The sequence below is a fragment of the Paenibacillus sp. FSL L8-0644 genome, assembly GCF_038008165.1.
Taxonomy (GTDB): domain Bacteria; phylum Bacillota; class Bacilli; order Paenibacillales; family Paenibacillaceae; genus Paenibacillus; species Paenibacillus polymyxa_D.
Genome location: NZ_JBBOYN010000001.1, coordinates 185001 through 300343, shown reverse-complemented (window position 1 = coordinate 300343; position 115343 = coordinate 185001). Strand labels below are relative to the sequence as shown.

Genomic DNA, 115343 nt, shown 5'->3' with positions numbered 1-115343 from the left:
AGCTCCTGCGCCTGGTTACTAACCGAATTAACACCATTCACCATTTCCGTAATGGAATCGGAGAGATGCTGGATCTTGAGCGTGAGTTCATCCGCAATAGCCTGCTTTTCCTTTTCTATTGTAATGTCACGAATGGTACCCGCAATCCGAATAGGCACTCCCTTGCTATCGCGCAATGTTTTTCCACTGCAATAATACCAGCGATGCTCACCATTCTTACGCACCAAACGACATTCCATTTCATAAGGTGTGCGCCCTGTATAATCATTTAAATGATCATTCAAAACTTTAATCGCCATTTCGGCGTCCTCAGGATACAGAATTGAAGCCCAACTGCTAAGCTTGCTTGGGAAATCTTGCTCATCCTTAAAGCCCAGCGTAGCCCGGAATTGCGGTGACCACCAAAATATACTATCCGGATTCTCAATGTCTCCTCCAATAATGTTTACATCGTAAGGAGCCTCCACCAAAACACGATTAATGAGATCGTATCTTGTAACCAATGCCTGAAGCTCCTCAGACTTAATCTTCTGATCGTGCACATCCAACAGAGCGCCTGCAATCCGAAGCGGCACTCCCTGCTGGTCACGGATCGTCGTTCCGGTAGCCCGGAACCAACGATATTCTCCATGCTTCAGCCTCAAACGATACTGTACGTCATAAGGGGTCTTTCCCGTAAAGTCCAGTAAATGATCAGACAATTCTGCCAAAGACCTGTCATAATCTTCGGGATGCAGCCGAGATGACCAGCTATCTAATACATTAGGGAAGTCCTTTTCGCTCTGATACCCCAGCATAGAACGGAATTCTTCTGACCATGTGAACGTATTACTTGGATTGACAGGATCACCCGCAATGACCTCCATGTCCCATAAGCCAATCTCTATAGCCTTGGTAACAAGCTTCAAACGGATATCAACATGTTGAGCATCATTTTTCATGGACTCTATCGCTTGGTTAACATTGTTTGCGATTTCTTGAACCTCAGGAGAAGCTGAGGAAACCTGTATTGCAGCAGAATAATCTTTTTGCTGTATTCTTTGTGAAAGTTTGCGGCTTTCTTCTACTAAAGGAGCAAGTGATTGAGACTCATTTTTCTTGAGAAACATATATGATCTTCCCTTCTAAGCCAATATATAAAACGGTATAATTTAATATCGGAATTTTATTAAGAATCATTATAATTAAATCTTTAATTACATAGGCATTAAGACTTATTTTTCATGTCCATATACCTATAATTCCATACAGAAAACATCGAAAAATGTCGAAAAGGAAGAATTCTAACAAGTCTGGAAACAGAAAGAGCACCTTTGCATTACTGTGCAAAAGTGCTCTTTCTGTCAACTATTCAGTTCGTTATATCTTATTTAATTGAAGCAACGTATTCCTCGCCCTTTTCTTTATCATATTGGCCTTCCCATTTGGACATGACCACAGCGGCAAGCGAGTTACCTAATACATTAACTACCGTACGCGCCATATCCAGAATGCGATCAATACCAGCGATAAAAGCCAAACCCTCCAGCGGGAGGTTCACTGCTCCAAGCGTAGCGAGCAAAACGACAAAGGAAGCACCCGGCACACCTGCAATACCTTTGGAAGAAATAATTAATACTAGTACCAGCGTGATCTGTGTCGTGATTGGCAGATCAATACCATACATTTGGGCAATGAAAATCGCAGCCAGTGCCTGATACAGGGTGGAACCGTCCAGATTAAAAGAATACCCAATCGGAATGACAAAGGACGTAATTCCTTTAGGACATCCGAACTTCTCCATCTTCTCCATGATCTTAGGCAAAACACTTTCCGAACTGGCCGTCGAATATGCAAGCAACAGCTCACTTTTCAAAATTTTAATCATGGTCCAGAGACGGGTACCGCACAGCTTGGCGATAATTCCGAAAACAATCACAATGAACAGCGCCATGGAGCCGTACACCGACAAAACAAGCTTCAATAACGGCCATAATGAAGCCAACCCAAACTTGGCCACTGTCGTTCCAATCAGTGCAAATACTCCGAACGGAGCCAGGCGCATGACCTGATTGGTTACCCAGAACATGGCGTCGGCTACGCCTTCAAAGAAATTCAGCACAGGCTTGCCCTTGTCACCAATCGCCGCTACCCCTAGTCCAAACAGTACGGAGAAGAATATAATAGCGAGCATATCTCCCTCGCCCAGAGCTTGAATAACATTGGTAGGAACAATATGCACAATCGTATCTATAAAGCTATGGCCTGACTTCTCTGCAGTCTCCACATAGGAATGGATATCACTCTTCGCCAGGTGGGACATGTCCACGCCGTCACCAGGTCGAACCAGGTTGGCAACAAGCAGTCCGAACAGGATGGCGACTGTCGTTACAATCTCAAAGTACAGAATGGACTTTCCGCCAAGTTTACCTAGTTTTTTCATATCGCCCACGCCGGCAACGCCGATAATGAGCGTTGAGATCACAATAGGCACGACAATCATCTTGATCAAGCGGATGAAAATATCGCCGATTGGCTTTAAGTAGACTTCCACCCCTGAATTGCCGTAAAATAAGGCACCAATAATAATACCTAAAGCCAGACCGATAAAGATTTGCATCGTCAAATTAATCTTTTTCACTTCGTGTCCCCCCCTGGCTGATTTGTATATTTTTGCAGTATGCTGTTCTTAATATTCAAATGATGTTATTTATACTACAATCTGATCTATAAAAACCGACAATTATCTACAGCTGCATTTATTTTTTTCTATAAATTCACAAACTTTAACGACGAGCCTGTGAATTTAGCTCACATTGCCTTTCTGACTGAATACCCAGGAGGTGAATATGAATGAAGTTGAACACGCTCCTTTTCCTGCTCATGCTTGTATTTGTACCGCTCGCAGGTGAGCTGAATATTCACCCGTTCGCTAATACATTCCGTCTCAGCTTTGGTACGCCTGTATTTTTTTTCTTTCTGTTATCTATTCGTCATATTGCGCCTGCATTATCGGGAGTGCTTGCAGGGATAGCGGTAGTCGCCTTTCGCATCTTACTCAATCATTACACTCAGTCCAGTCTTCTCTTCGAAGAGTTGCTGATCTTGCATGGCCCTACCTTTTTTTATTACATGGTCTACGGTCTGCTCTTCCAGCTCCTTAACATTAATGCTGAGCCTTACCGCGCACTCCGTGTGGGTATCCTCTCTGTAGGGATTGAGGTTGCCGCAAGTGTGTCGGAACTTAGCGTCCGGTGGAGTATTGACGGCGATTTCTGGGACATCATTAAGATCAGTAAAGTAGCTTTTATGGCTATGATCCGCAGCTTCTTCGTGCTTGGGTTTTATAATATGATTCGGTTAAATCAATCGGTCCAGCATGAAGAGGCACAAAGACAGCAGACGGAGCGAATTTTACTTCTTGTATCAGACTTGTATGAGGAGTCGGTCCAGTTAGGCAAAACGCTGTCACATGCAGAACAAATCACTCGTGAAAGCTACGAGCTGTACCGTGAACTGCAACAGGATGAATCTCTAAAGGATAGAGAACATTACGCCAGACAGGCACTTCGTATTTCCGGACAGGTTCACGAGATTAAAAAAGACAGCCAGCGGATTTTTGCTGGTTTGTCCAAGCTGATTGATGCCGAAAGCGGAGTGCATTACATGGCTTCTCAAGAGCTTGGGGAGCTCATCATCCGAACGAACAGCAAGTACGCCCAATCACTGGACAAGTCTATTCGTTTTACCCTAGATGTCGATCCTTTGTTGCCCAAGCTACATGTTTATACCGTTCTGACACTTATTAATAACCTGACAGCCAATGCGGTTGAAGCCATGAGGGACGACGGAAGGATTGACGTTTCTATTCGCTGTCTTCCGGGAAAAGAGGATATAGCTTCATTTAGTGTTACCGACAACGGTCCGGGTATTCCTCAGCGGAAACGGGAAATGGTCTTCACACCAGGGTATACGACCAAGTATGATGAGGAAGGACAACCGTCGACCGGTATGGGATTGTTTTATGTACGTGAGGTCGCGGAGAGCCTTGAAGGAACGATTGAACTACAACAGATTGAGGAAGAGAATACAGATAGATTACAGACCACTTTTAGAATTACATTGCCTTTACGGAAACTGACGGAGAAAGGAAGATAGCCCGGATGCGTTTTTATATTGTGGATGACGATCAAGGGATTCGTTCTATGCTGGCAGACATTATTGAAGACGAAGGTCTAGGGGAAGTCATCGGGGAAGCGGAGGATGGTTCCTATGTGAATAGCGGCCTGCTGGAGCTGAACCGGATTGATGTATTGCTAATTGACTTGCTGATGCCGCTTCGTGACGGCATTCAGACCGTGCGTGCACTCGGCGATCAATTCAGCGGCAAAATCATTATGATTTCTCGCATCGAATCCAAAAACATGATCGGCGAGGCGTACTCGCTCGGTATTGAATATTATGTGGCCAAGCCTTTGAATCGACTGGAGATTATTGCAGTTATTCATAAGGTGGCTGAGCGTCTGCGCATGCAGCAGTCGATTACGGATATCCAGCGGACGCTTCAAGGGTTGTCGATGTTCACATCGAATAACCCAACGGCAACGATTGAACCGACCCGAAACATCGTAACTTCCGGGCAGTTTCTGCTCTCCGAGATGGGAATGATCGGCGAAGCTGGGAGTATGGATTTGTTGGACATGCTGGAATTTCTGGACCAGTATGAGGAGGAAACAGGCAATCTGTCTCCCTATCTGTTCCCGCCGTTGAAGGATATATTTGCTAATGTAGCATCCAAACGGTTAGGGGCTTCAGCCTCAGCAGTAGAGCTGAGTAAGGAAATTAAAGCATCGGAGCAGCGTGTCCGCCGCGCTATTTTCCAGACGCTAAGCCATATAGTATCGCTCGGGTTGACTGACTATACCCATCCTAAATTTGAAAATTATGCATCCAAATTTTTTGACTTTACAGAAATCCGCAAAAAAATGCTGGAGCTACAAAACAATGTGGAGCCTTCACTGTCCCAAGCCCGCATTAATACGAAAAAGTTCGTACAGGTGCTCTATATGGAAGCAAAACGACTATTGCATTAAGAGAAAAAGCACCTGCATCTCCTCATGTATCTATTACTCGGAGATAAAACAGGTGCCCATCGTTGATGATTAGATATCTCTTTAATCCAGACTCTTTCCCTGCCACTCCATAGCTTCCAAGAGATCTACACCATCGGACAGCAGACGTTTCAAGACATTCAGTTCTTCTGAGCTGTAACGATTTAAAAATTGAAATAACTGTTGCTGTACCTCAGCATGCAGTCGCTCATGTACAAGAAAGAGTTTTTTTCCCAACGGGGTTAGCCGAAAATAAATTTCTTTTTTGTTGTCGTTCAGCTGGGTTCTGCGAATCCAGCCTTCCTTGAGCAGCTTGGTGCTGACTTTCGAAACGGTACCTTTGCTCAGCTCCATTCGTTGCGCTAAGGTTGTAACATTGATCGGCTCATGCTGCCCGATACAATCCATAACGTGTACATCCGTCATATTGAGCGAAGTCATTCCATCAAAGTGCTCGCGGATTTCTTCGAGAAAGGTCATGCTCTCTCTTTGCTGATGCTGCTCCCACTGATGATTCATCTTAATAAGCAAATCATAGACATGCTGAACCGATGTCGCCTTTTCCATACGAACAAGTAGTCACTCCTTTGGCATACTCCTCCTTTCATTATAGCCCACATTTGTTTCACAAGAAACAATATGGTCATGTTATGAACATACCCTTTCCCCTTTATACCAATGTGGCAATGCCTTCCTTAATCACACTCAATATATCCGTTTGTTTCATAGAAATGGCCCAAGCGATATACCCATCCGGACGGATGAGAACCGTATGCACATCTCTCCATCCCACGGGCACTTCCTCGGCTACGGCCTCCACATATGAAATATGTGAAAGTGAGCTATGGTGAAACTCATTCGATACCTCATTATCCTGTGCAAGATGGAGAAGTACAAAGCGGCCTTCATGAAGAAGATCGTAAGCATACGTTGTCATTCCGTCAGGCAAATGCAATTCAAAATCAGCAAACCGTTTCCCGTTCAGTGGATGCTGCGGTATATTGCTAGCCGCTGGATAGCATACATCCAGTGCACTAATCTGCTCTGCCATAGATTGATTAATTTCCGGATGGCGGAACCATTCCTCATGCAATTGGCGGTGTGCCAATACAGCAGGCGTAAAGTCCAATAAGCGGGTCTGAACCTCGGTATTCCGTAAGAACTGCGTATTAACCGGATAACGTTCGTCATGATAGCTACTCAGCAGCGTGTCTGGAGCCCAGCCACGAATCACTCCGGCCAGCTTCCATCCCAGATTTGCCGCCTCTTGCAAGCCAACATTCATTCCCTGTCCACCTGCCGGGAAGTGGATATGCGCAGCATCACCTGCTAGCAGGATTCTCCCTTTACGATAGGTCTGCGCCTGCCGCGTTGCATTCCCGAATCGAGATAACCAGCGAGGATTAGATACGCCAAGATCTGTACCGAGCAGATCATACAGTCCTGTCTGCACTTCTTCCAGCGTCACAGGTTCGTCCTTCGGAATCTCCATCATTCGCGGTGTAGTCAAAATAACCCGATAAATATCTGGATACACGGGGGCAATCATCACCCCACCTCGTTCACTATATTCGGAATGTACGCCACTTTCAGGCGGATTGACTAACTCTACATCCGCCAATACAGCGGTCAGAGTCGTATCCGTGCCCGGAAAAGCAATCCCGGCTTGTTTACGCACGATACTCCCAGCCCCATCCGCTCCTACGACATAAGCAGCATTCATTACCGATACATTGGCTTGTGGTCCAGATGCGCATACACTCACCACCTCTACGCCCTGCTCGTGCTCTCGCACAGATACCACTTCCATGCCACGATGGACGACAACTCCCAGCTTGAGCGCATGCTCCTCGATCACTTGCTCTGTAATCACCTGTGGAATAAACAACGTATAATTAGAAGAACTATCAAGCACAGAAAAATCCAAGCGGGTATTCAGCATTGTAAAGTGACCCGTACGTATAGGTCTGCCGCGCTTCATAAACCGCTCCTTCAATCCACGCATATCAAACATCTCAAGCGTCCGTGGATGTAGCGTAAGCGCACGCGACTGGCCACTGGGCTCCTCTAAACGTTCAATTACACATACGCTTACGTTTGCTAATGCCAACTCAGCAGCTAACCACATTCCAACAGGTCCGCCGCCTACTACAATCACTTCGTAATCCATGTTCACACCCCTATCTAAAATCTTTATTTCCACCACCTAATCGTTTCTCACGAAACAATATATACATACAGAAAGCTCCCCTTAACATTTCCGCATGTACCAAACAACATATAAAGCCTTTTTTATTGTTTCTACTGAAACAATATTATTGTAATTTAATTGAGAACAATTATCAACCACTTTATTAAAAAGATTTCTACCCTTTACTTTAAATCATGCATTCATTTACATTTCATAAAATATAATTGTATAATCGTTAAATGAGACTAAGCTAGAACAAACTCTCCATAGAAGGGATGATCATACATGTCAGATGCCAATCAATTATTCGGTCAAGCGCTGGTTAAATCACTGGTCGGGGAACGTGGACATATTCGAGTAGCTCGGGCTTTACCAGACATTGACGTCGAGCTGGCAGGGAAGAAAAATGCAGAAATGCCTTACAGCATTTATCAACTGCTGAAGCATATGATCTACTGGCAGCAATTTATGCTGGAGCATTTGGAAGGACGGAAGCCCCAGCTTCCGGGCAATGTCATGGAAAGCTGGCCCGAAGAGACTGGACCGCAAAGCGAAGAGGCATGGCAGGCTCTCATTAACGAATTTTTACAGGGCGTAGATCAAGCTGTGCAGATTGCCGAAACCGCGCAACTGGATGATTCACTAGCTCATTTCCCAGGTGAAACGAAAGCAGGACTGCTGCGGAATATCGCTTCCCACAATTCATATCATTTGGGTGAAATCGTACTGCTACGCCGGATCTATGGAGCTTGGCCACCACCAGGAGGTGGCTTTCCAGCTTAAAGGCAACACCACCGCTCTAATCAAGATTCCTTCCATCCGCCGCTTCATACCTCCATCATTGCATTGGGATTTAGGCACCGCGAGGAACTCGCTCGCGTAGCCTATATGGGAACCCGCTAACTCGACTTGAAGCCGTTCATCCGTAATCAAGTGCAATCCGAATAACGGTTCCCATGATGCAAGATCAAAGAGAGGTTTCGAGGTTATGGTGAGACACTTATATTTAAATCGTAATATCGCCTGTATGATCGTGATCAGCCTTATTGCTAACATGAGTGGAAGTATGATCCTTCCACTCTTTGCTATTTATGTAGAGCAATTCGGGATATCCGTACTCGGCATGAGCATTTTATTTTCTCTGTTTTATGTGGGGAGATTTCTTGGTGGAGGCTTGGCAGGACGAATTTATGAAAAGATTGGCGCAAAACGCTTGGGGTTGAGCTTACTCATTGCCGAAATCGCTTGTATGCTCCTGTTTCCGATTGCAACAAGCTTCATCATTTTATCCATACTGAGACTCCTTCAGGGCTTGGTAGCTATAGGGCTAACCGTCTTTGTAAGAGTCACGATCAACCATATGAGCACCGCAGAGAATCGAGGCACGCTCAATGGATATATCAGCAGCAGTGAAGGTGCCGGTATGATTTTAGGGCCTCTTATGAGTGGAGCTATTGTTTCTTATTTTTCTTTATCCATTCCGTTTTATTTCGTTGCTATTTTCTCATGTATATCCTTCGTTGCCGTCTCCAGAATGACCTTCCCCAGTCTCTCCTCCAAACCTCAGCAACAGCACGTACCCCTTCATGAGTCGAAAAGAAAAACCATGCTAACGAAACAGCTACTGCTCTATTCCACCATTCATTTTCTTGAAATGAGTGCATTCGCTATATTTTTAACGTACTTCTCCATATATGCAACCTACAAGCTCCATTGGAGCCCCGCAGAAATTAGCTTAGCTTTTACAATTATCGGCATATCGACCTTCATCTCAGCGCCCTTTATTGGCAAAATATCTGATCTACTTAAGGATCGCTTGATGCTTTGTATCCTCGGTCTATTGTTGATCATGGTGGAAATCATTTTATTTCTTTGGTTCACTGAACCGTGGATCGTATACTTAGGAATGTTCATCGGAGGTATCGGAGGGGCCAGCTATCTGGATTCCTTTTACTCGCAACTAGGGGATGTTATTCCTGAGGAGAACAGAAGCACATTTATCGGCAACGTCGTATCTTTGTCCGAATTGGGGGCTATTGTGTCTCCGATCATCGCAGGTGTACTCATGGAACGCTTTAGCATCAACACTCCCTTTTACTACAATTTGATTTTGGTGTTGATCGCCATAGTTATCCAATATGTCATTCGATTTAAGTCGAAATCTATAAGAAAAAGGCCAATTGCATAAGCAACTGGCCCCCTTTTTCATCACAGCTCCAACTCAACTGCAACCCCAAAATGATCCGATACAACTGGTCCTGTTTTTCCGTTCAGTACAACGGTTGAGGATTGTACCTGTGCAGCCTTATTGGAGAAGATAAAGTCAATGCGGAGCGGCTCCGCATTACTTTCCCAGCCAGCAATAGCTTTAATCACCGTGTGGCCATCATCACGTACTGCTGCATTCGGATAGGTGTCCGACCAGCCGGATTGCAGTACATAGTCATATCCTTCTCCGCGCACTTCAGCCGCGTTGTTGAAATCACCCATCATGAACACAGGAGTCGGAGCAAAAGAATTTAGCACTTTGGTTGTACGATCCCATAGTCCACGGAAGGATTCTTCATCATTCCACCAGTTAAAATGTCCACTTACAAACCAGGCCTGCACTCCGTCCACCACAGTTTGAATACCGACAATTTTACGTGAGCGGTAGTTGTCATAATCCTGTAGCGAGGAAACATATTCGTTCACCGTAGCTGTAATCGGTGTTTTCGACAGAATCGCCACCCCCTCGTCGTATTTGGCAAAACCAACATGCGCGGGAGCCCACGTCCAATGATAGCTATCAGACAATAGCCCGTTCAGCACATAAGCATAGTTATCACGCTTAATGACAACTTCAGGATCTGCGCTATGGTAAGTGCCCAAATCGTCCGCTGACAAAGGAGCCTCTTCCATGGACTGGTTCACTTCCTGTAAAGCAATGACATCAAACTGCTGTTCATCAATAAAAGCAGCCAGTTGCTTTAGCTTATCGTGCTGGTTTTCTTCCATCCAAGCATGTGCATTTAAGGTTAACAACTTCAAAGTAATCACCTGTTGAGTATGTCTTGTATATCTGATTTAAGCACATCAGCCTTCGGTCCGTAAACCGCCTGCACCCCATTATCTACTTTTATCAAGCCCAAGGCACCCAGCGCTTTCCACATTTTTTCGTCCCCAACGGCATCTGTATCCTTCACCGTCACACGCAGACGGGTCATGCAAGCGTCCACCTCGACAATGTTCTGCTCACCCCCAAGTGTCTTGATGATATCCGTAGCCAGTTGATTTTGAGTGGAAGTAGCTGCCACACCCTCTGTCTTCGTACTCCCTGCCTCGGAAGTCCCTTGGGGCTCCTCATCCGTATAGTTCCCCAGTCTTCCCGGCGTAGCCATTTGGAATTTACCGATCATAAAATAAGCGATAAAGTAGGTTGCTACCGCAAACACCACGCAAGTCAGCACGAAGTTAATAATATCCTGCACCAACCCCGCATTTATAGACAACGGCATTCGGGTCAGCAGTTCAATCATACCAAATGAATGTAAACGCAAATGTATGATGTCAGCCATTCCGAACGCAATACCGGTAAGAATAGCATAAACCACATACAGCACAGGCGCCACGAACATAAACATGAATTCCAGTGGCTCCGTTACCCCTGTTAAAAAGACAGCTGCGGCTGCCGAAAAGATCATCGACTTGTACTTGCCGCGTTTGTCTTTGTCTACACGGCGATACATAGCCACCGCTAGTCCCATAAGGATACCTGCTCCACCAATCATTTGTCCTACCTTGAAGCGGGCAGGCGTCACGCCTTCCAACAAGCTATTGTAGGCTGTCGGATCGGTACCACGAAGCGCACTCAGGTCACTTGCCCAAGCCAGCCACAGCGGGTCTTGCCCGGCAACGACACTTCCTGCCCCGGAACCTGTAAGCGTTGTGTAAACGCCTCCAAGTTGAGTATAGTTAATAGGAACGGTCAGCATGTGATGAAGTCCAAAAGGAATCAGCAGTCTTTCCAGTGTACCATAGACAAATGGTGCTACAAAAGGAGCCGATTCTCCCGAAGTCGCCAACCAAATGCCGAACTGATTAATCCCCCCCTGGACAAATGGCCAGATGGCAGACATGATCAAACTTACGATGACAGACCATAAAATCACGACAAAAGGAACAAAACGTTTACCGTTAAAAAAGGCTAAAGCGTCCGGCAGCTTGCGGTAATTATAGTACTTGTTAAATACCACCGCCCCGACGAATCCGGAGATGATACCGACAAACACGCCCATGTTGAGTGCAGGTGCTCCTAAGACAGAGGTGAAATAACCACTGACCGGAATCGATGCACCGAAGAGTGTATGGGTGGTTGCTCCCTCCTGGGTTAACATCTTCGATGATACGCCCAAAATCGTCCCTGTTGAAATATTGATGAGAACAAAGGCAATTAAAGCCGCAAAAGCCCCGCCCGCCCGTTCCTTAGCCCAGGAACCACCTATCGCTACCGCAAATAGGATGTGTAAGTTATTGATAATACCCCAACCCAAATTCTCCATGACCCCGCCGACGGTCAACCAGAAATGAATATCGCCAGCCAACATCGCCACTACTTTACCAAGCGAAATCATAATCCCGGCCGCCGGCATAACAGCAACAACCACAAGCAGTGCCTTCCCAAGCTTTTGCCAAAAATCAAATGATAGAAGTTTTTTCATGCTCGTTCAGTCTCCATCCCTTATAGTATGTATAGCATGGGTAGTACTCAAAAAATATTATGCAATCGGTTGCACAATTATTATAATGATATCGCTTTCTATTAGCAATACCCTAATTGTAAATATCTTGGTTAATAATGATAGAAACACTCGAAAAAACCGCGAATTTGTTGATTTTCGAGCAATATCGTATGATAGAACATAATATTTCCTGCTTGAGATAGCAAAAGGAGACGAAGACGATGGCAGTAACCATCAAAGATGTCGCAAAACGTGCTAATGTTGCTACCTCCACCGTATCCCGCGTCATTCAAGACAGCCCCAAAATCAGCGAAGCTACCAAGTTACGTGTCCGTAAAGAAATGAAGGCGCTTGGCTATGAACCCAACTATTCAGCTCAGAGTCTGGCTAACCGAGTCACACAGTCGATAGGCATTATTATGCCTGAATCGGATGTGGCGATCTTTCAAAATCCTTTCTTTCCGGAAAGTCTTCGCGGGATCAGCGAATGGGTGAACGAGCACAACTATACACTGTCGATTGTCACAGGCAAAACGAATGATGAATTGCTATCCCGCGTAAAGCTGATGACCCGGACCGGACGCGTTGACGGCTACATTGTCCTGTACTCCAAGCAAAAGGATAGCATCGTGGAGTATCTTCACAAAGAAAAAATTCCCTATACCGTAATCGGCAAACCTCAACAGTTTGTCAGCGAAACCACCCATGTAGACAACGACAACTACCAGGCTGCCAAGGATGTGGTCACTTATTTGACTGGGCTGAATCATCAGCGCATTGCTTATGTTGGTGGTGATCAGGAACACATCGTGAATCTTGAAAGACTCCGAGGCTACCAAGATGCGCTACGAGAGGTTGGCTTGCCTCTACCGAAAGAATACGTGGTCAGAGAACCCTTTAATCTGGAGGACATGCGCGCGTTATTGCAGGCTACCCCGCCGCCTACTGCGATGATCGTTAGCGACGACCTTGTAGCCATGGCCGTACAGAAAATGCTTGCCCAGTTAGGCGTGTCCATGCCAGAGCAGTTATCCATGGTGAGCTTCAATAATCTAATGCTGGCTGAGCTGATGAATCCTCCTCTTACATCCGTGGATATTGATATCTTTACTCTGGGTTATCAGGCTGCCAAAAGCCTGATTGAAAAAATTGAGGACCCCAAGGAACTGACCAAACACATCATTGTGCCCCACCGAATCGTGGAGCGCAAATCCAGCCAGGTACTATGAATCTCTAAGAAATGGACAAGAACTGATTTTGTGGATATCCATAAAATCAGTTTTTTTTGCGTTGACAGGGCAAACGGTTGCACTATATACTGAACTCGCTCATATATTGGTCTCGTTAAAACAACGATCTCATTTTCCGAGAGGGGTACGCACTCATGGTTTACAACCGATTATTTGACGTAGATAGTTGGAAGCTGACAACACACGCTCTACATAGCACACACATGCGATTACAGGAAAGCTTAACGTCCATAGGCAACGGTTATATGGGCATGCGCGGCAATTTCGAAGAAACGTATTCAGGGGATCATCATCAGGGAACTTATATCTCCGGTGTATGGTTCCCCGACAAAACAAAGGTCGGCTGGTGGAAAAACGGCTATCCTGAGTATTTTGGTAAGGTCATCAATGCCATGAACTTCATCGGCATCAATCTGATCGTAAACCAAGAGGAAGTAGACTTATTTACGGCACACATCAGCGATTTTGTGCAGGAGTTGGACATGAAACAGGGGATCCTGCGACGCACCTGCACCGTGAACGATCAGGTTCGTATCACTACGGAGCGTTTTCTGAGCATCACCACTCGTGAGCTATGCCTGATTGATTACCAAGCAACGAATATAAGTGAGCAACCTCTAACTATAGAGCTTGTCCCCTATTTGGACGGCAATACGAAGAATGAAGACACGAACTATGATGAGGTTTTTTGGCTGGAGGAGGCCCGAGAGGTTCAGGAACAATTCATTAGCCTGTCCACAACAACTATAGATAATCCCTTCGGTATTCCGCGCTTTACCGTAAACGCTACCATGGGTATTGTGACCGAGGGACAGGATCAGCAGACGACGGAAGAGGGCTTTTTGTATGCTGCTCGCCACTATCAATACAGCGTCGCTCCGGGCGACAGTATCCAGCTGCAAAAATTTGTGGCTGTTACAACTTCACGGGATATGGAAAAGGACGCACTGATTCCACAAGCTGAACGCATCGCCGTAGAAGCTGTGAACAAAGGCTACACTTCTCTTAAACAGGAGCATGTCGCAGCTTGGGCCCGACGTTGGGACAAAGCAGATGTAGAAATAGAGGGCGATACGGAGGCCCAACAGGGAATACGCTTTAACATTTTCCAGCTGTTCTCTACGTACTACGGTGAAGATGCCCGTCTGAACATTGGTCCCAAGGGTTTTACAGGTGAAAAATATGGCGGTGCCACCTATTGGGACACAGAAGCATATGCCGTACCTATGTACCTGGCGCTCGCAGACCCGGATGTAACCCGAAATCTGCTGTTGTATCGCTATCAACAACTTGAAGGTGCCAAGCATAACGCGACCCAGCAAGGACTTCGGGGTGCACTGTACCCTATGGTCACTTTTACGGGTGTGGAATGCCATAACGAATGGGAAATTACCTTCGAGGAAATTCATCGTAACGGTGCCATTGCCTATGCCATTTACAATTACACCAACTATACGGGTGACTTGACCTATCTGCATGACTACGGCGTAGATGTACTGGTCGAAATTAGCCGTTTCTGGGCCGATCGGGTCCATTTTTCCAAAAGTCAGCAGCAGTATATGATTCACGGGGTTACCGGGCCAAACGAATACGAAAATAACGTCAATAACAACTGGTATACCAACACGCTGGCTGCATGGGTTTTGAAATATACATTATCGGTCTTGCCTCAAATTTCGACTGAGAAAGCGCAGCGCCTGGCAGTTACGGCTGATGAGCTTGCACATTGGCAGGATATCGTCACTCACATGTATTATCCCTATGATGAGGAGCGGGAAGTCTTCGTACAACACGATACCTTTATGGATAAGGATTTGCAGCCTGTATCCGCCCTTGATCCCAGCAACCTTCCACTAAACCAGAAATGGTCATGGGATAAAATCCTGCGTTCATGCTTCATTAAGCAGGCAGATGTGCTGCAAGGACTGTATTTCTTTGGAGACCAGTTCACACTGGAGGAAAAAGCGCGCAATTTTGCATTTTACGAGCCCATGACTGTTCATGAATCCAGTCTGTCTCCTTCTATACACGCCGTGCTGGCCGCCGAACTCAAAATGGAGGAAAAAGCAGTCGAGATGTATAAGCGGACGGCCCGTCTGGATCTGGATAACTATAATAACGATACCGAAGACGGCCTTCATATCACTTCCATGACGGGAAGCTGGCTGGCGATTGTACAGGGATTTGCCGGGATGAGAACCTATAATGAAACATTAAGCTTCTCCCCCTTCTTGCCTCAAGACTGGACCAAATATACGTTTAAAATCAACTATCGCGGTCGCTTGCTAAGTATTCTCGTACAGGAAAATGAAGTGATCATTACCCTGTTGGATGGAGAACCGCTGACGCTGGAGCTGTATGGACAGCCAACGCACATTACCAGTGGGCGGCCGTTAATGACGAACAGCGTTTCATAAATCGGGTAGACAGGGGGGAAAGCAAATGAAGGCAGTCATTTTTGATCTGGACGGAGTCATCACAGATACCGCCGAATATCATTTTCAGGCATGGGGCAGCTTGGCGGCAGCGTTAAACATCCCTTTTGATCGGGAATTTAATGAACAGTTAAAAGGAATCAGCCGTACGGAATCGCTCGACAAAATACTGGCGCGCGGTAACCTGTCCAATACGTTTTCAGAAGAAGGCAAGCAAGAACTGGCCACACGGAAAAATACGGAGTATCAGCGGCTCATCTCAGCTGTAACTCCCTCGGACATTCTTCCAGGCATTAAAGCGCTTCTGACAGAACTTCGTGAAGCCCGAATCGGCATCGCTCTGGCCTCTGCAAGTAAAAATGCAGCGTTTATCCTGGAGCGACTGGAGCTAGCGTACTATTTTGACAGTGTGGTGGATGTTACCGCCATTCGGCATGGCAAGCCTGACCCGGAAATTTTCCTCACTGGAGCTGCAAATCTGGGCGTTCAGCCTGCCGATTGTATCGGTATAGAGGACGCACAGGCTGGCATACAGGCGATCAAGGGCGCCGGGATGTTTGCGGTCGGTGTAGGAACACCTTCACAAATGCAAGGGGCAGATATCGTGGTAGCCACGACTGCCGAGCTTTCTCTGAGCATGTTGGAGGCACATTTTTACGAGTTCAAAAAGTGACTCCACTCGGAGGAATTTATATGGCGTTATCTCTAGGATAGAGTACCCTCGCCTCATAAGTATGACCAAAAACGGACACCACTGGTGTTCGTTTTTGTTTACATATACCCAAAAAACTCCCTCTGTCTCTCGCGTCTTCAGCTCCTCTATCGTTGAACACATTAGATTACCATTCCATGAATATTTATTACCATTTTACACATATTACATGCATAACTTTTGAAGGAGGAGGAGTCATGGCAAGATCACTCGAGGCGAAATTGGACCATCTACAAAAGACCCTGGGTCATCTTCCTGATGTCGTCTTCAAGAAAATGAATGTGGGTCAAACGGGAATTCATGTAATTATGATCTATCTCTCTGGTATTGCGGATACGAGCATCATTAACGAACAAATCGTCAAGCCGCTCATTTTAACTGGAATTCGTGAAAGTCACTCCCAAGTTAATCCCGAGAAAATAAAGGAGGAGCTGATACAGCAGACAGCATTTACGATCGATATGGAAGAAGAGACAGACCTTGAGACGTGTGTACACGAAGTGTTATCGGGAAATACCTGTCTGCTGATCGAAGGAACCGATGAAGTCTTTTTTGCGTCTACGGGCCAGTTTCCGTCGCGAAGTGTCGATGAACCAAGCACTGAAACTTTGGTTAGAGGACCGAGAGAAGGTTTTATTGAAGATTTGCAAAGCAACCTGGCAATGGTAAGGCGGCATATCAAAGATCTAAGTTTCAAAATAGATAAAATGACCATAGGAAGGAGATCCTCACGGAAGTTAGCGATCCTGTACATATCAGATATCGCAAATCCGGAGCTAGTTCAGGAAGTTAAACGGAGAGTCGAAACGATTGATGTGGACGATGCTTCCGATACCGGGATTATTGAGCAATGGATTGAGGAACATTCATGGTCTCCGTTCCCACAGATCCAAGCCTCTGAACGCTCGGATAAAGCTATAAATGCTTTAATGTCCGGAAGAGTTGTCATTATGCTTGATGGCACTCCTTTTGTCCTGATTGCTCCCATGACCTTCTGGATGCTGGCTCAATCCCCAGAGGATTATTACGAGCGTTTTCCTTTAGGAACATTTTTCCGCATGCTTCGTTTAACGGCTCTGTTCATTGCAACATTCCTGCCTTCGCTGTACGTTGCACTTATTTCTTTTCATCCTGGATTAATCCCACCTGAGCTAGTGATGTCTATCGTTGCCTCAAGGGAAGGGATTCCTTTTCCCGTTTTTGTGGAAGCTCTAATTATGGAGTTAGCATTGGAAATACTGCGCGAGGCAAGTCTACGGCTACCTAAAGGCATAGGACAAGTCATCGGGATTGTAGGCGGTCTTGTGATTGGACAAGCCGCTGTCGAGGCGGCGATCGTAAGTGCTTTTCTGATTATTGTCGTTGGTCTTACTGCCATTGCGTCCTTTGCAAGCCCGCAGTACAGCGGCAGTATTGGAATCCGGCTTCTTCGTTTCCCCATTATGATGATCGCAGGGATTTATGGGCTGTATGGAGTAATTTTAGCCTTTATTTGTTTAGGCGTACACATGGTCCAGATCAAAAGCTTTGGAGTTCCTTACATGTCACCCCTAGCCCCAATTCGGCTAAGAGATCAACAAGATACTTTGGTTCGGGTTCCTTTTAAATATCTCAAAAAACGCCCTATGATGCTAAAGACACAGGACGAAATACAATCTAACAGAAAAAGGAAGTAAACCTATGCTCTCTTACATCTTTCTGTTTCGTCGAACCCTATGGGCGCAAAAATGCTTTGCTGCATGGATCGCATGTGCTGCTCTCCTCACCGGTTGTTGGGATAGCAGAGAGATCGATAACTTGAGTATTATTCAAGGCGTCGCCATTGATACGGATCAGCAGGATATGCTGGAACTTACCTACCAGCACTTAATAGCGCAGAAATCCAGAAAAAATATGTATAGCAACGTAACAACCTTTAACAAAGATTCAATCCAGTCTGCTTCCAGGGAACAGGCCAAGCAGGTATCCCGTGCTCCTTTATATAGTTTTATTCGCTTAATTTTGATTAGTGACCAAGCTATACAAAAAACAAGAATCGACCAATTGTTAGATACGTTTACTCGCTCCTATAAACCGAGTCGAAAATCCCTTGTTATGATCGTAAAAGGCAATGCGAAAGAAGCGCTCAATAAGATTGGCAAACATAAAGAGATACCTTCCATTGACCTTGAAGCATTGGCCAAAAATAGTGATTTCAACTCAAAAATACCTTATAGAATAACATTAGGGGAAATGTCTACACATATCTCACAAGGAGCTGACTTCCTCATTCAATGCCTAGAAAGCAATGACGGCAATCACTTCTCAGGAGCAGCTCTGGTCAGCGGCAAAACGAAGAAATTTGCTTTTTGGCTGGACGAAGAGGATGTTATCGGAATCAACTGGATGCTGGGAAAAACGAAGGGTTCCATTATTAAAGTTGAGGACCCAAAGACGAAACAACACATGGTCTTTGAAGTTGAGGATGCCCATAGTAAACTTATTCCCCACCTTAATGGACAGGATCTCTCATTCACAGTTCGTATCAAAACAGATATCAAGCTAAACGAAAACTCGGTTACTTCTGTGGACTTCCTGAAGGAATCATTCATCCGAACCGCCAAAGAAGCAGCGCAAGATGAAATCAAACAGACCATATCCCAATCGCTAAACACACTTCAGAAAGAAATGAGAGCAGATGTAGTCGGTTTTGGCACAAAAGTAAAAGTGAACTATCCCGCTTACTGGGATCGGGTAAAGGAAAATTGGCAAAATACATTCAGTCAAATACCAATCGATGTTCAGGCCGAAGTACAGATTAAACGAACAGGTGCTTATACAAAAGGAGAGGAAGAGTAATGTCCAACATACCTTCCATGAAACAGGAAAAAATCTCTACCCTTCAAGCCTTACTTACAGTCACTTCGACCGTGTACGCTGTGGGAATTGTCAGTTTGCCAAGAACCATCGCGGAAAAGACACAAACGCCCGACGTGTGGCAGGGACTTTTGCTGGCAAGTCTGCTTGGGGTAGGCATCGTTTTTATCCATTTTAAACTGTGCCGGAGATTTCCAGGGAAGACGTTCTATGAGCTCAATCCTGTGATCGCGGGTAAATTCATCGGCCTGCTCATCAATATTGCATTTATTGTACATTGCACGATGATATGCTCTTTTGTATGTAGAATGATGGCGGAATTCCTCAAAGGTCTTGCACTGGAGAGAACCCCAATAAGTATGATTCTCTTACCGTTTCTTCTGCTTATTGGGTATTTGACCTGGGGCGGTCTCCATGCAATGGTTCGATTGATCGAACTTTTTTTCCCTTTAACCCTTATTGTTTTTTTATTGTTGGTCGTTCTTAATGTCAACCATTTCAATCTTGATAATTTGCGCCCTGTTTTCCATAAAGGATGGCGACCGATCTTTGAATCACTTAAAGTTATACCTTTCTCTACATTGGGTTTTGAATCCATCCTTATATTAACTAATGTGATGACCCACCCCCAAAAAGCATGGAAGGCTGGGTCAATCGGCTACTCGATTGCAATGGGTTTGTATATTTTAATGGTAACGATGGTCGTCGGCTGTATGTCAGTTGAGGAAGTTTCCCGACTGCAATGGCCAGTCGTTTCTTTTGCACAGCAAATTGAATTCCCCGGCGCGTTCCTGGAACGATTTGAAATATTATTTATCATTTTGTGGACGATCAAAATTTTCATGACCGCCTCAAACTATTATTTCTATATTGTAACGGGGATCAGCCAGCTCACCCAAAAGTGGAACGGGTATATCTGTTATCTCCCGTTAATTATATTATTTTGCCTGAGCATGTATCCCCAAAATTTTGTTGAGATAGGCAACTTCGATAAAATAATAGGTTATTTTGGAATTGCTGTATGCGCAGTAGTACCCTTGGTGCTTCTTGTTATCTCTATGGTCTTCCATCGAACAGAGAATCCGGATGGGAAACAATAGAGAATGCCTCCCCGCTCTTGCCAATGAATCAAACCCCTTATGCTATAGCGTAAGGGGATTTTTACTTTTTACCCGATGGTTATTCTTCGGAATTTTCCAACTGCTCCCTCCACTCAATTTATATCCGTGAACTGATATAATGGAAGAGTTAAGCAGTCATCGGATTAACTATTCTCTCTTAGGAGACTAATGCATATGAAACCAACCTATCTTATGGATGATATACAGTGGCAACAGCTTATTCAAAACGTGGCTGACCATTTTAATGATGTGACGATCAAACGAGGTTTCCAATATTTTAAGCAAGGAAAGGTAAAAGAATTCGTAATGCCTGATGCCGATCATATTGCAGCTGTCGTGGATGGAAGCGAGCTATACGAGGTGGATCTCCACTTGAGCGCTTTTGCTGCCAGCAGATGTACATGCCCTGTCCACGCCAACTGCAAGCATATGATCGCCGTACTACTGAATTACGCGAATGAACAGGAACGTTCTGTACATGCTTTAGTGAACGCTCATTCGGCGGGATTCACTCGATTGTCGACAAAAGCTGACACGCGTAACACACCTCCTTCCCGGTCGAATCTTTCACCGGATCACAAGGAAACAACAAGAAACGCCCTCAGTAAAACTGCAAGTAAAATACCGGACATGCCCATTTCAGAGTGGCATGATCTGTTCGATCAGTGTATCGCCCTTAATCGTGTGAACACACAAAACTCCCAATTTGTCCAAAGCGCTTTAGCCTCGATCTATGCTGTGAAGCCACCGCTTTCACCTGGCATGCAACAGCTATACGGACTGCATGCTCATCTGCGTGTGCTGGAAAAGCTGGTACCTCAGTCTTCCATGCCAGGCTATCCCTCTCATACCTATATGGGGTATTACACGCAAATTGCTGCCGATGAGCTTAAAGAAGCGATCGATCGTGATTTTGAGAGTCCACTGGAGCTGACCGATGAACCGATGCAAGAAGCCCGTATGGCAGAAACCTTAGCCTATTTACGCCGAAAAATGCTGACAGAATCGCGTAACGGTACTTATTTTTCAGACGCGTATTATCAGTTTTGGCTGTACTGGGTGCATCCCGTAAGACAGGACTCCAGCATATATACGGAGGAATTACAGCATTTGCAGGCGGCTGAGGAGGATCTCGGCACTACTTTAGCAAGGCTTCCGTGGATGTTGGCTCGCAGCTGGATGCATATTTTCCAATCGCAGGATAATGAAGCCTGGGTACTTCTTCAGGAAGCGGAACGAGCTTTTCCACTAAAAATCTCTTCCAACCAATTGCTTTTGTTCTTACAGGCGTTGCGTAAAGCTGAGAATTGGGCACGCCTCAAGGACGGACTGCGGCATATCGGTCCCCTGCTTCACAGTCATCGGGATGACCATTTACAGGATTATATGCATGATTGGGATGTGGTTTTGCAGCACCTTCCAGAAGCGGAGCAGGACATGTGGGACACGCTGGTGGGTATGCTTCCATTTGCCGGAGGAATGTATGAAGAGGCACTGCTTGCTCACGAGAAATGGCGGTCATGGATCGACTATCAGCTAAGCATACGCAGTGAACCTTTGAGTTTTCGAGTGAGCGTGTTACAGCCCATTGAAAAGAACGCGCCTGAGTTACTACTCCCCTTTTACCATCAAGCGGTAGAACGCTATGTGCTAGAAAAAAACAGATCCAGCTATAAAGCAGCAGTCAAGCTATTAAAGCGGCTGTTCAAGCTGTACAAGAAAATGAAGCAAGAATCACGCTGGGAGCTGTTCTTTACGACCTTCACCAGCCGTCATAGCCGCCTGCGGGCGCTACAGGAGGAATTGCGGAAAGGGAAATTGTTATCATGAGTCAATATACCGAAACGATTACCGTGCATATCCAATTAACTACCTATGGAGACGCGCTGATCTATGGCGATTCCTCCATGAACTATAGCATTTCCGGCCAAATTCTGAAGCAGCGTTTGTTTGCTTGGCATGAGGCTTCGTTTTATGGCACCGAGCTGGAGATTCAACATGTTCAAGACACGGATATTATCCTGCTGCCTTCGGAGCAGGTGATTCCTTTTCTGGCAGAGCGCGAGCTTCTAAAGCATATCGAATGGATCTGGGACGAGGCCCATGCCCCATGGCTTCAGCTGATCCCTTCGCTTGCTCACTGTATTGAAGCGAAAGCCTATGTGCCCAGCTTCACGGCGTTCCAGGCAGGGAAGCTGCAATGGGAATGGGATGCGGAAGCACTGGAAAATATCCAGCCGGCAGAGCTTGCTTTGCTAGGCAACTTGGAGAAGGACGAACAAGATGGGCTGATAGCGGCGTTCTCGGCTGCCGTATTTCAACGCTGGTACGGCACCGAAGCGGAAGCCGCCGATTTGCGAAGAGAATATCCGATTCTCTTCGCCTCCAACCGCCCAGCCGCGGCGGGTCTAGACGCGCGGGCCTGGCTCATCGCCATCGGCTGGAAAGCTGATACCGCGCCCTTTCGGCCACTACTACAACTGCTGGAGCCAGAGCTGGAGGACGACGAACCGTCCTGGCAGCTCAAGCTTGTGTTGCAGGACAAGCAAGACCCGGCGTTGCTGGTGCCTGTACAGCTCGCCGATGATGGGTACGCATCCGGCTCATGGCCCGATGCCTGGACAGCACATGTCCGTGAGCGCTCAGCCGGGTGGCTAGAAGGCTTGACCTCGATTTTGCCTGCCGGGCAGCGTGCCGGAAGCCGCGATGACGTGCTGAATCGCCCGCTCTCCGACGAAGCGGCGTGGCAATTCCTGACGACCGACAGCCAGCATCTGCTGGAAAGCGGTTGGCAAGTGCTGCTCCCGGCTTGGTGGGAGGCAGCTACCCGCAAGAAGCCGAAGCTGCGGGCCAAGGTACGCCCGGGCGAAGGGGCGGGAGAGCGCACGAAGGGCAGCTCGCTGTTCGGACTGGACTCGATTGTCCAGTTCGATTGGCGCGTTGCCATCGGTGATGCCGATCTGAGCGAGTCGGAATTCGCCGAGCTGGTCGCTCGCAACGAGCGCTTGGTGCGCTTCCGCGGGCAATGGATCGCGCTCGACCCCGCGCTGCTGGCGCAGATCCGCCGGGCTATGGCCGGGATCGACAGCGCTCAGGGATTGTCCTTTCAGGACATCCTGCAGCTGCACCTGCTCGGCAACGCCGACGATCCTGAAGGCGACGCCTCGAATGAGCAGCCGGAGGATGCGGCACGCTTCCGGCTGGAAGTCGAGCTGAATGCCCATCTGCTGAAGCTGATCAGCCAGCTCGGACAGCAGTCAGAATGGCCTGCATTGGACGTGCCGGACGGGCTGCAAGCCGAGCTGCGGACGTATCAGAGGGACGGGTACGCATGGCTTGCCTTTTTACGGCGTTTTGGACTGGGGGCCTGTCTGGCCGATGACATGGGACTTGGTAAAACGGTGCAGTTTATTACTTATCTACTGCACTTACAGGAAATTGCCGCTGAGACGGGTGTCCGCTCCAGTTCGCTGCTGATTTGCCCGACGTCGGTGCTGGGCAACTGGCAGAAGGAGCTCAGCCGCTTCGCCCCTTCATTGAAGGTCATGCTGCACTATGGAAGCAAGCGGGAGCAGGGAGACTTGTTCCGCGAAGAAGTCGAGCAAGCCGATGTCATCCTGACCTCCTTCGCTACGGCAACCCTGGATCAAGAGCTACTACAAAGCATGACCTGGGATTCGGTCTGCCTGGATGAAGCGCAAAACATTAAGAATGCGCAAACCAAGCAATCCGCAGCCGTGCGCAGCTTTCCTGCACGTCATCGGATTGCGTTGACCGGGACACCTATTGAAAATCGCTTGTCCGAGCTATGGTCCATTTATGACTTTATCAATCCAGGTTATCTGGGCAGCTCACGCGCCTTTAGCAATCGTTTTATGAATGCTATTGAGAAGGAACATAACGAGCAGCGCACATTAGATTTGCAAAAGCTGGTTCAGCCTTTCATGCTGCGGCGCAAGAAGAAGGACCCTGCTATACAGCTTGATTTGCCTGACAAGAATGAGATGAAAACCTACATTCATCTGACCTCTGAGCAGGGCGCGCTCTATGACCAGATTGTCAAAGAGTTGATGGAACGGATGCAGAAGCTGGAAGGGATTGAACGGAAAGGAGCCATTTTATCCGCCCTTACCCAGTTGAAGCAGCTTTGCGACCACCCAGCCCTCTTAACCAAGGAGGCTCTTCCGGATGCAGCGGCTTCCGGTTATAGTCCGTCCGATCTTGAGACGGTCATTAGCCGTTCATCCAAGCTAGAGCGCATTCTGGCTATGGTCAAGGAACTGCGGGAGGAGGGCGAGCGCTGCCTTATTTTTACACAGTATATTGGTATGGGGCAGATGCTCCAGCGGGTACTCGCTCAGGAGTTGCAAGAGCCTGTGCTCTATCTGAACGGTAGCACGTCCAAAACGGCGCGTGACCGAATGATTGATCAATTCCAATCTCACACGCTCCCCCCTGCCGAGCAGCCATCCGTGTTTATTTTGTCGCTCAAAGCCGGGGGGGTGGGTCTGAATCTGACGGCAGCCAACCACGTCTTTCACTTTGATCGCTGGTGGAATCCAGCTGTTGAAAATCAGGCCACAGACCGAGCCTATCGGATGGGACAAACGAAGGATGTACAGGTGCACAAATTTATCTCGCTCGGCACGCTCGAGGAACGCATTGATGAAATGCTGGAGAGCAAGCAGCAGCTTAGCGACCAAATCATAACCAGTACCGAAGGCTGGATTACTGAGCTGTCTACAGACGCGTTAAAAGACCTCTTTACGCTACGGCGCGAGTGGGCATAATGATGTCCCAAGTTCAATATATACCTATTTTTAAGAAGCAGTAGTTTATAGCACGGTCCAAAACTCCTTTGTGTGCATTTACTATCTCATCACAACAAAGGAGTTGATTTGAAGTGGCCATTCGTCCTCCACAAACGCTGAAATCTACGGGCAGAAAGGTTCCTGTTACGAGATATCGCAATGTGAGTCCAACACAAACCCTTCGTAGATTTACAGTTATCTGGGCTAACAATGATGGTGTACCTTTTAACACGTCTGGATTTTTTGCAACACTCCGGCGTTTAGATGGAACCTTTGTGCAAGCTGCAGGCTTCGACCGCTTTGGTACTGCCCGATTCAACAGAGTCCGCACACCTACGAACCAGCCTTATATTCTGCGTACTTTTAGAGATGATGGAGTATTATTCCGCGTTAGATCCGTACCTGCTGGCGTATCCTCATTTGTCGTTATTGGTTAAGCTCATACCGAACGCAGCCTAAACGTGGGTAACCAAAAAAGCAACCAGAAACAGAGCATATCTGTCCTGGCTGCTTTTTTATATGCCTACCTATTCGGAATCTTCTTCCACTATTGCATCTTTCGTAGCGGCTGTATTGTACACCGTTTTGAGCCAGTTTTCACTCGACCAGTTCAGCTTGCCTGCACCCGCTCCATCCTTGGCCTGCAATTGAGCAACCAGGTTAGCAGGGTCTTCGGCAGTATAGCTGTATGGCAACGTTGTGAACCCATTCCAAGAGAAGCCCTTGGCCTTCGCAGGATAAGGGGCTAACGGGCTATTCGCAGCTTCACTGCCTCCTCTGAATACGGTACCATTGTCGGAAAAGATAACGTCTTCGGCTTTGATTTTACCTGTGTAATCCGCTTTGTTAGGATCTTTTTGATTATTACGCACTGGAGAAAACACATCAATTAAATAAGACTTTTCTAGCAATACCGCGCCGTTTTCTGTTGAAATTGCACCATTACCCACGACATCAAAATGGTATCCCTTTGCGGCAATTGCTTTAGCCATGTCAGAAGTAATTCTTTTTTTGGCTCTGGCCAATCCGGCATCGTCCATAACGATGTTATATGCATGAGCATTACCACCACGCAAACGTGGCATACGGTCCTGAATATCCAGGTAGTAATTATGATGCAGCGTCACTTCCAAATCCGCATTGTCGCCTGCCATTTCCGTGGCACCAACCAGATGCGCTTTCTTTTGTCCTGCTGCAATATCAATGATATCTTCTTTACTCATGCCTACTGCACTGCTTCTCAGATAAGCGTACATAGGATAGGAAGACTTGTCTGCTTCCATCGCATTGACTTGTTGGGTTACCCAGCTGTTGGAGCTGCGGTCATCTCCTTTGAACAAGGACCAGGAAATCGTAACTCCGTTACTCCCTTTTTTCACATCTACCAGACCATCATAGGCTTTGTTAAATGTGCAATGGTCGATCCATACCTTGGAGCTTGCACCTTCGACAGTAATATAGTCCCAGTCATTCTTGTCATAGTTCCCTTTGGTTGCTTCATCCCACTCCCAAAGTTCATCAAATTCGAGGTTACGGAAAATCAAATTGGAGCTTCTTTTGATAACAAAGCCGGCATGTTTGATTTTCGCACCATTGGCCGAGAAAATCGTAACCCCATTCATATTTTCGATATAGACTTTGCTCACACCTGTCTTTTTCAGAACAGGATGTGTTTGTACAGGATTGTTGGCACTAAAAGGCATTACTTTGGCAGCACTAGGAATTTCATTCCAACCGAGATCAAGATCGTTCATAATCTCAATCACTTTGACTTTGCTGCCTTTCTTCAGTGCTTCGTTGAGATCTACAGCGTTGTAAACTTTTTTGTAGTTGGCATCTGTATCCGCAATGTTGCCACCACCTGTATTACCATACGAAAAGCCAGTCAAATTATAGTTACTTTTAGAGGTTACATCAGGGTCCACTCCAGGAGTCGGTTTTTCTGTACCTGGTGTTGGATTCACAGGCGGTGTTCCTGGATCTACCTCAGAAGAAGCACCGGATACAATCACATTATCGAATTCGGCAGCTGCTTTGGAGGTCACCAAACCAATGGCTCCAGCAGTGAGGCTGGTGTCTGTTGCGGACAGCTCCAGTTGATCATTGACATACATTTTGATTTCCGAACCGGATAGTTCCAGCTTAACTCTGTACCATGTATTCGTGTCCAGTTTGTATTTTTTATTGGTAGCCAGTGTCTTCATAGAGCCTTTGACTTTTTTTCGAATCTCAAGCGCTCCGTCATTCTTGTTGTACAACGATGCTGCGTAGAAGTTGTTGGAATCTGTGTATCTACCTGCAACGTAGACTCGATTGGAGCCATTAAAATCATTTACATATACATCTGCTTGCACGCTGTAGTTCGTCCATGAGGCATTACCTTTAACGGAATGGCTTTCGCTTCGACTAGATTGCTGGTATGTAGAGCCATTCCCATCCTTGACCACAGACCAGTTCCCCGAATCCGCGGTCCAGCCTTGAGCTTCTCCCTGCTCAAAATCATCACTTATCTGTAAATTCCCATCCGCATGTGCATGACCTAGCAACGGTAATGATAAAGACAGTACCAACGTACTGCTTAACATTACACTTGCACATTTTCTTAGCAAACTCGATTTCATATAACAATCCCCTTCTTTATTAGATTCATGAATACTAAAGCAAAGGTTGCACCGTTCATCGGACATGATATTCCCAACGGTATATAACGTACTGATGAAGAGAATAATATCCCAACACCAATGAGGGCCCTCAAGCGCTATACTCCAATAATTATAGGCATTTAAATATATATTAAAATATGTCTAATTACTTATCTTTTGTCTTAATCTTTCAATTAATTTTGCATCCTGTTTCGTGAACACGCCAAATTCTGTTTCATAAAATCACAAAAAACGATATTTTTTTATTTTTGAATAAGACATACAGTTGTCATATTGGGAATGGTACATATAAAGGGGTGAGTATCATCCATATCATTTAAAGGAGCGATGAGATGTCCAGCTACGACTACGCTTCCAAATCGGAGTTAAAGGAAGCCATTCATGCCTCCTACTTACGATTTGACGGTGAGTTTCAGGAGATCGACGAGAGCCAAAAAGATATTCGTATCCCTGAAGTAGATAAAACACCCGCAGAGATGATTGCCTACCAGCTCGGATGGCTTCATCTTGTCATGACATGGGACAGAGACGAACGGGAAGGAAAAACCGTCATCATGCCCGCCCCCAATTATAAATGGAACAGACTAGGCGGACTATATCAATCATTTTACAAGACTTACTCCCACCAATCTTTACGCGAATTACGCGATATGTTCAAGTTGACTGAGCAAAAGTGGCTGGATTGGATCGACACACTTAGCCACGAAGAGCTCTTCACTCAAGGCGTTCACAATTGGACGGGTACGAATCCAAACTGGCCCATGGCAAGATGGATTCACATCAACTCGGTGGCACCGTTTAAAACATTCAGAGCCAAGATACGGAAATGGAAGAAATACAAAGTTCAACAGTGATGAAAAAAAGTGTGCATTGTGCTACAATACTTGAGTTGTATCGGGATACATTTAGGGAAGGGTAAGTGAAACGCCATGCTTATTATTGGTATTGCCGGCGGTACAGGTTCCGGTAAATCGACGGTAGCACGCGCCGTCGTTGAGCGTCTGGGATCTAATAAAGTGACTTTCATATCTCAGGATAACTATTATAAAGACCATTCACATCTGAGTTATGATGAACGTGCTTTGGTCAATTATGATCATCCGTTTGCCTTTGACAACGAATTGCTTATTGAGCATCTCCAATGTCTGAAAAAAGGACAAGCGACACAAGCGCCCGTGTATGATTTTACGGTTCATGCCCGCTCCACGGACGAGACGGTAGAGCTTCTGCCAAATCATATCGTTATGTTGGAGGGTCTGCACGTACTGTCAGACGAAAAGCTCCGCAGCCTGCTTGACATCAAAGTATTTGTGGATACGGACCCTGATGTGCGTATTCTCCGTCGGGTTCTTCGCGATATTGAGGAACGCGGCCGCACCATCCATTCGATCCACGATCACTATCTGACTACGGTTAAGCCGATGCATGAGGCATTTATTGAGCCTTCCAAGAAATACGCTGACCTGATCCTTCCTGAGGGAGGACACAATGAGGTTGGCATTCAACTGCTGTCTATTTTGACTGAAAAATATTTGGCAGGAGATCGGACTTGGGGTACTGTATAAGGTAATCCCGGTTGTTTAAGGCTGTCGAGGTTTTCTCGGCTGCCTTTTTTGTGTTTTATATGCCATTCGGACTATTTTTTTTTGGAATCCCCGTGTGGTTTATGTTAGCATGTAAAGGTTAAATGCTTTAGATTCAAGCTAAGTTGGAAGCGTTATCAAATATGTGCCTCAGATGATATGACGTCCACGTGATGGAGGTCTTTTTTGAATCAGGATTTTTGCAAAATCCTCGAATAGGTATAATTACGGAGAGTGCTGCCATGAATGAGCTATGCAACATTTTGATTGTGGATGATGAGATATTGGTACGGCAAGGAATTAAACACCATTTATCGTGGGAACAGTATGGATTTCGAATTGTAGGTGAAGCTTCTAACGGGAAAGAAGCATTGGAGCTGATTGAAACCTTGCGCCCTCATATTGTCATTACAGATATCGTAATGCCGATCATGGATGGCGAGGAGCTGACGCGCATAGTCAGACAGAACTATCCAGATATCGAAGTCATTGTACTTAGCAGTTACGGCGAGTTTAATTACGTGCGATCCACCTTTCAGCAAGGGGTTGCTGACTATATTTTAAAGCCTAAGCTAGACACGGATGAGTTGCTCCAAGTGCTCCAGAGAACCGCTCGCAAAATTCCATCCATTCAATATCAAGCAGATGCCGGGAATAGTCAAATTACGATAGATCATGTGATCGAAAAGCTGATCTCCGGGTATAGCATGGACTATGACGCCGAGCTGCTGAAGCAAGCATTTCCTTATGCCCGTTTTGCGCTCATAGGTATAGAACAGCTGGCACAGCAGGATAAAGGGCGCTCCATCTCTGCCTCGGACCTATTTTCCAAGCTTACAGATCGAGTATCCTCTGCCTGTGAGTACATCGTACTGCGACAACTGCCATCTGATGGCTATGCGGCTGTGTTTTTAGCCAATCTTGATCCACGGGAAGTAGACGCCTGGATGGCTGCGGTTAGGGAAGTTGCTCAGGAGACAAAGCGAGTCGATCCACAGACAGGCTGGGCAGTTAGCCATTTATTTGATGAGTTCAATCAGATTAGTGACGTCTATCAGGATGAACTGCCAAAACTGCTGAGTTACCGCTTTTATTTCCCAGGAACAGCGCTGTTAATAGAAGACGAACTCCCTCAGCCTGTACAAGTGAACAGCTCGTTTAACTTAAAACAATTTACAGAAGAGATGAAGCGTGAGCATTTTGATACAGCTTTTCAGGATTTGAGGTCCTATGTAGCCGCCATGTCCGGTAACTATACCTCTACCGCTTTTGAATTCAAATCGCTTCTTGGAAATATCGTGTTCAACATTACGATTTTGCTCGGGAATCAGGGGTATGATATGAAGGAGTTGGATGCGGCGAAATATTCCTATTTCAAAACAATTAATGATGCCCCTCATGTACATGAAGCTGTGCGCCTTCTGGAGGCCTTTTTGGAGGAAGCGAACAGGCAGATCATGGCCAAGACACAGCCGGGAAGTAGCGCAAGCATGAAAAAACTGCTGGAGTATATTGAGGAGCATCATGCTGAAACACTCAATTTGACGACACTTGGGCAATATTTTCACTTTAACCCTTCTTACTTGTCCAGTTATTTTACGGCACACCATACAGAAGGTTTTAGCGAGTATCTGAACAAAATTCGGGTTGAAAAAGCCGCAGAGTTACTACGGTCGGGGACGATGTCCATTTCGGATATTAGCAGCATGGTAGGCTATTCGGACCCCAGCTATTTTACCAAAGTGTTCAAAAAGGTGAAGGGTTCCTCGCCCAGTCAGTACCGCCGGGAGCATCTCTATTAGAGAGTAAGTCACATCTGCCAGCAGAAAAGAGATTGAATATGAAAAGATATATGCATAAGATCAAATATCAAGGTCTGTTCTTCAAAATCTTTATTGTTATGGTGGTCAGCATCACTGCGGTGTCCTTGCTGACCTCTTTGGTGACAATTCGAATGTCTGAACGACTTTTTGCGGAGACATTCAGTATTACAAATGCCAAGGTACTCAGCCAGATTCAATCCAGCTTTGAATCCTTCAATGATTCCATCGTGAATGCCGTAACCCATGCTTCGGAAAATGGAACGGTCAAGAACTATCTGACTGGCGGTCAATCTGACTCGATTAACTCGGCGAGGACTTACTTCGGAATGGCACAGCAAATGAAGCAAATTAAATCGAACGTCGATGCCTATGATGTTGGTGTCGCTGTAACTGGTCTGAACGGTCGGAGCTTTTACTCTGACTCATCCTATTGGCCTGTAACTGCGGAAGAGCTTAAAAGCAGTGCGATTACAGCCCAAAGTGTAGCACGACCGGCACAGCTTATGTATCAATTGGATACTGAATTATTTCAGCAACAAATGAATACCACCGCGCAAAAGCCAACACCCTATATCATCGCCTCCAAACCATTTATGGAGCGGACCAGTGGCACCCTGTACGGCATGATCTACATCGCTATCCGAGAGCCTGAATTTCGCCGTTTCTACAACAATTTCACGAGCAACGGCAATGATGTGCTTATTTTGGACAAGTCGGGATTAATTGTATCAAGCAACCGCCAGGACCTGATCGGACAACGCTCCAGTGAGCTGCTAGGCTATGCCACAAAAATCAATGAACAGGGATTGAACTACATTAATGCGGATGTGATGAATAAGGAGAGTATCCTCCTTTCCAACTATATCCCTTCATTTGATTTTTATCTGGTGAACATGATCGACAGACAAGCCGCGATTGGGCAAATTATTGACGTTAAATCCGTTGTCTGGATCTGCATTGCCATCGTACTGATTGCTTTGGTGATCGTTTTTCTGATATCCCGTCGACTAATTCGTTCCCTGACTCGACTGGTGAAGCAAATGTCGACCATACGTGAGAAAAATTTTGATAATTATATCCCGGTAACAGGCAGCTATGAGGTTAGACAATTAAGTCATGCTTACAACTACATGTTGGATGAACTAAATGACTATATCCGTAAGCTTTTAGAGACGCAAAAAGGCCAACGAAACGCAGAGCTTGCTGCACTACAACGGCAGATCAATCCGCATTTTCTGTACAATACACTGGCTTCGATCAAAATGCTGGTACTCAAAGGAAACAAGGAAACAGCCGCCGAAACGATCAATGCGCTCATTTCCTTACTGCAAAATACAATCAGCAATGTGAGTGAAACAATCACCATCGAGCAGGAAATGGCCAACATGCAAAATTATGTGTTCATTAACCATGTGCGCTACGGGCAGCGGGTACAAGTGAATTATTTTGTATCACCCGATTGTCTGGAGTACCATGTGCCCAAGCTCATCATTCAGCCTTTTATCGAAAACTCTTTTTTCCATGCGTTTAATGAAAAAAATGTAGGCCACATCTATATATTGGTGTCCAAAACGGAGGATACATTGATCTGTGAGGTGGTCGATGATGGGGACGGTATGGATTTGGACGGGCATACGGCGCAAGACGGACTGCCGAATCCCAAGAGCAAGCGCCAACTGTTCACAGGCATCGGCATCCAGAATGTGCACAACCGCATTACCCTTTTATATGGAGAAGAATACGGCGTGACCATCTCCAGTAAAAAAGGCGAGGGCACCAAAGTGAGAATGACCCTCCCACTGATCGTAAAACCCACCCCACCTACCCCATAAAAAAATAGGCTGAACTAAACAAAGAAGGTGGAACAAGAACGGAGTGGGCGGAATGGTGCTGTACAAGCAACAGCGATGGGAAGCACCATCCGGCCGCGCAGTGGCGCTTAGTGAACAACTTTAGTTCAACCTAAAAAAAATACCTAAATCAAAATAAAACACAAATGTAAGCGGTACCTTTTTTCATAAATCATAATAATAAGACCAATCCGTATAAAGATATTCCTAACACCGACAAAGTATGGATGGTACACTAGATTTACAAACAAGGTAACCGCTTTCATTCAAGAGATTTAGAACTGGCAAGCAACATATAAAAAAAGAGTAGGGGTTGAACAAAATGAAAAAAATGACTTTCCTTCTGCTGATTGCAAGCTTGATCTTGCTATCCGCATGCTCCAGCAATTCCGAGAAAGCAGCTACAACCACAGATTCAGGCAAAAAAGAAATCACCGTCTGGGCTTGGGACCCGAACTTTAATATCGCAGCCCTGAAGCTGGCAAAAGATCGCTACGTTGCGAAACATCCAGATGTAACCGTAAACATTGTTGAATATGCTCAAAACGATATCGTACAAAAAATGAATGCCGGCCTTAACTCCGGATCTACCAAAGGATTGCCGAACGTGGTTCTGATCGAGGATTATCGGGCACAGAACTTCCTGCAAGCCTATCCTGATTCTTTCCATGATATGAGCAGCACGATCAAAGCATCCGACTTCGCTGATTATAAAATCGGACCGACTAGTTACAATGGCAAGCAGTACGGTGTTCCATTCGACTCCGGTGTTATGGGACTGTATGTAAGAACGGATTATCTAGAACAAGCCGGCTACAAAGTAGCGGACCTGACCAATATTGATTGGGACAAATTTATTGAAATTGGTAAAGCCGTAAAACAAAAAACAGGCAAAGAAATGCTGACTCAAGATCCGAATGACCTCGGTCTGATCCGTGGTATGATCCAAACTGCAGGTTCATGGTACCTGAAAGAAGACGGTAAGACACCAAACCTGGCTGGTAATCCAGCTCTGAAAGAAGCGCTCTTGACGTACAAATCCTTGTTCGACGCTAACATTGTTAAAATGAATGCCGACTGGAGTCAGTTCTTGGCCGCATTCAACAGCGGTGCAGTTGCTTCCGTACCTACAGGTAACTGGATTACACCTTCGATCAAAGCAGAAGCTTCGCAATCGGGTAAATGGGCCGTTGTTCCTTTCCCTAAGCTGAAAAATATACCTGAATCCGTGAATGCTTCTAGCCTCGGCGGCAGCTCCTGGTATGTCCTTAACTCGGACGGTCAAGATACCGCTGCTGATTTCCTGAAAGAAACATTCGGAACAGATACAGAGCTGTATCAAGATATGCTGAGCAAAATTGGAATTGTCGGTTCATTGAACGCAGCTTCCAGCGGTAAAGCTTATGACGTGGAGGATCCGTACTTCGGAGGCGACAAAGTATACAAGAAATTTGCAGAATGGACTAAACAAGTTCCAAAAGTCAATTATGGTCTGCACACGTATGCCATTGAGGATATCATGACCGTTGAAATTCAAAACTATCTGAACGGAAAAGATGTAGACGCAGTTCTGAAAGATGCTCAAGGACAAGCGGAAGCACAGCTTAAATAAGACAGTCCATCTAGCCAAGGCTAAATAATAAAACGAAAAGCACTTAAAACCTTGGGCTTGCGAGTTCAAGGTTTTATTGCTGCACAGGGAGTTGACATGGTATGAAGACAGCCGCGCCCAAAATAACTACAACACGTCTCAAAGCAGGTATGACAGGATGGTTGTTCATATCCATCGCAGTGATCATGATCGCCGCTTTTTATTTCTATCCGATGATTCAGGCGCTTATCTTGTCCTTTAAGACAGGTACAGGGTCTAATCTGAGCTTTAACGGCATTGATAACTACAAGCGACTCTTCACCGATAAAATGTTTATAACCGCCGTGAAGAATACGTTTATCTATTTAATTTTCCAAGTGCCTTTGATGGTCATTCTGGCTCTGTTCATTTCGGTATTGTTGAATGATAAAAACCTGAAATTCAAGGGCTTTTTCCGCACCGCTATCTTCTTGCCGTGTATCACATCCCTTGTAGCATACTCGGTTGTTTTCAAGTATTTGTTCTCATCTGACGGTTTGGTAAACTCCTTGTTGCTGAATCTGCACGTGATTGGCACGCCCATCCAATGGATTACAGACCCTTTCTGGGCCAAGGTTACGATTATTATCGCGATCACATGGCGCTGGACTGGTTATAATATGATCTTTTACCTGTCTGGTCTTCAGAACATTGACAGTTCCATCTACGAAGCGGCCCGTATTGACGGAGCTTCCCCGATCCGACAGTTTTTCAGCATTACGGTTCCACTGCTTAAGCCGATTATCCTGTTCACTTCGATTACATCAACGATTGGTACACTCCAACTCTTCGATGAAATTATGAATATTACCAAGGGTGGACCAGGGAACGCGACATCTTCAATTTCGCAATATATTTACAATCTGTCCTTCAAGTATTCATCCGACTTTGGTTATGCGGCGACCGTATCTTATTCCATCGTCATTATGATCATTATCTTGTCGATTATCCAGTTCAAAGTGGCAGGTGAGAAAAAATGATGAAAACAAAAAGAGCATTTACGTACGCCTTTCTGATCCTTGTGTCGTTCGTTTCGATTTTCCCGTTCCTGTGGATGCTATCCAGCGCCACGAACCTATCAGTCGATGTGACCAAGGGCAAGCTTCTGCCTGGCTCCCATCTGATGGATAACATGCACAATTTGCTGGAAAAAGTAGACATCGTTACCGCACTAAGTAACTCTGCAAAAGTCTCCATCTCGACTACATTGCTGGCTATGCTAATCGCATCACTGGCTGGTTATGGCTTTGAAATTTACAGAAGTAAAGCAAAAGACGTTGTTTTCAATATCCTGCTGATGTCTATGATGATTCCATTTGCGGCAATCATGATCCCGCTTTACCGGATGTTCGGCAGTATTTCTAATGTCATACCGTGGATCGGTATCGATACGCTCTCTTCCGTTGTCATTCCGACCGTAACTACGGCGTTCCTGATCTTCTTTTTCCGTCAAAGTACCAAAATGTTCCCCAAGGATCTGCTTGAAGCGGGTCGTATGGATGGATTATCCGAGCTGGGTCTGTTCTTCCGGGTATATATGCCTACGATGAAAACAACCTATGCTGCTGCCGCGATTATTACGTTCATGTCCAGCTGGAACAACTACCTCTGGCCTTTGATCGTGCTGCAAACGCCGGAGAATCAAACCATCCCACTGTTGATCTCGAACCTCGGCTCCAGCTATGCACCGGATTACGGTGTCATCATGATCGCCATTGTCCTGTCCACACTACCGACTGCACTGGTATTCTTCCTGATGCAGAAACACTTTGTAGCAGGCATGGTGGGTTCGGTAAAATAACAGATTTCTGTGTACGTTCTTCATTTCATTTTATAAATAAGGAGTGTTCGCCTTGACCATCCAACCCCCTAGTCTGGACTGGCTGACCGACGTAACCAAATTTGCTGTACATCGGCTCCCCGCCTATTCCGATCACAAATATTACGCTACGCTTCAGGAAGCGGAGCAGCAAGCTGATATGGCTTGGCGCCATAGCCTGAATGGGAGCTGGAAATTTAACTATGCAACGAATCCAGCCAGTCGTCCGGTAGAGTTCTATGCGCCTGGGTTTGAGTATGGCGGCTGGAGCGATATTCAGGTGCCGGGTCACATTCAGACACAAGGCTTTGGCCAAATGCAGTACGTGAATACGATGTATCCATGGGACGGACATTCGGACGTTCGCCCACCCCATATTCCAGAGGATCACAACCCAGTCGGAAGCTATATCAAAAGCTTTGTTTTGCCGGAAAATATGGCTTCCGACGCGCAGCCTGTATTCATTTCTTTCCAAGGCGTCGAGTCGGCTTTCTATGTATGGCTGAACGGACAATTTGTTGGTTACAGTGAGGATAGCTTTACACCTTCTGATTTCGAACTGACACCGTTCCTGCAAGCAGGCGAAAACAAGCTGGCGGTAGAGGTATATCAAAGAAGTACGGGAGCATGGCTGGAGGATCAAGACTTTTGGCGTTTTTCTGGTATTTTCAGAGACGTATATCTCTATACCATCCCTACGGTTCACGTACGTGACCTGCATGCCAAGGCAGATCTGGATGCTTCCTACACACAGGGCCTTCTGGAGCTGAAATTGACCTTGGAAAAACCAGCAACTGCCTATGCAACTGTCGATGTGAAAAATGCTGTCGGCCATGTTGTAGCTTCTTTGAAAGCTGACTTTACGGATGGCACCGCTTCGCTATCAGCAACCTTAGAACAAGTGCAGAGCTGGAGCGCGGAGAAACCCTATTTGTACACGTTGTTCATTCAAATTTATGATGCCAGTGGATCGCTCGTGGAAGTCATTCCACAAAAAATCGGCTTCCGTAAATTTGAGCTGATCAACAAGGTCATGCATTTGAACGGCAAACGCATCGTCTTTAAAGGTGTGAACCGCCATGAATTTAACGCTCGCACTGGACGTGCGATTTCCCGTGAAGATATGCTGTGGGATATCCGGACGCTCAAGAAGAATAATATGAACGCTGTACGTACCTCTCATTACCCGAATCAGACACTGTGGTATGAGCTATGCGATGAGTACGGGGTCTATGTAATTGATGAAATGAACTTGGAAACACACGGTTCCTGGCAAAAACTTGGCGCCGTCGAGCCATCCTGGAATATTCCCGCTAATCTGCCTGAGTGGCAGGATATCGTTATGGATCGCGCCATTTCCATGCTGGAACGGGACAAAAACCATGCGTCCATTCTGATCTGGTCCTGCGGTAATGAGTCGTATGCAGGTGAAGTGCTGCGCAATGTAGCTAACTATTTCCGAGCCACCGACTCGAGTCGCTTGGTGCACTACGAAGGCGTGTTTCACAACCGTACGTACGATGATACCAGCGATATGGAGAGCCGGATGTACGCCAAACCCGCAGATATCGAGCAATATCTGAACGACAATCCGCAAAAACCGTATATCAGTTGCGAATATATGCATGCAATGGGTAATTCCGTAGGCGGCATGCACAAGTATACTGAGCTGGAGAACAAATACGAGCTGTATCAGGGCGGTTTTATTTGGGATTACATCGATCAGGCGGTCATGAAAAAAGATCGCTACGGACGCGAGTACCTCGCGATCGGCGGCGACTTTGACGACCGTCCAACAGACTACGGCTTCTGTACGGACGGAATTGTCTATGCGGACCGGAAGGTTTCACCGAAGATGCAGGAGGTCAAATTCCTGTACCAAAATTTGAAGCTCACCCCGGATCGCAGTGGCGTAACTATTCGCAACGAAAACCTGTTCGAAGGAACGGAGGACTACGAGCTTGTATACAGCCTGCTGCATGAGGGCCAAGAGATCGCACGGAATACCATTCATGTAGATGTGGCGGCTCAGACCGAAGCCTATATTCCATTGACGTTCCCAAGCACAGACGGGAAGCCTGGGGAATATGTCATTCACACGGCGCTTGTATTGAAGGAAGCGACGATTTGGGCCGACGCTGGGCATGAAGTAGCCTTCGGACAGCATATTTTCATTGTGGAAAATCCAAATCCGCTGAAAGCTCCTACAGGTGGAGCCCTACGAGTGGTGCATGGCGATGTAAATATCGGCGTTCATGGTACGGATTTCACCATCATGTTCTCCAAAGGAGCAGGCAGCCTGACTTCACTTCGCTACGCTGGACGCGAGATGATCGCTACGCCTCCTGCCCCGTTGTTCTGGCGGGCGACCACAGACAATGATCGGGGAACCGCACTGGGCTTTGAAGCTGGTGGCTGGTTCGCTGCAAGTCTGACACGTAAATGCGTGGGCATCGAGGTCACGGAAGAGCAGACAGACCGTGTAACTGTTGCATTCCGCTACACGCTGAGCATTCATGCGGACGCACAGGTAACGGTAGCCTACACCGTCTTCGCAGATGGCAGTCTGAACGTAAAATCCACCTATGAAGGTGTATCAGGACTGCCTAACCTACCGATCTTTGCCCTTTCGTTCAAGGTTCCAGCGGACTACCGCCATCTGGACTGGTATGCGATGGGACCGGAGGAGAATTATATCGACCGGGCCTTCGGTGCTAGACTTGGCGTATTCCGTAACGAAGCTGCGGATAACGTGTCCGGGTATGTCGTGCCACAGGAATCCGGCAATCGTACAGGCGTGCGCCGTGTCGATATTACTGACGATTCACGGCGGGGCATCCGCATTACCGCACCTGCCACCGCACCAGTGGAATGCAATATCTCGCCGTATACAGCGTTCGAGCTGGAAAGTGCATACCATCTGTATGAGCTGCCGAACGTGTATTACACCGTTGTCACCGTAGCTGGCAAGCAAATGGGCGTAGGCGGCGACGACAGCTGGGGTGCTCCGGTACATGAGGAATATCAAATCCCAGCCGATCAAAAGCTGGAATTCGAGTTCACCGTGCAGCGGATATAAATACACTCCCCGCATAGGCAAGTATATATAACAAAAGCCCTTCCGCTACTTCCCTCATGGAAAGCCGGAAGGGCTTTTGCATTTTATCATTCCAATCATACTGTCAGCAGAAAATAATGTCCTAGGTTGTCGTTGTTTCATTGAATCAACGTTTCCCGTTAGTTCATGGATTAATATACAACTAAAATCCAAACTCTGTTACTCTTTCAAGCCACTCACGCATAAGTGACTCAAATAATAGAGCCTGTTCAATCTGAAGATTATGCCCTGCTCGATCTAAAACGGCGAAGGTTGCTCTAGGATAATTATCTAAAATTCTAAAAGCATCTATGTAACCAACGACTGCATCTTGTCGCCCAAGAGTAAATACTGTTGGTTTATCAAAAACTAATTTATCTATATTGGTGGAAAACCCATAGTTTCTTTGAATCTTGCTAAGAAAACCGTAGTCAGCGATCTTACAACCTGCCACTATCTCTTCAGAATACCTTTTCCAATTATATTCATTGAGAACGACTTGATTTGCGCTAAAATCACTTATTTGCTCTTCACTTAAGGTGCCCATAAACTCGCGATCACAATGAACAACAAAATGCTCGGGCAGTATTCTTCTTTTGTGTTCAGGAATAATTAATGGACAAATCAGAGCAGCTCCACCAATACGATCTTTATGTCTATTAATTATTCCCCTTGTAATATATCCACCGTACGATTCGCCTGCTATGAGATAATCCTCGTTTGGGACAAGAGTTTCAATAAAATTTATAACTGCTTCTAGCATATCATCTGAATTACATATTTGATCGTAATCCTTTGTTTGTCCCATTCCAGGCAGGTCAAGATAGATACGACGCCAATCGGAATTACCTTCAAATATCGGTTCCATGCACCCACTCATTAACCGATGGTCTGGTGTAAAACCATGAATCATTATAATCGGTTTGCCTTTACCAATTTCCTCGTAATATATATTGGCATTCTTGACTTTACAATATGGCATACAGACCCTCCAAAATTGAGTTATTTATAAAATTCTTACACCAAAGAAGAATCTACATTGTTTTATCAAAAAAAACAGATCTCCGGTTCGTTTTGATTATATACTCATATATAACACATGTAAAGAACGCTTGTTCCCTTTTCTTATTTCTAGAGTTAAACTAACCTGCCCGTGAGCTGAATGAAGCAACGTCCGTCTAATACTTTATTTTCCCAGTCTAGAACTTTAGCTAGCTCGTAGCCAGATTGACATACGTTCGCGTGAAATCAAGGTTCTTCAAGTCCCTTTGATCTATAAAAAACTCCAAATACCCCGCGTCCCACCAGCACATACCAACCTCGTCCAAAGAAGAGACCGAGAGCAGAACATGCCAATTTTCCGAAGCCTGATCGTGCTTTTCCCGATTCGTTTGATATTCTTGTAGCTGAGGCAGCACTTCGGATCGTAAATGCTCCGCATAATCCGTACTCCCCCTATGCGTAGCTTGCTCGATTTCCTTATGAATCTGACTCTCACTCTTATGCCAGTTAAACAGAAGACCCTCAAGCCCGTTTCGGCGTAGATAAGCATCCCGCCGGGTGTTCCCTGCAAAAGATTGATGCTGCCCCCACACCGTGTCACTTTGTTCACATACAAGCTCATACAGCTCTTCGTACTGATCTACAAGAATATCTCCTAGCTCACCCTCCGACCGAATGGTAATAATCGGCTGAAAGGAAATCGCATAGGCGGTGAAATCTCGTTGCTCTGCCGAAACCTCTACGCACCCAGCGGGCGGTAATGTTTTCTGCAAAGCGCTGCTGTCACCGTTATAGTAAAAGATTTTATGGTCAATATCATAGGCGGGCTCATCCAGCCCAAGAAAAAAGTATAGTATGCCCTGATGAGGCAATCCCTCAAATGGTGAAAAAGGCAGCTCACTCAAATTAATTTGAGCAATAAACGTATAATATTCCCCGTCTAAATTACAAGGCCACTCTATCGTGGGTGGCAGATCTGGATAGCCGGCGATCCGACTATTTCCAATGTGTTCGTAGTTTTCCTCATGCTCCACATGAAATTGTATAGCAGCTTGTGCTTCCTGATGAATCTCTTCTTTTAAATCTTCATCCAGTGAATGTCCTTCCAGTATTCGAGTCAGTTCATCCTTTAATGGTGGTTGTAGCATCTCACTCGCCCCTTTTATCAAAGTATTATGTATTGCACTCTCATTCAATCTCTCTTAAATCAGATTATCAAATTATAGTCTGATAAGCCATGCCTGCTGTAAAGCGGAAATGCACTAGACATTGTTCATAAATGTTTTGTGATAGGCATTCCGGTATTGGGAAGGAGTCATGTGGGCTCTCTTTTTGAACAAACGCATAAAATACTTCTCATCGGTATAGCCTGCCTCTTCGGCAACCTGCTTAATGCTCATATCTGTACGGGAAATCAACTCTTTGGCTTTGTTGATACGAATACTGTGAATGAACTCCAAGGGGCGCATACCTGTGTTTTGCTTGAACAAACGAGAGATATAATCCTTGTTATAATTGAATTTTCGAGCTAAATCCGTCACGGTCAGCGGCTCTTCGGCATGAATTCGGGTCCACTCAATAATTTTGTTAAAACTCACATTCCCCTGTGAATGAGCAGGATTGGAAAGCAAGCGGCTAAGCGCCAGTTCTGATATCTCGATCAGCAGCGAGGTGAACAAATAATTGGCACTGTGATACGTAAGATAATGTGAGTTGGCTACATGCAAAATCTGATTGACGATAATATGAATCCGATCCCCGTTGTCTGCCTGTACACATTGCGGTAAATAGATATCCCGCATCTTGCCATGACGCTGCAAAAGTCCATTCATAGCACTTGTTTCCTGCTTCATTTCCTCATTAGATAGTACATTCGGGGTCGCGGGAACATCGAAATGAAACCAATAAAATTTTACACCCGGCAACGATTCCCGGTATCCTTTATGCGTACGACCGGGGTAAAGCAATAGAATATCTCCCTCGCCTACTTCAAAATCCTCCCGTTCCTCTCGTATATATACCGTCTCTTGGACACCCAGGATCAGCTCAAAATTATCAATGGAGCGACTCATATGCTTCCAAGGCACCTCGGAAACAAACTCGCCTGCGGAGATCAGTTGGATTGGAGCATCTACATTTACTTTTAGATAGGTCATGTTATCGCCTCTTTAGATTCATGTTCGGATTTGTCCACCCATTGTATGGTTAAGCTACTGACATACCGCGATTCCAATGCTAATGTAGTGGAGAAATATACACTTTCATCTTAGCTAAGGAGCGATGATTTTGAAAGCTAAAGCTTTTGACTTGCATAAAGTAAGAATTGATTCCGGCCCACTTTTACATGCGATGGAACTGAATACGGCCTACCTGCTGAGCTTGGAACCCGACCGTTTATTATCGCGCTTTCGTGAATATGCGGGACTGGAGCCCAAAGCGGCTCACTATGAAGGCTGGGAAGCGCGTGGCATCAGCGGACATACACTCGGTCACTACCTGTCCGGCTGTGCACTGATGTTTGCCTCCACAGGCGACGAAAGACTGTTGGAACGCGTGAACTATGTAGTCGACGAACTGGAGATATGCCAAAACAGTCATGGAAACGGATACATTTCCGGCATTCCACGTGGGAAAGAGATTTTTGAGGAAGTAAAAGCCGGAGATATCCGCTCCCAGGGCTTTGATCTGAACGGTGGCTGGGTGCCGCTATATACCATGCACAAACTTTTTGCGGGCTTGCGTGATGCCCATCTGCTGGCGCATCATCCCAAGGCCCTGTCTATAGAAATCAAACTCGGCAACTGGCTGGAGGATGTACTTCAAGGACTGGACGATGATCAGGTGCAGCAGGTGCTGCATTGCGAGTTTGGCGGTATGAACGAGGTGCTGACCGATCTGGCGGAACATTCGGGAGAAGAACGCTTTTTGAGTCTGGCGGAACGCTTTTATCACGGAGAGGTGTTAAATGATCTCGCAGATAGCCAAGATACGTTGGCAGGGCGACATGCCAATACGCAAATCCCCAAAATCATTGGCGCTGCACGGCAATTTGAAATGACGGGGAAACCGCAATATGCGGACCTATCTCGCTTTTTCTGGGATCGGGTGGTTCACAAGCATTCCTACGTGATCGGCGGCAATAGTTATAATGAACATTTCGGTGAACCTGGCAAGCTGAATGACCGTTTGGGCGAAGGTACCTGTGAAACTTGTAACACCTACAATATGCTGAAATTAACAAGACATATGTTCGAGTGGGACGCCTATGCAGCCTATGCCGACTACTATGAACGAGCGATGTTCAATCATATTCTAGCTTCACAGCAGCCTGTAGATGGACGTGTGTGCTATTTTGTATCGCTGGAAATGGGAGGACACAAGTCCTTTAATTCTCAATATGAGGATTTCACATGCTGTGTCGGGTCCGGTATGGAAAGTCACTCCATGTACGGCACTGCAATTTATTTTCACACGCCAGAAGCGATCTATGTCAATCAATATGTCCCTTCTACTGTGACATGGGACGAGATGGGCGTACAGCTCAAACAAGACACTCTCTTTCCGCAAAATGGACGGGGAACGCTGCGCGTTATCAGCAAGCAGCCCAAATCCTTCGCAATCAAGCTAAGATGCCCGCACTGGGCGGAGCAAGGGATGCTGATTAAAATCAACGGGGAAGAGCACGTCACAGAGGCCTGTCCTACCAGCTACGTTGTAATGGAACGGGAATGGAGCAATGGGGATACGATCGAGTACGATATTCCTATGACCGTGAGAGTCGAGGAAATGCCGGATAATCCACACCGAATTGCTTTTATGTACGGCCCGCTTGTACTGGCTGGGGACCTTGGCCCTGTTGAACAGGAGTCCAACGAGGAACGTCTGCTTGCGTCTGTTCTGATCGGATCGACCGATTCCCTGACAACGAAGCTGATTGCTGACGGGAACGAGCCTAATACATTCCATATGACCGACTTAGGCTATATCGGAGACTTGCAGCTTCGTCCGTTTTATCAGATGTATGATCGTTCATATACCGTCTATTGGGATCTCTTTTCCAAGGACGAATGGACAGCAATCGAGGCAGAATATCGTACCGCGTTAGCGTATCAGCTAGAGCTGGAACGACTTACAGTGGACGTTGTGCAGCCTGCCGAAATGCAGCCTGAACGGGATCATGCCTTTACTGGAGAGCATGTAGGTCTAGGGTCCATCTATAACCGCAAATATCGCGATACCTGGCCTGGGGGCTGGTTCTCTTTTGTCATGAAGGTGCTTCCGGATGAGCCTGTCCAATTGGCGGTTACTTATTTGAAGGACTTGAGCCGTCCCCATAGTGACTTTGACATCACTGCGGATGGTCTGATTTTAGGGGAAGGCAAGCTGGAGTCTGAGGAAATGAATAAATTCGAAACGTTCGTCTATGAGCTTCCTCTATCTGTGACGAACCACAAGAATGAAGTTACGATTCAATTCAAGGCCCATCCACAAGGAAAAGTGGCGAAAGTAGCTGGATTACGAGTGATTAGACACTCTATTGTATGATCAAATTATCTATATAAATCTACTATTCCGCCTACTGCGTTTTGATGTTCGTTTTTTTAAAGGAAGTTTATAAAACAACAAGCAGACGCTTCTATAAGCTGTCTGCTTGTTCCACTTACTTCCTTATAACTTCGATTCATCGTCATTGCTTCATGTTCACTTCACAGCATGTTCATTTCGCGGAAACTGTCTCTAATCTTGCGCAGCTCTTGCTGTGCTCGACCATAGCGGGAAGCGTAGGTCCAAGCAAGCACTTGATGATAATGCGAAGGTGTTTCAATCGTGGTCACGTTATACATGGCCAGATTCCCATCTATTTTTCCTTTTAGGGTAAACTCAATGGCAGGATATCCGTTCACCACCATATCTGAAGCGGTCCCCAATTCAGGGTCCGTAATTCCTGACACCAAATGATCCTCAATGATTCCTTTATATTCTTGAAGAGTCATACTGCTGTCAAAATCGCTTTTCGGTTCAGACAATACAATCAGATATCTTTCGGTAAATTCATTTTTAATGGCGATGTCCGCATCCTCATTAATCCTATTATCTCGTGACCAATTCCAGGGAGCCGTAACCGCAAACTGGCTATCCTTACTGGTAAATACCTCAGGCTTCATGATTTGCGTAATGAGCATAGAAATTAAAGATACAGCAAAAACCATTGAAATGATCGTCGTCAGGATGATTGCTCCTGCAATAATCCCGGTTTTCTTTCTGCCCACCTTTCCCAAATCCCTTACCTTAACCACATATGTATTCGCAGCCATATCTCCAATCCGTTGTTTCCGAGGTGTCACCAGCACACATATACCGGCGGGCAGTCCCATGAAAAGCAGCGGATTCGTATCGACCAGATGTATGAGAGTGCGGATCAAGGATTTAACCATGCCTGGCGGCCTTCCTTCTCCATTCACAACCTGAATACGAAGTACAAACTTGCCCAGCGTATAGCCTGTAAGTCCTTCCAGTAACAGATAATAGCAGAAGGAGCCGATCAGGAAGAGCATCACTACCATACCCATATTTGGGGTTTCCGCTTCAGCTACTTTTTCCGCTGTAAAATATACCAGCCCTCCGTACCCAAAGACGATAAGAATGAAGTCAATCATCCAAGCCGCCCATCTTCTGAAAAAGATAGAGGCACCGTATGTTTCTGATAATACTGCCATCTTATCCGGTTCTCGTCGCTGATAACCGCCATTCCTCACAAATTCTCCCGGAGCTACTGTAGATGGATTTTTCAATAAATTAGGTTCTTCCAAATGATACACCCCTGATGTCAATTTAATCCTAGTTAAGTATAGCATCCTTTTTCATCCAATGGAGCAAGCCTGACAGTGCACTGGAGTAAACCGAATCCCGCCGATGAACAAACCACACCTCTAATTTACGATATTCCTCAGGTAAACGATGAGAAGCAATACTTCCCGCCTCCTCTGCCTTTGCAATCGACGATTGTGGCAACATGGACACTCCCAGGCCAGAAGCTACACCACCCAAAATGACTTCCAATGTCCCAAACTCCATAACCTGATACGCATCCACACCTGCTTCGCTCAGAAAGCTTTCCGCTCTTGTACGATGCGTGCAGCCTACGTCGAAGAACAGCATAGGCTTGGCAAGCAACTTGCTCATATCACTTTCTCCCGGTTCCGAGATGAGTACCAACTCCTCTTCAAACGCCGCAACATGCTCTATATGCGGATCATCGACGGGGCCATAGACGAACGCTCCATCTAATTCGTAATTTAATACCTTTTGTACGAGATCATGGGTGCTGCCTGTCATAAGCGATAGATGGACATCAGGATATTGAGCGTGATATTCCATCAATAAAGAGGTCAGATGCGTAACCGCCGCCGTCTCAATCGAGCCCAGTCGCAAAGGTCCCGCGGGCTGGTCTGAATATTGAGTGGACTTTACAGCCTCGTCTAGCAAGGTCAGTATGGTATCCGCATATTTCAGCAGATTCTCTCCTGCTGGCGTTAACGTCATTCCCCGGTTAGATCGGCGAAATAGCGGTACGTTCAATTGTGCCTCAAGCTGCTGAATCCGCGAAGTCACATTGGACTGTACATAATTCAAAACTTGCGCAGCCTTCGTGATACTGCCCTCGCGAGCGACGGCCCGAAAAATTTTCAAATCACTGCTTTCCATGTATACGTCACCTGCTTGGTATGATCATTTGTGATACTCACGTTCGATTTTGTTCATTTTACCGGATGCTTGCCGCTCTGTACAATTCAATATACATGCAATTGCATCTAAATTCGCACCACGGGAGGTTTTAAAATGAAAGCCGTGATACATGCCAGCAAAAACGGCCCTGAGGGTCTGATGTATACAGACGTTACGGACAGACAGCCAGGGAACGATGAGGTGAGGGTAAAACTCAAAGCCGCAGGCTTGAACCATCGAGACTTATTCCTCATGGCAGATCGAGCTGCCAACGATGCTCCACTCATTCTCGGATCCGATGGAGCAGGTGTGATCGAGGCTGTGGGTGCTGGCGTCCCAACCTCGCTGGTAGGCACCGATGTAATGATCAATCCCTGTATCGGATGGGAGAATACGCATCATGTTCCCTTGGTTCCAGCCATTCTGGGCGGACCCTCGGATGGAACATTCGCTGAATCGGTTATCATCCCCGTCCAAAATGCCGTCAGTAAACCAGCATACCTTTCATGGGAAGAAGCAGGGGTACTGCCTTTGTCTGCTTTGACCGCTTACCGCGCGCTCTTCACAAGAGGCCAATTGCAGGAGGGTGAGCACGTCCTCATTCCCGGTATTGGCGGTGGTGTAGCCACGTATGCCATGCTTATGGCTTTAGCGGCAGGTGCACGGGTCAGCGTCACATCACGCAGCGAAGCAAAGAGGCAGGCTGCCCTCGCCCATGGCGCTAATCATGCATTCGACAGCCATAGCGGATGGAAAGAAAATATGAACGGAGACACCGTGGATCTGGTCCTTGACAGTATCGGTCCTGCTACGTTCGATAAATATTTGGATGTCCTCAAGCCAAACGGTCGGATTATTACATTTGGCGCAAGCTCAGGAGATCAAGTAGAGATTCCACTGCGGTCTATATTTTTTCCTCAAATCAGCATCATCGGCACCTCTATGGGTAGTGGCGAGGAATTCGCAGCTATGCTTCAGTTCATGGAGCACCATGCACTCCATCCGATTATAGATAGCGTATTTCCTCTACAAGACACAACGCAAGCCTTCAACCGTATGCAGCAGGGAGCGCAGTTAGGCAATATAGGAATCAGGATAGAGTAAGGAGTCTGAACGAAGTATAGGAATGGAAAAAAATCCACTACCGTAAAATGCCTTCATCCAGAAGTCAATTTTATGGTAGTGGACCTATTTAGTCGATCAAACGATGCTGGACCCATTTGTTGCCCCGGAAGCGCCAAAGGAAAACGAGTCCCCGCACGCCCCATTCAATATCCATAGCCAACCAGACACCAACAATCCCTAAGTTGAACACAATGCCCAAAATATACCCGAGCACCACCCGACACAACCACATGGACAGCATTGAGGTGAGGGACGTAAATTTTGAATCACCTGCTGCCCTTAGTGCAGAGGGTGTGATAAAGGCAATGGACCAGAGCGGAATCTGGGCCAACGTATTAATCAGTATGACAACAAATATGTCATCTACGATTTCGGCAGGCGGATGAAACAGCCCCACCATCGGCTCAAACAAAGGCATCAGGATTAATCCCATTACAATAAACGAACAAGACGACAGCCAAATAAACGATTTGGTAAACTTGCGGGCATCCTCGACATTTCGACGTCCCATGCATTGACCGACCACGGTTACAATCGTAAGAGCCAAAGCATTCGCAGGGATTTGGAACACGTTAGCTAGGGATGAGCAAATGGCATTCGTCGCCAACGCATTGGTTCCCAGACTCACAATGAAAATTTGGGTTAAAATTTTCCCCCCATTAAAAAACATCTGCTCCGCTGCAAAGGGAAGCCCGATAAACAAAATCTTTTTAAGCATGGCCAGATTAAAGTAAAGCATATCTCTAAGCTGAACACGCAAGTCATCATCTACCCTGACCAAATAGATCAGCGCGCACACTGCTCCTGCATATCTGGACACATTGACGGCAATCGTCATGCCCAGCACACCCATATCCAATACATTAATGAATACCACATTGAGGAGCACGTACGAGAGGTTCATGATGAGAGAAAGAGCCAGCGATGCCCTCGTCTTCCCGATCCCCCTCAGCGCTCCACACACCGCCTCAACGATTGCAATCCCCACAAAAGACATACAACTTCCCAGTAGATATACCTTACCGTTAGCTAATACATCAGGCGAGGCGGAACCAAACAGAACACTCAAAATCGGATTGTACAACACGATCATAAACAAACTGATACATAAGGCCAGCAAGGAAACGGAGGAAATGGTACCGGATGCGGCTTTAGAAACCATGAGGTCGTTACCGCTCCCCTTATACTGTGCCACGACAACCGTTCCCCCGGTAGACACTGCGACAAACACATTAATCAGAAAAATATTCAAAGAATCAATCATATTTACGGCACTGACTGCCGCCATCCCCGACGAGCTAATCATGGCCGTGTTCACCAAATTAAGACCCACGATAAAAGCCTGATCAATCAGCAGCGGGATAAACAGCGCAATCATCTGTCGATAATCAATAGACTCTCCTGAAAAATGCTTATTCAGAAAGCCATGTGTTCTCATCCTTACACTCAGTTGACTCATATCATCACATTCTTTTTCTCAAATTGAAAAAAACCCTTCAACAGAAGAGCCTTCATGGCGAAAAAATGTATAAAGTTGCAAGGCTAGATGTGTCTAGTTCTTGATTCTGTACACTTTTCTCTACATAGAAGTATTGCTCCAAAAGAAAATCCTGTCAATGGTCTTGCTCACATTTGAATAGAAAATAACAGAAAAACCTGCTCAGCTCAGTGAACAGGTTTTGCAGCAGTATTATAATGCCTTAATATGTCATTAAAACCTTGTTAAAAGAATGTCTATGATCTTCTCGCAATCAAATCTTGTTGAATAGAAGCTTCATTCTTTTCGAATTTTTTATAAAAAAACATAGGAATGATCCCGATCAAGAAGATGATAAATGGCAGCCAGATAAAGCTGAACTGAATGCCAGACAACGCCGTAGGGGTTTGAACTTGCCCAGCGATGTAACCGGTGCTGCCCATGATCCATGCTGGCAATAATCCGCCAATTCCGCTACCCGCTTTAATACAGAATGCGCTTCCAATGGAGGTCAGAAAGCCACTTGCCCGAATACCATTTTTCCATTCCCCATAATCGACTGTATCTGACAACATCGCAAACGGCATAGAACATGCAAAGCCTGATCCTAACGCACCAATAATCCAGCCGATAATAATGAGAGTTAAGTCTGTACTTCCCATTAAAATCACGACTTGACCCAGCGCAGCTAATATCAATCCGATAATCATAATCGCATTTTTACTTAATTTTCTGGCAAAAAACGGAATCAGAACCATCGAGATCAACTGTAAGGAGGTCAGTCCATTGATTAAAGGTACTAAGTCCTTACTGTCCAGATTGTATTGCAGATAAAAGATGAGCGTTGCTGAACGAATATTCAAACCGATCCAGTAACACAAGTTGGCAGCTACAACGAGCATCCAGGGCCAGTTTCGTTTGATCGCTGTGAAGCTTTTAGCAATGGGAACGGACTTCGTTTTCACTGCTGCATTTTCTCGCAAATCGGCAAACGCTATGAAAAACATAATAATCGCCATGATTCCAAATAAAACAAGCGTTAAGGAAAATCCTTTTTGATCATTCCCCTGTCCAAAGAAAGCAACCAAAGGTAACGTAAACGTCGTGGCGATGAAGAAGCCCACATTCCCCCCTACCATGCGGAAGGAGTTCAAGACGACGCGTTCATTAGAATTGGTGCTCAGGTTAGGCAGAATAGACGTAATCGGCGTACTAATTCCTGTGTACAGGATGCCGGCTATGATATACGTAATGGCGGCATATGCAATTTTGCCCGACTCACTCCAATTGGGCGTCGTAAACGTAAGGACCATGAACACAGCGAACGGGATTGCTAACCATAGAAAATAGGGTCTGCTCTGGCCGTATTTTGACTTCGTTCGATCAATCAGGATGCCCCAAATCGGGGCATCAATAGCATCAATAAAACGGGTGATAAATAGTAATGTCCCGGCAATCCCGATAGAAAGACCGAATACATCTGTATAAAAATATAATAGATAACTGGAAATGACACAGTACAACAGATTGCCGGCCGTATCCGTTAATGAATAGCTGATTTTACGATGAAAAGGAACGGTACTGGGTGCCTTTTCCGGTGGTTCCGTACTCACAATTCTCGTACTCATGATCTTTCCTCTCCCCATGCGAATGAATTATGATTCATAAACCCATACACGCATTTCCCCTTTAGCCCGATTGCACCAGGCGTAGTAAGGAATGGCGGTAATTTGTTGAGGAACAAATTCAGGAGGCTCCGAGCTATATAATGCATTCGAACTTTTTACCCGGTATCCCTCTATGGTCAGCTTTACAATGCCACCCAGCAGGTTTTCGCTGAACTCTTCCGTAATGAGGCTATCCTTCGTCAATCTTAATCCTGCCAAATTCGCTCCATTATCCACTTCTTCCAGGCAAAACACGACTGGGCCGCGTTGGAGAGCAATTTGCTGCTGGTTCATGGAGACCAGCGGATTGCTCCGAATGCGCTCAACCGGCATAGCCAAATGCAGAGTTACCACATCTCCGTCCTTCCAAGTACGCTGAATCTCGATATAGCCTTTTTCCAAATGGTCTAATGATATGGCTTCCCCATTCACCTTTACCTCTGCCTGCTTGCACCAACCCGGAATCCGAAATGCCCATTTGAAGGAAGTCGACTCTGTTACGTGGATCGAAAATGTTAGATCCGCATCCCATGGATAATGATGAGTTTGTGTAATTTCAACCTCATGACCAGATAAAGTCATGTTCACCTTGCTGGCAATGTACAGATGCGTATACAACGTATCGTCCGTTTGGGTGTACATATTGTCCTCAACCGATGCAATCATTCGTGCCAAATTGGGCGGACAGCAGGCGCAGAAAAACCATTTTTGCCGTTCTGTTTTTACATGCTCTTGATCTTTTCTGGATTTTTGAAAGGGATTAACCTCCAACGGATTCACGTAGAAAAATCGTTTCCCGTCCAGGTCCATCCCACTAATCGTCCCGTTGTATAGCGCACGCTCCAGAACATCGGCATATTTCCGGTCTGGCGCTAAGCGCAACATACGATTGGCCCAAAAGGCCAGCCCTACAGAGGCGCAAGTCTCACAGTACATGCTGTCATTAGGAAGATCGTGATGGCAAGTGAACGCTTCCGCGTTTACAGTAGAACCGATCCCTGCGGTGATGTACATTTTGTGATTCGTGACATCATCCCACAGCGTTTCACAGGCTTGTAACAGGGAAGTATCTCCTGTTTTCGCAGCCAAGTCCGCCATCGCAATATACAGATACACCGCTCTTACCGCATGGCCGACTGCCTCTTTTTGTTCCCGCACAGGTTGGTGTGCTTGCTGGTATTCGAAGCCTAAACCAAAATTAATGTTGTTCTCATCATTCCAGGTGGGCTCTGTTTGAATATGTTTTCTCTTTTCTTGTTCCTCTGCAAAGTAAATAGGATGCTGTCCCCGCTGTTCAATAAAATATTGCGCTAATTTGAGATATTGATCCTTTGCCGTTACGTCGTATAATTTGATCAAGGCCAACTCAATTTCTTCATGTCCCGGGTAGCCTTTCCGTTTCCCTTCTTCCGTACCAAAAATCTGCTGAATCAGGTCTACGTATTTCTCCATAATGTGAAGAAACTTCGTTTTGCCCGTCGTTTCATAATAAGCAACAGCCGCTTCTATAAAATGCCCTGCACAATACAGCTCATGGTTGTCTCTTAGGTTCGTCCAGCGATTGTTGGGTTCCTTAAGCAGATAGTACGTATTCAGATACCCATCCTCAGCTTGAGCTCTTCCCAACAATTCAATCACTTCATCAGCCCGCTCCTCAAGCACAGGATTCGGATGGTCCCTTAAGCTAAAGGCAACCGTCTCCAGCCACTTGGCAATATCACTGTCCTGAAAAACAGTTCCATAATACTCCCCACTGGATTCCCCGGCTGCAATCCTAAAGTTTTCAATCGCATGACTGGGTTCTGTATCTGGTAATTCATCATTTAATGCTTTCCACTGATAAGGAATAACCTCTTCCGCTACAACCTGCTTATACTTTTTCCAAAATAAATCATCAACGATGACATGCTTCACTGGCTTTGCCGTTTTCATTGGATAAACATCCCTTCCTGGAAATAGAACGCTTTCATTTTTGAAAAAATAAGGATAAAGTAATGATAATATCGTACAAGCTACCTGAGTTCCCCTTGCTACAGTCCTTATTTTATCAACCTGAATTTATAAAAAAAATCGCGATCTTTAACTAAAACTTATACGATTTCACACACAAAGGAGCTGGCTTCCATGAGCAAAACAGACTTTCTATCATTCCTTGTCCCTCCGCTGCCTTATTTCATTGAGGGGAATTTTACTACATATCAAAAAGGGGATTGGCACCCAAATAGGTATAATCTGGGTTATTTTGACGTAATAATCATTAAAGAAGGATTGCTGCACATTGGCGAAGAGGACGAAGTGTGGAAGGTACCTGAAAATTACGCTCTCATTCTTGAACCGGATAAACATCATTTTCCGATTGAGGCATGTACAGAACAAACCTCATTTTACTGGTTCCATTTTCAAACCAATAGCATGTGGTGCGCACAATCCTCCTCCAATCCTATTATACCCAGCACTCCCATTCCCGAGCTGCATTTTCATTCAGAACATACGACCATTCATTTGCCCAAAATTCAAAAAGTAGTGAATCCACATGAGCTATTTTCGAAATTAGACTATTTACTAGCCTCTACTTTAAAACCTAGAAAACTGGCACTATGGGAGGCCCAACAGACGTTTGTGAATGTTTTCCAGAGTTTGGAGTATGATCAGAATAATAAAGACAGCTCCTCTAAGTTGGCGGAACAGATCGAAATATACCTAAAACAGAATTACAAAAATACAATCACCAATAAAGATTTGGAGACCCATTTTCACGTACATCAGAACTATCTCGCTAGATGTATGAAGGTCGCCTTCCAGCGCACACCGCTTGAATATTTAATGGATTATCGACTGGATCAAGGGCGTAGTCTTTTGCTGCAAACTGACTGGTCCGTTCAACAAATTACGGAGGAAACGGGATTCTCCCAAGCAAGCTATTTCTCCAAATGCTTTAAAGAAAAATTCGGAATGTCTCCAAAGAATTATAGACAACAATACTGGAAACCAGTTCATTGAATGCTTACACCTCCTTTACACTCTCTTTACATTTTCATTGTATCCTTTTGATATTCTCGCTTTATACTGAGTCGGTTATATCATTTGCACTTCAGAAAAGGGGCATACATATGAAGTCAACTAAACTCGCATTATTAGCCATGTTAACGGGGGTTCTGATATCACCAGAACTGACCCATGCGGCAAACATTCAGCCGTCCGGGTATGCACCCCTACGAACACAGGCAGATAAAATGGGGGCGACCATTACATGGGACAGTGATGACCAGTCTGTTTTGGTCAAACTGAAAAATGGCATTGTCGGAACCTTTACAGTTGGTGAGAAGGAATATCGTCTAGCTGGACTAACCGGAAAAGCAGACCAGGAAATTAAGATGATGAATGGAACTGTATATCTTCCTACAAAACTCCTTACAGCGCTTGAAGCGGAGAATAGCAAATATGCAGATCCTAAGGACGCAGTTCCCACCTATAAAGTGATCCCTTCTGCCGAAACCGAAGCCGTGGAGGATGGAGAAGACGCAGCCGACGACCCTGCAATCTGGCTCAACCCCGTCGATCCGGAGAAAAGTAGAATTTTAGCAACCAATAAAGGCGGCGGGATTTTAGTTTATGATCTGGAAGGCAAGCAACTGCAAAACATGAAGGTCGGAAAAATGAATAACGTGGATCTTCGTTACGGTTTCACATTGGGCGGCAAAAAAATGGATATTGCAGGGGCAACCAATCGAACCAACAACACGATCGATATCTTTGCCATTGACGGTGCATCAGGAAAGCTGACCAACGTGGTTGGCAAACCCATTAAAGCATCTATGAAAGAAGTATACGGATTCAGCCTATACCATAGCCTCAAGACAGATAAATTTTACGCGCTCGTGTTGGGCAAAGAGGGTGAATTTGAGCAATATGAGCTGACTGATGACGGAAGCGGCAAAATTGCAGGTAAGCTTGTCCGCCAGTTCAAGCTGAATACGCAATCCGAAGGCATGGTTGCTGATGATGAATATGGTACGATCTACATCGCTGAAGAGGATCACGCCATTTGGAAGTATAGTGCCGAGCCAGACGGTTCATCCGAGCCGCTGCGACGTGTGGATATTGCAGATGGGCGCAGACTTCACGATGACATAGAGGGACTTACATTGTATTACGGTAAAGATGGCAAAGGGTATCTCATGGCCTCCAGCCAAGGAAACAGTAGCTATGCGATTTATGAACGACAAGGCGACAATGCATATATAAGCAACTTTACGATCAGCGCAAGCCCTACCGTCGACGGTACGTCTGTCACAGACGGTATTGATGTTCTTGGCTACGGATTAGGCAAGAATTTCCCGCATGGTATCTTCGTTGCACAAGATGACGAAAATCTTCAAAACGGCAAAAAGTTAAATCAGAATTTTAAAATGGTACCTTGGGAGCGAATCGCTACGGGTGCCCCTACCCCGCTAACGATAGACGATGGCATTAACCCACGTGAACTGGTAAACAGAAGCACGCAGTAATGCCTGTCGGGGAAATCAACTCAACATTCCGACTCTATTCATAAAAAAAGAGGTGTTCCAAAAGCCATAAAACGGCTACTTGGGACACCCCTTTTTGTTTTTAAGCGGAAAAAGGTTTAAGATCCAGCACCAACACATTTACCGAGTTGGCTGGTAAGTCTAAGAGAACAGAATCCGTCTGAAGCGTGATCTGCTGTTCGGTAGGCACTACCTTCTCATCATTCTTCTTGTTCACGTTAGGTACATGAACAAGCGAGGAATCGCCGGTTAGTGTAATCAGCTTAGCGATGGACTCAACACTCAAATCTTGTAGATTCAGCTGTGTTGCCTTATCCACGTTGTCGGCGTTCACCAGCTTCACATATACATGCTCAGCATCTTGGGTTACCGAGTTGAACACGTCTCTGTTGTAAGCCTCCAGCTTGTAGTCCAGCACCTTGCTGGTTGTCTCGCCGTCGGTGTATGAGCAAATCAGATTACTGCCCGTTTCACCGCCGTAGTTCACTGTTATGGTGTAGTCCGTGTTGTCAGCCAACTCTTCATAGCTAGCTGCTCTCAAGTTACCTGCCGCTGTACTCGAAGAGTAGTCACCCAATGTGTAGCCTTCTATGCCTTGCTTGTAAACCTTCACGCCGGTAGCCTTGCCGCCATAGCCGATCGCGTATTCGACGACGTTCTTTTTCTCCGCAGAAATATCCGTGAGACCCGCACCCACATAAAAACCGTCCGTGCCGGAAATGCGGGAAGCGACCACCTCTACCTTGTAATTGCTCCAGCTATCGTTCAAGATGTATAGACCATTCAGACCGCTATCCTGAGCTTTGAGGACAAGCCCCTTGCCTTCCTCCACTGTAGAGCCCACGGAACCGGGAATGACTTGCCATGCTGAATTCAATTCCTGGGTAAAATCTTGATCCAGCAGCACACTGCCATCCTGATTGGAACTAACGGTCACACGCTTAATCATAACTTCGGCGTTGCCTGTCGCGATTTCAATGCCACCCTGAGGAATGAGATCCGTCGGCTTGCCACTTTTGTAAGTAGAGAAAGAAGTGCGCAATACTTTATTTCCCAAATATTTAGCATACATTTGCTGTACATAGTAGTTCGGCGTAAACCACACTGTTTCGTCATCGAACCAGATGCAGTCTGGCGTCCATCTGTAGGTTCCATCTGTCAGCACCTTGTTAAACAGCGGTGCATAGGCAGCCAACCGAACGACATCGGCATTATTTTCGAAGCCCGTCATCACCGCTGCCTCTGCTACAGCGCCTGCCAATGTATTTTTATCGGTTGAGGCGTACTCCCCGACAAAAACCTTTGATGTCGCTTTCCAATTGATACTACCGTCCGCGTTATAAGCTCTGTAGTAGTAGTTATAGCGGTCCACGTTATTCAGCAGGTACTCGTTAGAACGATAGTAGTGCTCGTCTGCAATGGTGTCCATATAATCCTTTTGCTTCTCATACCAGGTAACAGTCTCTTCCGTCACCTGGTTACCATCAGCAAAAGCAACCTTAGCCGAGCCCTTCATATTACCGCTCAGGAACTTCCAGCCCTGCTGATAGGCATCGTCGTCCGCTTGAGCGCCAACCGTAGAGATGATATGCAGCTCATAACCCGGATAGTTTTTCTCCATGTACTCATCAATCGATGTCTTGAACACTTCAAAGTTGGCAAAGAACTCTGTGCCCCAGTTCTCGTTACCCACACCCAAATAACGCAGATCGAACGGTGCTTCATGGCCCATTTTTTTACGCATAGCAGCCCATTCATTATGTTCAAAATCCACACTGATCGCAAAGTCGATCAGATCCGTAAAGTTCTTAATATAGTATTCTCTTAATGCGCCTCCAGCGGGATGAGCATAATCCGAGCGGGCTTGGCAGAGCACGCCGCAGGCCATAACCGGAAGCGGAGCTGCATTCAGGTCTTCTGCCAACTGGAAATATTCCATATAACCAAGACCCATGGTCATCATATAGCCCCATACATTAAAGTTTTCCTTACGCAGCTCGATATCCCCAATCGATTCCTTCCAATCGTAAACGTTTTCCCATATAAATGAACCCTCGGAAATACAACCACCTGGAAACCGCAAAAACTTCGGATGCATGCCAACCAGTGCGTTCACCAGATCTTTTCTCAGTCGGTAGTTAGGATTTCCCTGGAAGTTAGCATGTGCCGATGGGGATTGCGCTTCCTCTCCTGCGCCCCATACATCTTGTGGGAATAAAGAAACCATATCAACCGAAATGTCCCCTTCAAATGTAAGCGCCAGCTGCCCGAGAACCGTAGCTGAGCCTGTCAGCACAAGCTTGGAATCAATGCCATACTTCTTCCACGTGTTGCCGCCTTCCACCTGTATCGTAACCGAATCACTAATGGCCTTTTCATTCGAATCTTGCAGCTGCAGTGTGATTGTGCCCGCTGAATCAGCCTTCGCCCAGATGGTAAACTCATACTTGGCACCCTCTTGAATGGACATGGCGCAATTCTGGTTAGAGTCGGAAAAGCCCTTGTTCCGAATCGTTGCACCATCCGCTACCATCACATAATAAGAGTTCACTTCTTTGTCTTTTGCGCCTAAAAACTCATTTAATCCACCGCTATGTCGTGGAGTCATCTTGTCCGTATCACCAGACCAGGCGAACAACGGGTTGCGGTTCCGTCCTGTAGAGCAGCCGCATTCACCGGAAGCATGGGAATACGTATCAAACTCGAAAGATTCAAAAGAGCGATTCTGAACGAGTTCCGCATATATCCCGCCATCTGCTGCGTTATTGATATCTTCATAGAACAAGCCGTACATCACTTCGCTGACATCCAGCACTTCCTTATTTCCATGAATGGTCAGCGTGTACGGAGGCAGCTGTTCAGGAAGAACGGATACTTCAAAGCTTTCTTCAATCTGGCTTAGGCCCTTCGTCAATAAAGCTGTGACGGTAACCCCTTGTGCGGAGGTAATCGCCTGCACCTGACCATTGTCAGAGAGTATACCAGGTTGGCTGGATTTCCAGGTCACTTCTACTCTTCCACCCATCAGAACGGTTGGCAGAGATAAGTCCTTGGTCACAATCGTCGTCGGAAAGGACAAATATTTATCTCTGGCAAGCTTCACGATCTCTTCATCTGTCAACGAATCGCACATGACCTCAATGACTTCATCTGCCGACAAGCCTGCTTTATAAATTCGAAAGTCTGAAACGGAGCCGGCAAAGTCTACATCCGCCGCATGCTGAGAGCGACCAATAAAATTGTTGCTGTAGTTGGACGAGTCTGTAAACGTTTCGAACCATTTACGCAGCTTGGCATAGTTACCGCTGGAAGTTTGACTGATGGAACCGTCCGCTACCACCTCACCATTGACATATACCACCGGACCCGCACTGCTTAATGTGCCGCCTTCTGTACCGATTACGGACAAGGCTATGTGCATCCACTCATCCCTGACAAAACCTCTTCCCGGGTCTACGGACAAATCCGCCTCGGTGAAAAGGGTTCCGCGCAGATTCCGTGTCATGAACATATATGGCCCTGTATGGGCTTTACCAAAATCAAAAACACGTTCCCACATATCTGTGAATCTGCCGAAGTTGACCCAAGCAGTAACCGTCACACCGGTGTTATCGCTTACATCTTTGAATAGATCGGAAGGAAGCTGGATATACGAGGTACCGTTGGGGCCTCCCTCAAGCGTCAATGCCGCTCTACCGGTAGCATGGGAAATTGTGGGTGTTACTGTGCCTGAAGCAACCCCATCGTTACCTTGCCCTGAGCTATCTTTGCCGACGTTCTCTGCATCATCAAACTTGTAACGCGCAATGATTTGATCTTGGAATTTGGTCATCTTCGTTGCTCCTATACCTATAATTTATTAATGTAATAACTAATTAGTTAATATAAATACATACTATACAGCTATAGTACCTTATCCTGAGTACCTTTTTCAATCCAATAAATCAGATTTATAAAGAAAATACTTGAACGAACTACATAAAAAAGCAGCTATCACAGAAGATACTCTGCGATAACTGCCTTTTGACTTGTAAAGAAGCTTGGCCGTAGCTATGTTATCCGTTCAATTTTTGTCCACAATTCGGACAGAAGTTAGCTCCTTCGTTTTTTGTACCGCAATTCGGACAAAAATTGGGCTTATTCCCGTCTCCAGATGAAGGGGGATCAGCAGGTGTAGGCTGAGTCTCAGCCGAAGGCTTTGGGTTCGGGTTTAAATTTTTCATCATTTCATTTGCTATATTCATCCCCATCATCATACTCGCCATATCCGAAGCTGCACCGCCGCCTTTTACATTACCCGATGCAATCCCGTCCGTCATCGTCACTTGTTGGTACTTTTGCAGATTACCGATCATTTCATGTGAAGCGGTCTTCGTAATCATATCTTGGATTTCTTGAGGATAATTGAAGCTCATCACATGAAAGCCAGTAATCGTCATACCATTGTCCATCACTTGCATATCCAGATCTTCTTGAATACCTTTTGAAATGTCAGAAGCATTCGCCTGCAGATTGAACATGTCCTTTCCTTCTCTGCTGATCCACTTCATCAATAACTGATCCAACACCGAAGTAATCCGTATTTTCACATCCTCAACGAGATAACTGTCCTTCACTCCGGCAATCTTATCGATGAGCGTAACATAATCGTTCACTTTAAAATTAAATGTGCCATTGGCACGGATCGGCATACCGCCTGGCAGCTGGGGAGTCGGGATCAGCACCGGATTCTGCGTCCCCCATTTGACAGTAAACTCCTTCGTATTAACGAATAAGACCTCTACCCTCATACCACTGTTAAAACCAAATTTAAACCCTTTTAAGGTGGATAGAAATGGAATAATGTCAGAGTCCATGTTATATGACCCTTCATTCTCAAAAATACCCTCTATTTTGCCGTTATTTACAAAAATCGCGTCTTGACCGGAGCGGATAATTAACTTACTTCCTTTTTTAATTTCACGATTACTCCACTTCCAGAAAATCATATCATCTCTAAATTCTTCCCACTCTACAACATTTGCAAATTGATTTCTGAAGAATCCCATACTGTATCCATCCTTTCCGTTTAGGATTTTTGCAAAATCCTCAGTTAAAATGATCCTCTGCTGCCGCTATGCGAATGACCGCCGCTGGTAGTTCCGCCACCACCGCCTGAGCTACTGCTACTGCTGCTCTTTTCAATCTTCCGTTTCGTTGTCGTTGTGTGAAGATACTGATCTCGATGCTCCAGAACTCCTGAAGCGTTCGCATCCTCGTAGGTCTGTCGATTTACCGTAACCCGACCGCCAGAATTGGAAACCATCTTGCCCACGATCATCGCCGCCAATCCCAGTGCAATCGCCAAATGAAGCCAGCCTTTAAAAAATATACTGTCTGGGTTCACCCCTGGACGGATCGCCAAATATTTGTGCGCGCCTAGAATATACTTTTGAAATGCCAGCCCATAGTTGCCGTTCGTCAGATCCGGGCTAATCTCATGGCGTATTTTAGTAAGCCTGTCATCATCCAGATACCGTTCTGCCTTATAAAATCCAGCTAAGTATACCTCTCTATTTCTCATATCCATCGTTAAAATAACCGCGTTCCCATGAGCTCTGTCATACCCTGGGCCATGGTCATCATAAAAGTCCTGCGTCATTTTCATAACATCCATATTGTCGGGATTGGGGGTTGTATAAATAATAATGTCCGTTTCTCTTTCAGCCCCGTATTGATTAGCCATCGTGTTCAACACATCATACTCTTCCTGATTGAGCAAACCCGCTTCGTCATAAATCAATGGCTTCATTTCTGTCGTTGCTGGTTCGCCCTTCATTTCCATAGGAAGCGCCAGAAAAACAGCAAAGAACAACAAAACGGCTACAATGGCTCTATGTCTTTTCAATAGAATTCTCCTCCCATCATCAACCAAGTGATTAACCTTAATGAAAAGAGAGTCATGCCGAAAATGCCTGCAAACCAAGCCGTCACCTTGAACTTGCTAATCGGAGGCTTACCGACTACCTTGCCCGTCTGTCCGTTCATAGCAAACGTATGCTCCAATTGATTATAGTCATAGTGTATGACCCACACCGGGAGCAGGACATAATCCGCTTGTTTTAATGTAGTATCAACTTGCTTTTCCGTATAACTCACGGCCGTATACTCTGACACCGTAGAATGAATATAAGCATCAATATATTCCTTCACTTTTTCTTTAACTCGCGGGAAAAGCTCTTCTTCGTTATAACTGTACTTCTCCGCAATATAACCTGCTAGATATGGCGTTTTAAAGGGTTTTAGCTGATCGTATGGAAATGGCTCCAATTTATCCATCAACTCGTCGTTCATTTTCTCCGCAGCATCAATCGGAACCTTTACATAATTCAAACGGATTTTCCGATATACATCAAAATGCTTCGTTTCCGTATATTCGTAGTCTCCACTCGTATAGGTTCGCACTTGGGTACCTTCACCTTGAACCTCAATTTTATTATGTAATTCATATAACCAGAAAGGCACATACATCCCGGTTATTCCCTTGATTCGGTCTGCTATCATGAACCGATTCGGCGTCAGACGGCCATTCTTGCACCATTTTTTGAAAGCAGCTATGGCTTCTTCCTTACTGATTGAAAAAGGAATAACCTGCGCTGGAGCCAGCTTCCCAGTCAGTCGATCCCCGAGAACCACGGCAGAACCACAAAAGCTGCACACCGTTGCACTCGTCTCCACTTCGGTCATAATCACCGCTCCGCAGTTATTACAATGATACTCATGAGCCTCATCTTCTGAAAAAATACGATTTATCAGAGGATCAGGAATAGATTCGATATTGTCCTCTCTTCCGCAACTATGACAGGATAACCTCCCTGTCTCACTGTCAAAGACCATACCGCTGCCGCAGTTGGGGCATTTGTATTCGATAACCGGCATCTGCTCACCTCTTCATGTAGATACTTGTTATTCATCTTCTGTATTCGTACTCTTCTTGTATTGTGCAAATAAAGCATCCAGGTCGTCCTTCGTTCCTGCCCGAAGCTCAGCTATAGCCATCGCCTCATCATACGCTCTGTTCACCTGCTCTTCCATAACCTCAAAAGCAGAATTCTTGCTACCTATAGAATTCAAGGTTTGCTGTGCTTTGGCAACCGCCATCTTCCCTTTAAGTTCAGCGTGCCGCGCTTCTAGTTGCCCCATATCGGACACCAACTTCTCCTGCATTTTCTTCATATTTACGGCGTTTGTCGAAGCTACATCATAGGGGGTTTGTAATTGTTCCAATTTCTCCGCCTGCAAACCTTTTCTCTCCAGAAACTTTCGAGCTTCCTCTTCATTACCAGCTTCCACAGACTTACTGGCATAATGCTGGAGCTTTTCGATCTCGGCTTTGCATTCATCCAGTGCTCTTTTGGCCCTTCTCTCATCAGCCAATACCGATACCGTCTCCGCTTTCACCTTGCCTAGATCACTGTTCAAATTCCGCATATAATCATCAATGGTTTTCTCTGGATCTCCCACCTTATCCATTAAGGCGTTAACATTCACTTTCATAATATCCCTAAACCTCGACAAAATTCCCATGATGACCTCCTTCGAAAGGACTACATCCCACCATATCATACATCAAATCCGGTAAAAAATGTTCATTATAGCTCTATATACTGACCCACTGATCACTTTCGGATGTGTGTTCGTTTTATGATAAAAGCAAAGGGTCCAAAAACCCGCGACAGATTTTTGAACCCCTTTATTTTATTGTTCCTGATTATAGTTCTTCATAGGACTTGGGGTCCTGCCCCCAGATCCGTCCATCCTCACTGCTAAATGCCGAAATCATGTTCATTTCCTCTGGAGACAACTCAAAATCAAAAATATCCAAATTCTCCGTTTGGTGTTTCAAAGAAGAGGCCTTCGGGATCGGGATTGCTCCAAGTTGGATATGCCAACGTAAAATCGCTTGTGTATTCGTTTTACCATGAGCAGCAGCAATTTTCCCAATCTCTTCATTCTCCAGCATACTGTGACCACGACCCAAGGGGCTCCACGATTCCGTCACGATGCCCTGTTCAGCATCTTTTGCACGCTGATGTTCCTGATTAAATAATGGGTGCAATTCAACTTGATTTAAGCTCGGCGTGACACCTGTTTCCCGAATTAAACGTTCATTATGCTCGGGCAAGAAATTGCACACCCCAATGGAACGGATATAGCCCCTTTTCTTCGCCTCAATTAACGCCTGCCAGGCTTCAACATATCGATCAATTTGGGGATTCGGCCAATGGATTAGGTACAGATCATAATAGTCCAGACCTCCTCTATATAATGACTCTTCGATCGTTACAATGGCTTCTTGGTAAGCATGTCGGCGACCTGGTAGTTTGGAGCAAATCAACAATTCTTCTCTGGGCACAGAGCTCTGCTGGACCGCTTTCCCGACAGCACCCTCATTTTCATAGTTGAACGCTGTGTCGATCAGACGGTAACCTGCATCAATCGCGCTGGTAATTGCCCTCACTCCGTCTGCACCCTTCAATCCAGCAGTCCCAAATCCAATGACGGGCACTTTAGTCCCATCATTCAATACCTTCTCCGGAATTTGTTGGTTCATATTAACAGCCTCCTTTACTATTCTCTTATACCGCAACACCTTTAATGCTCAGAAAAATACAGCAAATGACTCGGTTCCTCCTATACTTATTACCCACCAGTTCGTGACTTTCCTATTAAATTCTCTGTATGCTACATCAAAAAGTGCCTGATCCCCGTTGAAATCATACTTGAATTCAAGGAGTCAGGCACTCGTATACCGCTACCAAATCATATATTCCACTTCATGCTGAATTGCTTGGTTGTCCAACACAAAGTTGAAGCGTCTTAATTTTTATTTCAAGCCTTTCCATACCCAGTTCTCTACCTCTGGCAAGTCAATGCCCTCTTCGCGAATGAATTGATGATGTTTCTTAACCGTAGCATCCATTTCATCCACAATGTTGGTGTACTTCCCAGCGTCAGGTAAGTTGAGAACAGCTTCCTTCACTAAGTCAAAACGATCCATTTGATTCAATACACGCATATCAAATGGTGTCGTAATATCGCCGTTCTCACGGTAACCATGTACATGCAAGTTATGATTGTGACGATCAAAGAACAGATCTTTGATCAGACCTTCGTAACCATGGAAAGCGAAAACTACTGGTTTATCCTTTGTGAAAAAGTGATCAAACTCGGCGTCAGATAATCCACGCGGGTCTAGTTTTTGACTTCTCAGTTTCAGCAAATCTACCACGTTGATGTACCGAATCTTCAATTCAGGCAGTTTTTCATGCAAAATGGAAATCGCAGCTAAACTTTCAATCGTTGGCTCTGTACCAGCAGAAGCAATGACAAGATCAGGTTCTCCACCTTGATCTGTACTTGCCCAGTCAATGATCTTCAACCCTTTATCCACCAATTCCTTCGCTTCATCAGCAGTAAACCATTGTGGACGTGGGTGTTTGGACGAAACAATCAAATTGATCTTTTGACGGTCGTTTAAAATGGTGTCGAAAACAGCCAACAAGGAATTGGCATCCGCTGGCAGATACTCCCGAATAAATTCCGGTTTTTTATCAGCCAAATGACCCAACAAACCTGGATCTTGGTGTGTATACCCATTATGATCCTGTTGGAACACCGTTGAAGTTGCTACGACATTCAATGATGGGATATCTGCACGCCATCCTTGATCCGTTGCTTTACGCAGCCACTTAAAGTGTTGGGTGATCATTGAGTCAACCACACGCAGGAAAGCTTCGTAACTTGCAAAGAAACCATGACGACCAGTTAACACATAACCTTCCAGCAATCCTTCAGCCTGGTGTTCGGATAATTGGGAGTCAATTACGCGGCCATAGGACGACAAAAATTCATCATTAGGTTCAATAATTTGGTCCATCCATTGGCGTTTGGTTACTTCAAAAACAGGAGCCAAGCGATTAGACATTGTTTCATCCGGTCCGAAGATTCTGAAATTACGATTTTCTTCATTTAAGACAACCACATCTTTAACGTATTTCCCTAAAACCGACATATCTTGCGCAATCACTTTACCAGGTACGGAATTATCCAGCGCATAGTTACGGAAATCCGGTAACTTCAAGTCTTTAATGAGGTTACCCGCATTCGCAACAGGGTTCATTCCCATACGTTTATCGCCTGTAGGCAGAATTTCAGCAAGCTCAGAGTTTAAACGACCGTTTTCGTCGAACAATTCCTCTGGTCTGTAGCTATTCAACCATTCTAACAAAGCAGGTGCGTGCTGCATATTTTTTTGATCAACCGGAATTGGAACCTGATGGGCACGGAATGAATTTGTATTCGGCACGTTGTCCCATTCCTTTGGACCCGTCCAGCCTTTAGGTGAACGGAATACAATCATCGGCCACGCTGGACGAGTAAGATCATTATTTTCACGCGCATTCTTTTGAATAGCTTCAATTTTCTCGATGGCCGTATCCAATACTTTCGCCATTTCTGGATGCATGTGATCCGGATTTTCACCTTCAACAAAGAATGGCTCCCAGCCCAAACCTTTAAAGTATGAGGTCAATTCTTCTTTCGATTGACGAGACATAATCGTTGGGTTACTAATCTTAAAGCCATTCAAGTGCAAGATTGGCAGCACTGCACCATCCGTGATCGGGTTGATAAATCTGTTAGAGAACCACGAAGCGGCTAGTGGACCCGTTTCAGCTTCGCCATCACCAATAACAACAGCCGAAATCAGATCAGGATTATCCAGAATGGCACCTACACCATGAGAAAGGGAGTAGCCTAATTCTCCACCTTCATGGATAGATCCAGGTGTTTCAGGAGCAGCATGTGAAGCAATACCGCCAGGGAAAGAGAATTGTTTGAACAATTTCTTCATACCTGGGATATCTTGCGTAATTTGCGGATAGATTTCGGTGTAACTTCCATCCAGATATGAATTTGAAACCATAACCTGACCGCCGTGACCAGGGCCCTCAATGTAAAGCATGTTCAAATCATATTTATTAATAACACGATTTAGATGTGCATAAATAAAGTTTTGTCCTGGAATTGTGCCCCAGTGTCCAATAGGCTTAACCTTCACATCTGAATCTTTTAAAGGCTCTCTCAACAAAGGATTATCTTTTAAATAAAGCTGACCTACCGAAATGTAGTTCGTTGCACGCCAATATGCATCAAGTTTTTCTAAATATGTTTTAGATGAATAATCTGCTAACACGGGTGATAATGACATGGTGTCCACTCCCTAAGTAGTATTGTTTGTAATTTATTTCCGGAAATTTCATCTACATGTACATCATAACGCCGCGCCGATTAAATTCAACCTTTTTCACAAGTGATACGGTCCAATTTTGTGAAATTTTGAACATACTATGAAATATAAATTAAAAAGACAGTAAAAAAGCTCTTACATTAAAATATATAGAAGTATAAACCAATAAAATTTGTAATAAACGTTGCAATCGCAGGCTCCAATCCTTTTCTCAAAATTATAAAAAAAAGACCGGAGAATTCTCCAGTCTTATCATTAGTGAACCGATACAAAGGTATTAAATTTTAAATATTTGTAATGAAATCGCATATGAGAAAACTCAAATGGCGTACCGTTATCTAAAAAGAACACACCTTCCATAATACCTACAGGCTCATTTTCATTTAAATTTAGCAGCTTTTGATCATTCTCTTGGGACGGTTCTGCAAAAATAGATAAAAAAGATTTGGTGACGGCCAAGTTCCGTGAGTCTTCCAAATAATTAAAAATGGACCCCTCGATAATGGTCTGATTTAAATTTTGGACAATTTTAATGGGGATATAGCCCGTTTCAATCATAAAAGGATCATCATCAAACAAACGTAAGCGGACAATTTTGTATACAAAATCATGAGTCTCCAAGAACAAATCGCGCTGTAATTCTTCTGTTGGCGGAATGACCTCAAAACTCAGTACTTTGATTTTTGGCTTTTTACCATGCATTTGAAAATTATCAGTGACTCCTAGATTAGAGCCTTCGTAGTTAAAGATAGATTCATTTCTTATGTATAATGGATTAATAAATGTCCCGGAACCTTGTTTTTTAAAAATAATTCCGACATTCTCCATTTTAGTCAGAGCACGTTTAATTGAACTACGACTAACCTGGTAAGTCTCACTAAGACTACGTTCATCTGGCAATCTCATATCTGCAAACTTTCCAGCAAAGATTTTCATCTTGAGATCGTCAATAATTTGCTTATAGACAAATTGTGTCATATAGTACTCCTCTTTCAGGTCTTCTATAACTCCATATAGTTTACCATAACTTGCCCATTTCATCTCTTGTTTGTTTCTGTATGCTAAGGGGGGCTTTCAACGGATGGGAAGCGCCCTCGCTTTTACTTTACATCTCTATGCATAATACCATGATTACACATACATAACACCACTGATCGCACCTGCAAAACAGCAGAAAATACAGCCCACCCCACCTTAACTTCTGCAATAAGACCAAGCCTGTTTCGAACCTTGAGGGATGTTTGACTAGACCAGGCTAAAATCCTTGAATACATTGTTATTATTTATCTTGTTCAAACGTTTTCTAATAAGAAAGGTGGGGGGGGATCACATTGGCAATCCGCTACAGCGTCATCATTCCAACCTATAATCGAGTCCAGCAATTGTTGCTTACACTCGCTTCATTTGAGACACAAACCTATCCAAAGCAACTATTTGAAGTCATTGTAGCTGATGACGGTTCTACAGACGGAACGAAAGAAATGGTCGAAGGCTTCAAAGCATCCTATCCTCTTATCTATGTGTCACACCCGGAACAACGCGGTCGATCTGCCGTTCGAAATTTGGGACTGCGCCGTGCAAAAGGGCTATACATCATCTTCTGCGACGCTGACTTTGTAGTATTACCGGAATTTATTAGGATCGTGAGCCGTTATCACCGTAAATATCCCAAGTCCGTGCTTTCAGGCATTCCTCACTCGTGGGACGATGCTTTTACCCATTATTACCCTGACTTTTCCCCTGAAGAAAAAGAACAATGTCGCAACATACTTACGCAGTCCAACTTATGGAATGCTGACTATGAAGCAGCAAACGAAATTACTCCGATCATAACCCCAGAAGATATCCTTCACCAAACGGGTGCACTGTCTAAAGTAGTTAGTCCCACAAGGGTTCCTCCGAATACGCAGAAACAATTTGCCTCAACGGACGTAGCCCCCTGGATGCTGCTGGTTACTCGTTGTGTAGCCATCAGACGCAGTCACTTGATTCGTATTGGAGGTTTCAATGAACGGTTTGTGCTCTATGGACTCGAGGACTGGGACCTTGGCTATAGACTACATCGCTTGAAGATTCCTTTTTATTGCATCAAAGAGGTGGTCGGATATCATCAGGAACATCCAACCTATCTTAGAGGTAACGTGTTAAATACGGAAAATCTGAGAATCATGTATGAAACCTACGGATTCCATGACTCCTCGTTAAATTTATTTGCCCTTATCCCTCCATCCGAGGATTTTGAGACCTACAAAAATACATTGCGGGTATTGCGCAGGGGATTCCGCTCTAGGTTAACACGCTCATCAGCACTGTTATTAAGAAGAACACTACACATTGCAGCCAAACAGTTCTACGATCAAAGCCATACTCATGCATACAAAAAATCATTACACTTAATAAAAAGGAAAGCAGCAAACCGGAAAAGTCGAGTCGCTCACGTATTACGAGAAATGCTGGTGAAGTCTGAAAAGCTGGTGGAATAGCAAGAGGCCGGAAGAGCACGAGACACATGAATTTTTCCCGTAATAAAAAGACTCCTCCATCTGAGCGCAGGCCAAACTCGGCAAGCTATCTTATGGAAGAGTCGTATGCAACTTTTACTTACTTTTGTTTTTCCGTTAATGTTCTCACTTTAATAGGATGCAGATTCGCCTCAATTTGAGCCCGCTGCGGTTCATACCACTCTGGCAGCATTAATTTCTGCCCCATAGATTCAGCAGGTTCATCGTTAGCAAATCCCGGTGGATCTGTAGCAATTTCAAATAGGATGCCGCCCGCTTCTCTGAAATATATAGCATTAAAATATTGGCGGTCTATGATTGGAGTCGGCTGATAGCCATAATGCTGGACTGCGCTTCTCCATTCTTCATGTTGTTCGAAGTCTTTTGCACGCCATGCAATGTGATGTACCGTGCCTGCTCCACCAAAGCCTAGACCTATTTTGGCGAGTGGGACATCCACGATGTTGCCGATTTCTCCTACGGACTGATAACGCGCATATTCGGCGTCTTCAGCGATTTTCGTAAATCCGAGTATGCTCTTCAATGCATCCATCGTTCTCTGTGGATTGACACTAAATAGCACGGCACCTCCAAACCCCTCAATTGCTTTATCGGCTGAAATGCCACCGTAAGACCAAGTACTATTCGCTCCCTCTTCACGTTCAACAAGCTCAAGACGTAAGCCCTCATTATCCTCAAATTGAAGATATTGTTCAGAAAAACGGCTCGTTTTCGTAACTTGAATATCAAAGCTTTGCAAACGATGCTGCCAAAAATCAAGTGAACCTGGGGGTACTACATACGAGGTTATGCCCACCTGGCCGCCTCCGATTCGTCCTTTGGGGGTTCCTGGTGCAGGAAAAAATGTAATGATCGTTCCAGGACTTCCTGCACCGTTACCAAAGTACAAGTGGTAAACCTCAGGAGCATCGAAGTTGATTGTTTTCTTCACTAACCGAAGTCCCAGGACGCCGGCATAGAAGTCGAAGTTTTCCTGCGGATTACCGGCGAAAGCTGTAATATGATGGATACCTGTAGTTTGAAGCGACATATGAAACCCTCCTTTAATCGTAGGAACCTTTATTTTTTGTTATTGATGACTTTTAATGACCTAACATCATGTTTTATCTAAGTATTGCATCAATGGAATATGAACCTGCTCCTGTCAACGCAATACCGATTACAACTGCAATAAGAACTAGCGGATATTCATAGCCATTAGCCGTTGCCCAGATCCCGTTTTGGCCATGTACTTTGAAAATTGCTCCGAGCATAGTCGCCGTAATCAACAATACAGCCAGTGGAGTGAGCAATCCTACAGCAAATAGAGCTCCTCCCAACAATTCCATCAACCCAGCAGCCACTGCCATGAATACTCCGGGCTTAATGCCAATCGATTCCATCCAACCGCCCGTACCCTTTGGACCATAGCCGCCAAACCACCCAAAAAGCTTTTGCGCTCCATGCCCCACCAATAACAATCCAACCACCAAACGTATCAATAACAATCCACTTGCCAACATAAGAATCACTCTCCATATTATATTATTTTAAGATTATTAAATTAGAGATATTAAATAAAATTAAATCTATTGCTTAGTGACTCGAGCCTGTTCTTTTCTAAGTTTTTCAGGAGTAACATCATCTCCATTCGGATCATAGATCGTAGCATTCAAGAGAATGCTTTGTACAGAGCCCCGAAAGATTTGAAGGTATTCTTTGCGAAGATCGGTTTGTTCCATTTTTTCGATTTCAGTTAACCCGATTTCTTTTGCTTTTTTTGCGAGCTGATTAATTCTTTCTAAAATTGTAATCATGTATATACCCCCCTATTCAAAATTTTATGATTGTTTTTGTCTTTAATTTATTTATCTTGATATAAAGATATAATACTTTTCTATCCGTGTCAACAGTTTTTCGAAAAGAAAAGCAGCCAGAACACTTAGAGACACCTTTAAGCTACAAGTTGTGTAAAACCTCTTCAACTCAATTGCTAGAGCCACAATAAAAAGCCACCAACCAGAATCACTGGCTGATGGCTTTCTTGTCTTACTCAAATGGAGGCGAGGGGAGTCGAACCCCTGTCCGAAGATAACGACACATAAGCTTCTACGGGTGTAGTCACAGTTTTGATGTCACCCGAGTATCGCCCCGTAACCGGCTTAATTTGGGTCAGCTGGATTAAGTATTAATAGTTCATTAAGCTTTACATTAATGCGTCGAGTAACTTCACCAATCGTGATATCATATTCTCCAACACTTAGTGGATATATCCACTCATCTTTTCCATAGACGATTCCCGAGTAGGTAAAGGTATTGTCTGCTCTTCTTATGGACAGATATGGATTTGACAAGGGTTTACCCTCAGCATCTTTGAATACGAATTTAACAAATCCACCGTAGCCAACCAGGTTAAAATCAGCTGTTTCATAAACACTAGAAGTAACACTCACATCTGATTTGGAACTTTTAATATACCCATTGGCAAAGGCATTCAACGTATATTTTCCGGAAGGAACCGAGAGAGTATATTCCCCATATACATCGGTCGTAGCTGTCCATAATTGATTGTACGTACTAGCAATTACCGTAGCTTGCTCCACTGGATAGCCATCAACTCCACTCACCTTACCTTTTATTACACTTCCAGCTTTAGAGTTCATTGGGTCAAAAATGTATAATTTATTTAGTTCAACATCAACAAGACGAGTGACTTCACCAATTGTAACGTTATATGTCCCAACACCTAAAGGATAAACCCATTCGTCTTTCCCATAAATTACTCCTGAGTAGACGGTGCTATTATCCATTCTTTTTATAGATATCATTGGATTTATTAATGCTTTGCCATCAGTATCTTTAAATACTAATTTAACAAATCCACCATACCCCACCAAGTTAAAATCAAATGTATCATACGCACTTGAAGTCACACTTACATTTGATTTTGAATTATCTACATAGCCATCTGCATAAACGCTTAATGTATAAATTTCTGAAGGAAGTAATAGTGTGTATTTCCCATACACATCCGTAGTCACCGTCCAAGATTGGTTATACGTGCTAGCTGTTACGGTAGCATACTCCACTGGCATACCCTCAATACCGTATACGGAACCTGTAACACTGTGGACAAGTTCATCACCAGGGAAATTCACCTCAACTGGTATGAGCTTATCATCAAGTGTACCATCACCTAACTGTCCATAATCGTTGCCGCCCCAAGCCCAGACCGATCCATCTTTTTTTATTGCTAGTTGATGACCGGGGTATTGGGCGTATGTTTTAGATATTTGAGTGACATCTGTTAATTCAACTGGAGTCACTTCAATTTGATTAGTGAATATGTCTTCTTTAATTAATACAACTTTCCCATCTGACTTCAATGCCATTCCATTTGATATAGCTACAATGTTATCTAGATTTTCAACTTGTGTAGGAGTTGATCTATAGTCATCCCAAACCCAGACAGTCCCATCCGCTTTAAGTGCCAGTGTAGCTAATGTAGAAATATTAGCGAGTGCTTTTACATTTTCTATTCCTAAAATTTGTGTTGGTGTGGTCTGATAATTTGAACCATTAACTAAGTATCCCCACTCCCACACAGTCCCATCTGATTTGACAGCTTTTGATTTTTCATAACTACCTGTGATAGAAATGACATTTGACAAATTTTTCACTTGAACTGGAGTATATTGATCAACATAAGATCCATCCCCCAAAATTCCATATGCGTTATAGCCCCAAGTCCATACTGTTCCATCTGATTTTAAAGCCAGTGAATGATGACTTCCAGCTGATATAGAAATTACATCATGTAGATTATGTATCATTACAGGTTTCGATCTGTAAGTATTTGTTCCGTCGCCTAGCTGACCTTCGCTGTTATATCCCCAGGACCATACAGTTCCGTCTGATTTCAAGGCAAGCTGAAAACTATTCATCCCACCAACAACTTTCGTTATTTCACTCACATTTGGAATCTTCACTGGAATTTCAACAAAGTTAGGGTAACCAACCAACTCGCCTCTTTCGTTCAACCCTGATCCCCAACCCCATACAGTTCCGTCTGATTTAACTGCATATGACCTGAGGGAGTCAGCTGCAACATTAATGAACTGATGTGAAGGATTAGATGCAGATATTTCGTTGGACGAAGCATAGACAAAACCTGAGTTATTAGAAGTCATCATAAATAACATTAAAAGTACCATGGTTATCAATCTAAATTTTTCAAACAGGTTAGACATCTCTTTCAGACCCCTTTTAGTAGATTGTGCAACTCAGTTATGAATTAATTTAACGGTTACTACTACTTAGTCGGTAATGGCAACACCTCTTCACTACAAAATCAGATACCCCAATATTCCCACACGATAAATACTCTGTCAAAATATTTTGTCGTCCTAGCTATATCACCTTATATCTGAATCTATCGTATTCGATGGCAGAGAAAATAGAAGCCATCGAGCCGAAGTGGTCCTCCCTTTTCGAGTCCACGAGAAAAAACGGACACCGAATGGTGTCCGTTACTGATACTACGTATGGAGGCGAGGGGAGTCGAACCCCTGTCCGAAGATAACGACACATAAGCTTCTACGGGTGTAGTCACAGTTTTGATGTCACCCGAGTATCGCCCCGTAACCGGCTATACGTTGGGTCAGCCTGATTATCTTCTTCAGCTCACCGCAGGCGGAGATGAGACAGCGTATCCCACTATTTGTTAGCCCCTATCCCTGTCACATGGGCGATGCAGAGTAGAAGCACGCACACAGTTTCTTAGGCTGCGAAAGCGTAGTTGTTTTGTTGTTTGCCGTTTAATAGGCTTTAGCGTTGATGAAGCGGACGCGTCCCCACTACCCGCTACCCATGCTCGAACTATCCCCGTCGAATCCATAAACGCCCCCTTATTATAAAAGGGCTCCACGGATAAATCCGGAAATACCGGAGCATAAGCATGCATAATACCAAAAGCTGAATCCTAAGATTCAACACTCGAACAAAGTTAAAAGCTTTAAAACTGACTACTTCGTTAGTATACCATATTACAGGCCATTACGAAACGAAATGAAGCCATCGAAGCCTTATAAAATAGCACCATTAGAGGAACAAGTAACTTCTCCACGTAATTTGTACCATAACTAATAATACAATAACTTATCTCGCAATTTTCTGCTTCTCGCGCAAAGCGCGTTGGATATCACGTTGTGCATCGCGTTTAGCGGCAGCATCACGTTTATCATACTGCTTTTTACCTCTACCCAGTCCGAGCAAAAGCTTGGCATAACCATTGCGAACATAAATCTTTAACGGAACAATCGTGTAACCTTCCTGTTTGGACAGACCGATAAGCTTGCGAATCTGCTCTTTATGCAACAGCAGCTTACGCGTACGCGTCGGATCGGTAGGATTATTACGATTACCTTGCTCAAAAGGACTGATATGCATATTGTGAATATGAATTTCGCCATTACGGATCGTAGCAAATGCATCACTTATATTGGAACGACCATTTCGCAGAGACTTAATTTCCGTTCCCGTTAATACCATGCCCGCCTCGTAGGTGTCCTCAATAAAATAGTCATGGGAAGCTTTTTTGTTCTGGGCGAGCACTTTCCCGTCTGCCTTCTTACCCATGAATACCACTCCTTATGAATAACGTAATTCACTCTTGAAATCCAGGCATCAAAATCTGGCTACAAAGAGCCACCTAGAAATATATTGTAACAAATTTCAGATGGTAAAAGCAAGAAGGGTCAAGCCTTCTACATTTCTAACTAACACTAACATCACACTTAAAACAAGGCGGCTTCTATCCGTTACTGCAGACAGAAACCGCCTTTATACCTAAGTCGCATGATTAGTTTCATCCCCTGCCACGAAAGAAGACTCCTGCCTTCTAGCAAGCAAGTATAGCCACCTACTTCTTCTTTTTCCGCACAAAGCCAGCGGTGCTATTGCCGCCACTTCCGCCCTTATTCTTCCGTTTGCGTCGTGCTGCGCCTTCACCGTTTGGTCTGGCATCACTTCCTGGTGTAGCTGCTCCGCCGATGAAAATACCGCTGGCAGACGTCTTCTTCCGTCGCTTGCTTGCCCCGGATGCTGGCGAGTTATACCCGCCCTTGCCACTGCCAAAGCCGAAGCTGCTAGCTGAACCAGCTCCTGCCCCGTTCCCACCGCCGCGCCCTGAACGGCCTGCGGTGCTAATGCCTCCGTTACCTGCGCCAGCCTCTTTTGGCTTCCCGGTAACATCACGACTGCCTTTACCCTCTTTGCCAGTCTTATCCTTGCCGCCCTTGCGGTCACGCCCTTCTCGGCCTTTGCCTTTACCACGGCTCTCGCCACGCGCAAAGCCTCCGCCCTGTCCTGTACCGCCAGTCCGTTCACGGCGTTGCCGTTGCTTCATATCGACAAGTTCAAAGTCAATTGTGTAATCTTCCATATTTACACGCGCGACCCGAACCTTAACCTCATCTCCAATGCGGAACACCTTGGAGGTGCGTTCGCCGATCAACGCCATATGCTGCTCGTCAAAATGATAATAGTCGTCCGTAAGCGCACTCAGTCGCGTCAGACCCTCCACTGTATTGTCGAGCTCTATGAACATTCCGAAGCTGGTTACACTGCTGATGATTCCCTCGAATTCCTCGCCGACCTTATCCAGCATGTACTCAGCCTTTTTCATCTGCTCTGTATCACGCTCTGCATCCACAGCTACACGCTCACGCTCGGAAGATTGCTGCGCAATATCAGGCATACGTGCAGTCAAATATTCCTGACGTTCGGCTGTTAAAGCCCCGCCATTCTCCAATACCTCACGAATGACACGGTGAATCACCAAGTCAGGGTAACGACGAATCGGCGATGTAAAATGAGAGTAATATTCCGCTGCTAGTCCAAAATGACCTGTCGACTCCGCATCATACTTTGCCTGCTTCATCGAACGCAGCATCATCGTGCTAAGCACGGTTTGCTCCTTCGTACCCTGAATGTCTTCCAGCAACGTTTGCAGTGCACGCGGATGAATGGAATTCCCTCTACCTTTGATCTGATGCCCAAAATTAGCTGCGAAAGCCATAAAGTTTTGCAGCTTCTCTGGATCTGGGTCCTCATGAATCCGGTACAAGAAAGGTACTTTGAGCCAATGGAAATGTTCAGCTACCGTTTCATTGGCCGCCAACATAAACTCTTCAATAATTTGTTCAGCTATCGTACGATCCCTCTTCACAATATCGACAGCTTTACCTTCATCATCAACAATCACTTTGGCTTCATCAAAATCAAAATCAACTGCACCTCGGCGCATTCGATTAGCACGCAGCTTCAATGCCAATTCCTTCATCGTGCCGAATACATCAACCAGATCCTTGTACCGTTCCATCAGTTCAGCATCTTCCTCTTCGAGGATTTTGCGAACGTTAGTGTACGTCATCCGTTCCTTCGTTTTAATTACACTGGTGAAAATATCATGCTTTACAACCTTCATATGCTCATTGAATTCCATCTCACAGGATAAAGTCAGTCGATCCACCTGTGGATTCAAAGAACATATTCCGTTTGAAAGTCGATGTGGAAGCATAGGAATGACACGGTCAACCAAATACACGCTACAACCGCGGTTATATGCCTCCTGATCCAGCTTGGAGTTCTCACGCACATAATACCCTACGTCGGCAATATGAACGCCCAGACGGTAATTTCCGTTCGGCAAGCGCTCTACATTTACAGCATCATCCAGGTCTTTGGCATCCTCACCATCAATGGTAACAATGATCTTATCACGCAGATCGCGCCGCCCCTGACGTACAATCTCTTCTTCCGTAATCGCGTCGGGAGCATTCTCGGCTTCCTCTGTCACTTCATCTGGAAAAGCTTCCGGAAGCTGATGCTTGCGAATAACGGACAAAATGTCAACGCCTGGATCATCCTTATGACCCAAAACCTCCAACACTTCGCCTTCCGCCGCAGCTCGTCCTTCTGGATAGCTCACAATGCGCACAACGACCTTTTGCCCGTTCACAGCTCCGTTGAAGCTATCCTTTGGAATGAAAATATCCCGGTTAATGCGCTTATCATCCGGCAAAACAAAACCGTATGCTTCGTGGCTCTGAAACACGCCTACTACTTGAAGCACTGCGCGCTTCACGATCCGTACAACTTCACCTTCTAATCGACCGCCCGCAGGTCCCTTCGAGGACACTCTTACCAGTACCGTATCTCCATTCATCGCACTCTTTAAATCATTGGCATGAATATATACATCCGGGTGCTCCCGGTCCTCTGGAATCAAAAAAGCAAATCCCTTGGCATGAGCCTGCAAACGCCCACGCTGCAAATCCATCCGTTCCGGCACGCCATAACGGTTTGTGCGGGTCAGCAGAATTTTTCCCTCTTCCTCCAAGGCATTCAAAAGCTTAAGAAATTCACGGAAATCTTCCGCATCCTTAATTTCAAAGTGCTGCTCCAGCTCCTGGTAAGTCATGGGTTTGTATGCGGTCTCGCGCATAAAATCGAGTAGTTGTTGCTCTGTTATCATAATATTGTCCACCTCGGGTGACCTTTAATTTTCAGTAATAAATCCGCATGTCCTTGTTCCTTGTTCCTGATACAAGGCTCTTAATATACTCATACCCTAGTATACACGAATTTAATCGACGGCATCCCTGCCTGTCCAAAATCTAAAAAAAGCCCCCGTTTCCCGCGAAACGAAGGCTTAAGGTACATATTTATCTTATTTTGCAAAAAATGCAACTAAAACAGAAACGATCATGAAACCCGCACCCAAAACAGCAGTTGCGCGTTGTAAAATCAAATCCATACCGCGAGCTTTTGTCTTGCCGAACAGATGCTCAGCACCGCCAGAGATGGCACCGGACAAACCTGCACTTTTCCCCTTTTGCAGTAAAACAACCGCAATAACAGCAATCGAGAACACAACGAGCAGCACTTTCAAAAAGATTTCCATGAAAAATCCCACCTCCTGAGCTTATACATCTGTTTTGCAAAACAACACAGCCTCTTTTATGAAAACATGTACATATCATGTTATAAATAGCCGGAAATTAACGCAAAACACTATTTTTATTCTACCACAGCTTCCAGTAGATAACAACAGCTATAGCAAGTCACTCAGCCATTAAGCCTTTGCAAAGTTATAAATTCTCATACACATCCATAATAACAAAAAACAGACCTGCTCGCGGTGGCGAGTAGGCCTGTTTTATTCATGCGTAAAAGCTTTGAGCGTTCAGACTTCGTGATCATAAACCATGAGTCAAGAGACGCCATCAGCATTTTTGCGCAATATTATTTTTTCAGGTTGTAGAAAGATTTCAGGCCGTGGTATTGAGCCAGTTCACCCAGTTGATCCTCAATGCGGAGCAATTGGTTGTACTTCGCAATACGGTCAGTACGGGAAGGAGCACCTGTTTTAATTTGGCCTGCATTTGTTGCAACAGCGATATCAGCGATTGTGCTGTCTTCGGATTCACCGGAACGGTGAGAGATAACAGCTGTGTATCCTGCACGTTTAGCCAATTCGATAGCATCGAATGTTTCAGTCAGCGTACCGATTTGGTTTACTTTGATCAGGATGGAGTTACCGATGTTTTCATCGATACCTTTAGCCAGACGCTCTGTGTTTGTTACGAACAGGTCGTCACCAACCAATTGGATTTTGTTGCCCAATTTTTCAGTGAGCAATTTCCAACCTTCCCAGTCATCTTCGGAGCAACCATCTTCAATAGTGATGATTGGGTATTTATCAACCCAAGAAGCAAGCAGGTCAACGAACTCAGCAGAAGTGAAGGATTTGCCTTCGCCTTCCAAAGTATATTTTCCATCTTTGAAGAACTCAGTGGAAGCAACGTCCATACCGAGGAATACGTCAACACCTGGTTTGTAACCAGCTTTTTCGATCGCTTCGATAATAGTGGACAGAGCTTCTTCGTTAGATTTGAAGTTAGGAGCAAAACCACCTTCATCACCAACAGCTGTGTTCAAACCTTTGGAGTTCAGTACGGATTTCAGGTTGTGGAAGATTTCTGCGCCTACACGCAGAGCTTCTTTGAATGTAGGAGCGCCTACAGGCAGAACCATGAACTCTTGTACGTCAACGTTATTGTCGGCATGAGCGCCACCGTTAACGATGTTCATCATTGGTACTGGCAATTGTTTAGCATTGAATCCGCCCAGGTAAGTGTACAGTGGCAAGCCCAGAGCTTCAGCAGCAGCGCGAGCTACAGCCATGGATACTGCCAGAATTGCGTTTGCACCCAATTTACCTTTGTTATGTGTACCATCCAATTTGATCATCAGCGTGTCGATTTCTACTTGGTTCACAGCATCCAAGCCGATTACTTCAGGAGCAATAATTTCGTTCACGTTTTTAACAGCTTGCAGAACGCCTTTACCCAGGTAACGGGATTTGTCGTTATCACGAAGTTCTACAGCTTCGTGAGCGCCTGTGGAGGCACCGGAAGGAACGATAGCACTACCGATAGCACCGGATTCCAGATATACTTCAACTTCAACCGTAGGGTTACCACGGGAGTCGAGGACTTCGCGAGCGTACACGTCAGAAATAATAGTCATTTGTACTTAATCTCCTTTGTGAATCATGATTTATTGGTCAAGCCTATACTTATTAAATCAAGCTTACTTGCGGGATGCAATCATAGATTTTCCTGTCATTTCCGCAGGTTGCGGAAGTTGCATCAAATCCAGAAGCGTTGGAGCTACGTCAGCCAATATTCCATGCTCACGCAAAACGATATTTTCGTCAGTCAAAATGAACGGAACCGGATTCGTTGTGTGAGCTGTGAACGGACGTCCCTGCTCATCAATTTCCATATCCGCGTTACCATGGTCGGCAATGATAATAACCACGCCACCTTTGGCTTTAACCGCATCTACAACACGTCCAACACATTCATCCGTCGTCTCTACCGCCTTAATCGTTGGCTCCAGCATACCGGAGTGTCCAACCATATCCGGATTGGCAAAGTTCAGGATAATCGCATCATGCTTGTCGGCTTCGATTTCCTTAACAGCAGCATCCGCTACTTCATACGCACTCATTTCCGGCTGCAAGTCATATGTAGCCACTTTAGGCGAGTTGATCAAAATACGAGTTTCGCCAGGAAGCTCCACATCACGTCCGCCACTGAAAAAGAAAGTAACGTGCGGATATTTTTCAGTCTCGGCAATACGCAATTGCTTCTTGTTGTTTTGAACCAACACTTCACCAAACGTGTTATCCAGATTTTTCGGTTCGTAAGCTACAAAGCCCTCAACCGTTTCGCTGAACAACGTCAGGCAAACAAAGTGCAAATCTTTAGGCCATTTCGGGCCACGGTCAAAACCACGGAAGTCCGCGTTTGTAAATACCTGAGACAGTTGAATCGCACGGTCAGGACGGAAGTTGAGGAAGATAACAGAGTCATTGCTTTCGACCAGCCCTACAGGACTTCCGTCAGCCTTCACAATAACAGTTGGCTCCACAAATTCGTCGAACACTGATTTTTCATACGATTCTTTCAATGCTTCCATTGGATCTGTGTATTGAGGTCCTTCTCCGTATACGATTGCACGGTAAGATTTCTCTACACGTTCCCAACGTTTGTCGCGGTCCATAGCATAATAGCGTCCTTGTACAGTCGCAATTTTACCTACGCCCACTTCTTGAATTTTAGCGATCAGCTGCTGCATGAAGCCTACGCCGCTGTCTGGCATAACGTCGCGTCCATCCATGAAAGCATGAATGTACACTTCTGTTAGGCCTTCTTTTTTCGCCAAGTCCAGCATAGCGAACAGATGGCTGATATGGCTATGCACGCCGCCGTCGGACAGAAGTCCGTACAGGTGAAGTTTCGTGTTGTTCTTCTTGGCATGTTGCACTGCTTTAACCAGTGTTTCATTGTCGTAGAATTCACCTTCACGGATGGACTTCGAAATACGAGTCAAGTCTTGATATACGATACGGCCTGCGCCGATGTTCAAGTGACCCACTTCAGAGTTACCCATTTGTCCTTCCGGCAAACCTACTGCTTCGCCAGAAGCCGTCAGCGTCGTATGAGGATACTGTTGTAAATACCGGTCGTAATTCGGTTTGTTGGCCTGTGCAACCGCATTGCCTTCCACGGTGTCACGCAGTCCGAACCCGTCCATAATAATTAAAGCTACCGGTTTTGGTGCTGTCATCTTACTTCGCCCCCTCAACAAGCGCGATGTACGACGCCGGTTGAAGACTGGCACCGCCCACGAGCGCGCCGTCGATATCGCTTTGACCCAGGTACTCAGTAACATTTTCAGGTTTTACACTACCACCATACTGAATACGTACAGCATTTGCTGTATTTTCATCATACAGCTCTTTAATCAGACTGCGGATATAGGAAATCACTTCATTCGCATCCTGCGAAGTGGAGGATTTGCCTGTTCCGATGGCCCAGATTGGCTCATAAGCAACAACTACTTGTGCAGCCTGATCCTTAGCCAAACCAGCAAAAGCTGCTACAGTTTGCACTTTTACAACTTCTTTGGTTTGTCCAGCTTCACGATCTTCCAGCTTTTCGCCTACACATACGATTGGAGTCAGGTCATGACGGAATGCCGCATGAACCTTTTTGTTCACCGTTTCGTCTGTTTCATTAAAATATTCACGACGTTCGGAGTGTCCGATCACAACGTAGTCTACGCCCAGATCTTTCAGCATTCCGCCGCTAATTTCACCTGTAAATGCACCATCTTCTGCAAAGTGCAGGTTTTGTGCGCCAATTTTAATAGACGTGCCTTTTACTGCTTCAACCAGAGCAGGAAGATTCGTAAATGGTGCGCAAATCACGCTTTCCACTCCTGCAACCTCTGCTTTGCCTTTGATCTCTTCGATGAAAGTTTTAGCTTCTGGTACGGTTTTAAACATCTTCCAGTTACCCGCGATAATCGGTGTTCTCAATGGTTTCAACTCCTAACTATTAGGTGCCCTAAAGCTTTATTCACGCATAGTGCGTTTGATTATTTATCGTTCAGTGCAACAACACCCGGAAGTGCTTTGCCTTCCATAAATTCCAGAGATGCGCCGCCGCCAGTGGAAATATGATCCATCTTGTCAGCCAAGTGGAATTTTTCAGCCGCAGCCGCAGAATCACCGCCACCAATGATGGTGTATGCTTCAGTTGTTGCGCAAGCTTCCGCTACTTCACGAGTACCACCAGCGAAAGGCTCGATTTCAAATACGCCCATTGGTCCGTTCCATACAACCAGTTTGGAGTTTTTGATTACATCTGCATAGATTTTACGTGTTTTCGGTCCAATGTCCACGCCTTCCCAAGCTGCAGGAATGCCGTCGATATCCACAATGTCTGTGTTCGCCGTAGCGCTGAAATCGTCAGACACAACAATATCTACCGGAAGATAGAAGTTTTTGCCGAGTTTCTTCGCTTTTTCGATAAATCCAAGAGCTACGTCCAGTTTGGATTCATCCAGCAAAGATTGACCCACTTCATAACCTTGAGCTTTGAAGAATGTATAAGTCAAACCGCCACCAATGATTACGTTATCTGCAATGTTCAGCAGGTTGTCGATCACGTCGATTTTGTCTTTTACTTTGGAACCGCCGATAATGGCTGTAAAAGGACGATCTGGATTCGACAGAGCTTTACCAATAACAGACAATTCTTTTTCCATCAGCAGGCCGGAAACAGCCGGAAGAATATGAGCGATACCTTCAGTGGAAGCATGAGCACGGTGTGCTGCGCCGAATGCGTCATTCACGAAAACGTCAGCCAATTCAGCAAATTGCTTCGCCAACTCAGGATCATTCTTTTCTTCTCCTACATAGAAACGTACATTTTCAAGCAACAGCACGTCGCCGTTTTGCAGTTCAGCCACTTTCGCTTTAACAGCTTCGCCTACCGCTTCGTCCACTTTAACTACTGGCTTTTTCAGCAGTTCAGACAAACGTACACCAACAGGAGTCAGACGCATGGATTCAACAACCTGACCTTTTGGACGTCCAAAGTGACTCGCCAAAATAACTTTTGCACCTTTTTCAATCAGGTAGTTAATGGTTGGCAAGGTTTCACGAATACGCTTGTCATCTGTAATTTTACCGTCTTCAACCGGAACGTTAAAATCTACACGAACAAACACCCGTTTTCCATTCAGTTCTATATCACGTACGCTCTTTTTGTTCATCTCCATATTCCTCCGCACCCTTATAATTTTACGAAACAGGAATTCAAGGCACATTTTGATATATAAAGAGCGGAAACAATAACCTGTTTCCGCTCTATGATGTTGCTAATAAGAAAGTTCTTATTATTTAGCCAGTTTAGCGAAGTATTCCAACGTGCGGATCAATTGTGCAGTGTAGGACATTTCGTTGTCATACCAAGCTACAGTTTTCACCAGTTGTTTGTCGCCGACAGTCAGAACTTTAGTTTGAGTTGCATCGAACAAAGAACCGAAAGTGAGGCCTTTGATGTCGGAAGAAACGATTTGATCTTCAGTGTATCCATAAGTTTCAGGATCGGAAGCTTCTTTCATCGCTGCGTTGATTTCTTCAGCAGTTACGTTTTTCTCCAGAACTGTTACCAACTCAGTCAGGGAACCTGTAGGTACTGGAACACGTTGAGCCGCGCCATCCAATTTACCTTTCAACTCAGGGATAACCAAACCGATTGCTTTAGCAGCACCAGTTGTGTTAGGAATGATGTTTTCAGCTGCTGCACGAGCACGACGGAAGTCACCTTTAGCATGTGGAGCATCCAAAGTGTTTTGGTCGCCAGTGTAAGCATGAATTGTAGTCATCAAACCTTCAACGATACCAAATTTATCTTGCAGTGTTTTAGCCATAGGAGCCAGGCAGTTCGTTGTGCAAGAAGCACCAGAGATTACAGTTTCAGTTCCATCCAGAATTTCATGGTTTACGTTGTAAACGACAGTTTTCATGTCGCCAGTAGCTGGAGCGGAGATAACAACTTTTTTAGCGCCGCCTTTCAAATGTTTCTCAGCAGCTTCTTTAGTTGTGAAGAAACCTGTGCATTCCAGAACGATGTCTACACCCAGGTCTCCCCAAGGGAGTTCTTCAGGGTTGCGGTTAGCCAAAACTTTAACTTCTTTACCGTTTACTTTGAAGAAGCCATCATGTACTTCTACTTGTCCTTGGAAATTACCTTGTGTTGTATCATATTTCAACAAATGTGCCAACATTTTGGAATCTGTCAAGTCATTGATTGCTACTACTTCAATACCTTCCACGTTTTGAATCCGACGGAAAGCAAGGCGTCCAATACGTCCGAAACCATTAATACCAACTTTAACTGTCATGAGTGAGTTCCTCCCAAAGTTCGTTTAGTTTAGTTTTATATATTCAAGACAGACCCGAAAGCCTGTCAAGACAACACGATTCATAAATCCTATATTAATCATTTAAATAACGACTTACAATCTCAACAGCAGCGCCTTCGTCGGTGACTAGAATGTCTTCTTGCCCGAAACGCAGTACCGCATGAATAGCGGCCGCCTTGTTCTTGCCTCCAGCTACACCTAGAACCGTATCGGTACGCCTAATGTCCTCCAATCGGAGTCCAAGCGTCAGCATTCTGTGAACAACGACGCCATCTTCGTTAAAATAATAACCAAACGATTCGGCTACCGCCCCTTCACTGCTGATCTGGGCAAAGGTTTCGGGATCAAGTTTACGTCTATGTGCCATCGCTATGGCGTTGCCTATCCCGTGAATGATGATACGACTCTCGCGAATCAGGCTCAATATATCCTGAATGTTCGTATCTTCAAGCAAGGAGTTGTAAGCATGATTGCTGAGCAAATCCGGTACATGGAGCAGACGGTATTGAGCGCCGACCTTGCGAGCCATTGTGGAAGCAATTGTGTTGGCCTGCATTTCCATGCTTTCTCCCAAACCCCCGCGTGCCGGTACAAACCACCCACCCTTAAGGGGGCCATTAGAAGGCAATGCCAGTTGTTCCGCCACGTCTGCAATCGTCGTGCCACCTGTTACAGCGACCACATCCTCGTCGTCCATAACACTTAGCAACGCTTTTGCTCCAGCGCGCCCCAGCTCCTGCTTTGTTAACGGAGAAACATCCGAATCCCCTGGAACGACAACCACCTTCCTCAAACCATAGGCTTGACGAATCTGGTCCTCCAATTGGGACAGGCCGAACAAGTTGTTCGCAATCGGCTCCAGCTGTTCCAGCAGATCCAGTCCTGCTTTGCTCACCTTCATGCCTACACTCTCAATCTCAATTAGCCCCTGAGCTTTAAGAAGATCGGTTTCGGCGCGCAACACGCGCTCGGTCATGTTCAGTGAAGCTGCCAGTGTTCTGCGTCCAACAACATCGGACAGCATAATCTGATGCAGGATCGTGTACCTTTTTTTCAAAACATCCATGAGGTCGGGCAGAAGCTGCTTCTGTATTTCTAATATCTTTCGCATGCTTTCCACTCCCGCACACTTCTAAGTTCTGTCTCTAATGCTCTATCTCTAACTGGTCTTAAAACGTCCCGGGATAACTTTTTAAGTCCCACGTATATCTTAACCAATATTTGCTCCATATGCAAGTCTATCTGAACCTATATTTCTCAACCATTTGTCTGAATATGCGCATTTAATAAAAGCTTGCAATTCACTGCTGTATATCATATAATCATCTTTGTTTCCAATTAGCTGTTTAATTAGTTAGTTGTTTGCATTGAATCAACTATGCGCCCGTGGTCCAACGGATATGACGTAGGCCTCCGGAGCCTGAGATCGAGGTTCGATTCCTCGCGGGCGCGCCATTTTAAATGAACGCTTAAATGCTTCTATATAATGTTTTAACCAATAAGAGCGCTGAGGGCTCTTTTTTTTAATCATTAGTTTGACTTTCTTTGACTTTTTGTTTGAAATTGTTTATCATGTGGTTAATACGGTAACAGTTTATAAATAAGGGACGTGTACTCGGCATGTCCACCAAATCCACTAACGATATTTAAGGGAGGTTTTTTGACGTGAGCTATGTTCCTATGGTAGTAGAACAAAGTAACCGCGGCGAACGCGCCTATGACATTTATTCCAGACTGTTAAAGGATCGCATTATTTTGTTAGGCTCGGACGTCAATGACGTTGTAGCCAACTCTATAATTGCGCAAATGCTGTTTTTGGCTGCCGAAGATCCTGAAAAAGATATTCACTTGTATATTAACAGTCCTGGCGGTTCCATTACAGCTGGTATGGCCATTTTCGATACGATGCAATACATTAAACCTGATGTATCTACGATTTGTGTAGGTATGGCGGCTTCCATGGGCGCGTTCTTGCTGAATGCAGGCGCCAAAGGTAAACGTTTCGCTTTGCCAAACAGTGAAATTATGATTCACCAACCTCTGGGTGGTGCACAAGGCCAGGCAACGGATATCGAAATCCGCGCACGCCGCATTCTGAAAATGCGTGATAAACTGAACCGCATTCTCGCAGATCGCACAGGCCAACCACTGGAACGTATTGAAAAAGATACAGACCGTGACTACTTCATGTCTGCTGATGATGCCAAAGAATACGGTATTATTGATAAAGTGCTAACTAGCTCCTCTCCAGAAGGTGTATAAGAGAAAAAATTTGCCTCTCGATAGCTGGTAAATGAAAAAGCTGCTCCGGATGTTATTATCCGGTAGGCAGCTTTTTTGCTTTATTGTTTTTTAGAGTATAGACAGTCCAACTTACTCATTTCTACTATTAAATCTGTCCCGCAAAAGGCTTTCCGCCTTGAGGCAGCAGTTGACCGAACGAGTAGGTAAACTCCGGAATTCCATACGCGTATGGCGCATAATCATACAAATCAAACACGATTGTTACTCCACTGTTCGTCACATAAAAATTCTGATCTGCCGCCAACTCTTTAAATTTACCGAATCCTTCACCAGCCTGAAGCGCATCGATTTTTTTCTTCAAATCAGCATTGAGGAACTTTTTGTAATTTGGATTCGCCTTCAATACGTCAGACAACTGCAGCAGTTTACCATCAGCGAGCGAGAACGTATATCCTTTACGTACCGTCATTCCATGTGCGCCACCCATATACGAGTAATCCTGCATAATCACACTTAGAATACCGTCCTTGTTATAGGCAATTGCAAAATCATTTTCGAAATCATATGGTCTTTCTGTTGTAGCCTCTCCCTCAGCCACCATCTTTTTGCCTGCTGCCAATATACCCTCTGCATGCTTTTTAAGCACATGGTTAATGGCCTGCTCTGCCTCAGGATTCAGCTGGCTGCCGCTGATTTGCGGATACTTAACTTTGTAAGATACCTTCGCATTACTCGAAGCTGGAAGTGTTTGAGACGCAATTGTGATCGGGTTTAGCTGACTTTTACTTAGCGTTACTGTCTTCTGAGCTGCGTTCCATTGAGCATCTATGCCTAGATAGTCTTTCAACAGACTCATAGGAATGTATAGCTTCCCAGCGATCTGTTTGGCATCCATACTACGTGTATTGATTCCATTGACGTTGACGTAGGCATCCGAGGAAGAAGCCATAATGTAAAGTTTATTGTACCCGCTACCTACGGTATAGGTCGTTGCTTTCGCATCATAGCTTACTGGAATCCCCAAGCTGTCACGCAGTGCGGCCACCGGAATCATTGTACTCCCGTTCACTTGAACACCTTTAGCGGGCAACGTTTTACCATTCCATTGGATAGTGATTCCTGGTTGCTGTGTTGCCGCTTGCTGCTGTTTAATCGATGCTGCCTGGATATATGAAACGGGAACAGCTGCAACTCCTGCTAAAATCCCTGCTGCCAGCAGTGCTGAACCCCATTTTTTCGTATGCTTATTCATATTAAGTATTCCTCCTGTTATTATTTCTGTATTGTCTATGTGTAAATAATCACTTTACTTATTATATCTATACCCCATTGTATGTAGTTTACAATCTGTACACTCCCCGATTTCAATCTGTACACCTAATAACCCTTAGCTATGACAGACTCATTACAAAAAGGTTTCGGTATACAAAAAAAGCCAGCAAGCCAGCCTGCGCATGATGCAGGCCGCTTGTGGCTTCGTTTGATGATCTAATATTAGTTCATTTCGTATTGAGCCGACACCTGAACTTTCACTGTTACTTGCCCCGATTGTATGTCTGTCCCGCTACCTGCTAAATCCATGAGCGATTTTGACATGGCATTTTCACGTTGTGTAAAGACTTGTGCTTCTCCGCCATCTACCGTCACATTCACAAGAGCACCTAATCCGCGTTTGGCCGCTTTAGCTACAGCACTGGCTTTAGATTGTGCGCTTCCCAATGCTTTAGTAATGGCTTCTTCCTCATAAGTCGAAGGATCTTCCACCGAAAAACGAACATTATCTACGTTATTGGCTCCGGACTTGGTCGCCTCATCCAACAACTGACCTATTTTATCCAAATCGCGGTATTTAACGGAAAGTGTATGGTTGGCAGTGTAGCCTTTGAGCTTCTGCCCTTCTTTTTCGTTATAGGTGTAGTTAGGCTGTACATAAAACTGGCTGGTCTGAATGTCATCTCCGCTGATGCTCCACTTTTCTTTCAGCAGTTGTGTAACCTTGTTCAATTTTGTAGCATTAGCCTTTTGAGCAGCGGCTGCCGTATTCCCTTCCGATTGTACACCGATAGAGAGATAAGCAATATTGGGCTTTGCCAATACTTCCCCGCTTCCAATCACATTAATTACACCGTTTACCGTCGAAGCTGTTGACGCAGCATAAGCACGCTCTGCCCCTGTCCATAATCCTCCTGCTACTCCCCCTGCTATTAATGCACCTGTGAGAACTGCTGTGGCTACTGTTTTTGTCCAAAGTCTCATTGAATTCAGCCTCTTTCTAGTAAATGTTTGTACCTTCCAGACGGAAAAGACGGAAAAAGGTTGCAGCCAAGCGTACAAATTTCCGAAACAGAGCATGACCACGAGGATTTTCATTATTTATAGTTTGAACTTAATACGGCCTCTATATCCAATAAATCCACAATAAAACAGTTAGCTGAGGAGTGTTCGAAGGATTTTTTTCTGGATATAAAAAAAGCCCCAAAGGGGCTTTTCACTAAGATCATACACTATATTACAAGCAATTCTTTGTTTATTGATTTTCCAGCTCTACCTTACTAACCAGACTTACTAAAGCGTTTACAGCCTGTTCGGCGTCCGCACCTTCAGCACTAATATTGATTTCAGTACCTGTACTGATGGCAAGACTCATAATACCCATGATGCTCTTGGCATTAACTTTTTTGTCTTCTTTTTCCACAAAAATCTCAGATGAATATTTATTCGCTTCCTGTACGAACAACGCAGCAGGTCTGGCGTGCAGTCCTGTTTTCAAGCGTACGACTACCGGATGTTTTGACATGTCAGCTTACCCCCTCATCAAATAAATCTGGACACTACTTACTCCATTTTATTTATCACATTATAACATTAACCCGGGACAGACACTAGAAAAAAAACTAAAAAAACCGGGGCTAAAAGCCCCATGGACACTCTTTTTACGGAATCAGGCCATTTTCGCCCCTAATTTTGTCAGCCATCTCATCAATTTTGCGAAGCCGATGATTTACACCCGATTTACTCACGACCCCTTTAAGCATTTCCCCGACTTCTTTCAAATTCAAATCGGGATGAGCGAGCCGAATTTCTGCCACTTCACGCAGTTTATCCGGCAAGGTCTCCAAACCAACTTCCCTCTCCAGCAACTTAATATTCTCAATTTGCCTGACAGCAGCTCCGATCGTCTTATTCAAATTAGCCGTTTCACAATTGACAATGCGATTTACGGAATTGCGCATATCGCGCATAATGCGTACATCTTCAAATTTGAACAAGGCTTGATGCGCCCCAATGATGCTAAGCAGCTCAATGATCTTCTCGCCTTCCTTGATGTAGAGAATAAAACCTTTTTTTCGCTCAATACAGCGAGCATTTAGATGAAATTCATTCGCAAGATCAACGAGTGCCTGACAATGCTCCTCATACATCGAAGAAATTTCAAGGTGGTAAGACGATCCTTCAGGATTGTTGACAGAGCCACCTGCCATAAAGGCGCCCCGCAAATAAGCCCTCTTACAACAGTTTTTCCGAACGATATCCCGATTAATCCCGTCAGTGAACAAGAAACCTTCTGTGACGATATAAAGATCCTTTAGCAGTTGCTGCACACCATTGGGAATACGGACAATGTACACATTATTTTTTTTCAAGCGCATTTTTTTCCGTACAAGCAGTTCGATATGAAGTTGAAAATGCTTCTTGATCAAGGAGTAAATCCGCCTTGCAATCGCGGCATTTTCTGTGGACACGTCCAATATCACCCTTTTATTCGACAGTTGTACGGATCCGAGCATACGTATGAGCGCAGATAGTTCCGCTTTCTCACAGCAGGGCTGGCTTTCAATCATCGTAAGCTCTTTTTTCGTTTGTGCCGCAAAGGACAAGGGACTCACCTCCTTCTTAATATCCAGTTTTGTACCAATTGGTAAATATGCTGGCTCAATTTGTCTGCATCATGCCGTAAATACGTGCGGAACAGAACTAATGTATCTGCCACCACTTTATATCCCCGGTCGGTCAGCTCGCCCATGTCTACTTGAACTGGCTTGGCTCCCTGCTCAGCATACATTTCCTGTACTTGGGGTGGAATTTCTCCGTTATTTACAATGACATAGTCGAAGAGATGGTGTCCTACGTGCTCAAAAATAGCTTGCAGGTGATCTCCTACCGTATAACCATCGGTTTCACCAGGCTGGGTCATAACGTTACAGACAAATATTTTGATAGCGTCTGATTTCACTACAGCTTCAGCGAGTTTAGGTACAAGCAAATTCGGTAATATGCTGGTATATAGACTGCCGGGGCCAATCAAAATCGCATCAGCTTCATTAATGGCCTCTACAGCCTCAGGCAACGGCTCCACGTGAGTCGGTTCAAGAAAGACGCGTTTGATTCGTCCGCCCGCTTCTGGGATCTTGGACTCTCCGGTAATCACCGTGCCATCCTCCATTTCGGCGCTTAGCACAACGCCTTCCTCGGCTGCTGGCAGCACACGTCCCCGGACAGCAAATACACGGCTAAGCTCACGCACCGCCGTTACAAAATCTCCCGATATATCGGTCATCGCTGCTAAAATCAGATTGCCCAGACTATGGCCTGACAATCCTGATCCCGCACCGAAACGGTATTTCAGCATATCTGACATCACTGGTTCCACGTCAGCCAAGGCAGTCAGCACATTGCGAATATCCCCTGGGGGGGGCATCTGCAGCTCACTGCGCAAAATCCCGGAACTTCCGCCATCGTCAGCGACTGTAACAATAGCCGTAATATCTAGCGGCTTTTGCTTTAAGCCCCGCAGCATGACGGACAAGCCGGTTCCGCCGCCCATAACAACTATACGTGGGCGCTCCCGTTGTGATCCGGTCTCTTTCATGATTTCACCTCATTAATGCCGGTCCCGATCAGCATCCCGATGCGAAACAGAAACAGATTCTGTCTCGCTGGCACCCAGCATTTTTCCTAAATACTCCGATATTGCAACAGAACGATGCTTACCGCCAGTACAGCCAATGCCGATAATGACCTGGCTTTTGCCTTCTTTGCGATATTGCGGAATCAAAAAGTGTAACATATCCAGCAACTTGGTCAAGAATGCCTGAGTCTCGGGCCATTTCATGACATAATCATATACATCGCTATCCTGTCCAGTGTGGGGACGTAGTTGATCCACATAGTGGGGATTAGGCAGGAAGCGCACATCGAATATAAGATCGGCATCAATGGGAATACCATACTTGAAGCCAAAAGAAGTAATGTTCACGGAAAGCATACTGCTCTCCAGATGAGAAAATCGTGAAATAATCCTTGCCTTTAAAGTTGCAGGCTTCATCACACTTGTGTCAATAACCTGTGTAGCCGAGCTTTTTAGTTCTTCCAACATCTTGCGCTCCAACCGAATCCCATCCAAAGGCATACCGTCTGGAGCCAGCGGATGACGTCTACGACTTTCCTTATACCGCTGTACGAGAACGCCATCATTCGCATTTAAGAATAAAATTTCACAATGAATCGTAAAATGATCTTTAATATAATTCAACGATTCCGACAAGGCAGTGAAAAATTCTCGTCCGCGTAAATCAATGACGAGTGCAACCTTGCCTATTTTACCATTAGACTGCTCAATCAACTCTGCAAATTTGGGAATCAGTACAGGGGGCAAATTATCAACACAGAAGAAGCCCAAGTCTTCCAGGCTCTGAACCGCAATGGTCTTCCCTGCGCCTGACATCCCCGTAATAATAATGAGCGTTGCCCACGGCGCAGCATTTTTTAGGTTATCTGTCATATGGACTTCCCTCTCCTTTTGCTTCTTCGCTCTATGCCAGTACCCGTATTATCAGTAACCTGTGGTCAGGAGCGTAGCAGCAACCCTGCAGCCCCTACAACACCCGCGTCATTGCCTAACACCGCTGGTACGATATATACACCTTTTTGAAGCGGTTCAGGTGCCAGCTTGGCGTATACGCGACGCATCTCTTCAAACAAAAAGTCGCCTGCTTTAGAAACACCGCCGCCTATAATAAACAACTCTGGATTAAGCACAGCGGCAACCGCTGCCATGGATTTCCCCAAATAAAAGGCAGCCCGGTTCACGATACGCAGTGCGACTTCATCCCCGGCTTTAGCAGCATCAAATACTTCCTTGGCGGCAATTTGATCCTCCAGCGCCAGAGAGGTCCGGTCGCCACGTTCCACAGCATCCTTGGCCATACGAATGATGCCTGTTGCAGAAGATACAGTTTCCAAGCAACCCATTTTGCCGCATCCACACTGAATTGCCTCCAGATCAGGTACGACGCTGATATGACCAATTTCCCCGGCCATGCCTGAAGAACCTTGGTATATTCTACCGTTTATAATAATACCGCCACCTACTCCTGTTCCCAGGGTATAGCATACGCAGTTTTCGATGCCTTTGCCTGCACCAGCCCAAGCCTCACCTAGCGCAGCAACATTCGCATCATTGTCTATTTTCACAGGCTTGCCAATCCGGTTCTCTAGGAGCGCACGGATCGGTACGTCACGAAAGCCAATATTAGGAGCGAGGACAATAATACCATCACGAACATTCGTAAAACCTGCAACGCCTGCACCGACACCCTTGAGTTGATCCCACTCATAAGGAGATTCCTCAACAATGTGCCGCACATATTTTTCGATATTACCAATGACAACATCTACACCTTTATCGGTTTCGGTTGGTCCCTCGTATGTGTGCAAAAGCTGTCCGTTCTCATTACAAATGCCTACTTTAATCGCTGTACCGCCCAAATCGACACCCACATAGATACTTTCAGACATGTTCCAAGCCACCTTTATGTTTACTTAAAAACCTGGTATGAAATATATGCTTATAACTCCTACTTCATAATAGTAATCCTACGTTCCAACTATAATTGAAGCCCTCGTTACGGTCAAGGACACTTCCTTGTTGAAAAGTGTACGATTAGAGGAACTTTTAACCTTATGCACCCATAAAAAGGAGAAAGCCCGTGCAAACGCAGCAGGCTTTCTCTTCCTGAACAAAAGATGTGGCATAACAGAGGTTTCCTTCGCTCTCCCGTTAGCCTTTTTGTGTACTATAGACACGCTTTTATTGATCCAGTGTTTCGCTCCAGTCGTGAACAGCACTGCCTTCGAGATATTTCTCGCAGTCCATAGCCGCCATACAGCCCGTTCCCGCAGCCGTAATCGCTTGACGGTAACGATTATCCTGTACGTCCCCACAGGCAAAAACTCCGGGGATGTTCGTTTCCGTTGTGCCTGGCTTCACTACAATATAGCCGTGTTCATCCGTATGGATTTGTCCGTTCAGGAAACCTGTATTCGGTGTATGCCCGATAGCTACGAACACGCCATCTACCTCAATCAGCTCATCCTGATTGGTCTCATTATTGTGTACCTTCAAACCCTTTAAACCAGATTCTCCCGTCACAACTTCCAGAGGAGTCCGGTTTAATGCCCAATGTACTTTTTCGTTCTCACGCGCGCGATCTTGCATAATTTTGGATGCCCGCAACTCATCGCGACGATGGACCAAGGTTACACTGGAAGCAAAACGGGTCAAGAAGCTCGCTTCCTCCATGGCTGAATCGCCACCGCCAACCACGACAATCTTTTTCCCGCGGAAAAAGAAGCCATCGCAAGTTGCGCAAGTGCTGACTCCGCGACCTACATTGTCCTGCTCACCCGGAATACCAAGATATTTGGCGGACGCACCTGTAGCAATAATGACCGACTCCGCCTCAATGATGCCTTTACCCTCTACCTTCACTTTAAAAGGACGTTTGCTAAAATCCACTTCCTCTACCCAACCGGAAGTAAATTCAGCGCCAAAACGTTCAGCCTGCTTGCGCATATTATCCATCAGTTCAGGCCCGAGGATACCTTGCTCAAAACCCGGAAAATTTTCAATTTCGGTCGTTGTAGTAAGCTGCCCACCGGGCTGCATCCCTTCAATGATCAGCGGATTCATGTTAGCACGTGCCAAATAAATAGCCGCTGTGTAGCCTGCAGGACCTGTACCAATAATTATGGATTTATACATACGTTTGTTGCCTCCTTTAAGTGATGTTTGGAGCAGGTCTCAGACCTGCTTTTTAAACGTGGAGAGCGGCTGCTTCAGCTTCTGTTTGATACCACACACGCTGTCAATCTGGCGTGCATAGCGGCTTACGGTCGATACGGAAATACCATAGCGATCGGCTACTTCCTGATAGGTGACTGAATGATGATGCATTTTGGCAGTCAAATATTCCAGCGCCGCTGCCCATCCCTCAGTATGCTGAACCATCGGAACTTCCGGGGCAAGCCGATCCAAATACTCCAGCCACAGCGATCTCAAGTCGTGCTGCATGACCGGATCGGATGGCTTGCTCATAACGGTCAGTACCTTATCCAGCACTGCCTGCCATTGTGGATCAACCGGGGAGGCAGATACATCACCTTCAATTGTATGAGGATCGTTCTCAACCTCCAACTGATCAGAACGTTCCGTTTCCGGGTACATTTTCTGCTCACCCTGCTCCGCCAGCTCTTGCAATACTTGCAAGGCACGGCGTTTCAGCTCATCCTCCTGGTCCGGGTCTTCTACGAAGGACTCCAGTGCCTGACGCACCTCATCATCACCGATCAAGCTTAACGCCTGAATGACCTGAAGCTGAGTCGCCCGGTCCCCGTGGCGCAAGGCCCAGAAGAAGGATGACCGGATTAGCGGGTCCTTCTTCATGCTGTCAGGCACCTGGTCAGCACCAAACTTCTCCCACATGCGGAATTGCTCCTCAAACGGGAGATGATAATGATAGCTGAGCACTTGCAGCGGTGTACCCTCCTGCTGGAGTTCCTCCAGTCGGGACAGGAAAAACCGCGGAACTTCCGAGGAAGCATCCTGCTTTTGCAAATGACTCCACAACCGCCGTGCTTCCGCATATCTTCCCGTATTGCTGGCAGCTACCGCCGTGTAATGGTACAAAGAAGCGTCCGCATTGTTCTCTCCATCGCCATGAAGCAACCTGCGGAAATGTCTGTAGGCCTCCTCATGGCGTCCGAGAATGCCCATAGTGGTCGCCAGCTTGAATACCTGCTCCTCCTGAAACGGTATAGTGACCGCCAAAGTCTGCACCAGACGATCCAATTCCGGGCCGCCGCCCTCGTGCTGATAAAAGATCGCCAAGTTGCACAATGCGTGTAAATTCCCCGGCTCATCCTCCAACACTTGAATAATGGTAGCCTTAGCATTTTGGAACAATCCCATGTAGTAATACGCTAACGCCAGATTATTTCGCGCAGCGAACATATCCGGTTGTTCCTCTGAAATTTGCTTGAGCAACTGGGCTGCCTGAGCAAATTTCCCCTCCTCCAGCAGGACACGAGCCTGATCATGCTCTACTACTCCCTGCCGGGCCTTAATGCGGTTCAGCTTCGTTGGACGGTCCAGCTCATAATAGAGCAGCTCCATCATTTCCTCCGCTTCATCAAGAAACTGGCCTTCTTCGTCCTCCTCCAGGTACGTGACCAATGCTTTCTCCGCTTCTTCAAACTGCTCCATATTAGCGTAATTATTCGCCATATAGAAATAACACTCTGTCATCGACGAGTCTACGTCACTCAGAACAGAGGACAGGATCTCATTCGAACCTGCATAATCCCCCATCTCTGATAATATACCCGCCATATTGCAATGATTCACCGGATTATCCGGTTCATATTCAACGGCTTTGCGAAAATATTTCAATGCCTTGTCATAATGATTGCGATCAAGCGAGCGCACAGCTTTCTCAAAAAAGAAAGATGCGTCGAAACGCAAAGCAATAATCTTAGGGCTAGGTTCCGATACTCGCAGATGTTTCCCTTTCATAAATAACCAAGGCACCTCCTTTAAAAGTAACTGACATGTTCATACCCTTCAGTATACCACAACTTCAAAACGACTTGACAGTCGATCCTACCTCATTCCAAAAAACGGATATATGCTCGTATACAATAGATATATATACAAGAATACGCTAAATAGCCGAGCGCTTTTCCCTGTATACATAGGGAGCGTTCGGCTAGCCACTGGATATGATACTTAGACCCAATAAACGTAATAATTAAAGCGTCAGCGGCACCGGCGAGCGCTCGCGATGCTGAAATACGGCAAGCTCGCGATAGCCGACTTCATATAGAAGCGCGCGTGCCTTCTCCAAGTGCTCGGACAGCTTCGCCGGATCATGGGCATCCGATCCTACGGTCAGCGGGATGCCTAGCGAAAAAGCTTCGTCCAGCATGCGGCGGCTCGGGAACATCTCAGCACAGGGCTTCGAAAGCCCTGATGCATTCAGTTCCATCGCCCGACCGCTGCGGGCAACGGCTGAGAGTGCGGAGCGCTCCAGTTCACGCAGCTCCTCCATTTCCTCCGGCTTCGGATGATAGCCGAAGCGCTTAATGACATCCAAATGCCCCATGATGTCATACAAACCGGTAGCTGCCGCCTTAGAAACTGCATTATAATACGTGCGGTACACCTCAAGCACATTTTTGCCTTCCCAATGGTGTACCTGACGGAAGTCCGTGATATCCCATTCACCTAGAAAATGGACGGAACCAATCACATAATCCCAGGGATACGCGGTGATGATATCTTCGATTTCTCGTTCCCAGCCCTCAATGTAGTCGCCTTCCAAGCCAACACGAATATCAATTTGCTCTTTAAAACGTTCCTTCAGTTCCAAACATTCTTCCACGTATCGGGGCAGCTCCTCCATAGGCATCGCCATTTCCGGGTAATAGTCAGCCGGTTTTACATGCAGTAGTGGCATGTGATCGGACAAGCCGAGCTGATCCAGCCCCAGCCGAATTCCCTGCTGTACATACTCTTCCAGACTCCCTATGGCATGCCCACAGCGGGCGTGATGCGTATGATAGTCAATTTTCATGCGATCCTCCCTCTTTCAACACTACAACAAATCGTACTAATCACGACGAGGTCGTTCATGACGGCGATTCAGCTCAGCCAGCACGTGATCTAGCGGTAGCTTGCGCTCCTGCAACAGCACCAGCACGTGATAAATCAGGTCGCTAACCTCCAGGCGCAGTTCATCATTATCTTTATTTTTGGCGGCAATGATCGTCTCGGATGCTTCTTCGCCAACCTTTTTCAAGATTTTGTCTACACCTTTATCAAAAAGATAGGTCGTATAGGCCCCTTCAGGACGTGTCTCTTCGCGCTCCTTAATAATCGCCTCCAGCTGGGCAAGTACCTCAAAGCGGTCTGCTGAAGCATTGGAAATATCATCGGTTTGATTTACCAGCGTGTGGTCTCCTGCATTTCCTGCAACAGGTGCTACAGCCGTCCCTGGCGCGGAAATATCACGGAAAAAGCAGCTCGTTGCTCCTGTATGACAGGCAGGACCGTTCGGAATGACACGTATCAACAGAGCATCACCGTCACAATCCAACTGGATGGAAGTGATTTTTTGCGTATTCCCTGAAGTAGCCCCCTTGTGCCACAGCTCCTGTCTGGAACGAGACCAGAACCAGGTCTCTCCCGACTCCAAAGACAGTTTCAGCGACTCGCGGTTCATGTAGGCCAGCGTAAGCACCTGAAGGGTGGCATCATCCTGCACAATCGCCGAGACAAGACCCGCTTCATTCCAGCGGACATTATCCAGTATCTGTTCCAGAGATAGCTGTTGGTTCAATTCGTTGCTCATCGTATCTCCACTCCTCTGCGCTTCAAATCCCGTTTTAGGTCAGGGATTCCTATTTCTTTATAGTGAAAAATCGTTGCTGCTAATCCAGCATCCGCTCTGCCCGCCGTAAACACGTCATAGAAATGCTCCTGTTTGCCTGCTCCGCCAGAAGCAATAACTGGAATCCCGACGGTATCCGATACCGCAGAAGTCAGCGGCAGGTCAAAGCCGTCCTTGGTTCCGTCCGCATTCATGCTGGTCAGCAGAATCTCACCGGCTCCCAACTGTTCAGCTTCCTTAGCCCAGGCCAAGGCGCGAATACCAGATGGCGTGCGGCCTCCGTGGGTATATACTTCCCACTCGCCCCACGCCTCGTTGTACTTGGCATCAATGGCAACAACGATACATTGTGAGCCAAAGCTGCGCGCCCCCTCCGCAATCAGCTGAGGATTACGGACAGCCGCCGTATTTACGCCGATTTTATCAGCCCCGGCACGCAAAATGCGTTTCATATCATCGACATGAGATATCCCGCCACCTACGGTGAAAGGAATGGCAATTTCCCCGGCTGTCTGACGAACTACTTCTTCCATGGTGGCACGCCCTTCAACTGAAGCAGAAATATCCAGAAATACGATTTCATCTGCCCCTTCCCGGTCATAAAGCGCCGCCAATTCCACCGGATCACCTGCATCGCGTAGGTTCACAAAATTAACGCCCTTAACCACCCTGCCATCCTTTACATCCAAGCAGGGAATAATACGTTTAGCCAGCATGCCTACTCCCCCTATGCCTTTGCTACAGCTTGTATGGCAACCTGTAAATCAATGCTCCCTGTATACAATGCTTTACCCACAATAGCACCGCCTACACCCTCTTTCGCATAGGTGCTCAGCGTGATCAGATCGTCCATCTTGCTGACACCGCCGGAAGCGATCACGGTTCGTCCACTGCTTTTCGCAAGCGCTACGATAGCCTCCACATTCGGACCTTGCATCATTCCGTCGCGGGAAATGTCTGTAAAAATGAACGTTTCCGCTCCCTTGGAGGCCAACTCAGCAGCCAATTCATCCGCTCGAACCTCCGAGGTTTCAAGCCATCCGCGCGTGGCCACATAGCCATTCCGTGCATCCAGACCAATGGCGATCCGATCACCGTAGGTACCCAATACCGCTTCCGTAAAAGCACGATCCTCAATCGCTGCCGTACCCAAGATCACACGGCTCACGCCCAGCGACAACAGCCGCTCCACATGTTCACGTGTACGCAAGCCGCCACCCACTTGTACAGGCACTTGCACCGCAGAAGCGATGCGCCCAATGAGCTCATCGTTCACCGGTTGACCTGCTTTAGCACCGTCCAAATCAACCAAGTGAATGTAGGAGCCGCCCATACGCTCCCATTCTTGGGCAACCTCCACCGGGTTTTCGTTGTATATCGTCTCCTGGCTATAATCTCCTTGTACCAGTCGTACACATTTGCCATCGCGAATATCAATCGCTGGGTATATCGTGAACAAAGTATGACCCCCTTGTGAGCTATTCAACATCTATATGCCTTTAAATCCATCAACGACCATGTTGGCGTACCATCAACTACAGACACACGAATCGTTACGCTCGCTTTTCCGCTTCCGCTAGTTCCAAAAACTGTCGAAGCAACCGCATCCCCATTTCCCCGCTTTTCTCTGGGTGGAACTGCATGCCATATACATGGCCTCTGCCCACGATAGCCGTTACGGGCCCACCGTAGTCAGTCACCGCCAGTAGGTCACTTTCGGCCTCCGGCTTCGCATGATAGGAATGTACAAAATACACATGTCCTTCCTCCAAGCCCTGTAACAACGGGTGGTTCGGCTGAGTCATACGCAGACGATTCCAGCCCATATGCGGCACTTTAACCCCCAGATCAGGAGCAAACCGAACAACCTCGCCTGGTAAAATATTAAGCCCTTCGTGACTGCCGTATTCTTCACCACGAGTGAACAACAGTTGCATTCCTAGACAAACACCGAGCAGTGGTTGTCCGGCACTTGCAACCTCCTGAATCACCCGATCCAATCCGCTGGAACGCAAATGCTCCATAGCGTCCCCGAATGCCCCTACACCCGGCAAAATCACACCGCTGGAGGAACGAATCACTTGGGCCTCTCCCGTTACTACAGCCTCATAGCCAAGACGCTCAACCGCCTTGCTCACACTATGCAGATTGCCTCTGCCGTAATCCACAATGGCAATGGACATAGGCTACAGCACTCCCTTCGTTGAAGGCACTCCCGTCACCCGTGGATCAATGGATGTCGCTTCATCCAGTGCACGTCCCAGCGCTTTGAACACCGCCTCAATCATATGGTGGGTATTTTGCCCGTAGTGAACGATGACGTGTAGCGTCATGCGAGCCTCCAACGCAAATTTCCACAGAAATTCATGCACCAGCTCTGTCGAAAAGCTCCCTACCTGCTGTGATGGATACTCCGCACGATACTCAAAATGAGGTCGGTTACTCAGATCAATGACAACCTGTGCGAGCGCCTCATCCATTGGTACAAAGACGCTGGCATAGCGCTTAATTCCTTTTTTATCACCCAATGCTTCCAGCAAGGTCTGTCCCAGACAAATACCAATATCCTCTACGGTATGATGATCGTCTATATCAACATCCCCTCTGGCCTGCACATTCAGATCAAATTGTCCGTGCTTGGTGAACAAGTCCAGCATGTGATTCAGAAAAGGAACATCCGTTTCAATCTCAGCTTGCCCTGTGCCGTCTACTGCAAAAGATAGCTGAATATCCGTTTCGTTCGTCTTTCGGCTAACGCTGCCTGTACGTCCTGCTACGTTATTTTCGTTCCCCATTGCCATCCACCGCCTTCTTTTCATTGTCCAATCGAACTTGTATCGCCCGTGCGTGACCTTCCAGTCCTTCATGGCGGGCAAGCTGCATAATCGTCTCTCCATTGCGCAGCAGCGCTTCCTTGCTGTAATAGATCATACTCGACTTCTTGATAAAATCATCAACATCCACTGGCGAGGAAAAACGTGCCGTTCCATTCGTCGGAATAATGTGGTTAGGTCCGGCAAAATAATCGCCTACTGGCTCCGAGCTGTACGCTCCCAGGAAAATAGCTCCCGCGTTTTCGATCAGACCTACATGCTCCATCGGCTGCTCTGTCATAATTTCCAAATGTTCTGGTGCCAGTCGGTTTACAATATGGATGCCCTCTTCCAAAGTGTCGACGACAATGATAGCCCCGTAAGCCTCCAACGATGCAGCAGCAATATCTCTGCGCGGCAGCTCTGCCAATTGGCGCTGTACTTCAGCTGATACTTCTTCGGCCAAGCGTTGCGAGGGCGTAACCAGTATGGCTGAGGCCATCTCGTCATGTTCCGCCTGTGAAAGCAGGTCAGCCGCTACATATGAGGCATTCGCCGTGTCGTCAGCCAACACGACAATTTCACTTGGTCCCGCTATACTGTCGATATCCACCGCGCCGTACACCTCGCGCTTCGCCAACGCTACATAAATGTTACCGGGACCGCAAATTTTATCGACTGGTTCAATGCTATGTGTTCCGTAAGCGAGAGAAGCAATCGCCTGCGCTCCGCCAACCCTATATATTTCCGTTACACCAGCCTCTGCCGCAGCTACCAGTGTATATGGATCTATCCCTGCCTTGCCGCCTGTCGCCGGGGGTGTCACCATGACAATCTCCGGTACACCAGCCACCTGAGCGGGAATGACATTCATCAGCACAGAGGATGGATAGGCCGCTTTACCGCCCGGAACATACACGCCTACACGTTTCAACGGTCGGATAATTTGGCCGAGCAAGCTACCGTCTGGCTGTAAATCCATCCACGAATTACGTTTTTGCTTCATGTGAAAAGCACGGATATTATCCGCCGCTTCTCGAATCGCCTGTAAAAAAGAAGGCTCTACCTTGTCATATGCCGCCTTCAATTCTTCCTCCGTCACACGAAGCTGCTCTGCGATCAGCGATACACCATCAAACGATTGCGTATACCGCAGGACAGCCTCATCCCCTTCTTGGCGTACCGACTGAATAATGGTACGCACAGCCTCATTTTGCTCAGGTGTGCCGTAATCCACCTCCCGTTGGAGACTGAAATCACGGGCTGATACAATCTTCATTTGTCCATTCCCCCTTACTTGCAGCTTGCAGAATGCTCCTTTAACCCTTGGCTTATTCCTTTAGTTCATTTACTCCCGGGGTGCCACCACATTTGGAATCACCTGATGCAATCGATCACACAAAGCCTGAATCGAGCTGTTTTTCATCCGGTAGCTGACCCGATTCGCAATCAGACGACTGGTAATATCCAGTATGCTGATCTGCTCGACCAATCCATTCTCCCGCAAGGTCTGCCCCGTTTCTACCATATCAACAATGCGGTCTGCCAGACCAATTAACGGCGCCAGCTCAATGGAGCCATTCAGCTTAATAACCTCCACCTGTTGGCCTTGCTCCCGAAAATACTGGGAAGCCACATTCGGATACTTTGTAGCGACCCGCTGACGAATACCTGGCTGCCAATCTGGTAAAGCAATCACTGACATCCGACAACGGGCGATCCCCAAATCCAGCAGTTCATACACATCCTTGTTTTCTTCCAGCAAAACATCCTTACCCACAATGCCGATGTCCGCTGCCCCATATTCCACATACGTAGGAACATCGACGGGCTTCGCCATAATAAATTCCATGCCTAGCTCAGGCAGTGGAATGACCAGCTTGCGCGTCTCGTCCACATCCAGCGGAATGGGAACCCCTGCTCGGCGAAATAGCTCAGAAGCCTGCTTATAAATCCGTCCCTTTGGCATGGCTACCTTCAATGTTTCCGTCATGGCAATTTCCTCCTTTGTATTGGCTGTCTTCCTTCAGCTGTATAGCTGTATACCTCTGCATACAGGCCCTGCTGCTCACGACGTCGGTCTTCCGGTCCGCCCGTGAGTCCTGTCACCACAGTAAGACCTGTTGCGCGTAGCTGTGCGGCTGCGGATAACGCCTCTTGGCGTCCCTGTTCGTCATAACGGATAAGTACAGGAAGCTTCGTCTCCATTTGGATACCATCCACACCATCGACGATCCGGTTTGTCTTCAATGCAAATCCCGTTGCAGGTACGGATCGACCAAACTGCTGAAGCAGATTGTCATAGCGACCCCCGTTGCATACCGGGAACCCAATCTCCGCCGCATAGCCCTCAAAAGTCATTCCTGTATAATATGAAAAATCCCCGATCATGGTAAGGTCGATTAACACATGCTCAGATACGCCGTATGCCTCCAGTACTTCCCACACCTCGCACAAATGTGCAATGGATCGAATCGTCTGCTGCTCCACACTAAGACGGGTAGCATGGTCACAAATTTCTTTTCCACCGCGCAACCGAAGAATAGCTTCCAGCTTATCCCGATGTTCGGGAGCCAAGCCCAAAGCTTCAATCGCTGTTCGGTAGCCCACTACATCACGACTGAGCAACAGTTCCTTTAGCGCTTGTTGTTCAGCCTGACGGCCTGGAATGATTTCCTCAAATAAGCCGTTCAGAAATCCCACATGTCCCATGGCAATTTTAAAAGAGGCCACTCCTGCCGCCTGTAATGATGCAATAGCCAATGCTACAACTTCTGCATCAGCCTCAGGCGAATCATCACCTACCAGCTCCACACCTGTCTGAAAAAACTCCGCTTCTCTTCCTGCCTCTTCCTCAATCGCCCGAAATACATTTGCGTGGTAGGAAAGTCGGAGTGGTACTTCCTCTTCCTTTAGCAACGAAGATACCACCCGCGCAATGGGAGCGGTCATATCCGATCGCAGCACCAACGTGGTTCCCCGGTTATTGAGTAATTTAAACAGCTTTCGATCGGAAGTAGAACTAGCCACTCCCACCGTATCGTAGTATTCCATCGTAGGCGTCATAATCTGGCGGTAACCCCAGCGCTCCATGCATTCGAGTACATTCAGTTCAATGGCCCGCAGCTTCGACACTGCACGTGGAAGATAATCTCGAACCCCTACAGGGATTTCGAATCCTTTTGGCTTAGACATCTCTATCACCTCATGATTTCACAATATCTTTATCATGGTAAAGTGCTAACAAACTAAAGTATATTCGATATATTATCATGCTCTACTTGTGAACGTCAACCGAACGGAGCAGCCCTTTTTTACAGATTCGCCAAGCCGCTGCCCCTTTCTATATTTTATCCAATGCAAAATACACGAATCCTAAAAAAAAGACTGTCAGCCTTAAGCCAACAGTCCAATCAATCAAAATATTTAGCTATTTATTTGTTCATCTTTACTCCGGGAAGGAAACTTCGGAACCGTGCCCAAACCGATCCATGCAAATGGTACATATCGAAAACACAACGTCACAATCAACCATGAGCCAAACAACGCCAACAACCATCCACCCGCAACAGAGAAGATATATTCTACTGGCGTTCCGTGCAAATCCAGCTTGCGATATACTCTCAATAACGCCGGGTGAAGTAAATAAATGCCGAATGAGCATGAGCCCAGCCAGCTGATTAACACTCTCAGCCTATCGTTAGCATGACGATATAATAAAACCGAGAACTGAAACAGCACCAGCGCTGAGACGAGGGCATATGCATTATGGAGCAGTTCATAGATCAGCGAGTCTGCATAGATGGCTTCGCGATATGCTACAAACCATATTTGTACATATGCTATACCCAGGAGTAGCCAAGCCACCCACAAGCCCCACCAACTGATCAACTGTCCGCGTCTAATTACTGTACCTGACACCGGAAAAAGCCACTTTTTAAACCCTTCATATCCAATCGCTACAGCTGCGCCCAAGGCAAAATAACTGATATACGTAATCGCGAGACTTCCTCTTTCCTCTTGCCAAACATATTTGTTCAGCAATACAAACCCCCATTGAATGACTAACCCTACTGCCAAAATGATACAGGCTGCCCTCCGTGGACTCGATATCCAATGACATAAGCGCTGCACTCCCCACAACAACAGTGGGAAGACCAAATAAAATTGGATGATGATGATGACATAATACAAATGCGTGTACGCCTTTCCCGTTAACAGCACGAGCGGAAGATCACTGAGCGGCATCAACCCGCGTGTTACCAAGGTCAAATAATACACGAGAGAAAACAAAACGTACGGTAACACAATAAACATCAGTCTTTTTCGGAAGAATATAAGCATATTCTTACCACGAAGCGGCCTATCGACATAATTGTAAAATAAAACAAACCCGCTCACAAAAATAAATACTGGCACCGCAAAGCTACTAAACATATTTAAAAATAGAAAAGGGTAAAACAATAGAGAATGGCGCGCATCAATTAAAGCCATTGAAGTCGCATGAATGGTAACAACGGCTGCAATTAATATTCCCCGGTAAACATCAAGCTCTGGTATACGTTCTTTTTTGACCAAATCAACACGCTCCCATATCGCTTTGCAAATATGTCTGTTATCAATTTTTAAACATAATTAACATGCATTACCCCACTTATTATACAGAAAAACAACAATAAGGAAGACCCCTTAATATATAAGGGGTCTTCCTTATTGTGCTATTTCCTACTCATCCACACCAGAGCGTCTTAAATCACGCAACGGATTGCCACCCACAAATGCACCTGCGGGCACGTCTCTATGCACGACCGCTCCGGCTGCTACGATAGCTCCGTCACCGATGGTGACACCCGGCAAAATGGTTGCGTTGGCGCCGATCAGCACATGATCACCAATCACCACTTTACCGATACGATACTCTTGTATGAGGTATTCGTGAGCCAGTATCGTTGTGTTATATCCAATGACCGAATTGTTCCCTATCGTAATATGCTCCGGGAAAAAAACATCCACCATCACCATCAGGCCGAAGGCCGCATGTTGCCCCACCTTCATCCCCAGCACTCTGCGGTAAATGACGTTTTTCAGAGAAAGCACAGGACAATACCGGGCAATCTGTATAAAAATAAAGTTCTTAATGCCTTTCCAGCGGCTCACCGTCCGATAAATCTGCCACAACGCATTGGGACCTTCTACAGGATAGCGGTTCACCCTTCTCACGATACATTGACACCTTGAAGCTCCAGCTTCAGCAAATCCCGCATATCATGCAACATGTAGTCAGGCCCATATCCGCGCAGAGTTTCCTCGCCCTTGAGCGACCAAGCTACACCAGCCGATTTCACACCTGCTGCCTGAGCTGACAAAATATCAAAAGAACTGTCTCCGACCATCAATGTATGCTTTGCTTCAGCATTCAAACCTGTCAAGGCCTTGAGCACTGGTTCAGCGTGTGGCTTTGGATGTTCCACATCGTCTACCGTTACAATATAGTCCATTGAGGAAGTCAGATTGAACAGATTAAGTACACGTATCGTGGATGGTCGTATTTTGGTTGTCACAACCCCCAGCTTAATCCCTCTCGCACGCAACTCCTGAATGACCTCAATGACATATGGAAATGGCTTCACCATTTGGTCATGATGAATCTGATTATAAGCACGGTAGTCCTTAACCAACCTAGATACATCCGTTAATCCCGAAAAAGTACGGAGTTGATCGTCCAGCGTTCCACCCATATGAGGAATAATATGCTCCCGCGTCAGCGGATCAGCATCCGGATGATTCAAAATGTGTAGAAATGTGCTGATGATCAGCTCATTCGTATCCATGATGGTGCCGTCTAAATCAAACAAAATCGTATTTATCATAGATGCTCCTTCTTGTCCTCGTCCGTGTCTTCCTTAGGTAGCTTATCCGCCGTAGCTGTTGGAGGAACCGCGTCCTGTCCTGGACGGGATACCTGCTCTGGCATCACGTCAGGTACCTGATCAATCCCCGCTTTGCTGGAGATAATCGGATCGCTATAACGAGCAACAGATGTACCCTTCCGGCGACGAACCAAAATGAAAATCACGGCAGCTACAACAATAAAGATAGGCAGCAATTGCGAGATCCGCACATTACCGTAACTCGGGTCCAGATGCCCTGGTTCAAACCCTAGCCACACCATAGGAGACCACAAAGCATTCACAAAAGAAGCCAGCCAATCCGGTCCCTGAAAAGCCAAACTGTCCGTCCGTACACGCTCGATGAAAAAACGACCAATCGAGTACCAAATGAAGTAAAATGCAAACATTTCGCCTGCACGCACAAATCTCATACGACGAATGACGAGCAGCAAAATCACACCTACAATACTCCACAGTGATTCATATAAAAATGTAGGGTGATGGAACACCCCGTTAACGTTCATCTGATTCACAATGAAATCCGGCAGATGGAGCTGATTTCGCAAGAATGTCTCTTCCGTCGGTCCACCGTAGGCTTCCTGATTGACAAAATTACCCCAGCGTCCAATCGCTTGACCGATCAGTAGGCCTGGCGCACAAATATCAGCGATACGCCAGAAGTTATACCCTTTATACCGGAAATAAATGACCGCACATATAATGGCCCCGATCAAGGCACCGTATATCGCAATACCGCCATTCCAAATTCTAAAAACATCCCATAGATTATCTCGGTAGTCTTCCCATTTGAAGGCTACATAATAAATACGCGCTCCAATAATAGCTGAGGGAACACCCAGAAGCAGCATATCCATAAAAAAGTCCTGCGGAATACCGAATCTTTTTCCTTCACGGATGGCGAGATATAAACCCACAAGCGCCGCCAGCCCCAAAATAAGCCCATACCAATGGACCTTGATTGCCCCGATTGAAAAAGCGATCGGATTCAGCAGTAATGTTGCCGTTGACATATGTTTCTCTCACTCCTCGTTCTTCCTTGCAAACGAATAAACCCTAATCCATCTCTTCCATATCTTCAGAAATCGTAGCAGTCAGCTTGTTTGTAAATTGCAGGGCTGCATTAACACCCATTTGTTTCAAACGATAGTTCATCGCCGCCACCTCGATAATAACAGCCAAGTTACGGCCCGGACGAACTGGAATCGTAACCAGTGGAACATCTGTATCAATAATGCGTGTCGTTTCTTCATCAAGACCCAGACGGTCATACTGCTTGTCCTGCTGCCATGCCTCCAGACGAACAACCAATGTAATCCGTTTGTTATTACGAACTGCACCGGCCCCAAACAGCGTCATCACATTAATAATGCCCACGCCACGAATTTCCAACAGGTGACGGATCAGCTCAGGTGCTGTACCATGCAGCTGAAAATCGGACGTTTGCCGAATTTCTACCGCGTCATCTGCTACCAAGCGATGTCCACGTTTAACCAGTTCCAGTGCCGTTTCACTTTTACCAATTCCACTACTTCCTGTGATAAGCATTCCCACGCCATACACGTCACACAGTACACCATGAATAGTTGCTGTAGGAGCCAGCTTTCTTTCGAGAAAGCCTGTGATGCGGCTTGATAAAATCGTCGTCGCCATATTAGTGCGCAGTACAGGAATATCTCGCTCTGCGCTCGCCTCCACTAACTCAGCCGGTACCTCTAGACCACGTGTGACGATAATGCATGGAGTCAGCTCTGTACACAGACGCTCCATCCGATCCCGGCGTTCCTCAGGAGGAAGCATCCCCAGAAAAGCCAACTCAGACCTTCCCAGAAGCTGTACCCGCTCTTGTGTATGATATTCAAAATACCCGGCCATCTCCAGACCTGGGCGATTTAAATCGTCCACTGTGATCAGTCTTCGCAGACCTTTTTCACCGGAAATAACTTCCATTTGGAACTGCTGTACAAGCTCGGATACCTTTACCTGTTTAGCCATTGTATTCTCCCCTTCATCTGCAAAACCAGATTCTATACGTCACTTGATTTATGTAGCTTTACCCTATTAACCATACAACCCAACGCCAGTCTATCCTGCGCCAATGCACACTCCACTTGATTTAACATATGGTTCCAGGCTAGCTCCATTCAGCCAACTGGGTTGATCCCATCTAGGACTCCTGCCAACGAACCTACATCTAGACCTGTCCATTGTACCCATCGTATCGGAATTTTCCAATGAATGCAATGCCGAAGCTATTAGCCGTATGCGATATATAAAAAGAGTCGCAGTTCTCCGCTCGGGGAAAACTGCGACTCTCTTCCAGAGACAAATTTTATTCGCCAACCAGAACACTCAATTCCGATTCCTTATCAAAAATATGAACCTTGTTCATATCAACAGCCAACTTCGCTTTGACACCATCACGAGTATTGGAGCGTCCGTCTACACGGGCAATAATCGTATCATTTCCAGCACCGCTCAGGTACAACAGCATTTCATGACCGAGGTTTTCCGTTACATCCACAGTGGATGTAAAGATCGTATTCGGAGAAGCCTCCAAGAATACAGGCTCTTCATGAATATCCTCAGGACGGATACCCAAGATCACTTCTTTCCCGATATAGCCCTTCGCTTTTAAAATCTGTCCTTTACCTTCTGGTACAAACAGATCCAGACCCGGCGCAGCAAAATGCAATGCACCTTCTTTTTCAACCAGCTTACCTGTGATAAAGTTCATCGTAGGAGAGCCGATAAAACCAGCTACGAACAGATTCACTGGACGGTTGTACAGTTCATCTGGGGATGCAGCTTGTTGGATAATACCATCCTTCATAACTACAATCCGGTCACCCATCGTCATGGCTTCGACCTGGTCATGGGTTACGTAGATAACAGTCGTTTCCAGACGCTTAGCCAGCTTCGTGATTTCCGCACGCATCTGACCACGCAGCTTGGCATCCAAGTTGGACAGTGGCTCATCCATCAAGAACACTTGCGGGTCACGCACAATCGCACGTCCCAAGGCAACACGCTGGCGTTGACCACCTGATAACGCTTTCGGCTTGCGATCCAGCAGATGCTCAATATCAAGGATTTTAGCCGCTTCACGTACACGTTTGTCAATTTCTTCTTTCTTCACCTTACGGAGTTTCAGACCAAAAGCCATGTTTTGATATACATTCATATGCGGATACAAGGCATAGGATTGGAATACCATCGCGATATCGCGGTCCTTTGGAGCCACGTCGTTCACAACACGATCTCCAATGTACAATTTACCGTCTGAAATTTCCTCCAGACCAGCGATCATACGGAGCGTAGTAGATTTACCACAACCGGAAGGACCAACCAACACGAGAAACTCTTTATCTTGAATGTCCAAATTGACATCAACAACCGTAGCTTTATCTGCACCCGGATATTTTTTGAAAATATGCTCTAAACGTACACCAGCCATAGCTTTTGCCTCCCTAAGATCAAGTTATGAAATCGAATACATTTCTTACTTGTATCTTATCCTAGTCCCCGTAGCATGGCTATTCGCAAACTGCACAAAAATGCTATTTCCTTTTTGTCACTTTGTACAATAGAAGATAGAGCTTGACTAAAACCGCATCATTAAACGTCCGCACGTCCAATCCAGTCTCCTGTTTGATCTTGTCCAAACGGTAAATCAACGTATTTCGATGCACATATAGACGCTTAGCTGTCTCACTCACATTACAATCCAGTTGAAAAAAGATGTCTAATGTGGCCATCGTTTCTGAGTCTTCTAGTATGACAGATGACTTCATTACCTGCTCTAAAAATAATACGCGTTGTTCCTTGGAAATGCGGTTTAACAGCCTTTCCAAATGAAGCTCCCATGAAAAGTGGATGTGCTCTGTTACATGAAAAATCTTGCCCAAATGTATAGTCTCCCATAACAAATTCAGCTCTTGGGGAAGACTTTGCAAAGGGATTGAAGGCTTAGAAACCGCCAAATGGAATACACCCACCCACTCATTCGCAATAAGCTCATATAGACCCAAGCTAAAAGCCGTGAGAACCTCCTCCAACGATTCCGTAAAATCTGCATCCCTGGACTCAGTGTCTTTATCCCGTTCATCGTCCGCTCCTAATAAAAGCTCCTTTTTAGCCATAATCAGCCAAGACTGTTTGTCCAATGGAGTAAGCAGCACATCCCCTCCAAAATAGCTCGCGAACAATCGATGGAGCTGGGTATAAGTAATAGCCCCCTCCTGTGTTCCCTCGCCATTCAGTAAAATCGGAACCATACACGCTGATAGCGAATCACGAAGCTGCAATTCATCTGGAACCTCTTCTTCCTTGTTTAGATTGGCAGCCTGCTGTATAAGCCATTGTCCATAACGATTCATGCGCTCTTCCTCGCTATAAACCGGGTTATCCGACAATTGTGGACCGTTCTGCCAGACCTGCTCCATGTTCCCCAATAGCGCTTCTACCAGTTTCCGTTCTCGATCCGTCAAATATCTGGCCTCTACCACAAATGCAGCCAGTTCACCTGCCGACGCACGAAATGGAAAATATAACTTGTTGTCACGGACAAACGATCTATCCGGAATAACTGAATCGGCTGTCCCTCCCTCTGCCATCATTTCCGGGCACCAAGGCACTATGGTAAAAGGCGCTTGAATAATATTCTGAAGCTGTTGCTGAATCCATTCTGTATCCAGAGTCACGCGATCACCACTTCACTTTTTTTTAGAATATAGAATAAGCACTAAGCGAACATAATGAACTCATTATAACCTGTCGATACCGTAAAATAAAAAAGCTATATAAAAACATAACTTAAAACAATACAAAAAAAGCCATCAACCTATAGTTGATGACTTCTGATGAGCCATGAAGGACTCGAACCTTCGACACCCTGATTAAAAGTCAGGTGCTCTACCAACTGAGCTAATGGCTCGTAAAACTGGTGGAGGATGATGGATTCGAACCACCGAACCCGTAAGGGAGCAGATTTACAGTCTGATGCGTTTGGCCACTTCGCTAATCCTCCATATAAAGGTGGCTCGGGACGGAATCGAACCGCCGACACGAGGATTTTCAGTCCTCTGCTCTACCGACTGAGCTACCGAGCCATATCCATTAACAAAAAAATAAAGTGCGGAGGGATACCCCTTCCCACTTTAGTACGGTAAAACTATTGAATTGAAAAATGGCGGAACTGACGGGATTCGAACCCGCGATCTCCTGCGTGACAGGCAGGCATGTTAGGCCTCTACACCACAGTTCCCTGGATTTTTCAAAATTCAAAAATGGTGCCGGCGAGAGGACTTGAACCCCCAACCTACTGATTACAAGTCAGTTGCTCTACCAGTTGAGCTACACCGGCACAATGGTGGAGGCTGAGGGGATCGAACCCCCGACCCTCTGCTTGTAAGGCAGATGCTCTCCCAGCTGAGCTAAGCCTCCTGGGTATGTATGGTAGCGGCGGAGGGGATCGAACCCCCGACCTCACGGGTATGAACCGTACGCTCTAGCCAGCTGAGCTACACCGCCATAACATAATATTTCGCTAGCTTGTCCTAAATGGCGGAGAGAGAGGGATTCGAACCCTCGCACCACTTTCGCAGTCTAACCCCTTAGCAGAGGGTCCCCTTATAGCCACTTGGGTATCTCTCCATATAAATGGACTCACTTAGCAAAACTCCGCAAGTTATTCTGTATCTCAACAAAGTGATTTGGAATATCAAGTGCAATTTCAAGGTTACACCCTGAAAACTGGATCCGAAACTCATTTGCGTTTTATCTTTAGGATAAGCCCTCGACCGATTAGTATTGGTCAGCTCCATGCATTACTGCACTTCCACCCCCAACCTATCTACCTCGTCGTCTTCAAGGGGTCTTACTAATTGGGAAATCTCATCTTGAGGGGGGCTTCACGCTTAGATGCTTTCAGCGCTTATCCCTTCCGTACATAGCTACCCAGCGGTGCTCCTGGCGGAACAACTGGTACACCAGCGGTACGTCCATCCCGGTCCTCTCGTACTAAGGACAGCTCCTCTCAAATTTCCTACGCCCACGACAGATAGGGACCGAACTGTCTCACGACGTTCTGAACCCAGCTCGCGTACCGCTTTAATGGGCGAACAGCCCAACCCTTGGGACCTACTTCAGCCCCAGGATGCGATGAGCCGACATCGAGGTGCCAAACCTCCCCGTCGATGTGGACTCTTGGGGGAGATAAGCCTGTTATCCCCAGGGTAGCTTTTATCCGTTGAGCGATGGCCCTTCCATGCGGTACCACCGGATCACTAAGCCCGACTTTCGTCCCTGCTCGACTTGTAGGTCTCGCAGTCAAGCTCCCTTCTGCCTTTGCACTCTTCGAATGATTTCCAACCATTCTGAGGGAACCTTGGGGCGCCTCCGTTACTCTTTAGGAGGCGACCGCCCCAGTCAAACTGCCCACCTGACACTGTCCTCGCACCGGATTACGGTACCAAGTTAGAACCTAGATACGATCAGGGTGGTATCCCAAGGATGCCTCCCTTCAAGCTGGCGCTCAAAGTTCGACGGCTCCCACCTATCCTGTACAGATCGTACCCAAATTCAATATCAAGCTGCAGTAAAGCTCCATGGGGTCTTTCCGTCTTGTCGCGGGTAACCTGCATCTTCACAGGTATTAAAATTTCACCGGATCTCTCGTTGAGACAGCGCCCAAGTCGTTACGCCATTCGTGCGGGTCAGAATTTACCTGACAAGGAATTTCGCTACCTTAGGACCGTTATAGTTACGGCCGCCGTTTACTGGGGCTTCGGTTCATAGCTTCGCTCTTGCGAGCTTACCACTCCCCTTAACCTTCCAGCACCGGGCAGGCGTCAGCCCGTATACTTCGCCTTGCGGCTTCGCACAGACCTGTGTTTTTGCTAAACAGTCGCTTGGGCCTTTTCACTGCGGCCCCCTCGGGCTATTCACCCTACCGAGGCACCCCTTCTCCCGAAGTTACGGGGTCATTTTGCCGAGTTCCTTAACGAGAGTTCTTCCGCGCGCCTTAGAATTCTCTTCTCGCCTACCTGTGTCGGTTTGCGGTACGGGCACCTTCTCCTGGCTAGAGGCTTTTCTTGGCAGTCTGAGATCATGACCTTCGCTACTATAATTTTCGCTCCCCATCACAGCCCAGCCTTAACGATGTGCGGATTTGCCTACACACCAGCCTCACTGCTTAGACGGACATCCATCAGTCCGCGTCACTACCCTACTGCGTCACCCCATCGCTCATAGCGGATTACGGTGGTACAGGAATTTCGACCTGTTGTCCTTCGACTACGCCTATCGGCCTCGCCTTAGGTCCCGACTTA

88 protein-coding genes, 9 tRNA genes, 1 rRNA gene and 1 other RNA gene (2 of these 99 cut by a window edge) are annotated in these 115343 nt (G+C 45.9%); 28 read left to right on the top strand and 71 right to left on the bottom strand.

Annotated features, from left to right (window positions below; all coding sequences use genetic code 11):
• Together NSS94_RS01260 and NSS94_RS01255 are read right to left on the bottom strand one after the other, a co-directional pair.
• A protein-coding gene (locus tag NSS94_RS01260; RefSeq protein ID WP_029516892.1) for a methyl-accepting chemotaxis protein crosses the window boundary here: on the bottom strand, nucleotides 1-1109 show its 5' portion. The gene continues 403 nt to the left of window position 1, outside the view; 1109 of the gene's 1512 nt are visible here — the first part of the coding sequence; its start codon is at nucleotides 1107-1109; its stop codon lies beyond the left edge, outside the window.
• Nucleotides 1110-1366: 257 nt separating this feature from the next.
• Nucleotides 1367-2620: a cation:dicarboxylate symporter family transporter gene (locus tag NSS94_RS01255; protein WP_069010145.1), complete on the bottom strand. Its 1254-nt coding sequence runs from the start codon at nucleotides 2618-2620 to the stop codon at nucleotides 1367-1369.
• A 212-nt stretch (nucleotides 2621-2832) separates the two neighbouring features.
• On the opposite strand from NSS94_RS01255, the gene NSS94_RS01250 reads away from it, so the two are divergent.
• Nucleotides 2833-4137 carry a sensor histidine kinase gene (locus NSS94_RS01250; RefSeq protein ID WP_341038363.1) on the top strand — a complete coding sequence of 435 codons (1305 nt, stop codon included), beginning with the start codon at nucleotides 2833-2835 and terminating at the stop codon, nucleotides 4135-4137.
• 5 nt (nucleotides 4138-4142) lie between these two features.
• The gene (locus NSS94_RS01245; RefSeq protein WP_013308322.1) at nucleotides 4143-5072 is read left to right on the top strand and encodes a response regulator; all 930 of its coding nucleotides are present in this window, start codon (nucleotides 4143-4145) and stop codon (nucleotides 5070-5072) included.
• Nucleotides 5073-5153: 81 nt separating this feature from the next.
• Here the strand turns inward: NSS94_RS01245 and NSS94_RS01240 are convergent, their stop codons facing one another.
• Together NSS94_RS01240 and NSS94_RS01235 are read right to left on the bottom strand one after the other, a co-directional pair.
• Nucleotides 5154-5657: a MarR family transcriptional regulator gene (locus NSS94_RS01240; RefSeq protein ID WP_049816963.1), complete on the bottom strand. Its 504-nt coding sequence runs from the start codon at nucleotides 5655-5657 to the stop codon at nucleotides 5154-5156.
• 103 nt (nucleotides 5658-5760) lie between these two features.
• On the bottom strand, nucleotides 5761-7260 hold the full coding sequence (locus tag NSS94_RS01235; RefSeq protein ID WP_341038361.1) for a monooxygenase: 1500 nt from the start codon (nucleotides 7258-7260) through the stop codon (nucleotides 5761-5763).
• Nucleotides 7261-7566: 306 nt separating this feature from the next.
• Between NSS94_RS01235 and NSS94_RS01230 the strand changes: the two genes are divergently transcribed.
• Complete coding sequence (locus NSS94_RS01230) at nucleotides 7567-8064, top strand: DinB family protein (protein WP_039274097.1); 498 nt, start codon at nucleotides 7567-7569, stop codon at nucleotides 8062-8064.
• Between the two features lie 205 nt (nucleotides 8065-8269).
• A complete protein-coding gene (locus tag NSS94_RS01225; protein ID WP_341038359.1) occupies nucleotides 8270-9469 on the top strand; it encodes an MFS transporter in 1200 nt (399 codons plus the stop codon).
• A gap of 20 nt (nucleotides 9470-9489) precedes the next feature.
• On the opposite strand, the gene NSS94_RS01220 is transcribed toward NSS94_RS01225, so the two are convergent.
• Both NSS94_RS01220 and NSS94_RS01215 read right to left on the bottom strand, forming a co-directional pair.
• Entirely contained in the window at nucleotides 9490-10311 is an 822-nt protein-coding gene (locus tag NSS94_RS01220) for an endonuclease/exonuclease/phosphatase family protein (protein WP_340884056.1), read from the bottom strand.
• A gap of 5 nt (nucleotides 10312-10316) precedes the next feature.
• The gene (locus tag NSS94_RS01215) at nucleotides 10317-11981 is read right to left on the bottom strand and encodes a PTS transporter subunit IIBC (RefSeq protein WP_341038358.1); all 1665 of its coding nucleotides are present in this window, start codon (nucleotides 11979-11981) and stop codon (nucleotides 10317-10319) included.
• 242 nt (nucleotides 11982-12223) lie between these two features.
• Here NSS94_RS01215 and NSS94_RS01210 point away from each other — a divergent pair, with 242 nt between their 5' ends.
• The 9 genes from NSS94_RS01210 to NSS94_RS01170 all read left to right on the top strand — a co-directional run bounded on the left by NSS94_RS01210 (nucleotide 12224) and on the right by NSS94_RS01170 (nucleotide 25624).
• On the top strand, nucleotides 12224-13231 hold the full coding sequence (locus NSS94_RS01210) for a LacI family DNA-binding transcriptional regulator (RefSeq protein WP_029516899.1): 1008 nt from the start codon (nucleotides 12224-12226) through the stop codon (nucleotides 13229-13231).
• A gap of 155 nt (nucleotides 13232-13386) precedes the next feature.
• Nucleotides 13387-15669: a glycoside hydrolase family 65 protein gene (locus NSS94_RS01205; RefSeq protein ID WP_029516900.1), complete on the top strand. Its 2283-nt coding sequence runs from the start codon at nucleotides 13387-13389 to the stop codon at nucleotides 15667-15669.
• Between the two features lie 25 nt (nucleotides 15670-15694).
• Nucleotides 15695-16360, top strand: coding sequence for a beta-phosphoglucomutase (gene pgmB / locus NSS94_RS01200; protein ID WP_029516901.1), 666 nt, complete (start codon nucleotides 15695-15697; stop codon nucleotides 16358-16360).
• Nucleotides 16361-16596: 236 nt separating this feature from the next.
• Nucleotides 16597-18075, top strand: coding sequence for a spore germination protein (locus NSS94_RS01195; protein WP_029516902.1), 1479 nt, complete (start codon nucleotides 16597-16599; stop codon nucleotides 18073-18075).
• 4 nt (nucleotides 18076-18079) lie between these two features.
• On the top strand, nucleotides 18080-19237 hold the full coding sequence (locus NSS94_RS01190; RefSeq protein ID WP_341038355.1) for a Ger(x)C family spore germination protein: 1158 nt from the start codon (nucleotides 18080-18082) through the stop codon (nucleotides 19235-19237).
• A gap of 17 nt (nucleotides 19238-19254) precedes the next feature.
• Nucleotides 19255-20355, top strand: coding sequence for a GerAB/ArcD/ProY family transporter (locus NSS94_RS01185; protein ID WP_241081094.1), 1101 nt, complete (start codon nucleotides 19255-19257; stop codon nucleotides 20353-20355).
• A gap of 195 nt (nucleotides 20356-20550) precedes the next feature.
• Complete coding sequence (locus NSS94_RS01180; RefSeq protein ID WP_029516905.1) at nucleotides 20551-22206, top strand: SWIM zinc finger family protein; 1656 nt, start codon at nucleotides 20551-20553, stop codon at nucleotides 22204-22206.
• Entirely contained in the window at nucleotides 22203-25166 is a 2964-nt protein-coding gene (locus NSS94_RS01175) for a DEAD/DEAH box helicase (protein WP_341038348.1), read from the top strand. Before NSS94_RS01180 ends, NSS94_RS01175 begins: the two co-directional genes overlap by 4 nt.
• 113 nt (nucleotides 25167-25279) lie before the next feature.
• Nucleotides 25280-25624 (top strand): hypothetical protein, encoded by a 345-nt coding sequence (locus tag NSS94_RS01170; RefSeq protein WP_016820169.1) that lies wholly within the window; start codon nucleotides 25280-25282, stop codon nucleotides 25622-25624.
• A gap of 90 nt (nucleotides 25625-25714) precedes the next feature.
• Here NSS94_RS01170 and NSS94_RS01165 read toward each other — a convergent pair whose 3' ends face one another.
• Nucleotides 25715-27808, bottom strand: a complete 2094-nt coding sequence (locus tag NSS94_RS01165; protein WP_341038346.1) for a pectate lyase family protein — start codon at nucleotides 27806-27808, stop codon at nucleotides 25715-25717.
• 374 nt (nucleotides 27809-28182) lie between these two features.
• Here NSS94_RS01165 and NSS94_RS01160 point away from each other — a divergent pair, with 374 nt between their 5' ends.
• The 8 genes from NSS94_RS01160 (at nucleotide 28183) to NSS94_RS01125 (ending at nucleotide 39634) form a co-directional block, all read left to right on the top strand.
• On the top strand, nucleotides 28183-28704 hold the full coding sequence (locus NSS94_RS01160) for a ClbS/DfsB family four-helix bundle protein (protein ID WP_341038344.1): 522 nt from the start codon (nucleotides 28183-28185) through the stop codon (nucleotides 28702-28704).
• Nucleotides 28705-28779: 75 nt separating this feature from the next.
• Nucleotides 28780-29415, top strand: coding sequence for a uridine kinase (gene udk / locus NSS94_RS01155; protein ID WP_013308305.1), 636 nt, complete (start codon nucleotides 28780-28782; stop codon nucleotides 29413-29415).
• Nucleotides 29416-29675: 260 nt separating this feature from the next.
• Complete coding sequence (locus NSS94_RS01150) at nucleotides 29676-31235, top strand: response regulator transcription factor (RefSeq protein ID WP_341038342.1); 1560 nt, start codon at nucleotides 29676-29678, stop codon at nucleotides 31233-31235.
• A gap of 38 nt (nucleotides 31236-31273) precedes the next feature.
• On the top strand, nucleotides 31274-33088 hold the full coding sequence (locus NSS94_RS01145) for a cache domain-containing sensor histidine kinase (protein WP_029516910.1): 1815 nt from the start codon (nucleotides 31274-31276) through the stop codon (nucleotides 33086-33088).
• A gap of 340 nt (nucleotides 33089-33428) precedes the next feature.
• Nucleotides 33429-34718 (top strand): ABC transporter substrate-binding protein, encoded by a 1290-nt coding sequence (locus NSS94_RS01140; protein WP_029516911.1) that lies wholly within the window; start codon nucleotides 33429-33431, stop codon nucleotides 34716-34718.
• A 101-nt stretch (nucleotides 34719-34819) separates the two neighbouring features.
• Nucleotides 34820-35716, top strand: coding sequence for a carbohydrate ABC transporter permease (locus NSS94_RS01135; RefSeq protein WP_013308301.1), 897 nt, complete (start codon nucleotides 34820-34822; stop codon nucleotides 35714-35716).
• Nucleotides 35713-36537 (top strand): carbohydrate ABC transporter permease, encoded by an 825-nt coding sequence (locus tag NSS94_RS01130; RefSeq protein WP_013308300.1) that lies wholly within the window; start codon nucleotides 35713-35715, stop codon nucleotides 36535-36537. The genes NSS94_RS01135 and NSS94_RS01130 overlap by 4 nt, the downstream gene beginning before the upstream one ends.
• A 52-nt stretch (nucleotides 36538-36589) precedes the next feature.
• Nucleotides 36590-39634 carry a glycoside hydrolase family 2 TIM barrel-domain containing protein gene (locus NSS94_RS01125; protein WP_341038340.1) on the top strand — a complete coding sequence of 1015 codons (3045 nt, stop codon included), beginning with the start codon at nucleotides 36590-36592 and terminating at the stop codon, nucleotides 39632-39634.
• A gap of 181 nt (nucleotides 39635-39815) precedes the next feature.
• Here the strand turns inward: NSS94_RS01125 and NSS94_RS01120 are convergent, their stop codons facing one another.
• The 3 genes from NSS94_RS01120 to NSS94_RS01110 all read right to left on the bottom strand — a co-directional run bounded on the left by NSS94_RS01120 (nucleotide 39816) and on the right by NSS94_RS01110 (nucleotide 42810).
• The gene (locus NSS94_RS01120) at nucleotides 39816-40634 is read right to left on the bottom strand and encodes an alpha/beta fold hydrolase (protein ID WP_069010160.1); all 819 of its coding nucleotides are present in this window, start codon (nucleotides 40632-40634) and stop codon (nucleotides 39816-39818) included.
• A gap of 229 nt (nucleotides 40635-40863) precedes the next feature.
• Entirely contained in the window at nucleotides 40864-41802 is a 939-nt protein-coding gene (locus NSS94_RS01115; protein WP_341038339.1) for a YwqG family protein, read from the bottom strand.
• Between the two features lie 114 nt (nucleotides 41803-41916).
• Nucleotides 41917-42810, bottom strand: coding sequence for an AraC family transcriptional regulator (locus NSS94_RS01110; RefSeq protein WP_029516915.1), 894 nt, complete (start codon nucleotides 42808-42810; stop codon nucleotides 41917-41919).
• 130 nt (nucleotides 42811-42940) lie between these two features.
• Here NSS94_RS01110 and NSS94_RS01105 point away from each other — a divergent pair, with 130 nt between their 5' ends.
• Complete coding sequence (locus NSS94_RS01105) at nucleotides 42941-45199, top strand: beta-L-arabinofuranosidase domain-containing protein (protein ID WP_341038337.1); 2259 nt, start codon at nucleotides 42941-42943, stop codon at nucleotides 45197-45199.
• Between the two features lie 161 nt (nucleotides 45200-45360).
• Here the strand turns inward: NSS94_RS01105 and NSS94_RS01100 are convergent, their stop codons facing one another.
• Entirely contained in the window at nucleotides 45361-46509 is a 1149-nt protein-coding gene (locus NSS94_RS01100) for an RDD family protein (RefSeq protein WP_049816965.1), read from the bottom strand.
• Nucleotides 46493-47359, bottom strand: coding sequence for a LysR family transcriptional regulator (locus NSS94_RS01095; RefSeq protein WP_165149324.1), 867 nt, complete (start codon nucleotides 47357-47359; stop codon nucleotides 46493-46495). Before NSS94_RS01095 ends, NSS94_RS01100 begins: the two co-directional genes overlap by 17 nt.
• Nucleotides 47360-47494: 135 nt before the next feature.
• Between NSS94_RS01095 and NSS94_RS01090 the strand changes: the two genes are divergently transcribed.
• A complete protein-coding gene (locus NSS94_RS01090; protein ID WP_341038335.1) occupies nucleotides 47495-48484 on the top strand; it encodes a zinc-binding dehydrogenase in 990 nt (329 codons plus the stop codon).
• Between the two features lie 88 nt (nucleotides 48485-48572).
• Here NSS94_RS01090 and NSS94_RS01085 read toward each other — a convergent pair whose 3' ends face one another.
• The 3 genes from NSS94_RS01085 to NSS94_RS01075 form a co-directional block, all read right to left on the bottom strand.
• Entirely contained in the window at nucleotides 48573-49964 is a 1392-nt protein-coding gene (locus NSS94_RS01085; RefSeq protein ID WP_069010166.1) for an MATE family efflux transporter, read from the bottom strand.
• Nucleotides 49965-50239: 275 nt separating this feature from the next.
• Complete coding sequence (locus NSS94_RS01080; RefSeq protein ID WP_341038334.1) at nucleotides 50240-51610, bottom strand: MFS transporter; 1371 nt, start codon at nucleotides 51608-51610, stop codon at nucleotides 50240-50242.
• Between the two features lie 27 nt (nucleotides 51611-51637).
• Complete coding sequence (locus NSS94_RS01075; protein ID WP_341038331.1) at nucleotides 51638-53581, bottom strand: glycoside hydrolase family 127 protein; 1944 nt, start codon at nucleotides 53579-53581, stop codon at nucleotides 51638-51640.
• A gap of 192 nt (nucleotides 53582-53773) precedes the next feature.
• Here NSS94_RS01075 and NSS94_RS01070 point away from each other — a divergent pair, with 192 nt between their 5' ends.
• Both NSS94_RS01070 and NSS94_RS01065 read left to right on the top strand, forming a co-directional pair.
• Entirely contained in the window at nucleotides 53774-54649 is an 876-nt protein-coding gene (locus tag NSS94_RS01070; RefSeq protein ID WP_341038329.1) for a helix-turn-helix transcriptional regulator, read from the top strand.
• Between the two features lie 110 nt (nucleotides 54650-54759).
• Nucleotides 54760-56157, top strand: coding sequence for a phytase (locus tag NSS94_RS01065; protein WP_341038326.1), 1398 nt, complete (start codon nucleotides 54760-54762; stop codon nucleotides 56155-56157).
• Between the two features lie 100 nt (nucleotides 56158-56257).
• On the opposite strand, the gene NSS94_RS01060 is transcribed toward NSS94_RS01065, so the two are convergent.
• From NSS94_RS01060 to NSS94_RS01025, 8 genes are all read right to left on the bottom strand, one after another.
• Entirely contained in the window at nucleotides 56258-60007 is a 3750-nt protein-coding gene (locus tag NSS94_RS01060; RefSeq protein ID WP_341038324.1) for an alpha-L-arabinofuranosidase C-terminal domain-containing protein, read from the bottom strand.
• A gap of 223 nt (nucleotides 60008-60230) precedes the next feature.
• A complete protein-coding gene (locus NSS94_RS01055; RefSeq protein ID WP_341038322.1) occupies nucleotides 60231-61223 on the bottom strand; it encodes an SPFH domain-containing protein in 993 nt (330 codons plus the stop codon).
• 44 nt (nucleotides 61224-61267) lie between these two features.
• The gene (locus NSS94_RS01050) at nucleotides 61268-62062 is read right to left on the bottom strand and encodes a TPM domain-containing protein (protein ID WP_341038320.1); all 795 of its coding nucleotides are present in this window, start codon (nucleotides 62060-62062) and stop codon (nucleotides 61268-61270) included.
• Nucleotides 62059-63093 (bottom strand): TFIIB-type zinc ribbon-containing protein, encoded by a 1035-nt coding sequence (locus NSS94_RS01045; protein WP_341038319.1) that lies wholly within the window; start codon nucleotides 63091-63093, stop codon nucleotides 62059-62061. Before NSS94_RS01045 ends, NSS94_RS01050 begins: the two co-directional genes overlap by 4 nt.
• 27 nt (nucleotides 63094-63120) lie before the next feature.
• The gene (locus NSS94_RS01040; protein ID WP_341038317.1) at nucleotides 63121-63741 is read right to left on the bottom strand and encodes a PspA/IM30 family protein; all 621 of its coding nucleotides are present in this window, start codon (nucleotides 63739-63741) and stop codon (nucleotides 63121-63123) included.
• A 184-nt stretch (nucleotides 63742-63925) separates the two neighbouring features.
• Complete coding sequence (locus NSS94_RS01035; RefSeq protein WP_341038316.1) at nucleotides 63926-64768, bottom strand: aldo/keto reductase; 843 nt, start codon at nucleotides 64766-64768, stop codon at nucleotides 63926-63928.
• 273 nt (nucleotides 64769-65041) lie between these two features.
• Nucleotides 65042-67426, bottom strand: a complete 2385-nt coding sequence (locus tag NSS94_RS01030; protein WP_241113452.1) for a phosphoketolase family protein — start codon at nucleotides 67424-67426, stop codon at nucleotides 65042-65044.
• Between the two features lie 294 nt (nucleotides 67427-67720).
• On the bottom strand, nucleotides 67721-68443 hold the full coding sequence (locus tag NSS94_RS01025; protein ID WP_341038314.1) for a GntR family transcriptional regulator: 723 nt from the start codon (nucleotides 68441-68443) through the stop codon (nucleotides 67721-67723).
• Nucleotides 68444-68796: 353 nt separating this feature from the next.
• Here NSS94_RS01025 and NSS94_RS01020 point away from each other — a divergent pair, with 353 nt between their 5' ends.
• Nucleotides 68797-69948, top strand: coding sequence for a glycosyltransferase (locus tag NSS94_RS01020; protein ID WP_341038312.1), 1152 nt, complete (start codon nucleotides 68797-68799; stop codon nucleotides 69946-69948).
• A gap of 118 nt (nucleotides 69949-70066) precedes the next feature.
• Here the strand turns inward: NSS94_RS01020 and NSS94_RS01015 are convergent, their stop codons facing one another.
• The 14 genes from NSS94_RS01015 to NSS94_RS00950 form a co-directional block, all read right to left on the bottom strand.
• Entirely contained in the window at nucleotides 70067-71017 is a 951-nt protein-coding gene (locus tag NSS94_RS01015) for a ring-cleaving dioxygenase (protein WP_341038310.1), read from the bottom strand.
• A 73-nt stretch (nucleotides 71018-71090) separates the two neighbouring features.
• Entirely contained in the window at nucleotides 71091-71489 is a 399-nt protein-coding gene (locus NSS94_RS01010) for a DoxX family protein (protein WP_340884004.1), read from the bottom strand.
• 66 nt (nucleotides 71490-71555) lie between these two features.
• Entirely contained in the window at nucleotides 71556-71783 is a 228-nt protein-coding gene (locus NSS94_RS01005; protein ID WP_340884002.1) for a DUF896 domain-containing protein, read from the bottom strand.
• Nucleotides 71784-72128: 345 nt separating this feature from the next.
• Nucleotides 72129-74216, bottom strand: coding sequence for a carboxypeptidase regulatory-like domain-containing protein (locus tag NSS94_RS01000; protein ID WP_208332763.1), 2088 nt, complete (start codon nucleotides 74214-74216; stop codon nucleotides 72129-72131).
• 292 nt (nucleotides 74217-74508) lie between these two features.
• Nucleotides 74509-74873, bottom strand: a transfer-messenger RNA (tmRNA) gene (gene ssrA, locus NSS94_RS00995).
• A gap of 250 nt (nucleotides 74874-75123) precedes the next feature.
• On the bottom strand, nucleotides 75124-75603 hold the full coding sequence (gene smpB / locus NSS94_RS00990) for an SsrA-binding protein SmpB (RefSeq protein ID WP_013308270.1): 480 nt from the start codon (nucleotides 75601-75603) through the stop codon (nucleotides 75124-75126).
• Nucleotides 75604-75886: 283 nt separating this feature from the next.
• Nucleotides 75887-78502 carry a ribonuclease R gene (gene rnr, locus NSS94_RS00985; RefSeq protein WP_340884001.1) on the bottom strand — a complete coding sequence of 872 codons (2616 nt, stop codon included), beginning with the start codon at nucleotides 78500-78502 and terminating at the stop codon, nucleotides 75887-75889.
• Nucleotides 78503-78697: 195 nt separating this feature from the next.
• A complete protein-coding gene (gene secG, locus NSS94_RS00980; protein WP_013308268.1) occupies nucleotides 78698-78931 on the bottom strand; it encodes a preprotein translocase subunit SecG in 234 nt (77 codons plus the stop codon).
• A 341-nt stretch (nucleotides 78932-79272) separates the two neighbouring features.
• Nucleotides 79273-80559 carry a phosphopyruvate hydratase gene (gene eno, locus NSS94_RS00975; RefSeq protein ID WP_013308266.1) on the bottom strand — a complete coding sequence of 429 codons (1287 nt, stop codon included), beginning with the start codon at nucleotides 80557-80559 and terminating at the stop codon, nucleotides 79273-79275.
• Between the two features lie 63 nt (nucleotides 80560-80622).
• Nucleotides 80623-82167 carry a 2,3-bisphosphoglycerate-independent phosphoglycerate mutase gene (gene gpmI / locus NSS94_RS00970; protein WP_013308265.1) on the bottom strand — a complete coding sequence of 515 codons (1545 nt, stop codon included), beginning with the start codon at nucleotides 82165-82167 and terminating at the stop codon, nucleotides 80623-80625.
• Between the two features lies 1 nt (nucleotide 82168).
• Nucleotides 82169-82921: a triose-phosphate isomerase gene (gene tpiA / locus NSS94_RS00965; RefSeq protein ID WP_023986490.1), complete on the bottom strand. Its 753-nt coding sequence runs from the start codon at nucleotides 82919-82921 to the stop codon at nucleotides 82169-82171.
• A gap of 59 nt (nucleotides 82922-82980) precedes the next feature.
• Nucleotides 82981-84162, bottom strand: a complete 1182-nt coding sequence (locus NSS94_RS00960; RefSeq protein WP_341038309.1) for a phosphoglycerate kinase — start codon at nucleotides 84160-84162, stop codon at nucleotides 82981-82983.
• A gap of 123 nt (nucleotides 84163-84285) precedes the next feature.
• A complete protein-coding gene (gap, locus tag NSS94_RS00955; RefSeq protein ID WP_023986488.1) occupies nucleotides 84286-85296 on the bottom strand; it encodes a type I glyceraldehyde-3-phosphate dehydrogenase in 1011 nt (336 codons plus the stop codon).
• A 94-nt stretch (nucleotides 85297-85390) separates the two neighbouring features.
• A complete protein-coding gene (locus tag NSS94_RS00950) occupies nucleotides 85391-86428 on the bottom strand; it encodes a sugar-binding transcriptional regulator (protein WP_029518990.1) in 1038 nt (345 codons plus the stop codon).
• A 269-nt stretch (nucleotides 86429-86697) separates the two neighbouring features.
• Here NSS94_RS00950 and NSS94_RS00945 point away from each other — a divergent pair.
• Nucleotides 86698-86772: transfer RNA gene (locus NSS94_RS00945), tRNA-Arg, on the top strand.
• 210 nt (nucleotides 86773-86982) lie between these two features.
• Complete coding sequence (gene clpP, locus NSS94_RS00940; protein ID WP_013368815.1) at nucleotides 86983-87579, top strand: ATP-dependent Clp endopeptidase proteolytic subunit ClpP; 597 nt, start codon at nucleotides 86983-86985, stop codon at nucleotides 87577-87579.
• Between the two features lie 127 nt (nucleotides 87580-87706).
• On the opposite strand, the gene NSS94_RS00935 is transcribed toward clpP, so the two are convergent.
• The 34 genes from NSS94_RS00935 to NSS94_RS00770 form a co-directional block, all read right to left on the bottom strand.
• Entirely contained in the window at nucleotides 87707-88813 is a 1107-nt protein-coding gene (locus NSS94_RS00935; protein WP_069012119.1) for a PdaC/SigV domain-containing protein, read from the bottom strand.
• 242 nt (nucleotides 88814-89055) lie between these two features.
• Nucleotides 89056-89817, bottom strand: a complete 762-nt coding sequence (locus NSS94_RS00930; protein ID WP_069012121.1) for an SIMPL domain-containing protein — start codon at nucleotides 89815-89817, stop codon at nucleotides 89056-89058.
• Nucleotides 89818-90088: 271 nt separating this feature from the next.
• A complete protein-coding gene (locus NSS94_RS00925) occupies nucleotides 90089-90358 on the bottom strand; it encodes an HPr family phosphocarrier protein (RefSeq protein WP_013368811.1) in 270 nt (89 codons plus the stop codon).
• 136 nt (nucleotides 90359-90494) lie between these two features.
• Nucleotides 90495-91439 (bottom strand): DNA-binding protein WhiA, encoded by a 945-nt coding sequence (whiA, locus tag NSS94_RS00920; protein ID WP_341038306.1) that lies wholly within the window; start codon nucleotides 91437-91439, stop codon nucleotides 90495-90497.
• Nucleotides 91440-91444: 5 nt separating this feature from the next.
• A complete protein-coding gene (locus NSS94_RS00915; protein ID WP_023986485.1) occupies nucleotides 91445-92431 on the bottom strand; it encodes a gluconeogenesis factor YvcK family protein in 987 nt (328 codons plus the stop codon).
• Between the two features lie 12 nt (nucleotides 92432-92443).
• Nucleotides 92444-93343: an RNase adapter RapZ gene (gene rapZ, locus NSS94_RS00910; protein WP_013308254.1), complete on the bottom strand. Its 900-nt coding sequence runs from the start codon at nucleotides 93341-93343 to the stop codon at nucleotides 92444-92446.
• A 65-nt stretch (nucleotides 93344-93408) separates the two neighbouring features.
• The gene (locus tag NSS94_RS00905; protein ID WP_029518997.1) at nucleotides 93409-94359 is read right to left on the bottom strand and encodes an ROK family glucokinase; all 951 of its coding nucleotides are present in this window, start codon (nucleotides 94357-94359) and stop codon (nucleotides 93409-93411) included.
• 292 nt (nucleotides 94360-94651) lie between these two features.
• On the bottom strand, nucleotides 94652-95605 hold the full coding sequence (trxB, locus tag NSS94_RS00900) for a thioredoxin-disulfide reductase (protein ID WP_029518998.1): 954 nt from the start codon (nucleotides 95603-95605) through the stop codon (nucleotides 94652-94654).
• Nucleotides 95606-95644: 39 nt separating this feature from the next.
• On the bottom strand, nucleotides 95645-97414 hold the full coding sequence (locus NSS94_RS00895) for a tetratricopeptide repeat protein (RefSeq protein ID WP_165149358.1): 1770 nt from the start codon (nucleotides 97412-97414) through the stop codon (nucleotides 95645-95647).
• A gap of 235 nt (nucleotides 97415-97649) precedes the next feature.
• On the bottom strand, nucleotides 97650-98474 hold the full coding sequence (hisJ, locus tag NSS94_RS00890; protein ID WP_069012124.1) for a histidinol-phosphatase HisJ: 825 nt from the start codon (nucleotides 98472-98474) through the stop codon (nucleotides 97650-97652).
• A 36-nt stretch (nucleotides 98475-98510) separates the two neighbouring features.
• Nucleotides 98511-99251 carry a bifunctional phosphoribosyl-AMP cyclohydrolase/phosphoribosyl-ATP diphosphatase HisIE gene (hisIE, locus tag NSS94_RS00885; RefSeq protein WP_341038305.1) on the bottom strand — a complete coding sequence of 247 codons (741 nt, stop codon included), beginning with the start codon at nucleotides 99249-99251 and terminating at the stop codon, nucleotides 98511-98513.
• Nucleotides 99248-100006 carry an imidazole glycerol phosphate synthase subunit HisF gene (gene hisF, locus NSS94_RS00880; protein ID WP_039274196.1) on the bottom strand — a complete coding sequence of 253 codons (759 nt, stop codon included), beginning with the start codon at nucleotides 100004-100006 and terminating at the stop codon, nucleotides 99248-99250. Before hisF ends, hisIE begins: the two co-directional genes overlap by 4 nt.
• Nucleotides 100007-100017: 11 nt before the next feature.
• Nucleotides 100018-100749, bottom strand: coding sequence for a 1-(5-phosphoribosyl)-5-[(5-phosphoribosylamino)methylideneamino]imidazole-4-carboxamide isomerase (hisA, locus tag NSS94_RS00875; protein WP_341038304.1), 732 nt, complete (start codon nucleotides 100747-100749; stop codon nucleotides 100018-100020).
• Between the two features lie 94 nt (nucleotides 100750-100843).
• Nucleotides 100844-101473, bottom strand: coding sequence for an imidazole glycerol phosphate synthase subunit HisH (gene hisH, locus NSS94_RS00870; RefSeq protein ID WP_341038303.1), 630 nt, complete (start codon nucleotides 101471-101473; stop codon nucleotides 100844-100846).
• A 3-nt stretch (nucleotides 101474-101476) separates the two neighbouring features.
• Entirely contained in the window at nucleotides 101477-102085 is a 609-nt protein-coding gene (gene hisB / locus NSS94_RS00865) for an imidazoleglycerol-phosphate dehydratase HisB (protein ID WP_341038301.1), read from the bottom strand.
• A complete protein-coding gene (gene hisD / locus NSS94_RS00860) occupies nucleotides 102069-103382 on the bottom strand; it encodes a histidinol dehydrogenase (RefSeq protein ID WP_341038300.1) in 1314 nt (437 codons plus the stop codon). The genes hisB and hisD overlap by 17 nt, the downstream gene beginning before the upstream one ends.
• Before the next feature lie 69 nt (nucleotides 103383-103451).
• On the bottom strand, nucleotides 103452-104096 hold the full coding sequence (gene hisG, locus NSS94_RS00855) for an ATP phosphoribosyltransferase (RefSeq protein ID WP_318628130.1): 645 nt from the start codon (nucleotides 104094-104096) through the stop codon (nucleotides 103452-103454).
• Nucleotides 104093-105298, bottom strand: a complete 1206-nt coding sequence (locus NSS94_RS00850; RefSeq protein ID WP_341038299.1) for an ATP phosphoribosyltransferase regulatory subunit — start codon at nucleotides 105296-105298, stop codon at nucleotides 104093-104095. The genes hisG and NSS94_RS00850 overlap by 4 nt, the downstream gene beginning before the upstream one ends.
• A gap of 231 nt (nucleotides 105299-105529) precedes the next feature.
• Nucleotides 105530-106681, bottom strand: a complete 1152-nt coding sequence (locus tag NSS94_RS00845) for an acyltransferase (RefSeq protein WP_318628128.1) — start codon at nucleotides 106679-106681, stop codon at nucleotides 105530-105532.
• A gap of 147 nt (nucleotides 106682-106828) precedes the next feature.
• Nucleotides 106829-107323: an acyltransferase gene (locus NSS94_RS00840; RefSeq protein ID WP_318628127.1), complete on the bottom strand. Its 495-nt coding sequence runs from the start codon at nucleotides 107321-107323 to the stop codon at nucleotides 106829-106831.
• Complete coding sequence (ppaX, locus tag NSS94_RS00835; protein ID WP_029519017.1) at nucleotides 107320-107973, bottom strand: pyrophosphatase PpaX; 654 nt, start codon at nucleotides 107971-107973, stop codon at nucleotides 107320-107322. The genes NSS94_RS00840 and ppaX overlap by 4 nt, the downstream gene beginning before the upstream one ends.
• Complete coding sequence (gene lgt / locus NSS94_RS00830; protein ID WP_341038297.1) at nucleotides 107970-109025, bottom strand: prolipoprotein diacylglyceryl transferase; 1056 nt, start codon at nucleotides 109023-109025, stop codon at nucleotides 107970-107972. The genes ppaX and lgt overlap by 4 nt, the downstream gene beginning before the upstream one ends.
• Nucleotides 109026-109068: 43 nt before the next feature.
• The gene (gene hprK / locus NSS94_RS00825) at nucleotides 109069-110007 is read right to left on the bottom strand and encodes an HPr(Ser) kinase/phosphatase (RefSeq protein ID WP_029519020.1); all 939 of its coding nucleotides are present in this window, start codon (nucleotides 110005-110007) and stop codon (nucleotides 109069-109071) included.
• A gap of 337 nt (nucleotides 110008-110344) precedes the next feature.
• Complete coding sequence (locus NSS94_RS00820; protein WP_029519022.1) at nucleotides 110345-111469, bottom strand: ABC transporter ATP-binding protein; 1125 nt, start codon at nucleotides 111467-111469, stop codon at nucleotides 110345-110347.
• 103 nt (nucleotides 111470-111572) lie between these two features.
• A complete protein-coding gene (locus NSS94_RS00815) occupies nucleotides 111573-112715 on the bottom strand; it encodes a PucR family transcriptional regulator (RefSeq protein ID WP_029519023.1) in 1143 nt (380 codons plus the stop codon).
• A gap of 160 nt (nucleotides 112716-112875) precedes the next feature.
• Nucleotides 112876-112948 (bottom strand) — tRNA-Lys (locus NSS94_RS00810).
• A 7-nt stretch (nucleotides 112949-112955) separates the two neighbouring features.
• Nucleotides 112956-113041 (bottom strand) — tRNA-Tyr (locus NSS94_RS00805).
• Between the two features lie 9 nt (nucleotides 113042-113050).
• Nucleotides 113051-113123: transfer RNA gene (locus NSS94_RS00800), tRNA-Phe, on the bottom strand.
• A gap of 78 nt (nucleotides 113124-113201) precedes the next feature.
• A tRNA-Asp gene (locus tag NSS94_RS00795) sits at nucleotides 113202-113278 on the bottom strand.
• Between the two features lie 23 nt (nucleotides 113279-113301).
• Nucleotides 113302-113377: transfer RNA gene (locus NSS94_RS00790), tRNA-Thr, on the bottom strand.
• 4 nt (nucleotides 113378-113381) lie between these two features.
• Nucleotides 113382-113457 (bottom strand) — tRNA-Val (locus NSS94_RS00785).
• A gap of 10 nt (nucleotides 113458-113467) precedes the next feature.
• Nucleotides 113468-113544: transfer RNA gene (locus NSS94_RS00780), tRNA-Met, on the bottom strand.
• A 31-nt stretch (nucleotides 113545-113575) separates the two neighbouring features.
• Nucleotides 113576-113667, bottom strand: a tRNA-Ser gene (locus NSS94_RS00775).
• Nucleotides 113668-113797: 130 nt separating this feature from the next.
• Nucleotides 113798-115343, bottom strand: a 23S ribosomal RNA gene (locus tag NSS94_RS00770); it runs 1382 nt beyond the window's last position.

Excerpts from the sequence above, each read along its gene's own strand:
- NSS94_RS01250 (WP_341038363.1), top strand. The coding sequence starts at position 2,833 with ATGAAGTTGAACACGCTCCTTTTCCTGCTCATGCTTGTATTTGTACCG.
- NSS94_RS01245 (WP_013308322.1), top strand. The coding sequence starts at position 4,143 with ATGCGTTTTTATATTGTGGATGACGATCAAGGGATTCGTTCTATGCTG.
- NSS94_RS01240 (WP_049816963.1), bottom strand. The coding sequence starts at position 5,657 with ATGGAAAAGGCGACATCGGTTCAGCATGTCTATGATTTGCTTATTAAG.
- NSS94_RS01235 (WP_341038361.1), bottom strand. The coding sequence starts at position 7,260 with ATGGATTACGAAGTGATTGTAGTAGGCGGCGGACCTGTTGGAATGTGG.
- NSS94_RS01230 (WP_039274097.1), top strand. The coding sequence starts at position 7,567 with ATGTCAGATGCCAATCAATTATTCGGTCAAGCGCTGGTTAAATCACTG.
- NSS94_RS01225 (WP_341038359.1), top strand. The coding sequence starts at position 8,270 with ATGGTGAGACACTTATATTTAAATCGTAATATCGCCTGTATGATCGTG.
- NSS94_RS01215 (WP_341038358.1), bottom strand. The coding sequence starts at position 11,981 with ATGAAAAAACTTCTATCATTTGATTTTTGGCAAAAGCTTGGGAAGGCA.
- NSS94_RS01210 (WP_029516899.1), top strand. The coding sequence starts at position 12,224 with ATGGCAGTAACCATCAAAGATGTCGCAAAACGTGCTAATGTTGCTACC.
- NSS94_RS01205 (WP_029516900.1), top strand. The coding sequence starts at position 13,387 with ATGGTTTACAACCGATTATTTGACGTAGATAGTTGGAAGCTGACAACA.
- pgmB (WP_029516901.1), top strand. The coding sequence starts at position 15,695 with ATGAAGGCAGTCATTTTTGATCTGGACGGAGTCATCACAGATACCGCC.
- NSS94_RS01195 (WP_029516902.1), top strand. The coding sequence starts at position 16,597 with ATGGCAAGATCACTCGAGGCGAAATTGGACCATCTACAAAAGACCCTG.
- NSS94_RS01190 (WP_341038355.1), top strand. The coding sequence starts at position 18,080 with ATGCTCTCTTACATCTTTCTGTTTCGTCGAACCCTATGGGCGCAAAAA.
- NSS94_RS01185 (WP_241081094.1), top strand. The coding sequence starts at position 19,255 with ATGAAACAGGAAAAAATCTCTACCCTTCAAGCCTTACTTACAGTCACT.
- NSS94_RS01180 (WP_029516905.1), top strand. The coding sequence starts at position 20,551 with ATGAAACCAACCTATCTTATGGATGATATACAGTGGCAACAGCTTATT.
- NSS94_RS01175 (WP_341038348.1), top strand. The coding sequence starts at position 22,203 with ATGAGTCAATATACCGAAACGATTACCGTGCATATCCAATTAACTACC.
- NSS94_RS01165 (WP_341038346.1), bottom strand. The coding sequence starts at position 27,808 with ATGAAATCGAGTTTGCTAAGAAAATGTGCAAGTGTAATGTTAAGCAGT.
- NSS94_RS01160 (WP_341038344.1), top strand. The coding sequence starts at position 28,183 with ATGTCCAGCTACGACTACGCTTCCAAATCGGAGTTAAAGGAAGCCATT.
- udk (WP_013308305.1), top strand. The coding sequence starts at position 28,780 with ATGCTTATTATTGGTATTGCCGGCGGTACAGGTTCCGGTAAATCGACG.
- NSS94_RS01150 (WP_341038342.1), top strand. The coding sequence starts at position 29,676 with ATGAATGAGCTATGCAACATTTTGATTGTGGATGATGAGATATTGGTA.
- NSS94_RS01145 (WP_029516910.1), top strand. The coding sequence starts at position 31,274 with ATGAAAAGATATATGCATAAGATCAAATATCAAGGTCTGTTCTTCAAA.
- NSS94_RS01140 (WP_029516911.1), top strand. The coding sequence starts at position 33,429 with ATGAAAAAAATGACTTTCCTTCTGCTGATTGCAAGCTTGATCTTGCTA.
- NSS94_RS01135 (WP_013308301.1), top strand. The coding sequence starts at position 34,820 with ATGAAGACAGCCGCGCCCAAAATAACTACAACACGTCTCAAAGCAGGT.
- NSS94_RS01130 (WP_013308300.1), top strand. The coding sequence starts at position 35,713 with ATGATGAAAACAAAAAGAGCATTTACGTACGCCTTTCTGATCCTTGTG.
- NSS94_RS01120 (WP_069010160.1), bottom strand. The coding sequence starts at position 40,634 with ATGCCATATTGTAAAGTCAAGAATGCCAATATATATTACGAGGAAATT.
- NSS94_RS01115 (WP_341038339.1), bottom strand. The coding sequence starts at position 41,802 with ATGCTACAACCACCATTAAAGGATGAACTGACTCGAATACTGGAAGGA.
- NSS94_RS01110 (WP_029516915.1), bottom strand. The coding sequence starts at position 42,810 with ATGACCTATCTAAAAGTAAATGTAGATGCTCCAATCCAACTGATCTCC.
- NSS94_RS01100 (WP_049816965.1), bottom strand. The coding sequence starts at position 46,509 with ATGCTATACTTAACTAGGATTAAATTGACATCAGGGGTGTATCATTTG.
- NSS94_RS01095 (WP_165149324.1), bottom strand. The coding sequence starts at position 47,359 with ATGGAAAGCAGTGATTTGAAAATTTTTCGGGCCGTCGCTCGCGAGGGC.
- NSS94_RS01090 (WP_341038335.1), top strand. The coding sequence starts at position 47,495 with ATGAAAGCCGTGATACATGCCAGCAAAAACGGCCCTGAGGGTCTGATG.
- NSS94_RS01085 (WP_069010166.1), bottom strand. The coding sequence starts at position 49,964 with ATGAGTCAACTGAGTGTAAGGATGAGAACACATGGCTTTCTGAATAAG.
- NSS94_RS01080 (WP_341038334.1), bottom strand. The coding sequence starts at position 51,610 with ATGAGTACGAGAATTGTGAGTACGGAACCACCGGAAAAGGCACCCAGT.
- NSS94_RS01075 (WP_341038331.1), bottom strand. The coding sequence starts at position 53,581 with ATGAAAACGGCAAAGCCAGTGAAGCATGTCATCGTTGATGATTTATTT.
- NSS94_RS01070 (WP_341038329.1), top strand. The coding sequence starts at position 53,774 with ATGAGCAAAACAGACTTTCTATCATTCCTTGTCCCTCCGCTGCCTTAT.
- NSS94_RS01065 (WP_341038326.1), top strand. The coding sequence starts at position 54,760 with ATGAAGTCAACTAAACTCGCATTATTAGCCATGTTAACGGGGGTTCTG.
- NSS94_RS01060 (WP_341038324.1), bottom strand. The coding sequence starts at position 60,007 with ATGACCAAATTCCAAGATCAAATCATTGCGCGTTACAAGTTTGATGAT.
- NSS94_RS01055 (WP_341038322.1), bottom strand. The coding sequence starts at position 61,223 with ATGGGATTCTTCAGAAATCAATTTGCAAATGTTGTAGAGTGGGAAGAA.
- NSS94_RS01045 (WP_341038319.1), bottom strand. The coding sequence starts at position 63,093 with ATGCCGGTTATCGAATACAAATGCCCCAACTGCGGCAGCGGTATGGTC.
- NSS94_RS01040 (WP_341038317.1), bottom strand. The coding sequence starts at position 63,741 with ATGGGAATTTTGTCGAGGTTTAGGGATATTATGAAAGTGAATGTTAAC.
- NSS94_RS01035 (WP_341038316.1), bottom strand. The coding sequence starts at position 64,768 with ATGAACCAACAAATTCCGGAGAAGGTATTGAATGATGGGACTAAAGTG.
- NSS94_RS01030 (WP_241113452.1), bottom strand. The coding sequence starts at position 67,426 with ATGTCATTATCACCCGTGTTAGCAGATTATTCATCTAAAACATATTTA.
- NSS94_RS01025 (WP_341038314.1), bottom strand. The coding sequence starts at position 68,443 with ATGACACAATTTGTCTATAAGCAAATTATTGACGATCTCAAGATGAAA.
- NSS94_RS01015 (WP_341038310.1), bottom strand. The coding sequence starts at position 71,017 with ATGTCGCTTCAAACTACAGGTATCCATCATATTACAGCTTTCGCCGGT.
- NSS94_RS01010 (WP_340884004.1), bottom strand. The coding sequence starts at position 71,489 with ATGTTGGCAAGTGGATTGTTATTGATACGTTTGGTGGTTGGATTGTTA.
- NSS94_RS01005 (WP_340884002.1), bottom strand. The coding sequence starts at position 71,783 with ATGATTACAATTTTAGAAAGAATTAATCAGCTCGCAAAAAAAGCAAAA.
- NSS94_RS01000 (WP_208332763.1), bottom strand. The coding sequence starts at position 74,216 with ATGTCTAACCTGTTTGAAAAATTTAGATTGATAACCATGGTACTTTTA.
- smpB (WP_013308270.1), bottom strand. The coding sequence starts at position 75,603 with ATGGGTAAGAAGGCAGACGGGAAAGTGCTCGCCCAGAACAAAAAAGCT.
- rnr (WP_340884001.1), bottom strand. The coding sequence starts at position 78,502 with ATGATAACAGAGCAACAACTACTCGATTTTATGCGCGAGACCGCATAC.
- secG (WP_013308268.1), bottom strand. The coding sequence starts at position 78,931 with ATGGAAATCTTTTTGAAAGTGCTGCTCGTTGTGTTCTCGATTGCTGTT.
- eno (WP_013308266.1), bottom strand. The coding sequence starts at position 80,559 with ATGACTATTATTTCTGACGTGTACGCTCGCGAAGTCCTCGACTCCCGT.
- gpmI (WP_013308265.1), bottom strand. The coding sequence starts at position 82,167 with ATGACAGCACCAAAACCGGTAGCTTTAATTATTATGGACGGGTTCGGA.
- NSS94_RS00960 (WP_341038309.1), bottom strand. The coding sequence starts at position 84,162 with ATGAACAAAAAGAGCGTACGTGATATAGAACTGAATGGAAAACGGGTG.
- gap (WP_023986488.1), bottom strand. The coding sequence starts at position 85,296 with ATGACAGTTAAAGTTGGTATTAATGGTTTCGGACGTATTGGACGCCTT.
- NSS94_RS00950 (WP_029518990.1), bottom strand. The coding sequence starts at position 86,428 with ATGCGAAAGATATTAGAAATACAGAAGCAGCTTCTGCCCGACCTCATG.
- NSS94_RS00935 (WP_069012119.1), bottom strand. The coding sequence starts at position 88,813 with ATGAATAAGCATACGAAAAAATGGGGTTCAGCACTGCTGGCAGCAGGG.
- NSS94_RS00930 (WP_069012121.1), bottom strand. The coding sequence starts at position 89,817 with ATGAGACTTTGGACAAAAACAGTAGCCACAGCAGTTCTCACAGGTGCA.
- NSS94_RS00925 (WP_013368811.1), bottom strand. The coding sequence starts at position 90,358 with ATGTCAAAACATCCGGTAGTCGTACGCTTGAAAACAGGACTGCACGCC.
- NSS94_RS00915 (WP_023986485.1), bottom strand. The coding sequence starts at position 92,431 with ATGAAAGAGACCGGATCACAACGGGAGCGCCCACGTATAGTTGTTATG.
- rapZ (WP_013308254.1), bottom strand. The coding sequence starts at position 93,343 with ATGACAGATAACCTAAAAAATGCTGCGCCGTGGGCAACGCTCATTATT.
- NSS94_RS00905 (WP_029518997.1), bottom strand. The coding sequence starts at position 94,359 with ATGTCTGAAAGTATCTATGTGGGTGTCGATTTGGGCGGTACAGCGATT.
- trxB (WP_029518998.1), bottom strand. The coding sequence starts at position 95,605 with ATGTATAAATCCATAATTATTGGTACAGGTCCTGCAGGCTACACAGCG.
- NSS94_RS00895 (WP_165149358.1), bottom strand. The coding sequence starts at position 97,414 with ATGAAAGGGAAACATCTGCGAGTATCGGAACCTAGCCCTAAGATTATT.
- hisJ (WP_069012124.1), bottom strand. The coding sequence starts at position 98,474 with ATGAAAATTGACTATCATACGCATCACGCCCGCTGTGGGCATGCCATA.
- hisIE (WP_341038305.1), bottom strand. The coding sequence starts at position 99,251 with ATGAGCAACGAATTGAACCAACAGCTATCTCTGGAACAGATACTGGAT.
- hisF (WP_039274196.1), bottom strand. The coding sequence starts at position 100,006 with ATGCTGGCTAAACGTATTATTCCCTGCTTGGATGTAAAGGATGGCAGG.
- hisH (WP_341038303.1), bottom strand. The coding sequence starts at position 101,473 with ATGTCCATTGCCATTGTGGATTACGGCAGAGGCAATCTGCATAGTGTG.
- hisB (WP_341038301.1), bottom strand. The coding sequence starts at position 102,085 with ATGGGGAACGAAAATAACGTAGCAGGACGTACAGGCAGCGTTAGCCGA.
- hisD (WP_341038300.1), bottom strand. The coding sequence starts at position 103,382 with ATGAAGATTGTATCAGCCCGTGATTTCAGTCTCCAACGGGAGGTGGAT.
- hisG (WP_318628130.1), bottom strand. The coding sequence starts at position 104,096 with ATGACGGAAACATTGAAGGTAGCCATGCCAAAGGGACGGATTTATAAG.
- NSS94_RS00850 (WP_341038299.1), bottom strand. The coding sequence starts at position 105,298 with ATGTCTAAGCCAAAAGGATTCGAAATCCCTGTAGGGGTTCGAGATTAT.
- ppaX (WP_029519017.1), bottom strand. The coding sequence starts at position 107,973 with ATGATAAATACGATTTTGTTTGATTTAGACGGCACCATCATGGATACG.
- lgt (WP_341038297.1), bottom strand. The coding sequence starts at position 109,025 with ATGTCAACGGCAACATTACTGCTGAATCCGATCGCTTTTTCAATCGGG.
- hprK (WP_029519020.1), bottom strand. The coding sequence starts at position 110,007 with ATGGCTAAACAGGTAAAGGTATCCGAGCTTGTACAGCAGTTCCAAATG.
- NSS94_RS00820 (WP_029519022.1), bottom strand. The coding sequence starts at position 111,469 with ATGGCTGGTGTACGTTTAGAGCATATTTTCAAAAAATATCCGGGTGCA.